Raw genomic sequence first — 113,761 nt, 5'->3', positions numbered from 1 at the left:
AGGTCAGCCGAAGCAGCCTGAGCTTGGAAAAGAAGAGCCAGACCAGGACAAGGTTAGCTGACGAGGATGATGACCATAGGCCGACCTTCCGAAGGCGCCGCGACGAAAACCGCGGAAAGCCCGGACGGCTTTCCCGATTTGGGGCCATGAGAGCCCGCCTCACCGGAGGCGGCAGGTCCCTCCGGATACGTTTGCCGCCAGCAGTACCGGGATTGGTCAACGAGTCCTACCATTTCGCGCCAGCCATCGCGTGAATGTCCGCTCCCGGAGCCCCCATCCGCAACGTTGCCCCTCGAGATCCTCAGCCGTGCCCGTGTGGGAGATGCTGGCGAGTCTTTCGCCGGGCTTCCCGGGGCGGCGGGGCCGCAAGCCCCTTGCGGCCCGACGCGCAAACGGGCAGGCCTGGGGCTTCGAACCCTGAATGCAGGCCCACAGGGCCTGCGGCTTGCGAGCGTGCCCATGGAGCCGATTGCCGACCCCCGCCGCGGCGATGTCGAGGACGACGCGTCGAGCACCATGAGCCGCTCGCTGCTCTCGCTCGCCGGCAGCCTCCTGGTCGAGATCAGTCTTCCCAAGCTGATCATGACCTGGGCGCTGCTGCTGGTCGTGCCGAGCCTCGCCCTCGGCCTTGCGCCGATGGTGGCCTCGGCCTGGATCGCCGCCGCGAGCGGCGGCCTGGTGCCGTCCTACTATGCCGGGGTCGGGCCCGTGCTCGTGCTGGCCGTGGTCGTCGGTCTCGCCTGGCTCCTGGGCGGGCGGCTGTTCCGCCTGGCCGAGAGCAGCTTCTGGTCGCTGAACGCGCTCGCGGTCGAGCCGGTCTACATGCTCTGCCGGGAGGTGTTGCGCCACCTGGCGGAGATAGGGGCGCAGCGGCGGGACGCCCCGGAGCGGGTGGCGAGGTTGCGCGCCGTGACCGCCCTGGCGGCCGGCGGGCTGGTCAGCGCCGCGGCCGCGGCCGTCCTCCTGCTGGCCTGGCCGGCGACGCGCTGGGTCGGCACCCTTGCCGACCTTGCCGCGCCCTCCGCGCTCGCCTGGGTGGCGCTGGCCAATGCGGTGGTGCTGGTCTCGGCCTATCTCGTCGTCGCCGCCCTGGCCTGGGCCGTCGCCGACGCCACCATGCCGCAGCCGCGCGACATCGCCGGATTCGTGGAAGGGGCGGGGGGCCGCGTCTGGCGCGTCGCCCATCTCTCCGACATCCATGTGGTGGGCGAGCGCTACGGCTTCCGGATCGAAAGCGGCCGGGCCGGCCCCTGCGGCAACGGCCGGCTGGATCGGGCGTTCGCCCGGCTTGCGGCCATCGACGCGCAGGAGCGGCTCGATGCGGTGCTGATCACCGGCGACATCACCGATGCCGGGCGCAGCGCCGAATGGGCCGAGTTCTTCGAGGCCCTGGCCGCCTGGCCACAACTGGCGCCAAGGGTGCTGATCCTGCCGGGCAACCACGACCTCAACATCGTCGACCGGGCCAATCCGGCGCGGCTCGACCTACCGACCAGCCCCAACCGCCGCCTGCGGCAGGTCCGGGCCTTGTCCGCCATGGCCGCGCTGCAGGGCGGGCGGGTGCAGGTGGTGGACCGGGCCGGAAAGCGCCTCGCCGGCAGCCTGGACCAGGCCCTGGCGCCGCACCGGGCCGATCTCGCCGCCTTCGCCGACAGCGGCCGGGCGCGGCTGCGCCGCCGCATCCCGGATCTTTGGGATGCGGCCTTCCCGATGGTGGTGCCGCCCGAGTCGGAGGACGGCCTCGGCATTCTCCTGATGAACTCGGGCACCGACACGCATTTCTCCTTCACCAACGCGCTCGGACTGATGTCGGCCGGGCAGGTGAGGGGCCTGGAGATCGCCGTCGGCCTCTATCCCAGCGCCGTCTGGCTGGTAGGGCTGCATCACCACCTCGTCGAATATCCGCGGGCGGCCAAGGCTCTGTCGGAGCGCATCGGCACGGCGTTGATCAACGGCAACTGGTTCGTGCGCCGGCTGCGGCCGCTCGCCGGCCGCGCCGTGCTGATGCACGGCCATCGCCATATCGACTGGGTCGGCGAATGCGCCGGGCTGCCGATCGTCTCGGCCCCCTCGCCGGTGATGGCGCCGGCCGACGACGCGCAGAGCTATTTCTACATCCAGCGCCTGGCGCGCGGACGCGACGGCCGACTCGGCCTGCTGGCACCGCAGCGCGTGTCCCTCGCGGAGGACGCGGCGGAGCCGGCGGCCGTCACGTCACGAGGTAGCCGATGACGAAGGCGTTGGCGATGTCGATGAAGAAGGCGGAAACCAGCGGCAGGATGATGAAGGCCATCGGCGCCGCGCCGTGCACCTTGGTGACGGCGGTCATGTTCGCGATCGCCGTCGGCGTCGCGCCGAGGCTGATGCCGGTGAATCCGGCCGAGATCACCGCCGCGTCGTAGTTGCGGCCCATGGCCGGGAACACCACGAGCAGGATATAGGCGACGGCCGCCAGGGTCTGGAGCCCGAGCACGAGCACCAGGGCGGGGCCGAGGCCGCCCAGCGTCCATAGCTGCATGCTCATCAGCGACATGGCCAGGAAGATGTTGAGCGAGAGGTCCGAGACCAAGGCGAGGGCCCGGGACCGCGTCGGCCAGGGAAGGGCCGGCACGAGGCGCGGCACGGTGTTGGTCAGCGCGATGGCGGCGAGCAGGCAGGCGACGAACAGCGGCAGCCGCAGGCCCAGTTCGGACAGGACCTTGTCGACGACGTAGCCGAGCAGCACGGCGCAATTGAGCACCAGGATGGTGCGCAGCAGGCTGACATGGTTGATGTCGTCGCCCTGCGGCCGGTCCGGCTCCTCGGGCAGGCCGATCGCCGGCGCCTCGGCCGTCGGACCGCCCAGCCGGAAGCGGGCGATCAGCAGGCCGGCGATCGGACCGCCGACCAGGCTCGCCACCACCAGGCCGAGAGTGGCCGAGGCGATGCCGATCTCCAGGGCATTGGCCAGGCCGAAGCGATCGACCAGGATCGGCGCCCAGGCGATGGTGGTGCCGTGGCCGCCGATCAGCGAGGCCGAGCCGAGCAGGACCGTGATGCCGTAGGGCAGCCCGAGTACCTTGGCGGCGCCGGCGGCGATGCCGTTCTGGATCAGCAGGAACAGCAGGGTCAGGCCCAGCAGCACCAGCAGCGGCCGCCCGCCGGCGATCAGGTCGGCGAAGCGGGCGTTGAGGCCGACGCCGGTGAAGAAATAGAGCAGCAGCATGTCGCGCGCGGCGAGGTCGAAGCTCACGGCGATCCCCAAGCCGCGATAGGCGAGCAGGGTCGCCAGGGCCGCGACGAGGCCGCCGGTCACGGCTTCGGGGATGTTCCAGGCGCGCAGCGGCGCGATCCGGCGGTTGAGGCCGGAGCCGATGAAGAAGACGATGATCGCGATCGTCAGGCTGAGGAAGCCGGGAATCTCGACTTGGGTCACGGGGGGCGCGTCTCGATGGCCCAGGGCGAGCCGGATACCCAATCGGTGCACCAGAACGGCGGCCGGGGCAAGCGGCCGGCCGCTTGCCCCGGGCTGTGAAGCCTGGCCGATGGATCACCAAGCCCCTCGATCCCGGCCGGGGGTCTACGCGGCCCCTCTCTGTCCAGCGGACCGCGGGGACTGCTCGCGATGGGGGCAGCCCTGCCGGCTCTTCAGGCCGGCAGCATCTGCTCCAGCCGCAACCGGGCGATGCGGCTGATCTGGGCGACGGCTTCGGCCAGCTCCTGCTCGCGGCTGTGGCCGAGCCGGCGCTCGAAGGCAGCGACGATCTCGTCCTTGGTCCGGCCTTTCACCGCCATGATGAAGATGAAGCCGAAGCGGGCCTTGTAGGCCTCGTTCAGCGCGGTGAAGCGCGCGAGCTCCTCCTGGGTGAGGCGGTCGAGGCCGACCGAGGCCTGCTCGGCGGAGGAGTCGGCGGTCAGCATCCTGGCCTGGGCCAGCTTGCCGGCGAGGTCGGGATGGGCGTGGATCAGGTCGAGCTTCTCGGACTCGGTCGCCGCTTCCAGCACCGCGACCATGGCCCGGTGCAGGCCGGCGGCGCTGTCGGCCTGCGGGCCGAGGCCGGCGTCGTAGGCGCGTTCGGCGATCCAGGGCGAATGCTCGAAGACGCCGCCGAAGCGCTCGACGAACAAGGCCCTCGGCATGTGGCTCGGCCGGTAGCCGCCCTTCGGCGGATGGGTGGCGATCCAGTGGCGGGCGATGTCGACGCGCCGGGCCAGCCAGACGCCCTCGTGGCCCTTGATGTAGTCGAGGAAGCGGGCGACGGCGGCAGCGCGGCCCGGGCGGCCGGCGAGGCGGCAATGCAGGCCGACCGACATCATCTTCGGCCGGCTGACGCCCTCCTCGTAGAGCGTGTCGAAGCTGTCCTTGAGATAGGTGAAGAACTGGTCGCCGGTGTTGAAGCCCTGTGCCGTGGCAAAGCGCATGTCGTTGGCGTCGAGCGTGTAGGGCACCACCAGCTGCGGCCCCTTCGGACCCTCAAGCCAATAGGGCAGGTCGTCGGCATAGGCGTCGGCGGTGTAGAGGAAGCCGCCTTCCTCCATGGTCAGGGGTATGGTGTTGACGGAGGTGCGGCCCTGGTAGAAGCCGAGCGGCCGCTCGCCGGTCACCTCGGTGTGCAGGCGCAGCGCTTCGACGATATGGGCGCGCTCATCCTCGGCGGAGAACTCCTTGTAGTCGATCCAGCGCAGGCCGTGGCTGGCGATCTCCCAGTCGGCCGCCCGCATCGCCGCCACGATCCTGGGATTGCGCGCCAGCGCCAGGGCGATGCCGAAGACGGTGACGGGCACGCCGCGGCGGGTGAAGATGTCGTGCAGCCGCCAGAAGCCGGCGCGCGCGCCGTATTCGTAGATCGATTCCATGTTGAGGTGGCGCAGGCCCGGCCAGGGCTGGGCGCCGACGATCTCCGACAGGAAGGCCTCGGAGGCGGCGTCGCCGTCGAGGATGCAGTTCTCGCCGCCCTCCTCGTAGTTGACCACGAACTGGACGCAGACCCGCGCCCGGTTCGGCCAGCGGGCATCCGGCACCTCGTCGGCATAGCCGATGAAGTCGCGCGGGGTGGCGATGTCATATTTCGGCATGGCGCCCGCCTCCGTCACGAGCCGCGATAGGTGGAATAGGCCCAGGGCGAGCAGACCAGCGGCACGTGGTAGTGCCCGTCCGGCTCGCCCATGGTGAAGCGGATCGGCACGACGTCGAGGAAGCCGCCGGCTCCCGCTGGGTCGAGGCCGCGGAAATAATCGCCGACGTGGAATTCCAGCTCGTAGGTGCCGGGCCGATAGGCCTCCCCCGACAGCAGCGGCTGGTCGGTGCGGCCGTCGGCATTGGTGACCGTGGCAGCCACCTTCTCGCGTGCGCCGGCGGCGTCGAGCCGATACAGCGTGACCGCGACATTGCGCGCCGGCCTGCCGCGCGACACGTCCAGCACATGCGTCGAAAGCCTGCCCATTCCCGCCTCCCGATTTTTGGACCGGCTTGCAGGATAAGCGCAAGCGACGGCAACATTTCCAAATTCGATGCGAAGATGCTTCGATCAGAAAGCCTCTTTCGCTTTTCCCCGACCTGCCGCTTGATGGAGCCTGTCGTCAAGCTGGCTGGAGCAGGGTGGTCTGATCCAGCTTGGCCAGCTCGAGGGCGAGATAGCGTCGTCCATCCGCGATCAGGGTGTCCGCGAAGGTCTTGACCTTCAGCGGCACCAGCCGCCGTGCCGGGTAGAGCACGGCCAGGGTGGACGGCGGCGGCGGACAGCTTTCCAGGACAGGGACGAGGCGGCCTTGGGTCAGAGCATCGGCAATCTCGAACACCGGCTTCAGGATGATGCCGCGGCCGTCGATGGCCCATTGGGTCAGCACGTCGCCGTCGTCCGCGTCGAGATGGCCGGAGATCTGGACGTTGATCTCCTCGCCGTTCTGCATCAGCGTCCAGCGGAACTCGCGCGAGCCGGGAAAGCGCAGCAGCAGGCATTTGTGCCGGGAGAGGTCGGCGGGCGTCATCGGCACGCCGGCGCCCTGGAGATAGGCGGGCGAGGCGCAGAGGATGCGCTGCGTGTCGGCGATCTTGCGCATGATCATGCTGGAATCGGCCATGCTGGTGTATTGCAGCGCCAGGTCGACGGACTCGGCGATGAGGTCGAGCCGGCGCTCGGACAGGCGCAGCTGCACGTCGATCTGGGGGTGGTTGTCCTGGTAGGATGCGGCCGTGGCCGCCACCAGCCGGCGGCCGAGGCCGAGCGGAGCGGCGACGCGGATGGCGCCGCGCGGCATGGCGCCGAGCTCGCCGATATTGGCCTCGGCGCTCTCGATGATCTGCAGGGCGTCGATGACGTGGTCGTAGAAGATGCGCCCCTGTTCGGTCAGGCTCATGTTGCGGGTCGTGCGATTGAACAGGCGGCAACCCAGATGCGTCTCCAGCGTCTGGATGCGATGGCTGATGACGTTGGCGGACACGCGCAGGCGGCGGCCCGCCTCCGAAAAGCTGCCGGCTTCGACGGCTCGCGCGAAGGACCGGAAATTCTCAAGCATGGGGCACGCTCCTGCGAAAGAGCGGACGCGGTTCGGGCCGCGCCGCTTGCGCCGCCGGCCGCGAGGGCCGATGGCGCTATGATGCATGGCCGCGCCGGACGGCACGGCCGGACGTTCCTTCCATCGCCGGAGCGCGCCTGACACCGGCGCGCCGACGGTGTGACGAGATACCAGACAGAGAAACGGCAGGTCCGCAAGCGCGGGCCGCGGCCAAGGGAGAACAAGAATGGAGATGGTGCTGTACGAGTGGGCCAGCATGCTGCTGCGCTGGGTCCACGTGATCACCGGCATCGCCTGGATCGGCTCGTCGTTTTATTTCATGCATCTGGACGCCAGCATGCGCCGGACCCCCGCCATCCCCGAGGGCCAAGGCGGCGAAGCCTGGGAAGTGCACGGCGGCGGTTTCTACCAAGTGCGCAAGTACCTGGTCGCCCCGGACTTCCTGCCGGCCGAGCTGACCTGGCACAAATGGCAGTCCTACTCGACCTGGCTGAGCGGCTTCTGCCTGCTGATCTGGGTCTACTACTCCCAGTCCAAGTTGCTGCTGATCGACCCCTCCGTGCGCGACCTCTCGACCGGCGCGGCCCTGGCCATCGGCATCGGCGGCCTGGCCGCCGGCTGGCTGGTCTACGACTTCCTGTGCAAGTCGGCGCTCGGCAAGAGTGACGTGGCGCTGGCGGCCGTCGGCTTCGTCTTCGTCGTCGCCATGGCCTGGTTCTTCCAGCACATGTTCTCGGCGCGCGGCGCCTTCATCCACACCGGCGCGCTGATGGCGACGATGATGTCGGCGAACGTGTTCTTCATCATCATTCCCAACCAGCACAAGGTGATCGCGGCCCTCAAGGCCGGCCAGGTCCCCGACCCGGCGCTCGGCAAGGCCGCCAAGCAGCGCTCGTCCCACAACAACTACCTGACGCTGCCCGTCCTGTTCCTGATGCTGTCGAACCACTATCCGCTGACCTACTCGACGCCCTACGCCTTCGTCGTGGTCGGCCTGATCCTGGTCGCCGGCGCCCTGGTCCGCGTGTTCTACAACGAGCGCCATGCCGGCCGTGGCGACAAGTGGTGGACGTGGTGCGCGGCCGCCGTGCTGGTCTGGGCCGCCCTGTGGATCAGCGCCCATACCTCGCCCGCCTTCCGCGACACCTTCAATCTCGGCGCCCTGCCGGAGGCCGCGACAACCGTCGCGGCCGCCAAGGCGCCGGAGCCCGTCGCCGACGTGGTGCGGGCGCGCTGCGCCATGTGCCATTCCTCCCAGCCGGCCTGGCAGGGCATCGACGTCGCGCCCAAGGGCGTGAAGCTCGACACGCCCGAGCAGGTGGCCCGCCACGCCGACGAGATCCTCGTCCAGGCGGTGATGACCCACGCCATGCCGCCCAACAACGTCACGGAGATGTCGATGGAGGAGCGCCACGTCCTGCGCGACTGGCTGCTGCAGCGCCGCAAGGCGGCCGAGGCCCCGGCCCCGGCCAGGCTGGCGCTGCGCGCCGGCGCCGTCCGCGAATAGGCGCGTCGGTCCGCCTGTCGCATCGTCCATCGTCACGATCAGGTCGAGCGCCGACTGCCCGCCAAGCCATTCATGCCGCGAGCCGTCCTGATGCAGCAGCATCCCAGGCAGCGGCCGGCGCGGACGCTTGCCGCCGATGCGCCCCGCGCCGCTTCGCCTGCTCCAGCAACCCCCGCGAATGCAGGAACGTCTTCGTCCAGGTGTAGCCCCAGGTGAACTGGTGGTCGCGCACCAGGTGCTCGTGAAAATGCTTCGCCGTGAAGCCGCTGTCGCGATGGCGATAAAGCGCCTCGACCTCGTCCTCCCAATCCCGCGGAACCCGCTTGCTTGACACCTTGCCGAGCCGACGGTCCGAAAGCCCGGCCTCCCCGTCCTCCTCATAACGCCGACACCACCGACGGAACGTCCGCTCCCCAACCACCAGCAATTCCGCCGCCTCCAACTGACTGAACTCAGACGCCTCGTACCGACCCAAAACATCCAAAAACTTGATCATACGCACACCCTGAAGGGCTTCCGTCCGGCCCATTCCGAGCCTCAAAAAGCTCCGAACCTACCGGACAGATCGGGCGCTACATAAACCGGTCATATCATGTGCTGCCGACACCAGCCCTTCTGTGTCCTTGCCGCGCAAAATACGTATATGATATAATAGGTTGACGCCGATTTTGGGGTGACTGCCATGGCAGGCAAGGTACTTGCTGCAACATTCGCCACCCTGTGCATGTTGTATGTCGAGAGTTCAGTTGCCCGGGAAGAACATTTTTCTCCAGACGCGGTTGTTCACACGATATACAGTCGAAAACCTGGAGATGTTCGTAGATTTTTGTCGAAAGACATCATAGGAATCCAGAATTCGGTATCTCCGAGCTGGCTCTATGGTGGATTTTATCCTGATGCGCCAAAAGTCAGGATCACACGTCTAAGCGAAGCCGCCGAGCAGGCGTCTGTTCAGGTCGACATAGACCTACCCATCAACGGCTCTCCCCATCTTCGCCGGACGCTGCATCTGAGGAAGATAGGTAATTCCTGGACGGTTGATCACGTCCGCCTCGATACGCCCGAAGGACGCGATATTCCCTGATCCAATGCCAGATGCAATGGGAAAGGATTCGCAGATGATGACGATGAAACGAGCCATGTCGTGTCTTCTCGTTGGGCTGACGTTTGCGATGATGACGGGCAACGCGCATGCGGCTCGCCGGGTCAAAATAGACTGCTGGAAGCGTCTGAGCGATGGTGACATTCACATAGACACGAGTAAACACCCGGAATTGAATTCCGGGTTTAAAGTCCTGAGTTATAAAGCGAACCGTAAAACGGACGAATGGAGCTACGGCTCGTGTGTCGTCGAGGCTCGCCGCTAGGAAAATTCGCCAACGGGGACAATTCCCGTAATTCGTGCTTGCGATCCCTCGTGGGATGCGGCCCGCCAGAATCCAAAAAAGCATTCCGATAGCGCGGAATTTTGACGAACTGGTATCGATTGTTGGGGAGATTGGAAGGTAATGAAGAGCGCACTTATTCTCTCTAAGGGCGCTGGGTTTTTTAAAATACTAAAGAAAAATGTAAAATCGTGACATAAAGAAACAAGTCGCATTTACTTGATGGACGACTCGGATGAGTCCATAAAGATCGACATGGGTAATGGCGCATATTTAATTATCTACGATCGTTGTGATTGTGGAATCTATATAAATATATAGTTTTCCCGGATATAGGTGGGATGCGGATGGTCTGCATCTTTCCATAATTGTGGCATTACTCGTGGTGTCCGCTCCGATGTTCCTGCCGGCTCCGCCCGTATCCCGTTGTGGCATTGTCGCCTCCGAACGCATCTCTCCTGCTTGGCGAGACGAGGTCTCGCCAGTCTCGAAGACTGCCGGAGCAGCATAGGAGGAGGGGGAGGTCGTATCTTGCTATCGGCGGCGACCGGCTCCTGCCGGATCGACGAAAATCCCGCTCCCGATCCCCAGCCGCAGACTTCCGGGCAGGCGCTGAGACAAGCCGGCAACCCGGCCGCCGCTGCGGCAAGGCAGCGAGCCGCCGCCGCCGGTCGCCGCCACGATCCGCGTGCGGCTGCCGGCGATCATCGCGCCGTGCCTGTTCTCGCTCCACCCGAGGGCGGCGATGTCGAAGTCCCGGCATGGTGCCGGGACCCTCTGCCTGCCTGTTCCGCCTGCCGGTCCCGGCTGCCGCTATTCCGCGGCTTTCCGCAGCGTGGCGCGGTTTTCCGGCGTATCGTCCGGCTCGGAGGTCCCGAAGACCGCTGCCAGCCAATGGCCGTCCGTCGGATTGGGGAACAGGATATATTTGTTGCCGAAAAGCGCCTTGTCTTCCTCCATCTTGGCTATGCGGCCGGCCACGTCGCCCTTCAGGTAATATTTGCGCCTGAAATCGTTCAGATTGTCGCCCAGGAAGGTCACGACGTCATAGCTCGCCAGGATCTCGTCCTGCCGCTTTTCCTTGTTGGAGGTGTCGCGCAGGACCGTGAGATTGGCATCCTTCAGCGGCAAGCCCGCGGCGCGAAGATTGCCGGCCACGAACTCGGTCGTGCGCTCGCCCTGGTCGCGGCTGGTGACATAGAAGATCTCCACGCCCTTGGCCTCGGCATATTTCAGGAAATCGGCGGCTCCGGGCGACGCCTGGAATTCGTTCTTCGGAACCCATGCATCCCATGTCGGATCGTCGAAGAACGCCTTGTCGCTCTTGACGATCATGCGCCAGTAGGCCAGCGGCAGCAGCACCGTATCGTCGACGTCGGTCACCACCGCCAGCGGCTTGTCGCCATCCTTGCGCCTGGCCAGCGCCGCATCCAGCCTTTCGCGGGCGATATTGAAACCCTGATAATACAGGGCGCGATATTCGGCCGCCGTCTGTTTCCAGGCGGTGGCATAGAGCAGCGGGTTTGCCGCGGCGTCGGCCGCAGCGGCCGCCTGGGGGGCAATGAGGCCCCCGATCATCAGGGCTGCAGCCAATGCCGGCTGCTTGAATGATGGCAATCCGAGCGCGTCCACGAAGATCCTCCCTCGATCATGGTCTCACCTGCGCCATCTCGCGTCGGCCGGGCGGCGGATGTCGTCCGAATCCGGCGGCGCCGCTGAACCGCGCTCCCTGCTCCGGCCTGTGAAAAGGCGAGGCCTACCTTATCGGCATCGCTCGAGAAGGTGCGGTCGAATTGAGGCCTTCCGGAAACATCCGCTGTTGCCGGAGGGGGCTGCCGCGGTGAAATCTGCCGCGCGGATGATATGGACCCCGCCTGCGCCGGACGCGATGGCGGCCCCCGCCGCGATGAAATGGGTGGGGGGAGGACGAGGTGGGGGCTTCGGAATGAGGCTCGTCCTGCACGACCCCCATCCCTTGCCCTTCCCCGCAAGGGGGAAGGGATCGCCAGGCGTCGCGATCGATTCTCTATTGTCCGACGTCTCCTGACCGTGCAGCAGAACGTCGCGGGGCCTGGCGGGCCTGGCGACCGCGCGCGGCGTCAGGACAGCAGGTCGGCCAGCGTGGCGGCGACGACCTCCGTGGCCTTGACGAGGTCGGGCAGATAGAGCCGCTCGTCGGCGCGGTGAGCGTTGGCTTCCTCGATGGTGCGCGGGCCGGCGCCGTAGAGCACGATCGGCACGCCATGCGCCGCATAGTGGCGGGCGTCGGTGTAGAGCGGCACGCCGGCGGTGCCGACCTCGACGCCGAAGACGCGGGTGGCATGACGGGACAGCAACGCGCTGAGCTTCTCCGAGCCGGGCAGCGGCTTCAGCGGTTCGGCCAGCAGGATGCGCCGCACCTCGACCTTGGCGGCCGGCGTCGCCCTGGCGGCGCCTTCGATCACCTGGCGCAGCTCCTGCTCGACGCCCGCTCCATCCTCCTCCGGGATCATGCGGCGGTCGAGGCGGAAGCTGACGCGGTCGGGCACGACATTGGTGTTGATGCCACCCGAGATCAGGCCGACGGTCATCTGCGGCGCGCCGATCCCCGGCACGGCCGACTGGCGCGAGGCCAGCGACTGGCGCCAGGTGTAGAGCGCGCCGAGGATGGCGGTGGAAGCCTCCAGCGCGTCGACGCCGGTGTAGGGCTTGGCGGCGTGGGCCGAGCGGCCGCGCACCTCCACCTCCAGATGCAGGCAGCCGTTGTGGGCGTTGACGACGGCGTAGGAGAAGCCGGCCGCCAGGGCGAGGTCCGGCTTGGTCAGGCCTTCCGACAGCAGCCAGCCCGGGCCGATCTCGCCGCCGGCCTCCTCGTCATAGGTCAGGTGCAGCTCGACCGTGCCCTTGAGCGGGGTCGGCAGGCGCTGCAGCGCCAGCAGGGCCCAGACATAGGTGGCGAAGTCCGACTTGGACACGGCGACGCCGCGGCCGACCATCCAGCCGTCGACGATCTCGGCGCCGTAGGGATCGCGCGTCCAGCCCTCGCCCGGCGGCACGACGTCGCCGTGGGCGTTGAGGGCGATCACCGGCCCGGGGCCGAAGCGGCGGCGGACGATCAGGTTGACGGCGGTGATCATGCCCTTGGAGCGGGTCAGCTCGGCCGGGACCGGGTGGCGCTCGACCTCGAAGCCGAGCTCCTCCAGCAGGGCGGCGGCGCGGGCGGCGTGCGGGGCGCAGTCGCCCGGCGGGTTGTCGGAGGGCGTGCGCACGAGCTCGGCGAGGAACGCCGTCTGCCGGGACTGCTCGTCCTGGAGGAAGCGGTGGATGATGTCGAGATTGCTCGGATCGGTGCTCATGAACGCGGGCTTTCGGGGGAGGGAAGAGCGGAAAGGGCGGCCGGCAGGCGGCGCAGGAAAGCGACGAGGACGTCCACGGCCTCGCCGACATCGTCGCCGCGCACCGATTCCGCCGGATTGTGGCTGATGCCGCCGAGGCAGCGCACGAACAGCATGGCGATCGGGCAGAGCGCGATCATCGCCAGGCCGTCATGGCCGGCGCCGCTCGGCAGCAGCCGGACGGTGCGGCCGCTGGCGCGCACGGCCTCGGCCAGGACCTCCGTCAGCCGGGGATCGCAGGTCGCGGCCGGCGCCTCGTAGCTGGTCGTCCAGGAGACGGCGACGGTGCGGCGGGCGGCGATGGCCTCGAGCCGCTCGCTCAAGGTGGCGAGGGCGGCGAGGCGCGTGGCGTCGTCGGGGCTGCGCAGGTCGACGGTGAAGCGCGCGCCGTAGGGGATGACGTTGACGGCGCCGGGCTGGAACGAGCAGGAACCGACGGTGGCGACGAGCTCCGCCCCGCCGAGCGCCACGTCCTCGACGGCGAGGATCATCTCGGCCGCCGCGGCGCCGGCGTCCGAGCGCAGCGCCATCGGCACGGTGCCGGCATGGCCGGCCTTGCCGCCGACTTCGACCACCAGGCGGCTGGCGCCGGCAATGGCGGTGACGATGCCGACCGGCAGGTCCTCGGCTTCCAGCACCGGGCCCTGCTCGATATGCACCTCGACATAGCCGAGGGTCTTCGCCGGGTCGCGGCCGAGCCGGGACACGGCGGCGGGATCGCAGCCGAAGGAGCGCAGGGCCTCGCGCAGGCTGACGCCCTCGGCGTCGGTGGAGTCGAGGGTGGCGGGGTCGAAGACGCCGGCGAGGGCGCGCGAGCCGGTGAGCGTCACGGGGAAGCGCACGCCCTCCTCGTCGCCGAAGGCGGCGACGTCGATGGCGAAGGGCAGGCGGACGCCGGCCTCGTGCAGCGCCGCCACCGCCTCGATGGCGACGACCACGCCGAGATTGCCGTCATAGCGCCCAGCCTTGCGCACCGTGTCGATATGCGAGCCGAGGATCAGCACCGGCGCGTCGGGCGCGGCGCCGGCATAGCGGCCGATCACGCTCGCCGCCGCGTCCATGTGCACCGCCATGCCGGCCTCGGCCATCCAGGCCGAGACCGTGTCGGCGGCGACGCGGTGCTCGGGCGTCAGGTAGAGGCGGGTCAGCCCGTCGGTATCGCTGGAGCAGCGGCCGAGCTCGTCGAGCCGCGCCATGACGCGGGCGGATCGAGCGGCGGCGCCGAGGGATGTGTGGGCGGACATGTCAGGCGTTCTTTGCTGCTGGGGCATCGGGCTGGCCGGGGGTGGTCACCAGCACGGCGCGGAAGTCGTTGACATTGGTCATGGTCGGCCCGGTCACCACCTGGTCGCCGAGGCGGCCGAACAGGGTGTGGGCGTCGTTGTCGAGGAGCGAGGCCACCGGGTCGATGCCCAGGGCCCGCGCCCGCTCCAGGGTGGTCGGGTCGATCACCGCGCCGGCGACCTCCTCGGCGCCGTCGATGCCGTCGGTGTCGCCGGCGATGGCGTGGACGCCGGCGGCGCCGCCGAGCTTGACGGCGAGCGACAGGAGATATTCGACGTTGCGGCCGCCGCGGCCGCCGCCGCGCACGGTCACGGTGGTCTCGCCGCCGGAGATCAGCACGCAGGGCGCCGCCGCCGGCTGGCCGTGGGCGAGCACCTGCCGGGCGATGCCGGCCATGACGATGCCGACGTCGCGCGCCTCGCCCTCAAGGGAATCGCCGAGGATCAGCGGGGTGACGCCGGCCTGCCGCGCCACCGCCGCCGCCGCCTCCAGCGACTGCTGGGGCGAGGCGATCAGGTGGCTTTCGCTGCGGGCGAGCCGCGGATCGCCGGGCTTGGGCGTCTCGCGGGCGGCCGCCTCGAGATGGGCGATGGCCCGGGCCGGTTCGGCGATGCCGTAGCGCGCCAGGATGGCCCGCGCCTCGGCGAAGGTCGTCGGATCGGCGACCGTCGGTCCGGAGGCGATGGCGGCGAGGTCGTCGCCGGGCACGTCGGAGATGATCAGGGAGACGACGCGGGCCGGCCAGGCCGCCGCCGCCAGCTGCCCGCCCTTGATGGCGGACAGGTGCTTGCGCACGCAGTTCATCGCCTCGATCGGCGCGCCGGACTTGAGGAGCTGGGTGTTGATCGCCTGCTTGTCCGCGAGCGTCAGGCCCTCGGCCGGCAGGCAGAGCAGGGCCGAGCCGCCGCCGGAGATCAGGGCGATGACGAGGTCGTCTTCGCCGGCTTCCTCCGCCAGCTTCAGGATGCGGGCCGCGGCGGCCTCGCCGGCCGCGTCCGGCACGGGGTGGGCGGCTTCGACCACCTCGATGTGCCGGCAGGGCACGTCGGCGTGGCCGTAGCGCGTCACCACCAGCCCGCTGACCGGGCCGGGCCAGTTGTCCTCGACCGCCTTGGCCATGGCCGCGGCTGCCTTGCCGGCGCCCAGGACGATGGTGCGCCCGCGCGGCGGCTCAGGCAGATGCGGGGGCAGGCAGGTGGCGGGCGTCGCCGCTGCCACCGCGGCCTCGAACATCGATTGCAGCAAGGCGCGCGGGGGCATGGGATGTCCTCTCTCAGGCGACGGGGGCGCCGATTTCATGGTTGGCCAGGAGCTCCAGCGCCTTGACCATGCCGGAATGATCCCAATGAGCGCCGCCGCGGGCGGCGCAGGCACTGAACAGTTCCTGCGCCAGCGCGGTGCTGGGCAGGGATACGCCGAGCTGGCGGGCGCTGGTCAGGGCCAGGTTGAGATCCTTCTGGTGCAGGGCGATGCGGAAGCCGGGGTCGAAAGTCCGCTTTACCATGCGATCGCCGTGAACTTCCAGAATGCGCGAAGCGGCGAATCCGCCCATCAGCGCTTGACGCACCTTGGCCGGATCGGCGCCGGCCTTCGAGGCGAAGACCAGGGCCTCGCCCACGGCCTCGATGGTGAGGGCGACGATGATCTGGTTGGCGACCTTGGTGGTCTGGCCGTCGCCGTTGCCGCCGACCAGGGTGATGTTCTTGCCCATGGCCTCGAACAGCGGTTTGACCCGGTCGAACGCCGCCTGCGGGCCGCCGACCATGATGGTGAGCGAGGCGGCCTTGGCGCCGACCTCGCCGCCGGAGACCGGAGCGTCGAGGTAGTCGACGCCGAGCTTGTTGATGCGGGCGGCGAAGGCCTTGGTGGCCACGGGCGAGATCGAGCTCATGTCGACCACGGTCTTGCCGGCCGAGAGGCCCTCGGCGACGCCGCCGGCGCCGAACAGCGCGGTTTCCACGTCCGGCGTGTCGGGCACCATGGTGATGATGATGTCGGCCTTGCGGGCGACGTCGGCCGCCGTGTCGCAGGCGGTGCCGCCGGCGCTCAGCAGGTCCTCGGGAATGCCGCCCAGCGAGTTGAGGAACAGCTTGTGGCCGGCCTTGATCAGGTGCCCGGCCATCGGGCCGCCCATGATTCCCAGTCCGACGAAACCGATATTCATTGTCGTGCCATCCTTCGGCAAAGAGGTGATGTGTTCGACGGCCCGTCCGGGCCCGAGGGTTCGTTCGCGAACAGGCAAAGCGATCGGACGCCGTGTCTGTCGGCTTTGATTGCGGTCGTGCGGGACGCCACGGTTCCGGCCCCGCCGCGACGCCCGCGTCTTCCCTCCCCCTTGTGGGGAGGGATGAAGGGTGGGGGGCGTGCAGGAGACGACGAGCCCCATGCCGACGACCCCCACCCCCTTACCCCTCCCCGCAAGGGGGAGGGGAGCGGCCGGCGTCGCGCCTCAGCCTTGCCTGCGGTCGTGCGGGACGCCACGGTTCCGGCCTCGCCGCGACGCTGGTGTCTTCCCTCCCCGCAAGGGGGAGGGGAGCGGCAGGCGTCGCGCTTGAAACTGTCGTCCGCGAACGGAAGCTTGGCCGCCTCCCGGCCGGTCAGATCGGCGCGCCGGCGCGGGCCGCCTGGAACCAGCCCAGGCCCGCTTCCGTCGTGCCCGCCGGGCGGTACTCGCAGCCGACCCAGCCGGCATAGCCGAGCCGGTCGAGCCACCTGAACAGGAAGTCGTAGTTGATCTCGCCGGTGCCGGGTTCGTTGCGGCCGGGATTGTCGGCGAGCTGGACGTGCCAGATCTGCGGCAGATAAGCCTCGATGCGGCGGGCGAGGTCGCCCTCCATGATCTGCATGTGGTAGATGTCGTACTGGATGCCGAGATTGTCGGAGCCGACATCGGCGAGGATGCCGGCCGCCTGCTCGGTCCGCGTCAGGAAGAAGCCGGGAATGTCGCGGGTGTTGATCGGCTCGATGACCAGGCGGATGCCGGCTTCGCCGAGCTTGCCGGCGGCGTAGCGGATGTTCTCCACGAAGATGCGGCGGGCTTCCTGCGGATCGACAGCCGCCGGGGCGATGCCGGCCAGGCAGTTGATCAGGCGGCAGTCGAGCGCCCCGGCATAGTCGATCGCCTGGGCGACGCCGTCGCGGAACTCCTCCTGCCGGCCGGGCAGGCAGGCGATGCCGCGCTCGCCGGCGGCCCAGTCGCCGGCCGGGAGATTGTGCAGAACCTGGGTCAGCTTGTGCTCGGCGAGCGCGCCGGCCAGGTCCTTCTTGTCGAAGGCGTAGGGGAACAGATACTCCACGCCGGTGAAGCCGCTGCGGGCGGCCGCGGCGAAGCGCTCGAGGAACGGCACCTCGTTGTAGAGCATCGTCAGGTTGGCGCAAAAACGGGGCATGCGGGGCATCCTGCTGGTGGGCGGAACCGGGCGGGGCGGCCCGGTTCGGTTGGGTCAATCCAAGAGGGCGATGGCGGTCGGCGCGTCCTCGGTCTGGAGCGCCAGGTCCTCGAACTCGGTGACCTTGTCGAGCTCGGTGCCCATGGCGACGTTGGTGACGCGCTCCAGGATCACCTCGACCACCACCGGAACCCGGTGCGTGGCGGCCAGGCGCTTGGCTTCCTCGAAGGCGGGCAGCAGCTGCTCGGGATCGGTGACGCGCAGCGCCTTGACGCCGAGGCCCTCGGCCACCTTGACGTGGTCGACGCCGTAGGCGCCCAGCTCCGGCGTGTTCTGGTTCTCGAACGAGAGCTGCACGCAGTAGTCCATGTTGAAGCCGCGCTGCGACTGGCGGATCAGGCCGAGATAGGCGTTGTTCACCAGCACGTGCACATAGGGCAGGCTGAACTGCGCCCCGACCGCCAGTTCCTCGATCAGGAACTGGAAGTCGTAGTCGCCGGAGATGGCGACGATCGGGCTGTCGGGATCGGCGGCGCGCACGCCGAGGGTCGCCGGCAGGGTCCAGCCGAGCGGGCCGGCCTGGCCGCAATTGATCCAGCCGCGCGGCTTGTAGACATGCAGGAACTGCGCCGCCGCGATCTGCGACAGGCCGATGGTCGAGACATAGGTGGTGTCGCGGCCGAAGGCCCGGTTCATCTCCTCGTAGACGCGCTGCGGCTTGATCGGCGTCTCGGTGAAGTGGGTGCGGCGCAGCATGGTGCGCTTGCGCTCGCGGCACTCGTTCACCCAGGTGCCGCGATCCTTGAGCGCGCCGCTCGCCTTGAGTTCCCGCGCCGCTTCGATGAACAGGTCGAGGGCGAAGCCCGCATCCGAGGCGATGCCGTAGTCGGGCATGAAGACGCGGCCGATCTGGGTCGGCTCGATGTCGACATGCACGAACTTGCGGCCCTTGGTGTAGGTGTCGATGCCGCCGGTGTGGCGGTTGGCCCAGCGGTTGCCGATGCCGAGCACGAAGTCAGAGGCGAGCACCGTGGCGTTGCCGTAGCGGTGGCTGGTCTGCAGGCCGGCCATGCCGACCATCAGCGGATGGTCGTCGGGGATGGTGCCCCAGCCCATCAGGGTCGGCACCACCGGCACGCCGAGGATCTCGGCGAACTCGACAAGCTTGTCCGAGGCGTCGGCGTTGATGACGCCGCCGCCGGCGACGATCAGCGGCCGCTCGGCCTCCTGCAGCATGGCGATGGCCTTGTCGATCTGGGCCCGCGTCGCCTTGGGCTTGTACACCGGCAGCGGCTCGTAGGTCTCCGGGTCGAACTCGATCTCCGCCGTCTGCACGTCGAAGGGCAGGTCGATCAGCACCGGACCGGGCCGGCCGGAGCGCATGATGTGGAAGGCCTGCTGGAAGGTGCCGGGCACCTGGGCGGGCTCGCGCACGGTCACCGCCCACTTGCAGACGGGCTTGGCGATCGCCTCGATGTCGACGGCCTGGAAGTCCTCCTTGTAGAGGCGGGCGCGCGGCGCCTGGCCGGTGATGCACAGGATCGGGATGGAGTCGGCCGAGGCCGAGTAGAGGCCGGTGATCATGTCGGTGCCGGCCGGGCCGGAGGTGCCGATGCAGATGCCGATATTGCCGGCCTTGGCGCGGGTGTAGCCTTCGGCCATGTGCGAGGCGGCCTCGACATGGCGCGCCAGCACGTGGCGGATGGTGTTGCGCGGCCGCAGCGCCGCATAGAGCGGGTTGATCGCCGCTCCGGGCACGCCGAAGGCGCAACGGGAGCCTTCCTTCTCGAGGATGTGGACTGCGGCTTCGGCTGCCGTCATGCGGGCCATGATGCTCTCCCTCCGGGGTCCGGCGGCTGCCCGGCCGGGTTCTCGCGCTGTCCTCAAGGGATCGCCGGGCCGGCCGGGGGCCGTACCGCGCGGTGCCGGCGTACTCGCCCGGCGCTTCCTGGAATGGACTTGAGAACCGGTGCGGGCGCTTGCGACGTGCGCTTGCCGCCTTTGTTCATGCGGAGAGTTGCACGCGGGGGATACTTTCGTCCAATATATCGTTCGGCATAATCGATACGAAAAACATATTGATCGGAGCCGGCATGGAACTGCGACACCTGCGCTACTTCATCGCCCTGGCCGAGGAACTGAGCTTCACCGCGGCGGCCCAGCGCCTCAACATCTCCCAGCCGCCCCTCAGCCAGCAGATCCGCGACCTGGAGGAGGAGCTCGGCACGCCGCTGTTCCGCCGCACCAGCCGAAAAGTGGTGCTGACCGAGGCCGGCATGGCCTTCCTCGGCCGGGCGCGCGCCATCACCGCCGAGACCGACATGGCGGTGGCGCAGATCCGGGCCATCGGCGAGGGCCGGACCGGCGCCCTCAACGTCGCGGTGACGGGCTCGATGCTGCTGGGGCCGCTGGCGCCGCTGATGGCCGAATACCAGCGCCAGGTGCCGGACGTGCTCACCGCCCTGCACGAACTGCCGCCGGAGGCGCAGGTGGCGGCGCTGCACAACCGCACCGTCGACGTCAGCTTCATGCGCCTGCCGCCGGGCGACCTCGACCTGGTGCGCGAGCGGGCCTGGCGCGAGCCGGTCGGGGTGGTGCTGCCGGCCGGCCATCCGCTGACGGCGCGCGCCAAGGTGCCGCTGGCGGCGTTGCGCGACGACGGCCACGTGTTCCTGCGCCTGAGGGATTCGCGCTTCGCCCAGTATCTGCGCGATTGCTGCGTCGAGGCCGGTTTCATGCCGCGCATCACCCAGCAGGTGGTGGAGACGCACACGCTGACCAGCCTGGTCGCGGCCGGCTTCGGGGTGGCGCTCGCGGCCCGCAGCATCAGCAACCTGCGCCGGCCGGAGATCGTCTATCGCGACCTGGAGGATCCCGCCCCCTCGGCCGACGTCAGCATCGTCTACCACCGCGACCCCGGCCCGGTGCTGACGCGCTTCCTCGCCCTGGCGCGGTCGTTCCTGGCGGAGGAGCGGAGGGTGTAGAGAATGCAGTATAGAGTACAGAAAAAGCCTGCTCCGCGCAGCGGGGAAAGTGTCAATCCGGAGGATTGACGGATGGGGTGCGGCAGGCCAGCCTGCAACTGGATTGGACTTGCACGACGGATGTGCGATATTTCCCGAAGGTCAGTCTTGCGGACCACACCCCATCCGTCGCCACGTCGTGGCGACACCTTCCCCACGTCGTGGAGAAGGCTTTTTTGTGGGCTGTTCAGCGCTGCTTCGGCTTGCTGGGCTCGCCCATGACATAGGTCTCGACCACGGCTCGGTCGTCGCCGAGGGTCAGCAGCACGAACAGTTCCTCGGCCAGGGTGCCGGCGGCCTGCATGCGGTGGGCCATGGCCGGGGTCGCCGACGAGTCGAGCACGACCGCGTCGGCCTCGTGGCCGGGCTCGAAGCTGCCGACGAGGTGGTCGATGCCGAGGGCCAGGGCGTTGCCGCGGGTCATGGCGTGGAAGGAAGCGAAGGGCGTCAGGGTCTGGCCCTGCAGCTGCAGCACCTTGTAGGCCTCGCTCATCGTCTCCAGCATGGAATAGCTGGTGCCGCCGCCGACATCGGTGGCGACGCCGATATGCACCGGCCGGCCCGGGTCGCGCATGGCGCGCCAGTCGAACAGGCCCGAGCCCAGGAAGAAGTTGGAGGTGGGGCAGAACACCGCCACCGCGCCGGCGTCGGAGAAGCGCCGGCGTTCGCTCTCGTCGAGATGGATGCAATGGCCCATCAGCGACCTGCGGCCGAGCAGGCCGTATTTCTCGTAGACGGCGGTGTAGTCGGCGCAACCGGGATAGAGCGACTTCACCGCGGCGATCTCGGCGAGGTTCTCCGAGATATGCGTCTGGACCAGGCAGTCCGGATGCTCGCGCACCAGGGCCCCGGCCGCCTCCAGTTGCCCGGGCGTCGAGGTGATGGCGAAGCGCGGGGCGATGGCATAGTGCTGGCGCCCGCGGCCGTGCCAGCGCTCGATCAGCGCCTTGCTGTCGCGGTAGCCGCTCTCGGCGGTGTCGAGCAGTGCCTCCGGCGCGTTGCGGTCCATCATCACCTTGCCGGCGGCCATGCGGGTGTTGCGGCGCTCGGATTCGACGAAGAACGCCTCGGCCGAGGCGGCGTGCACCGAGCAGAAGGCGACCGCCGTGGTGGTGCCGTTGGCGAGCAACTCGTCGAAGAAGAAGCGCGCACCGGCCGCGGCAAAGCCGGGATCGGCATATTTCTGCTCGGAGACGAAGGTGTAGGTGTTGAGCCAGTCGAGCAGCTGCGCCCCGTGCGAGGCGATCACCTGGGTCTGTGGAAAGTGGATATGCGGATCGATGAAGCCCGGCACGACCAGCTTGCCGGAGTGGTCGAGCACCGGCGTGCCCTCCGGCAGGGTCGGACGCAGCGCCGAGGTCTCGCCGACGGCGAGAATACGGCCGGCGCCGAGGACGAGCAGCCCGTCCTCGATCATGCGCACGGCGCTGCCGCCATGGTCCTCCGGCCGTTCGATGAACCACAGGAGGCGGCCGCGGATGGCGCGGTCCGGGCGGGTGCTTGCAAGGGTGGTCAAGGCGGTGGCATCCTCTTGGCTGGTCGGGGCGCATCGGCGCGGCGAGCTCCCGAAGGACACCCGCACTCGTGACGGCCGCACCGATCGACGTTTCCGAAGCGGTCTTGAGACTTTGACTTTTTATGTCCGCGGGATGTGCGGGCCCATCATGCGGGGGCCTGGCGATCCGGTTCAAGCCTGGCCGGGGCGCTGCCTCGCGCGCGTGGCTGTCCGACTGCCGGACGGCGGGCTACATAATTCGGGGAGAGCCTTCCCACTCTCGCATTTTTTTGGGAAGTCCTTCGCCGCAGCGCGATCTAGCGTCGGGGAGGTTGCGCTGGAATGATGAGAAGTCTCGACAAAAACAAGAACGTCATCATCGGGAGGATTTGCTGCCGCTCCCGGGCCGTGTCGCGCCGCGACAATCGCCCGGTGCCGTCGGCCGCTGGATGGCGTCAGCCGTCCGATCATTCACCCGTCCCGTCGACCCTGCCCATCGGGCGCTCCGTGCCGGCCTTGCGGCTGCGTGCAGCGACCCAACCGTATGGATCATCATGCGCCGGACCGTGAAATTTCTGCTGAACGACGAAGAGTGCCTGGTCGAGGCCATCGATCCGACCTTGACGCTGCTCGACTGGCTGCGCATCGAGCGCCGGCTCACCGGCACCAAGGAGGGCTGCGCCGAGGGAGACTGCGGCGCCTGCACCGTGCTGGTCGGCAACCTGGCGGGCGAGGAACTGCGCTACGAGGCGATCAACGCCTGCATCCGCTTCCTCGCCACCCTCGACGGCTGCCACGTCGTCACCGTCGAGCATCTCAAGGCCAAGACCGGCAGGCTGCATCCGGTGCAACAGGCGATGGTCGAGCTGCACGGCTCGCAATGCGGCTTCTGCACGCCCGGCATCGTCATGTCGCTGACGGCGCTCTGGCTCGCCCATGACGTGGTGCCCTCGCGCGAGCGCATCGAGGACGCGCTGGCCGGCAATCTCTGCCGCTGCACCGGCTACGGCCCGATCGTCGCGGCGCTGGGCCGCGCCTACGAGATTGCCGCGCCGGCCGACGACGCGTTCCGCACCGGCCGGGCCGCGGTGCGCCGTCGCCTGGCCGACATGGTCGACCGGGAGGTGATCCGGATCGGCGACAGCGCCCGCGACTTCTTCGCGCCCGCCACAGCCGACCAACTGGCCGACCTCTGTCTTGCCCATCCCGAGGCGACGCTGGTGGCCGGCGCCACCGATGTCGGGTTGTGGATCACCAAGATGCTGCAGCGCCCGCGCACGGTGATCTCGCTCGGACGGCTGGCGGAGCTGGCCCGGATCGAGGAGCGCGACGACGCCCTGGTGATCGGCGCCATGGTCTCGGTCCAGGACGGGCGGGCCGCGCTCGGTCGGCTGCATCCCCAGATCGACGAGATGATGCGCCGTTTCGGCAGCGAGCAGGTGCGCAATGCCGGCACAATCGGCGGCAATGTCGCCAACGGCTCGCCGATCGGCGACATGCCGCCGGTGCTGATCGCCCTCGGCGCCTCGGTGGTGCTGCGGCGCGGTGGCGAGCGCCGCACCGTGCTCCTGGAGAACTTCTTCATCGCCTACAAGAAGCAGGACCGCCAGCCCGGCGACTTCGTCGAGGCGCTGGTCGTGCCACGGCCCCGGCCCGGCGCGCTGCTGCACGTCTCCAAGGTGACCAAGCGCTTCGACGAGGACATCACTGCCGTGTGCGGCGCCTTCCGGCTCGAGCGCGACGGCCAGGGCACGATCACGGCGGCTGCGCTCGCGTTCGGCGGCATGGCCGCGACGCCCAAGCGCGCCAAGGCGGCGGAAGCGGCGCTGGTCGGCCGTTCCTGGGACGGGGCCTCGGCGGAAGCGGCCGCCCTGGCGCTCGCCGGCGACTTCACCCCCCTCGACGACTGGCGGGCGACGGCGCGCTATCGCAGCCTGGTCGCGGCCAACCTGATCCGGCGTTTCCACATCGAAACCGCCGACCCGGCCGGCGTCCGCCGCGTCGCCGGCAACCTGCGGAGCGACGTCCATGCTTGAGCGTGCCCAACCGACCGACCGAACCGAGATCGCCGGCGGCGTGCACCAGTCCACCCGCCACGATTCCGGCCACAAGCATGTCGCGGGCGAAGCCGTCTACATCGACGACATGCCCGAGCCCGCCGGCCTGCTGCACGCCTATCTCGGCCTGTCCGACTGTGCCCGCGGCACGATCACGTCGATGGATCTGTCCGCCGTCGCCGCCGCGCCCGGCGTGGTCATGGTGATGACCGCCGCGGACCTGCCCGGCTCCAACGACGTCAGCCCGGTCGGCCGGCACGACGATCCGGTGTTCGCCACCGAGGAGGTGCTGTTCCACGGCCAGCCGCTGTTCGCGGTGATCGCGACCTCGCGCAACGCCGCCAGGATCGCGGCGAGCCTGGCCAAGGTCACCTATGAAGCCCGGCCGCCGGCGCTCGACGTCGCCGCCGCCCGCAAGGCCGGCATGGACTTCGTCGTCGAGCCGCTGACGCTGGCGCGCGGCGATGCCGCCGCGGCCATGGCCGCGGCGCCGCGCCGCCTCAAGGGCTCGATGCAACTCGGCGGCCAGGACCATTTCTACCTGGAAGGCCATATCTCCATGGCCGTTCCCGGCGAGGACGATGACGTCACCGTCTATTGCTCGACCCAGCACCCCAGCGAGGTCCAGCACATGGTCGCCCATGTCATGGGCGTGCCGAGCCATTCGGTCACCGTCGAGATCCGACGCATGGGCGGCGGCTTCGGCGGCAAGGAGACCCAGGGCAACCTCTTCGCCGCCGTGGCGGCCGTCGCCGCCAAGCGCACCGGCCGCGCCGTCAAGATCCGCCCGGACCGCGACGACGATATGGTCGCCACCGGCAAGCGGCACGACTTCGTCATCGACTACGAGGTCGGCTTCGACGACGAGGGCCGCATCCTGGCCGTCGACGCCGTCTATGCCGCCCGCTGCGGCTTCTCGGCCGACCTCTCCGGCCCGGTGACCGACCGTGCCCTGTTCCACGCCGACAATTGCTACTTCTACCCGGCGGTGCGGCTGGTCTCCGAGCCCTGGCGCACACACACCGTGTCGAACACCGCCTTCCGCGGCTTCGGCGGCCCGCAGGGCATGGTCGGCGGCGAGCGCATCGTCGAGGAGGTGGCCTTCGCCGTCGGCAAGGACCCGCTCGAGATCCGCAAGCTCAACTTCTATGGCGGCCCCGGCCGCGACCTGACGCCCTACCACCAGACGGTGGATGAGCCGCTGATCGCCCGGCTCGTCGCCGAGCTGGAGGAAACCAGCGACTATCAGGCGCGCCGTGCCGCCATCCGGGCCGGGAATGCCGGCGACGGCGTGTTCAAGCGCGGCATCGCGCTGACGCCGGTCAAGTTCGGCATCTCCTTCACCGCCACCTGGTACAACCAGGCCGGGGCGCTGGTGCATGTCTACACCGACGGCTCGGTGCACCTGAACCATGGCGGCACCGAGATGGGCCAGGGCCTCTACGTCAAGGTGGCGCAGGTCGTCGCCGAGGCCTTCCAGCTCGACAGCGACATGGTGAAGATCACCGCCACCACCACGGGCAAGGTGCCGAACACCTCGGCCACCGCCGCCTCCTCCGGCTCGGACCTCAACGGCATGGCGGCGCTCGACGCCTGCAACGCCATCAAGGCCCGGCTCGTCGCCTTCGCCGCCGCGGAATGGTCGGTCGAGCCCGACCAGGTCGTGTTCCTGCCCGGCCGGGTGCGGGTCGGCAACCAGGACATCCCCTGGGCCGAGATGATCCGCCGCGCCTATATGGGACGGGTCCAGCTCTCGGCCACCGGCTTCTACAAGACGCCGGAGATCCATTGGGACCGCAAGAGCGGCCGCGGCCGGCCGTTCTACTACTACGCCTACGGCGCGGCGGTGTCCGAGGTGGTGGTCGACACCCTCACCGGCGAGTACCGGGTCGAGCGGGTCGACATCCTGCACGATGTCGGCTCGTCGCTGAACCCGGCCATCGACCTCGGCCAGATCGAGGGCGGCTTCATCCAGGGCATGGGCTGGCTCACCACCGAGGAGCTGTGGTGGGACGGCCAGGGGCGCCTGCGCACCCATGCGCCCTCGACCTACAAGATCCCGGTCGCCTCCGACCGGCCGCGGGTGATGAACATCGCGCTGCTGCGGGACACGCCCAACCGCGAGCCGACCATCCACCGCTCCAAGGCCGTGGGCGAGCCGCCCTTCATGCTCGGCATCTCGGTGCTGCACGCCCTGTCGGACGCGGTGGCGAGCGTGGCGGACCACAAGGTCTGCCCGCGGCTCGACGCGCCGGCGACGCCGGAGCGCGTGCTGTTCGCCATGGAAGCGCTGAAGGCCGGCCGGAGGAGCTGAGATGCGCCAGGTCTCGATCCCCGCGCTGCTCGACGCGGTGCCGCATGACGGCCGCGCCGCCATGCTGGTGGAGATCGCCGCGGTGCGGGGCTCGGCCCCGCGCGGCTGCGACGCCGTCATGCTGGTCTCGGCCGAGGCGGTGGCCGGCACCATCGGCGGCGGCCATCTGGAGTTCCATGCCATCGACGTGGCGCGCTCGATGCTGGCCGAGGGCAGCGTCGGCAAGAGCCTGGACATCCCGCTCGGGCCGTTCATGGGCCAGTGCTGCGGCGGCCATGTGACGCTGTCGTTCACGGCGCTCGACGCGGCGGCGGCGGCGCGCCTCTCGGCGCGCGAGGCGATGCTCGGCCGCGAGCGCCCGGAGGTGCTGGTGTTCGGGCTCGGCCATACCGGCCGGGCGCTGGCGGCGATGCTGGCGCTGCTGCCCTTCGCCGTCACCCTGGTGGACGACCGGGCCGAGATCCTCGCCGGCCTGCCGGCGGGCTCGCCGGTACGCCATCTGGAGGATCCGGAAGAGGCGGTCCGCGACGCGCGGCCGGGCTCGGCCTTCGTCGTCTTCACCCACAGCCATGCGCTCGACTACCGGCTGACCGAGGCGGCGCTGCGGCGGGGCGACGCGGCCTATGTCGGCATGATCGGCTCGCGCACCAAGCGCAAGCGCTTCGAAGCGCATTTCCTGCGCAGCGGCGGCACCGACCGCCAGCTCGCGGAGCTGGTCTGCCCGATCGGCGGCGGCGACGTGCCCGACAAGCGCCCGGAAATCATCGCCTGCCTGACGGCGGCGGAGCTGATCCGCCGCTTCGCCGAGGCGCAGGTCCTCGCCAATCCCAGGCCGTCGGCGCTGCTGCGCGACGCCGGCTGAGCGGGCGCGGCCGCCGGACCATCACGGCCGACACTTCACACGGACGGAACGAACGATCGTGCCGGCTGCGCCGACGCGTGGCCGCATGCGCCCGGGCCGCCCCGGACCTTCTCAATCAAGACGCGACGCCGAACGCGCCGAATCCAAGGGAGAATGACGATGCCCAGCCGATCCTAGAGGTATCCAAGAGCACATTCATGACAGGTGCCACCCGATCGCCCGACACGAGATCCAGAAGATCTGGACGCGGGCCTCTCCCATTCGGACGGAGTGCAAGCCAATGCTTGAGAGACTGTTCAAGTTAAAGGAAAACGGCACGAACGTCAGGACCGAGCTCCTCGCCGGGCTCACCACCTTCCTGACCATGGCCTATATCATCTTCATCAACCCGGCCATCCTCGGCGACGCCGGCATGCCCAAGGAATCGGTGTTCGTCGCCACCTGCCTCGTGGCGGCGGTGGGCACGACGATCATGGCGCTCTATGCCAATTATCCCATCGCCCTGGCGCCGGGCATGGGTCTTAACGCCTACTTCGCCTACGTGGTCGTGCTCGGCATGGGCTATACGTGGCAGGCGGCGCTGGGGGCCGTGTTCATCTCCGGCTCGCTGTTCCTGATCGTGACGCTGACGGGCATCCGCGACATCATCGTCAACGGCATCCCGCATTCGATGCGACTGTCGATCACCGTCGGCATCGGCATGTTCCTGGCGATCATCTCGCTGAAGAACGCCGGCATCATCGCCGCCAGCCCCGCGACCTTCGTCACGCTCGGCAAGCTGCACGACCCGAAGGTGGTGCTGGCCTCGATCGGCTTCATCGCCGTCGCCGTGCTGTCGGTCTGGCGGGTCAGGGGGGCGCTGCTGCTGGCGATCCTCGGCGTCACCGTGCTCAGCTTCTTCGTGACGGACAACAAGCTGAACGGCGTGGTCTCGTTGCCGCCCTCGATCTCGCCGACCCTGTTCCAGCTCGACATCAAGGCGGCACTGACCACCGGCTTCCTCAACGTCGTGCTGGTGTTCTTCCTGGTCGAGCTGTTCGACGCCACCGGCACGCTGATGGGCGTCGCCCGCCGCGCCGGCCTGCTCAAGACCGACGAGAACGGCCGCGACAAGGGCCTCAGCCGTGCCCTGATGGCCGACAGCAGCGCCATCTTCCTGGGCTCGCTGCTCGGCACCTCCAGCACCACCGCCTATCTGGAAAGCGCCGCCGGCGTGCAGGAGGGCGGGCGCACCGGCCTCACCGCGCTCACCGTCGCCGGCCTGTTTCTGCTCTGCCTGTTCATCTCGCCGCTGGCGGGCTCGGTGCCCGCCTACGCCACGGCCCCGGCGCTGTTCTTCGTCGCCTGCCTGATGATGCGGGAACTGACCGAGCTCGACTGGGACGACCTGACCGAGGCGGTGCCGGCCTGCGTCACCGCGTTGATGATGCCGTTCACCTATTCGGTCGCCAACGGCGTCGCCTTCGGCTTCATCTCCTACGCCGCCATCAAGCTGCTGAGCGGCAAGGCCAGGGGCGTGAAGGCGGTGGTCTGGATCATCGCCGCCGTCTTCCTGTTCAAGTTCATCTACGAGGGGGCGGCCGGCTGAGCGGTTCGTCTGGGGACAAGAGGGGAGCCGGTCCGAGAACGGGCCGGCCGTGCGGGGGCGAGACGGGCAGGACCCGCCTCGCCCCCGTGGCGTTCGGGGACGGAGAGGGGCCTTCAGCCGGCGTCGAGGCGGGCGAGCAGGGCCTCGACGCTGCCGAACAGGTCGCCGGCGCCGACGAGGCGGCGGCCGCGCGCGTCGGAGGCGATCAGGGCGGGCACGCCCTCGGCGCCGAAGGCCTGCATTTCCCGGCGTGCCGCGACGACCCGGGCGCGATCGGCGGCACGGAGTTCCGCATCCGGCGCGGCGATGCGGGTCGCGGCCGCATCGAGGCCGAGCCGGGCCAGGATGTCGGCCAGCACAGGCACGGCGGTGATGTCGCGGCCTTCGACGAAGCGCGCCTCCTGGACCGCCCGCAGCGCGTCGAGCTCGCGCCGGGGCGCCTCGAGCGCCGCCGCGGTGAGCGCGAGGGTTGCGGGGCCGGAGTCGAAGGGGCGCGACGGATCGCCGAGGACGGTGCGGTGATAGGTCTCGCTGAAGCGCTGGCCGGTCAGCTCCTGGATGCGCCGGTCGTTCATCCAGGCATAGGCGGCGAAGTCGGCGTTCATCGCGCGGGCGCCCTCGCCGGAGAACAGGCCGGTCGGCGCCGGCGCCACGGTGAGGCCCGGCATGGCAGCGAGGCGCTGCACGACGGGCGAGGCGCCGTAGCACCAGCCGCAGAGCGGATCGAAGAGATAGGCGATCTCGATGCTGCGGGTCATGTCGGTCTCCATGGCGTCAGGCATCCCAGTAGGCAGGGTCGCCGAAGGCGGTGCGCAGGCAGTCGGCGAAGGCGCGCAGCTTGGCCGAAGGCCGCCGCCCCTCGGGATGGGCGACGTAGATGAACTCGGCCTCGGGCTCGACGCCGACGTCGACGACGTCGAGGCGGCCGGCGGCGATCTCGGCGCCGGCGATGAACATCGGCAGCAGCGCCAGGCCGAGGCCGGCCAGGGCGGCGTCGCGCATCATGTCGCCGTTGTTGACGCGCAGCGCAGGCCGGCCGCGCACGATCGCCGCCCCGTCGGGACCGGAAAAGCGCCAGTCGGCGACGCCGCGGTTGGTGTAGAACACGCCGCGATGGCCTTCGAGCTCGGCGAGGCTGCGCGGCGCACCGTGGCGGTCGAGATAGGCGGGCGAGGCGACCATCACCCGGCGGCTCGGCGCCAGGCGCCAGGCCGTCAGCCGCGAATCCGCGATCGGCCCGTGCCGCACCACCGCGTCATAGCCGTCGGCGCCGGCATCGACCCTGCGATCGTCGAGGTCGAGCGTCAGCTCGATGCCGGGATGGGCCAGCAGGAAAGGATAGACCGCCGGCCCCAGATGCATGCGGCCGAAGGTGACGGGCGCGGCGATGCGCAGCGGCCCGACCAGGGCGCCGCGGCGCTCGGCCAGCTCCGCCGCGGCGTCGTCGACCTCGCGGGCGATGCGTGCGGCGCGCTCCAGGAAGGCGGCGCCGTCCTCGGTCAGGGTGAGCTTGCGCGTCGAGCGATGGACGAGGCTGGCGCCGAGGCCGCGCTCGAGCTCGGCCAGGCGCTCGCTCGCCACCGACTTCGAGACGCGCAGCCGGCGCGCCGCCTCGCTGATCGACCCGGCCTCGGCGATCGCAACGAAGGCGGCAATGCCGTCGAGCTTCATCATCGTTCGGATTTTCCGGAAACGAGGTCCATCGATGGCAGTCTAATCCGAACGTTCGCCGCTTGCTATCTCACGATCGTCAGGCGGGAGCGAAAGGGCGGACGGACCGCCCCGCCCGGCCGCGGGAGAAGCATCATGTCACGTCTTCGCAACAAGGTCGCCCTCGTCGCCGGTGCCTCCTCGGGCATCGGCCGCGCCACCGCCAAGCTGTTCGCGGCGGAGGGGGCCAAGGTCGTGGTCGGCGCCCGGCGGGAGGCCGAGCTCGCCAGCCTTGTCGGCGAGATCGAAGCCGCCAGCGGCGCGGCCGTGGCCCTCGCCGGCGACGTGCGCTCGGAGGACTATGCCAGGGCGCTGGTGGCGCTGGCGGCCGAACGCTTCGGCCGGCTCGACATCGCCTTCAACAATGCCGGCGTCTTCGGCGAATCCGGCCCCTCCACCGGCGTGTCGGAAGCCGGCTGGAGCGAGGCCATCGCCGTCAACCTGACCGCGTCCTTCCTCGGCGCCAAGCACCAGATCGGCGCGATGCTCCGCAACGGCGGCGGCTCGGTGATCTTCACCTCCACCTTCGTCGGCCACAGCTTCGCCTTCCCGGGCGCCGCCGCCTATGCGGCGAGCAAGTCCGGCCTGATCGGGCTGACCCAGGCGCTGGCGGCCGAGTTCGGTCCCCAGGGCGTGCGCGTCAACGCCATCCTGCCCGGCGCCGTCGAGACCGACATGTACCGGGCCGTCAACGGCACGGCCGAGTCGCAGGCCTTCATCACCAACCTGCATGCGCTGAAGCGGGTGGCCCAGCCGGAAGAGCTGGCGCGGTCCGTGCTCTACCTCGCCTCGGACGATGCCAGCTTCGTCACCGGCACCGCCATGCTGGTCGACGGCGGCGTCTCGATCACGCGGAGCTGAAGGCCCGTCCGGGAACAAGTGCTTCGGATCGTCATGACCGGACTTGATCTTATAGGCACTGGAGCAAAGCGCGTTTTGGTGGAAACGCGCTTTGCTCCAGCTCCTTAGTTTCGACGCGTCTTTGCGACTTGACGCGATTCCGTCAAATCGCAAAACGCTCTAGGATCGAGCCGGATCCTGTCGCTCTCGGGAAGGGCGGGGCCTAAAGCGCAATCGTCAAAGCGACTCACTTGTTTCCTGGACGACGCCTCAGGGGATCAGCACGATCGAGCCCACCGTGCGGCGCGCCTCCAGATCCGCATGCACCGCCCCGGCCTCCTCCAGCCGGCGGCGCGTGATCGTGTCGGCCTTGACCGCGCCGCTTTCCAGGCGTGCGAACAGGTCGGCCGAGCGACGCTCGAGATCCGCGCGCTCGGCGACATAGTCGAACAGCACCGGCCGGATGGCCGTGAGCGATCCGGCCGCCAGATCCGACAGGGAGAAGCCCTGGATCATGCCGGAGGACTGGCCGAAATTCACGAAGGAGCCGAAGCGGCGCAGCACCTTCAGCGAGCCGCGCCAGGTGTCCCGGCCGACGCTGTCGTAGACGGCGGCGCAGCCCTTGCCGCCGGTGATCTCGGTGACGGCGGCGACGAAGTCCTGCTCGCGATAGTTGACGACATGGCCGTAGCCGTGCCCGAGGGCGAGCTCGACTTTTTCCGCGGAGCCGGCCGTGCCGATGGCGGTGGCGCCGACGGCCTTCAGCCACTGCCCGATGAGGAGGCCGACGCCGCCGGCCGCCGCATGCACCAGCACCGTGTCGCCCGGCTGGACGGGATAGGAGGAGGTGACGAGATACTGCGCCGTCAGCCCCTTCAGCATCACGCCGGCGGCGACCTCGTCGCTGATCGCGTCCGGCAGCCTGACCAGGTTGGCGGCCGGGACGGTGCGCCGCTGGCGGTAGGCCCCGTGCCGCATGACGTAGGCGACGCGGTCGCCCGGCGCGAGGCCGGTCACGCCCGGCCCGACCGCCTCGACGACGCCGGCCGCCTCCGCGCCGGGGATCATCGTATCCTGCGGCCAGGGATAGAGCCCGCTGCGGAAATAGACGTCGATGAAATTGACGCCGATGGCGGTGTGGCGCACCACGACCTCGTCCTCGGCCGGAGCCGGCGTCGCGACATCGGTCCAGACCAACGCCTCGGGTCCGCCGGGCTTGAAGGCGACCAGTCCCTTGCTCATGGCGGCATCCTCGCTCAACGCTTGACCTCGAACTCCGGATCGACCGGGATCTGCAGGGCCGTGACGATGTGGTTGGTCTGCGCGGCCAGCCCGATCACGGCGGTGAGCTCGCCGTGCTGCGCATCGGTCATGCCCTTGGCGCGCGCGGCCGCCGTGTGCGAATGGATGCAGTACTGGCAGCCATTGGCAGTCGAGACGGCGATGTAGATCATCTCGCGCACCAGGGGATCGAGCGCGCCGGGCGCGACCATCACCTCCTTGAGCTGCCGCCAGATGCGGGCCAGGGTGGCGGGGTCGTTGGCCAGCCCCCGCCAGAAATTGTTGACGAAGTCGGATTTGCGCGTCGCGCGGATGTCGTCGAACACCGCCTTGACCGCCGGATCGGCCTCGGCCTCGGCGTCGGTCCACAGTTTCACGGTCGCCATGTCTCGTCCTCCCTCAGGCGTGGGCCCAGTCCCAGTAGAGCGCGCGGGCGCGCTGGGCGAGCGGCCCGAAGGCGAGCCGCCTGTCGTCGAAGGCCACCACCGGCACCACCTTGCTCATGTTGCCGGTGGAGAAGATCTCGTCGGCCTCACGGAAGTCCCCGATCGTCAGCGAGACCTCGTGCACGGTGACGCCGGCGCCGCGCAGCAGCTTGACGACGCGCTGGCGGGTGATGCCGTCCAGGAAGGTGCCGTTCGGAACCGGCGTGAACACCTCGCCGCCCCGCGCCATGAACACGTTGGACGTGGCGGTCTCGGCGACATTGCCGATCACGTCGGTGACGAGGGCGTTGTCGAAGCCCTTGGCCTTGGCCTCGCGCATCATGCGGGCGTTGTTGGCGTAGAGGCAGGCCGCCTTGGCGTTGACCGGCATGACCTCCAGGGTCGGCCGGCGGAAGGCGGTGGTGGTGACGGAAAAGCCCTTCGGCGCCGTCATCGGGATTTCCTCCAGGCACAGGGCGAAGGCCGTGGAGGAGGCCAGCGGCGGCACGGTGCCTGCGTCGCTGTCCTCGGCCCAGTACATCGGGCGGATATAGACGTCCGTGCCGGGGGCGAACTTCGCCAGGCCCTCGCGGGTCAGGGCCTCGATGTCGCCGGCCGAGAGCGTCGGCTCCAGGCCGAGGGCGCGGGCGGAGGCGTTGACGCGCTCGGCATGCCGGTCGAGATCGGGCGCGACGCCCTCGAACAGGCGGGCACCGTCGAACACCAGCGAGCCGAGCCAGGTGGCGTGGGAGGCCGCGCCGAGAATGCGCACGTCGCCCGCCTGCCAGCGTCCGTCGTAATAGGTCCAGGTCGCGCGCTGTGCCGTCATCCGAATCGTTCCTTCATGGGGCTTCATATCTCGGCGCGCCGCGCCTCAGTGCACGGCGGCGTACATGATCCTCTCCTCCGTCGCCTCGGCGGGTGAGAACTCCTCGACGACGCGGCCCTGCCGGCAGACGAGGATGCGGTCGGAGAGGTTCATGATCTCCGGCAAATAGGAGGAAATCACCACGACCGCCAGCCCGTCGTCGGCGAGCTTGCGGATCAACTGGTGGATCTCGGCGATGGCGCCGACGTCGACGCCCCGCGTCGGCTCGTCGAAGATGACGAGGCGCGGCTGCTGCACCAGCCCCTTGCCGATCACCACCTTCTGCTGGTTGCCGCCGGAGAGTTCGACCACCCGCGCATTGGCGTCGATGGCGCGGATGGCGAGGCGCCCGGTCCATTCGGTCGAGAGCGCCTGCATCTCCCTCATGCTGACGATCGGCGAGGTCTCCCTGTCCCCGGCCAGGAGGCCGCCGAACAGGTTCTCGGCCACCGACATGGTCTCGAAGAAGCCTTCGCTCTTGCGGTCCTCGGTGACGTAGACGATGCCGTCCTTCACCGCCTGGCGCGGCACGCGGTAGCGCACCGGCCGGCCGTCGAAGGTGATGGTGCCGCCGCGCAGGAAGTCGCGCTTGAAGATGCCGGAGACGATCTTGAAGGTTTCCGTGCGCCCGGAGCCGATCAGGCCGAACACGCCGGTGATCTGGCCCTCGAAGATCGAGAAGGCGTTGTTGCGCACGATCCTGCTCATCGAGACGTCCTGCACGGACAGGACCCTGGCGCCGGGCCGGCGCAGGGTCCTTTCGTCGCGCTTCTGGTACAGCTCGCCCGACAGGGTGCGCCCGACCATGGCGGTGATGATCGAGCCTCGGTCGAAGGTCGCGGCCTGCCCGCTCGCCACCAGCCGGCCGTCCCGGAGCACGGTGATGCGGTCCGAGATCGCCAGGGCCTCCTCCAGCGCGTGGCTGATGAAGACGATGGCGACGCCGCTCGCCTTCAGGCGGCGGACCAGCGCGAAGAAATGCCGCTTTTCCTCCGGCGTCAGCGTCGCGGTCGGCTCGTCGAAGATGATGACCTCGGCGTTGTGGTGGACGGCGCGGGCGATCTCCACCATCTGCCGCTTGGCCGCGCCCAGCGTCTCGACCATGGCGGTCGGGTCGACGGGGAAGTTCAGCGACTGCAGGAACTGCTGGGCCGAGATGGTGATGCCGCGCAGCCGGTTCAGGACCTTCTCCGAGCCGAGATAGAGGTTCTGCGCCACCGTCATCGAGGGCACCAGGCTGGTTTCCTGGAACACCATGGCGATGCCGGCGTCCAGCGCCTGGCTCGGCGAGGAAAAGCGGATGTCCCGGCCCTTGTGGACGATACGGCCGGCGCTCGGCTCGACCACGCCGGCGATCATCTTGGTGAGGGTGGACTTGCCGGCGCCGTTCTCGCCGAGCAGAGCGTGGATCTCGCCGCGCCGGAGCTCGAAGTCGACGTCGCTGACGGCGGGCACGCCGCGATAGGTCTTGGTGACGCCCTCCATCCGCACGACGACGTCGGAGCCGGGGGCCTTGGCATCGGAGCCTTGCATCAGCGGGCCTCTCCGGCAGAAGCGATGTCGAGAATGCAGTCGCCGCCGCGCGAGGCGACCCAGAGCCGCCCGTCCGCCTCGACGGCGCTGCACACGCCGTGGCGGACGCCGTCGGCCCGGCTGTGCAGGCTGAACAGCGGCTGCATTCGAGCGTCCAGCCGCACCACCAGCCCGTAGGAGCGGCTGGGCGACCACGGCTTGTGCACGCCCATGGTCCGGATGGCGCCGCACTGCAGCGGCTCCAGGAAGCTCACGCCGGAGGCGAGCGCCGGCGCGATCCAGAAGCGCGGCGGCACCTCGGCCAGCATGTCGAGGCGGTAGCGCTCCTCCTGCAGGACGAACTCGATCAGCCGGTTGCGCGGCGCGAACAGGCAGAGCCAAGCGCCGCCGCCGGGGGCCGGCGCCAGCCGCGCCGGATAGCCCGGCAACTGGTCGAGCACCACGGCAAGCCTGCCGCCGCCGGCGGTGACCAGCCGGTGGCGCCAGCTCTCGGCGACCAGGGCACCGCCGTCGACAGGCAGCAGCCCGTAGGGGAAGGCGAGCCCGGAGGCGACGCGCTCGAAGGCGGCGGCGCCCGCCGGCCGCTTCCACACCGAGCCGGAGGCGCCGCGCCGCATCAGGTCCGCCGACCATTGCGACGGCGCATGCTCGGCCGAGCCGTTGGCGAGCCAGAGCGTGCCGTCGGCGGCATAGGCGAGGGCCGTGATGCAGCCGATGCCGGGCCGCGCCGCCTCCTCGCGGCCGCCGACATGGAGCTTGCCGGTCTCCAGCGCCACCGCCAGCTCGCCCGCGGGCGAGACGGCGACGGCGCTGATCGGGGCGTCGAAACTCTTCAGGGGCACGGGCGCGGCGCCGGCCGCGATGCGATGGAGCGTGTTGCCGCTGGCGGCGACGAGGCCGTCCGGGCCGGCGGCGAGGTTGTCGGCCTCGGCAAGCGGCGTCGCCGAGGGCGCGTCGTCCAGGCGCGTGTTGGGCCGGAAGGCGCCGTCCAGCGGCGGAATGGTGACGGCCTTGCCGCGGAACAGGTCGAGGATCATCGCGCCGCTCCCCAATAGGAGGACGGGCCGGTCCAGCTCGCGTCCGCGCCGGGGATGCGGTAGCGGCCGATGCGGTTGTTGAGGATGCCGCCGACGAACAGGTATCCCTTGTGCTCGCGCATCGACGTCACCATCGGATGCGAGACGCCGGCGAGGTCGCCGAGGGTGTCGAGGATGCGGCCGCGCTCGTCGAACTTGATGACGCCGCCGGTGTTGATGTTCGGGAACAGCCAGTCGTCCTGCGGCAGGCGGCGCGTCATGCGCTTGCGCATGTCGGGATGGCGCAGCGACAGGTCGAAGCTCGGCGTGCGCATGCCCAGCCACGCCATCCAGTAGCTGCCGTCCGAGGCGCGGTTGATGTTGTCGGGGTAGCCCGGCATGTCCCTGATGACGCATTCGGCGGTGCCGGCCTTCGGCCCCTCCAGCCAGTAGCGGTGCACGCGGCAGGCCCAGCTCTCGGCGAAGAACAGCGACTTGCCGTCATGGGCGATGCACACGCCGTTGGTGTAGCGGTAGCCGTCGAGCAGCGTCCTCGTGGAGCCGTCCTTCGGATCGTAGACCAGCAGGCGGCCGGTCGGCCGGTTCTCGATGGAGTCCAGCGCCCAGTCATGGGCGTCGTAGCGCTTGGTCGAATCGGTGAAATAGATGCGGCCGTCCGGCGCGATGTCGCAGTCGTTGGGGTCGCGCAGGCGCGCATCGTCGACCACCGAGGTCCAGGAGCGCGCCGTCTCGGCCGAGAGCTTGGTCACCGTCCGGTCGGGCGCGACGGCGTAGAGCCCCATGGCGCCGACGCAGGAGATCAGGGTGCCGTCACGGTCGAAGGCGAGGCCGAGCGGGAAGCCGCCGACATGGGCGAACACTTCCGACCTGACATAGTCGGGCGCCAGGAACCGGACGATCTCGCCGTGGCGGGTGCCGCAATAGAGGTGGTCGTCCCGGTCGAGGATGATGTCCTCGGGGCCTTCCAGCTCGCCGAGGCCGATGGCGGCGGCCCCGGAAAGGCGGTCGTCCAGCGCATAGGGCGTCCCCGATCCCGGCTCGGCCGACTGGGGCTCTCCCATTTTCAGGTAGACCGGCGCGACATAGACCTCGTTCAGCACCTTGTGCCGGTTCTTCAGCCAGCGGATGTCGATGGTGACGGCGATCGCCAGCATCAGGCCGAGCACCATCTGCGTCGTGCCGGTGCCGTAGCCCATGCGGATCAGGCCGTTGGTCATCACCAGGACGATCACCGCGCCCATCAGGCCCTTGACCACCGAGCCGCGGCCGCCGCCAAGGCTGTTGCCGCCGACGACCGCCGCGGTCAGCGCCAGGATCTCCAGGTTGAGGCCGGTGCCCGGGCCGACGCCGCTCAGGCGGCAGGCGACGAGGAAGCCGGCCAGGCCCGAGCACAGGCCGGAGAACACATAGGTGAGGAACACGGTGCGGCGCACGCGGATGCCGGCATTGTGGGCCGAGCGGCGCGAGCCGCCGACGGCCTGGACGTGCCAGCCCGGCCGCGAGCGGGTGAGCGCGACATGGGTGAGGAGCGCCGCCGCGAGGGCGGCGACGACGGAGGAGGAAAAGCCGAGGATCGTGCCGTCGCCGATGAAGTCCCACACGTCCGAGGAGGCCGAGGAGGTCTGCACCAGGGCGGCGAAGTTCACCACCAGGATATCGTAGACCGAACGGCCGATGATGAAGGTGACGAGCGTGGTCAGGAAGGCGCGCAGGCGCAGGAAGCCGACGAGGTAGCCGTTGACCGCGCCGAACAGCGCGCCGGTCACCAGCGCCGCGACCAGCGCCATCCACACCGGCTGCTCGAAGATGAAGAACAGGCTGACCGCGGAAAAGGCCGAGAGCGCGAAGATCGAGCCGACCGACAGGTCGATGCCCCCGCCGAGCATGACCACGGTGAGCCCGGTGACCACCAGCGAGAACTCGCCGAGCTGGCGCGTCGATTCCTGCAGCGAGGAGATCTTGAAGAAGCCGGGAATCAGCGAGCCGAACACGGCGATCGTGGCGACGAGCGCGGCAAAGGGGATGGCGTTGTCCGTCCAGCGCTTGGTCAGGATCTCGCCGATGAGATGATCGGGAATGACGGTGTGGCGCCATTCCTGATAGCGCTCGCGAAGGGACATGGGGGACTTGTCGCAGGAACGGGGAAGGGGGCGGACGGGCCTCGGGGCTCGTCTGCGAATAAGCCAGAGCGTTTTGCGATTTGACGGACTCGCGTCAAGTCGCAAAGACGCGTCGAAACAAGAAGTCAGAGCAACGAGCGTTTCCATCAAAACGCGCTTTGCTCTAGGCACCACCCTGGTGACAGGTCGCACCCAATCGACAACCGGAGCGCTCGTCCCCGGACGACGCCCTGGCCGGCGGCGTCCGGGATGGCTCGGTGACCTTACTTGGCGGCGCTCTGGGCCTGCAGGGCCTTGACGTCCCAGCAGCTCGCCGGCGTCAGGTCGGCCTTGGTCGTCGCCTTCTCCAGCGTATAGATGTAGGTCTTCGACGTGCCGGCCGGCTGGCCGCTCTGCAGCAGGAACTTGATGACGGCGTTGATGTCGCCCGACTGGCGGGCGAGGTCGGTCATGACCACCGCGCCGTAGGTGCCGTCCTCGAGCTTGTCGCAGTCGGCGCTCTTCTCGCCGCCGCCGGTCGTCACCAGGTGGATCTTGTCCTGCAGCTTGGCCTCGCGGATCGCCGCGGCCGTGCCGACCGCGTCGCCGTCCCAGAAGTCGACGATGCCGCAGATGTCGGGATGCTGCTGCAGCACCGTGGTCGCGACGTTGCGCGCCGTCGTGGCGTCCCAGTTGGAATCCGGCTTGGCGACCACCTGGAAATCGGGGTGCTTGGCCAGCACCTTCATGATGCCGGCATATTGGTAGAGGCTGGAGGCGTTGACCTGGTCGCCCTGGATCAGGGCGATCTTCTTCGACGAGTTTTCGCCGCAGCCCTTGACGACGGCTTCGGCCTCGAGCTGGCCGAGGCGATCCCAGTCGGAGCCGATGAAGGCGTCGGCCTGGAAGTTGGCGGGATTGTCGATGAGGATGACGTAGATGCCGGCGGCCTGGGCCTTCTTGAACAGCTTGGAATAGGAGTTCAGATCCGGTGACTGGACGATCAGCACATCCGGCCTGGTGTCCGAGGCGATGGCTTCGGTGATGGCCTGCGCGCCGGCCTCGACGCTCCAGTTCGGGTCGCGCGTCTCGAAGACGCCGCCGAAGCCTTCGACCTCGCGCTTGATGTAGGCGGCCCAGCCCTGGGCCAGGTCGAAGCCCATGGTCATGGGCACGAGCAGGACGCGCTTGCCCTTGAGGGCCTGCGCATAGGCCGCCGGCCCCGGGTCCTCCGCCGCGGCGGCGGGGTGTGCCAGCACGGCCGCCGCCGCGAACGCCGCCGCCGTCAGGATCGTCTTGAAGAGGTTCATCGCAGTCCTTCCCTTGCTTCCGCCTTCCGGCGTCTTCGTTGTCGCATGCCGTTCAGATGTCGCCCTGCTGCGCCGTCTGCTCGTCGCGCGGATTGAGGATGCCGTCGATGACGATGGCCGCCAGCAGGATGCTCGACTTGATCAGGTTCTGGTACAGGGTCGGAATGTCGATGATCGTCATGGCGTTGAGCAGGATGCCGATCAGCGCCGCGCCGACCAGGACGTTGCGGACCCCGCCGCGGCCGCCCGACAGGCCGATGCCGCCGATGACCGCCACCAGGACGATGTCGTAGAGCAGCGTCGAGTTGACGACGCGCGTGTTGATCGAATGCAGGCTGGCCGCGGTCAGCAGTCCCGCCACGAAGGCGATGAGGGCGGAGAGCACGTAGCGCAGCACCAGCATCGGGCGCACGGGCATGCCGGCATTGCGCGCCGCCAGCGGGTTGTCGCCGGCGTAATAGACGTAGCGGCCCCATTTCGTATAGCGCAGGAACAGGAAGACCAGCACGGCGAGGCCGGCGAAGACGAACACCTCCGCCGGAACGTCGAAATAGCGCATGCCGCCGAACAGCTCGATCCAATGGCCGCCGGGCACCGGCACGGCGTCCTGCGTCAGCAGCTGCGAGCGCACGGTGCCGAAGACGAAGGAGCCGCTGGCCAGGGTGACGAAGATCGCCGGTACGTCGGCATAGGCCACCAGCACGCCGTTGAGCAGGCCGATGGCGACGACGCCGGCGAGGGCGAGGGCGAAGGCCGGGCCGTCGCCGAGGCCGCCGTCGAGCATCTGCAGGTACCAGGCCACCGACATCGCCATGACCGCGACCATGGACAGGTCGATGCCGCGGCCGATGACGACGATGGCCATGCCGAACGCCAGGATGCCGAGGACCGACACCGAGCGCACGATGGCGATCAGGTTGTCGGGCGCGAGGAAGCCGGGAAGGGCGAGCGCGGCCGCCGCGAACAGGAGCACGGCGAGCAGGAGCACGATGCGTTCCTGGGTCAGGCCGTTCCAGCCGAATCTGCGCATGCCGTCCGCCGCCTCATGTGCCTGCCGTCCTGCGGGTTCTGGCATCCCGGGCCGGACGGGGGAAATTCAATGTAGACATTGCAGATATAACTTGTCTGCATTGCTCCGGGGCACAGGGACAGGCGCAGCCGGCGCAGGACGTCGACCCCCATCGACCGTCCGGCGGTGGAGCCCCCCTGCCACGCGTCCATAAGGATCAGACTTGGCCCGGTTTGACCAGCCGGTCCGGCGCGGCGTCTCGCCGAAATCCGGCGTGTGCCCGTCGTGGCCGGGCTGCGACGCGCCCGGGCAGCCGGGCTCAGGCCTCGAGCTCCTCCGCGCCGCGATAGCGCGCGAAGCCGCGCTGCAACCCCGGCCCGAACAGGACGACCTCGCGGGCGTCGGGCGCGGCGCCGCCCTCCCCGCCCCACCAATCTCGGGTGTTCCCGAAATTGGCATGCAGGAGAGCAAGTCGGAAACATCCGACTTGCGGGGATAGGGCTTGGGCGCGCCCTTTTCGGGACCGTGCGCGGACTTTGTCGCCCGTCAGGCGATGCGCAACCGCCTCCGCCGTCACCGGGGCCGGCCTTCTCTCCCTGCTCCCCGACCGATCCGGGCTTGCATGAACCGCGCCCCGCCCCTATCGCGGCCGGGCCCTGCCTCTGCCGGAAGCGTTCATGACCACCGCCACCCTCACCACCGACGCCCGGCAGCGGGCCGAGCAGACGGCGACGCGCGTCGCCTTCTTCGTCGCCGGCTTCGCCATGGCGGCGTGGGCGCCGCTGGTGCCCTTCGCCAAGGCGCGGACCGGGCTCGACGACGGGGCGCTCGGCCTGCTGCTGCTCGGCCTCGGGGCCGGGTCGATCCTGGCCATGCCGCTTTCGGGCGCGCTCGCGGCCCGCTTCGGCTGTCGGCGGACGATCGTCGCCGCCTCGCTGCTGATCGTCGCGACGCTGCCGCTGCTCGCCACCCTCTCCGGCCTGGCCGGCCTCGGCGCGGCGCTGTTCGTGTTCGGGGCTGGGGTCGGCTCGGTCGACTGCACGATCAACATCCAGGCCGTCATCGTCGAGCGCGCCGGCGGGCGGCGGATGATGTCGGGCTTCCACGGGCTGTTCAGCGTCGGCGGCATCGCCGGGGCCGGCGGCGTCAGCCTGCTGTTGATGCTCGGGGCCTCGCCGCTCGGCGCCGCTCTCGTCGTCGGCGGCCTGACGGCCGCCGCGGTCCTCGTCGCCGTGCCCGGCCTGCTGCCCCATGGCGGCGAGGGCGGCGGCCCGGCCTTCGCCCTGCCGCGCGGCCCGGTGCTGTTCATCGGCGGGCTCTGCTTCATCGTCTTCCTGGCCGAGGGCGCGGTGCTCGACTGGAGCGCCGTCTTCCTCACGGCGCTGCGCGGCATCGACCCCGCGCATGCGGGCCTGGGCTACGCCGCCTTTGCCGCCACCATGACCGCCGGGCGCCTGACGGGAGACCGCATCGTGCACCGGGTCGGGCCGCAGCGGGTCGTCGTCCTCGGCGGGCTGCTGGCCGCCGCGGGGATGCTGCTCGCCACGCTCGTGCCGTCCTGGATCGCCGGCCTCGCCGGCTATGCCCTGGTCGGCGCCGGCTGCTCCAACATCGTGCCGGTGCTCTACACGGCGATCGGCCGCCAGACGGCCATGCCCGAGCACGTCGCCGTGCCGGCGGTGACGACGCTGGGCTATGCCGGCATCCTCGCCGGCCCCGCCGCCATCGGCTTCGTCGCCCATGCCGCGGGCCTGCCGGCGGCCTTCCTCATCATCGCCGCGCTGCTGCTCGGCGTCGCCGGCAGCGCCCGTCGGCTCCAGGTCTGAGGGGCGCGGGCGCCAGGACCAGCGCGTGCCGGGACGAGAGCTGCATGGGCCTGCCTCGCGATGGCGCCGAAGGGAGGCGCAGCATCGGCCGCGCCTGCGGCCTCCGCACGCCGATTCTTGCCGTCGCCCCCCGGAGCGGCGATCCCCGTCCGAAAAAAGCTCGGAAATCCCGCGTCTCCCGGGAAGGACCATCCAGCAACCGGCCTTCCCGCCGGGAATGACTCGCCGCCGGCCGGATTAATATCCGGCCCGTGCCGCCTTGCGCGCCGAGGCCATCGCGCCGCCGGGCGGCCGAGAGGGGAGACGTCCATGAACGCCAGAACGGGCCATGCCCGCGCCGCCGGCGGCGATGCGGTACCCGGCCGCCTCGCCGACCCCGGCCTGCTGCGCGAGCGCGCCTATATCGACGGCCGCTGGACCGCGGCGCCCTCCGGCGCGACCTTCGCGGTGCGCGATCCCGCCACGCGGGCGCCGGTCGCGGCCGTCGCCAGCCTGCCCGCCGCGGCGGCGGAAGCCGCGGTCGCCGCGGCGTCGCGGGCGCTGCCGGCCTGGAAGGCGCTGCTGCCTCAGGAGCGCGCCGCCCTGCTGCGCCGCTGGTTCGAGCTGATCCGGGCGGCGCGCGAGGATCTCGCTTTGATCATGACGGCCGAGCAGGGCAAGCCGCTGGCCGAGGCGCGCGGCGAGATCGACTATGCCGCCTCCTTCGTCGAATGGTACGCGGAGGAGGGCCGGCGCCTCAACGCCGAGAGCGTCACCAGCCACCTGCCCGGCGCCGAGATGCTGGTGCGGCGCGAGCCGCTCGGCGTGGCGGCGCTGTTCACGCCCTGGAACTTCCCCTCGGCCATGCTGACGCGCAAGGCCGCCGCGGCGCTCGCCGCCGGCTGCACCGTGGTCGCCCACCCCTCCAGCTACACGCCGCTCTCGGCCCTGGCCCTGGCCGAGCTCGCCGAGCGGGCCGGCCTGCCCGCCGGCGTCCTCAACATCGTCACCGGCGAGGCCGCCGCCATTGCCGGCGTGTTCTGCGCCGATGCCAGGGTGCGCGTCGTCTCCTTCACCGGCTCGACCGAGATCGGCCGGCTGATCGCGGCGCAATGCGCGCCGACGGTCAAGCGCCTGGTGATGGAGCTGGGCGGCCACGCCCCGCTGATCGTGTTCGACGACGCCGACGTGGAGAAGGCGGCCGGCATCGCCCTCGACGCCAAGTTCGCCACCTCCGGCCAGGACTGCCTGGCCGCCAACCGCATCTATGTGCAGCGCGGCCTCTATCCCGCCTTCTGCGCCGCCTTCGCCCGGCGCGTGGCGGCGCTGAAGCTCGGCGCCGGCCTGGAGGCGGACGTCGACATCGGCCCGCTGATGCACGAGCGCGCCGTGGCCAAGGCCGCGGCCCATGTGCAGGATGCCCTGGCCCGCGGCGCGCGGCGCCTGGTCGGCGGCGAGGCCGACGGCTCGCTGTTCTACCCGCCGACCCTGCTGGTCGACGTGCCGGACGAGGCGGCGATCATGCGCGAGGAGACCTTCGGGCCGGTGGCGGCGGTGACGCCGTTCGACACCGAGGCCGAGGCCATCGCCCGCGCCAACGCCACCGAATACGGCCTCGTCGCCTATGTCGTCACCCCCGATGCCGGCCGGGCCCTGCGCCTTGGCCGCGCCCTCGACTACGGCATGGTGGCGGTCAACCGGGTGAAGATCACCGGCGCGCCGGTGCCGTTCGGCGGCGTCAAGCAGTCCGGCCTCGGCCGCGAGGGCTCGCGCCACGGCCTCGAAGCCTTCACCGACCTGAAATACACCTGCCTCGATCTCGCCTAGAAGGAACCCGCCATGCTCGACCGCGCCGTGCCCGACAACGAACTCACCGCCTGGGACCGCGACCACTTCTTCCACCCCTCCACCCATATGGGCCAGCATGCGCGCGGCGAGACGCCGAACCGCATCGTCACCGGCGGGGAGGGGGTCTACATCGTCGACCGCGCCGGCAAGCGCAGCCTCGACGCCTTCGCCGGGCTCTACTGCGTCAATGTCGGCTATGGCCGCAAGGCGATCGCCGACGCCATCGCCGAGCAGGCGGCGGCGCTGCCCTATTACCACGCCTATGTCGGCCACGGCTCCGAGCCCTCGATCCGGCTGGCCAAGATGATCATCGACCGGGCGCCGGCCGGCATGAGCCGGGTGTTCTTCGGCCTGTCCGGTTCGGACGCCAACGAGACCAACATCAAGCTGGTCTGGTACGTCAACAACGTGCTGGGACGGCCGGAGAAGAAGAAGATCATCTCGCGCTGGCGCGGCTATCACGGCTCAGGCCTGATGACCGGCAGCCTGACGGGCCTGGCCGCCTTCCACAACCTGTTCGACCTGCCGCGGGCCCCGGTGCTGCACACCGAGGCGCCCTATTACTACCGGCGGGCGGACCGCTCCCTCAGCGAGGAGGCGTTCTCGCAGTTCTGCGCCGAGAAGCTCGAGGAGATGATCCTGGCCGAGGGCCCGGACACCATCGCCGCCTTCGTCGGCGAGCCGGTGCTGGGCACCGGCGGTATCGTGCCGCCGCCGGCCGGCTACTGGCAGGCCATCCAGGCCGTGCTCGCCAAGTACGACGTCATGCTGATCGCCGACGAGGTCGTCACCGGCTTCGGCCGCCTCGGCTCGATGTTCGGCTCGGACCATTACGGCATGAAGCCGGACCTGATCACCATCGCCAAGGGCCTGACCTCGGCCTATGCGCCGCTCTCCGGCGTCATCGTCTCGGAGAAGGTCTGGCGCATCCTGGAGCAGGGCTCGGACACGTTCGGCGCCATCGGCCATGGCTGGACCTATTCCTCGCACCCGCTCTGCGCCGCCGCCGGCGTCGCCAACCTGGAACTGGTCGACGAGATGAAGCTGGTCGACAACGCCCGCGAGGTCGGCGCCTATTTCCGCCAGGCCCTGGCCGACGCGGTCGGCGGCCATCGCCATGTCGGCGAGGTGCGCGGCGAAGGCCTGCTGGCCGCGGTGGAGTTCGTGCGCGACCGCGACGACCGGGTGTTCTTCGACGCCTCGGAGAAGGTCGGCATCCGCATCTCCGCCGCCCTGCTCGAGCGCGGCGTCATCGCCCGCGCCATGCCCCAGGGCGACATCCTCGGCTTCGCCCCGCCGCTCTGCCTGACGCGCGAGGAGGCCGACATCGTCGTCGACGCGACAAAGCAGGCGGTCGAGGCGGTGGGGGCGACGCTGTAGGAGAGCACGATGGCCTCGATATCGGCCTCAGCTTCCGGCCGAAGACGGAAGCTCATCGTTGGCCGCGCTCGATGATTTTGGCATCGAGCTTGGCCTTGATCCTGGCGAATGCGTCTTCGCCGTCGATCGCCGGGCCGCTGGCCATGCCTTCGTCCCACAGGCGGCGCAACTCGTCCGTGGCCAGTTGGCGCTGCGAGCGGCGGAATTTCCAGTCGCGCAATGCCTCGCGCATGACCTCGCTGGCCGATGCGTATTCGCCGGCTTCGACCGCCTCGCGCACCATGGCCGCCATTTCCGGCGTGAGGGCGACGCTGACTTTCTCGACATTCGCCATGGGCAGGTTCTCCTTATGTGCTCACGGTAGGCAGGTTTACCACCAAAGACAAGATCGCGGCCTCTGGCCGCGAGTGTCGGGGGGAGTCGCAGTCCCTCCATGCCGGTACATCGCCGTGCCGCAAATCGAAGCGGAACGGCTCCCGCCCATCTCCATCTCATCCCGCCCCGCGTCCCGCCCGCCTCGGAGCGGGATCCAGTGTCGCGGCCGCCGTTCCTCGTCTATATCGAGGGCAGGCGATTCCGTTCGAGGATCGCACGCGGTTCGCAAGGATACAGGGAGAGCCCCATGAAGACGTTCCAACTCCTCACCGGCGCCGCGGTTGCGGCCATGCTGCTGGTTTCGGCCCAGGCCGCGCGCGCCGACATCGTCATCGGCCTGATCGCGCCGCTGACCGGCCCGGTCGCCGCCTATGGCGACCAGGTCAAGAACGGCGCCCAGGCGGCCGTCGACACCATCAACAAGGGCGGCGGCGTCCTCGGCGAGAAGCTGGTGCTCAAGCTCGGCGACGATGCGAACGACCCGAAGCAGGGCGTCTCCGTCGCCAACCTGATGAGCGGCGAGGCGGTGCGCTTCGTCGTCGGGCCGGTGACCTCGGGCGTCTCCATGGCGGTGTCCGACGCGCTCTCCGAGAACGGCATCCTGATGGTGACGCCGACCGCGACCTCGCCCGCCCTCACCACGCGCGGCCTGACCAACGTCTTCCGCACCTGCGGCCGCGACGACCAGCAGGCCAAGGTCGCCGCCGACTATGTCCTGAAGACCCTGAAGGGCAAGACCATCGCCGTCATCCATGACAAGGGCACCTACGGCCAGGGCCTGGCCGACGCCTTCAAGAAGGGCATCAACGAGGGCGGCGTGACCGAGGCGGTCTACCTGACGCTGACCCCCGGCGAGAAGGACATGTCGGCGATCATCACCCGCCTCAAGGCGGCCAACGTCGACCTGATCTATTTCGGCGGCTACCACCCCGAGGGCGGCCTCCTGGCCCGCCAGCTGCGCGACGCCGGCGTCAAGGCGACGATCATCGGCGGCGAGGGCCTGTCCAACACCGAGTTCTCGGTGATCGGCGGCGAGACGGCGGAGGGCACGCTCTTCACCAACGTCACCGACGCGCTGAAGAACCCCGACTCGGCCCCGGCCGTCGCCGCGCTGAAGGAAAAGGGCATCCCGCCCGAGGCCTTCACGCTCAACGCCTACGCCGCCGTCGAGGTGCTGAAGGCCGGTATCGAGAAGGCCGGCAAGGCCGACCCGGCCGCCGTCGAAAAGGCGCTGCATGACGGCCTCGCGGCCAAGACCGCGATCGGCACGCTGACCTACGACAAGAACGGCGACCTCTCCTCGCCGAGCTTCGCCGTGTACAAGTGGCACGATGGGAAGATCGTCGCGGCGGAGTGAGGGGATGAAGCTGGCGCGGGGGATGCGGGAGCGTCCGCCGCGCTGGGGGCTTTGGGAGGGGCGTTTCCAAAGCACAAATTTGGTGATTCTGGCCGTGAGACGCTATTGTCTGCAGTTGGCCCATCGGCAATCGTCACTGTCCGCGTTGCGAAATCTGCAATGCGCTCCATCTCGGTCACAGCTTGCGCCGGCGGCACCCGTAAGCGGGCATTGGCCGCGACAGCGTGATCTTCACGCCATGTCATGCCGCCTGACGTTTAAGAGATCGGTCGGAATGAACTCAATTAGCCCGTCTTCGCAGATCCAGCTGTGAGTAACCCGATTTCGCTGCCCTCTCGATCGGCTAACCGATTGAATTTGTTTGCCCTGCTTGGCCCCCAAAACCTGAAAACCGTTGTAGTGAAGACCTTTGGGATTCCCCCAAATGGCATTCTCATGGAGAATGCTTTGTTATCCGCCTCGCGGTCTGAGAGCGAAAGAAGAGCGAGGAGCGCAATGCAATAGCTGCGGAACTGTTGGTCGCACCGAGCAGGATCCGCTTGTGGTGAAGACTTTTTCGCCTAACTCATTGATTTTTCGGGAGTGGCTCCTCCCAAAATGCCCCAATCGGTGAAGACGAACTAACCCTTTGATTCCACACGGCTGCGCTCCTCAAAATCCCGCGAATCCGCAAAGACGGGATAACGCTGAACGAAGGCTGCTTAACACGAGCTCGGCCGAGAGCAGCCGTTCCGCTATCGGCCAAAGATGGCCGAAGGCGGAGGGAATGCTCCTCGCCCAGTCGGTTCCCGGGCTACGAATCAGTCTCTGCGAAGAAGGGGATCCAGAATTCGTCAAGCGCCGGAGCATCGGTGATTGTGACGCCCGGCAGAGGTTTAAAAATATTCGCACCCAGATACCTGATCATGATCGTTTCGATCAGGCGCATGAGAAAATCGGGCATGGTATTCGCCAGTTCCATTGCTTTTGCCATTACCAACCCAAACGCACCGATTGCGGTCGGCTCGCCTGTCGCCCGCATGAGACCGTAACCAAAGACCAACTCGCTCGAAAAATAGAACGAATTCGTGTTCGCTTCGGAAAAATACCATTCCCACGGCTCGTCGTCTGAAATGGCCTCGAATGCCCGCTCAACATTCTTTTCGTTGGGATAGTGGTAGAGGTAATTGTGGCGGATCAACCGGAGCAGGGCTTTTTTGTCGAAGTCCGGTTTCAGCTTGTTGTAGGCGTCTTGCCCCTCCTGATGCATCGCGGAAAGATAGCTCTCAATGAGCGCTTGTCGCTCTTCGAGCCACACGCATGCCTCTGCAAGCACACCGAGCAGGCAGCGCAAGATAAGCTGCGACTGCATTCCGCTGACATCGGCCTCGATTGCGTTCTGTGGATCCTTGCTGGTCGAGAAGCGAACCAGTTTCATAAACACGCTGATCTGGTTCAGGATATGACCCGAAACCAGCACAAGGCTCCGCTCCGGCCTCGGAAGTTGCCGGAACTGATCCTTCGAGATCGGAATACGATAGACCTTAATCATTTACCCAAGCTGACAGGGACGGAAAGCCACTACGCGCACCTAGAGCAATGGATAGCAGAATTGGCTCGGCCGGGGTATCGCGGCTCATATCCAAGAGCCATCTGGCCGCTCTTCTGAAAGCCAAGGGTCCGCTCCGGTCCTTCAATCGCTCAAAGCCACCATTCCGTTATCGGCCAGTTCGAACAGTACAGGAACGCGCCTCTTCCCAGCCATTAAACGGAGCTTCCTTCTTCCGACCGCGCCAAGCGCCTGATTTTTCGGCAGAAGGTTGCTTCTGTGTGCTCATAATGTAGCCATGTAAACTGGTAATTTCGGCTTGTTTTGAATGAGATTGTGCCGTAAAATGGCGCCATGTACATCGAATCCGTCCCCAACCGCGACTCCCCGCCGGCCATCCTGCTGCGCGAGAGCTATCGCGAGGGCGGCAAGATCAAGAAGCGCACGCTGCTCAACCTGTCCGACTGGCCGACCGAGCGCATCGCCGGCTTCAGGATGCTGCTGAAGGGCGGCACGGTGCTTCCGCCCGACCGGGAGGCGATCAGCATTGTGCGCGCCCTGCCGCACGGCCATGTCGCCGCGGCGCTGGGCACCGCCCGCAAGATCGGTCTCGACCGGCTGCTCGGGCCTGCCGGCAACCGCTGCCGGGATCTCGTCCTGGCACTGATCGTCAGCCGCATCCTCGATCCAAGCTCGAAGCTCGCGGCGGCGCGGGCACTGTCACCCGATACCGCCGCCTCCAGCCTCGGCGCCGAGCTCGGGCTGGGGCCGGTGGACGAGGCGGACCTCTACAGCGCTCTCGACTGGCTGGCGGAGCGCCAGGCGGCGATCGAGACGGCACTGGCCCGGCGCCATCTCGCCGGCGGCACGCTGGTGCTCTACGACGTCACGTCGAGCTACATGGAGGGCCGCTGCTGCCCGCTGGCCCAGTTCGGCTACAATCGCGACGGCAAGAAGGGCAAGCTGCAGATCGTCTACGGCCTGCTCTGCGCCCCTGACGGCTGCCCGGTCGCTGTCGAGGTCTTCGAAGGCTCGACCGGCGATCCCTCCACGCTGGGCAACCAGGTCGCCAAGCTGAAGCAGCGCTTCGGCCTCGACCATGTCGTGCTGGTGGGAGACAGGGGCATGATCACTCAGGCCCGCATCGCCGAGGACATCAGGCCGGCCGGGCTCGACTGGATCACGGCGCTGCGCGCCCCGGCGATCCGCGGCCTGCTCGAGGGCGGCGCCTTCCAGATGTCGCTGTTCGACGATCGCGACATGGCGGCCATCACCTCACCGGACTTCCCGGGCGAGCGCCTGATCGTCTGCCGCAATCAGGCGCTCGCCGCCGAGCGCGCCCGCAAGCGCGAGGATCTCCTGCGCGCCACCGAGCGCCACCTCGCTCCTATCGCCGCCGCGGTGCGGCGCAAGCGCGAGCCGCTGCGCGGCCAGGCCGAGATCGGCCTGGCCGTCGGCGCCGTGATCGACCGGCATAAGATGGCCAAGCACTTCGAGCTTCAGATCACCGACACCAGCTTCACCTTCGCCCGCAAGACCGCCGAGATCGCCGCCGAGGCCGCCCTCGATGGCCTCTACGCCGTGCGCACCAGCCTGCCCGCCTCGACGCTCGACGATGCCGCCACGGTCAAAGCCTACAAATCCCTCAGCCTGGTCGAGCGCGCCTTCCGCTCGATCAAGACCGTCGATCTGCATGTGCGTCCGGTCTACCACTGGCTGCCCGAGCGGGTGCGCGCTCACGTCTTCTTGTGCATGCTCGGCTACTATCTCGAATGGCACATGCGCCGGCGCCTGGCGCCCATGCTCTACGACGACACCGACAAAGACGCCGCCGAGGCGCTGCGCCCCAGCGTCGTCGCCAAGGCCCAGCGCTCGCCCGCCGCCGTCACCAAGCAGACCACCGGCCTCACCCCGGACGGCCTGCCCGTGCACAGCTTCCACACCCTGATCGCCGATCTCGCCACCCTCACCCGCAACACCGTCGAGATCGCCACCGCGCCGGGCATGCCCTTCGCCATCGCCGCCCGCCCGACGCCGATCCAGGCCAAGGCCTTCGACCTCCTCGCCGTCGCCCGTACCCAGTAGAGACGTCCGTCGATCCGGTTTTAGCTCGCAAGATCAAATGCTTGCGCTCTGCGAAAGAAAGAAGCTCCGATTAAACGACATGCACAGCGATGCCGAAGGTCGCCGTTCATTCTGGCGCGGTGTCGGTGAGGAGCAGGTCAGACAGCCATATTGGGATCAATCGGCTGCAGGATGAAGCCAGGGAAATTCACAATATTGGCGGTGCCGGCCAAAGCCGTATTCACGGCGTCATAGGTCTCCGAGGTGGAGACGAGAACCTGCTGGCCTTGTTCAGCCGACTGGGATGCGGACCGCAGAAACTCGAACAAACTCGCCGATTCAACTTCCTGCTGGCCCGGCTCGTCGAAGATCGCGAGTCCTGGATGATTGGTAGCAGAAGCCCTCATCAATTCCATACAGGCCAGATAATATGCCCATTTCAGGCGAATAGCGTCGCTGGCCGACATCTCGAAATTGATTTCTTTCTCGACTGTTTCACCCCCCTCAACGCGGAGTACCAGCGGACGGAAATTGTCGTTAGACAGCGAGATTTCGCCCGGCTGAAATGAGCGAAAGCCGTAGCGCTCGAGATAGCGGCGGACGGTGCCCTGAAGGTGCTCAATCTTGTACTTGTCGGCGATAGTGAGTTCATCACCCGGAAGCTGCCGCAGAGCGTTGGTCGCGCTTACCCAGTCGGCGGCGATCTCCCGGAGTTCATCGAGCAGGGAGATCGCAAGGTCGTCGACGCCCTGAAGGCGTTCGACGAAGGCCAGAAGGCGAACGATTTCCTCGATCACTGCCCGCGACGGGGATGCGCTGGGACGGGTAAGTTCCTGGCGAAGCGCGCGCAGCTGCTGTTGCATGTCCTGAAGATCGCGCTCCGATCCTCGGTATCGCGCCGCGATCTCTTGGAGCCGCTCGCGCGAGCTCGTCAGCGCGGTCCGGTAGAGTTCGAGCTGCGATTTGACGAAGGCGATATTCTCGTCGAGCGCCATTCCGACACTGTCGACGGTGGGCAGGAGTTCGTTAGACACCTCTTGGTGGCATGTCGGACAAATGTGCTCCGATGCCGCTCGTCCGAGGTCGGAGCCCAGGCGCTGCAGCTTCTGAGCATCCTGATTGCGTTTGAGGTCGGTCTCTAGCGCGCTCACGCGCTCCTGGAGCGCTTTGTTGTCCTGAGTTTCGGCGCCATACTCAAGGCGAACTGCCTCAAGCACCGCTGAAAGCGCGTCGATTTCTGAGCGAAGGCGAGTCACACGCGCCTGGAGATCGGGAGCGGCCTCCTCGACTGTCTCGACCTGGCTGGCCTCGAGTTTCGCTATTCGGTCAATCACAATTTGGAGGACTTCAGCGAGACGCGTCCACTCACCCTGATAATAAAGCTGAAGATCGAGGGTGGGTGCTGCTGCGAACTCCGCGCTGGGTTGCACGGGAAGACCTCTGATTCGGCCAACGCGCGCTGCGGCCTCCTCCAGGCTCTTTCGCCGATCCGACCAGCGGCCGAGCAGATCCGAGATTGCGGACCGCAACTCAGCGCGGCGTCGCCGATTTTTTGCTGTCTGGAGATCGAGCAGGAACTCCATGACCCGCCGAGCGACGTCCTGGATACGGAAGAACGTCGGAAATGGCCCCTGAATGGATGACCATCCGCGCTTCTGCTCGACAAAGAGCATCGGGAAGATCGCTTCCAGATAGAGCGGACATTCCGTTCCATCGTAACGTGCGACGATCGGCAGTTCCCAGCCGAGGAATTTTGCCAGGAAGGCGTGGAAGCCGCTTTCGTTTGTCGCCGATCCACCGTCGAGAACGAAATAGTCGCGCTGCTCGCCACGAGGCATGTCGGTGGTTAGCGATGGACCGATCCAAGTCTGGATAAGCTTCGTGCTCTTCTCTCCAACCACATCCCGGTGGAGAACGATGACCACACCCTCGGCATTGGCGATCTCGAGTTCGACATAGGACTGCAGGACGAGTTCGTAAGGCTCGTCCTTGAACTGATGGATCTGCTCGCGCATCGCGTATGGGAGCGGGACGGTCAGCTGTGGGCCGAGTGATCGTTCGAGACCGAGCGCGTAGATGATCGCCTGCAGGCAGGTCGATTTGCCTGATGTATTAGGCGCTTGAATCACGTTCAGGCCGACTGCAAACGAAAGATCCGCTCCATAAGGACGCGTGGCGGTGAATGAGCGCAAACGGAGATGGCGTAATTGGATCATGACCGCTCACCGAGCAGCGTGGCGACGCTCGTTTCGGTGATAAGTTTGGCAAGTTCAACGACCGCTGCTCGCTCTTCGACTAACGCGTCATCGAGGTTCATTACGGCAGCGGCTGCGTCGATGCCGGCTTTCGTGAGTTGGAGCGCCGCCCGGCCTGTCGCCTTTGTCCAGATCGCCAGCTTCTCGCCGACGACAAAATCGACAGCTCTCGCGAAGGCAGGTTCCACTCTGAGGTTCCAGGGCACAGCACTTTGAACGGTTGACACGATTGATTTCAAGCGATCCTGCTGACCCGAACGGATCGCGTCGTTGAGAATGTGAAGCTTCGCGAGAGAAGCGCGGTTGGCGCGCGAACTCCCGAGCATAGCGAGGATGAGTGCTACCCGCCAAGCGATGCGGAGATCGCCAGGTACGGGCACCGGACGGCGCTGAAAGGAGAAACGACGATGAGAAAGGTCGAGTTCGGGCATACTCAGCCCACTTCCGGAAAATCGAGTGGGCAGCGGATCAACCAGTCGCTGACTGTTCCCAGCGCGATCTGGGTTACCACCCCGGCGGGAAGCGTTGGAAGCGCCCTGACGAGAGACTGTTCGATCTTCTGCGTGCTATCCTGCAACTGTTCCGCCGGTAGGGTCGATGCAGCGCCGACTGCGATCAGTCGCGTTTCTTCGGCATCGATCGACTGGAACGCGCGCTCCCACAGCACCGCGTGGTTCTGACGCAGCTGATCAAGTGCATTCTCTCGGTAAAGGTGCGCCTTAACATAGGCATCTCGTCGTGCGGCGATTTGCCCGGGCGTAGCGCTTGCGCCATAGGCTCGCTTCAGCTTGTCATCGATCCGGGCCCCGATCGACGTCCCGCTCGCCGCCGACACGTCAGTTGACGTCGGCACCACCACCTGGAGCGGCGGGCCGAGCGACATGGATTTGAGTTGCTCGATCTCACCAGCGAAGTCCTCCTGCGAATGGCAGAGAGCCTCGAAATCATCGGCGAGAAAGCTTAGGCTGAGAGCTTTGACCGCCACACCGCGCTGTCGAACGTCGGCGACGACATCTTTGTTGTCGAGAAAGGGGCAGAGCAGGATCCACCGGTTCGCGGCTATTCCTGAGAGTATCGAGGCGATCTTATCCTTGTTCTTCGAAAGCTTGGGGAGATCACGGCCGGCCTTCGCCTTCATCGCGCTGGCCGCCTTCTTCACATCCGACACTTCTTGCGGAGCGTAACACTGGTAAAGGCACCCGCTGGTTGTGAAAAACTCGAGTCCTGCGTCACCGCTGACGGAGTCGGGGACGACCTGAACGTTTTCTGAGCCGTGGCGACGCTGAACAAGTTGCAGAGCGAATGCCTGCCACTCATCGCCTTTCCACGCTCGTCGAAAACCCATGCTCGCTCCCCCCTAACTTCAGCTTAGTCAGAGAGAGGCGCGCCGCAAGAGGATTTACCAACGCCGCCTTCGACATCACCTTTTACTTTCTGCTCTCGGTGGGCCCGCTCAAGCTTCTTGCAGACCCCACAATCCACGTGCCAGCGGGCTGCCCCTCTGCCGCAGGTCGCGGAGCAGTTTGATTTAAGCATCGGTTGCCACGACGGCGCGCCTGAATTGGGTTCCGATCGGCATACGGAGGGGGAAACCGCATTCGGCAGCGGAGATGCCGTGACCTCGCAATGGGCCTCAAGGCATACAAGCTCCTGCAAGCCGCCAGTCGAATAACGGTCCAAGTGCGACGTCACGCGATTGACTCGGTAGGGTCCGTCCCTGGCTCATTCGGGACCTAGGAAGCCGGCTTTCAGTGTATGCTCTCGACCAAAAGCGGCCATGGATGTATCGCCCAGCCGTCCCGGTCGGGAGAGCGGCTGGAACCGACTTGGCCACGCCATCCCGCGCTTTGCCTCTCGCCCACAACCCGCTAGCCTCGCCCGGTATTTCGCCGGGGGCGCCCATGAGACTTACCGTTACCGTCGTTGCGGCACTCGCGCTTGCAAGCTGCGTATCCACCACCCCACCCGCTGGACCGCCGCCGCGCGGTGTCACCCGTTTGCCGCGCGATCCCGCGGTTCCGGCGCGTCTGGCCGGGCTTCCGGCATGGGAGGCGGCCACGGCCTGCAATGCGGTGACGGCGCGGATCACGGTCAATCGCGCTCATGCCCTGGGCGGGATGGCGAACTTCGACGAAGAGGTCAAGCGGACCGGTTATCTGACGCGCCTCTATTGGGCCTACGCCCAGCGGACGGTCGCCATCGATCGCCAGATTGGCGCGCCCATGGCATCGAAGGCCGTCTATGACCGGGGCCGGATCTGGGATCAGGCGCCGCCGTCGCGCCGTCCCACCCTGGCCGAATGCGAGGCGTTCGCGCCCGTGGTCGAGAGGCTGCTGGACGCCTCCTGACGGGATTGCCGCCGTCACCTTTCCAGCCCTGCCGGCGGAACGCCAAGCGGCACGAGCGCATTCCATGCCCGTGGTGCATCATCGAGCCAGCCCGTGTACCGTCCCCCGCATGCGCGGGAAACCGGTCGGGACCTGGCTTCACCAGCGAGAGGACGATCCATGGCCATTGCCAAGAACACGATCTGCCTGTGGTACGACAAGGACGCAGAGGCCGCGGCCCGCTTCTATGCCGGGGTCTTTCCCGACAGCGCGGTGGGCGCCGTCCACCATGCTCCCGGCGACTATCCGTCCGGCAAGGCGGGCGACGTGCTGATGGTCGAGTTCACGGTCGCCGGCATCCCGTGCCTCGGCCTCAACGGCGGGCCGATGTTCAAGCACAACGAGGCCTTCTCGTTCCAGATCGCCACCGACGACCAGGAGGAGACCGACCGCTACTGGAACGCCATCGTCGGCAATGGCGGCCAGGAAAGCGCGTGCGGCTGGTGCAAGGACAGATGGGGCGTGTCCTGGCAGATCACGCCGCGCGTGCTGACCGAGGCGATGGCGGCCGGCGGCGCCGAGGCGAAGCGCGCGTTCGACGCGATGATGGAGATGGGGAAGATCGACGTCGCGGCCATCGAGGCGGCCCGGCGCGGGTGACGGAGCGTCTTGAATCAGGGCGCCAACCTGGCCGTCATGGACGGGCTTGTCCGGTCCACCCCGACGAGATCGCATGCGATCTCGTCGGGGAACACGACGACTGGAGGCTGTCGTCACCCGATTCTGTGTCGTTGCGTGCGCGTGGATGGCCGGATCAAGTCCGGCCATGACGGCTGAAAGGGCGTCGCCCCTCCCAGCAGCGACATGGTCCGGCCCTATCTAAGCGCCTATGGAATCAAGTCTGGCCATGACGGTTTGCGAGGTCGCGCCCAATCGACAGCCGGAGCCGGAGCACTGGTTCCCAGGCGACGGCTGACATTCCTCAGCGCACGCCGACCGGCGTCGCCACCGTCTCGGCGTCGCTCGTGTCGGTATGCACCGCCTCGCGGATCACCTTGTCGGTCGTGGCCTCGAGGTGGTCCCACAGGTCCGAGTGCAGGTCGTTGAACTGCCGCCAGACCACCGTGTTGAAGAACTGCCGCGGCGCGCGCACCATCACCGTCGTGCGCCGCTGCCGCGGATAGCGATAGGGCCGGACGCCGTAGCGCCGGCACAGCGCCATGAACAGCCGGACCGACCACATGTCGGGCATCGAGAACTGCAACTCCTCCGCCGGATCCCCGGCGCCAATCTCCGCCAGCCTGGCCTTCAGCCGCTCGCCCGCGGCCCCGGCCGCCTCTCGCTCGCCGGCCGTCCCCGCGCCGAAGTACAGCGCCTCGACCTTGCGCAGCTTCTCGCGCAGTTGTTCTTCGATGCCGATCATCCGCCGCCGACCGCCGTTGCCGTGCGAGGACGGCAGCATGCCCCGGCGCGGCCGTCAACGCGGTCGCCTCGCCGGTCCACAGGCTTGTCCGTCGAGGCGGGGCGCCCGGCTCCCTACCCGAACGCCTTCCGCAGCGCCGGGATCGCCCGCTCGGCGAACAGGCGCAGGAAGCGCTCCTGGTCCGGGCCGGGGGCGTGGAAGACGAGGTGGCGGAAGCCGAGCTCGACATAGGGGCGCAGGCCCTCGACCAGCGGCTCGACGGCGTTGCAGACGATCCAGCGGCTGGCGGCGCGCTCGAGCGGCAGGGCGTCGGCGAGGCGCTGCATCTCCACCGGGTCCTCCACGCCCATCTTCTCCTCGGGCGAGAGCGCCAGCGCCGCCCAGTGGCGGGTGTCCTCCAGGGCGCGCTGCGCGTCGGCGTCGAAGGAGACCTTGACCTCGATCATCAGGTCGAGCCCGGCCATGGTCTTGCCGGCGGCGGCGCGGCCCTTCTCCAGGTTGGGCAGCAGCGTCTCGCGGTAGAGCTGCGGGTTCTTGCCGCTGGTGCAGATGAAGCCGTCGCCGAGCTCGCCGGCCATGAAGGCGGCCTTGGGGCCGGAGGCGCCGAGATAGATCGGCATCGGCTCATCCGGCCGGTCGTAGATGGTGGCGGCCTCGGTGCGGTACCAGGAGCCGTGATGGCTGACGCGCTCCTCGGTCCACAGCCGGCGCATCAGGGCGACGGCCTCGCGCAGCCGGCCCTCGCGCTCCTTGAAGCCCGGCCAGGTCATGCCGGTGGAGGGCACCTCGTTCAGCGATTCGCCGGTGCCGACGCCGAGCACGATGCGGCCGGGATAGAGCGCGCCGAGCGTCGCCACCGCCTGCGCCACCACGGAGGGGTGGTAGCGGAAGGTCGGCGTCACCACGCTGGTGCCGATGGTCATGCGCTTCGTGCGCTCGCCCAGCGCCGCCATCCAGGCGAAGGAGAAGGGGGCGTGCCCGTCGGTGTGGCGCCAGGGCTGGAAATGGTCGCTGACGAAGCAGGAGTCGAAGCCGAGCTCCTCGGCCAGAACCGCATAGTCCAGGAGCCGGCGCGGCGCGAACTGTTCCGCCGAAGCCTTGTAGCCGAATCGCAGCACGTCGTTTCCCTTCCTCAACCGTCGGTCCGCCTATTGTTGAGCCTCGCCCGCAAATAGGGTAGGGGGCCCTGGCCTCCGGCCATGGAGGAGTTTCGGCGCCGCCCCGGCGGCGGCCGGATTGTTTTTGGCCCGGCGGGGCCGGCCGGCCGACTTTTCGATCGGCGCTGCGCTAAGCTTCGCCCGATGACAAGCCGGCCGTGCCGGGCCCGCATGCCGCGGCCCGTCGGCGCGAGGCCTTGGGAGTGAATCGGACATGAAGATCGGCGCCCTGTTTCCCCAGTTCGAGATCGGCCGCGATCCCGCCGCCATCCGGGCCTTCGCCCAGACCGCCGAAGAGCTCGGCTACACCCACCTGACGGCCTTCGACCAGATCATCGGCCTCAACAAGGCCAGCCGCCCCGACTGGAAATATGTCCACGACGCCGAGGACATGTTCCACGAGATCTTCGTGCTGTTCGGCTATCTCGCCGCGGTCACCACCCGGATCGAGTTCGTCACCGGCGTGCTGGTGCTGCCGATGCGCGGCACGGCGCTGGTCGCCAAGCAGGCGGCGGAGGTCGACCTGCTCAGCGGCGGCCGGCTGCGCCTCGGCGTCGGCGTCGGCGTCAAGCCGGAGGAGTTCGAGGCCTGCGGCGAGGAGTTCGGCAACCGCGGCAAGCGCATGGACGAGCAGATCGACGTGCTGCGCAAGCTGTGGTGCTCCGACCTCATCACCTATGAGGGCAAGTACCACCGCATCGAGGACGGCGGCATCAACCCGCTGCCGGCGCAGCGGCCGATCCCGATCTGGATCGGCGGCATCTCCGAGGCGGCGATCAAGCGCGTCGGCCGCATCGGCGACGGCTGGCTGCCGAACTTCCAGGCCGACGACCTCGGCCGCCGCAGCATCGAGGCGATGCGCGAGGTGGCGGTGAGCCATGGCCGCGACCCCGACAGGATCGGCATCGAGGCGACCATGACCATCATCGACCGCACGCCGGCGGAGCTGCGCGAGGAGGTGGAGGCCTGGCGCGCCATCGGCGCCACCCACATCACCGTCAACACCATGCCGGAGCGCTGGGTCGAGGAGGAGAAGCGCTGGAACAAGGCCTCGATCGGCGGCCTCGCGGATCCGCAGGCGCATATCGACGCGATCCGGCGCTTCCGCGACGCGCTGCCGCATCTGTTCTGACCGCGATGCCCGTCTTCGAGCGATCCGAGTTCCTGGAGCGCATCGCCCGCGTCAAGGCGCGGATGCGGGCGGCCGGGCTCGACGTGCTGGTGTGCGCCGATCCGGCCAACATCAACTACCTCACCGGCTATGACGGCTGGTCGTTCTACGTGCATCAATATGCGGCGCTGTCGCTCGACGCCGAGGAGCCGCTGTGGATCGGCCGGGCCATGGACGCGCCGGGCGCCGAGCTCACCGCCTTCGTCCGGCGCGAGAACATCGTCCCCTATCCCGAGACCCATGTGGACTCGGCGAGCCTGCACCCGGCGCAGTTCGTCGCCGGCGTGCTGGCCGAGCGCGGCTTGGGCCACGCCCGCATCGGCGTCGAGCTCGACGCCTTCTACTTCACCGCCCGCGCCTATCTGGAGCTGGCCAGGGCGCTGCCCGGGGCCAGCCTCGTCGACGCGCAGGGGCTGGTGAACTGGGTGCGCCTCGTCAAGTCCCCGGCCGAGGTCGCGCTGATGCGCGGCGCCGCCGCCATCGTCTCGCAGGCCATGGCGGTCGGCATGGAGGCGGTGGCCCCGGGCGTGCGCGAATGCGACGCCGTCGCCCGCATCACCGCCGCCCAGTTCCACGGCACGCCCGAGCACTGGGGCGACTATCCCGCCGCGCTGGCCCAGGTGCCGAGCGGGCGCAAGAGCGCCGCCCCGCACATGACCTGGTCGGGCGACCGCTACGAGCACGGCACCGTCGCCTATCTCGAGCTCGGCGGCTGCCATCACCGCTACCACGCGGCGCTGGCCCGCACCCTGCACATGGGCCCGCCGCCGCCGGCGCTCACCGATGTCGCCGAGGTGGTGGCCGAGGGCCTCGACACCGCCCTCGACGCCGCCCGCGCCGGCACCACCTGCCACCAGGTCGAGGCGGCCTGGCGCCGCGTCATCAGCCGGGCCGGCTACAGCAAGGCCTCGCGCATCGGCTATTCCATCGGCCTCAACTACCCGCCGGACTGGGGCGAGCGCACCGCCAGCCTGCGCGAGGGCGACGAGACCGTGCTGGAGGCCAACATGTGCTTCCACATGATCCTGGGGATGTGGATGGACGACTGGGGCTACGAGCTGAGCGAGACCTTCTGCGTGCGCGCGTCCGGCGCGCCGGAGGTGCTGACCAGCTTCCCGCGCGACCTCGTGGTCAAGCTCTAGGACGGGGCAGGGATGGTTCGGAGCGAGACGAGGTCAGGCTTTGCTTGCGGCCGTGCGAGACGCCGCGGTTCCGATCTCGCCGCGACGCCCGCGTCTTCTCGCCCCCTTGCGGGGAGGGATGAAGGGTGGGGGTCGTGCAGGACAGGACGAGCCCCATGCCGACGACCCCCACCCCCTTACCCCTCCCCACCCATCTCGGGTGTTCCCGAGATGGGCAGAGCAAGAAGGCAAGTCGGAACCATCCGACTTGCCGGGGGAGGGGAGCGGCCGGCGCCGCGCCTGAAGCTGTTATCCGCGAGCGGCGAGAGGCAACCATGCCCCTGACCCTGACCGCCCTGCCGGATCTGCCGCTCGTCGCGCCCGGCGACGACCTCGGCGGCCTGCTGATCGCGGCGATCGAGCGGGCGGGCCTCGCGCCGCAGCCGCAGGATGTGCTGGTGGTCGCCCAGAAGGTGGTGTCGAAGGCTGAGGGCCGCGTCGTCGACCTCGCCGATGTGGTCGCCTCGGCGCGGGCGGTCGAGATCGCCGCCGCCGTCGACAAGGACCCGCGCCTCGTCGAGGTGGTGCTGTCGGAGGCGGACGAGGTGGTGGCGCAGCGGCGCGGCGTGCTGATCGTGGCGCACCGGCGCGGCTATGTCATGGCCAATGCCGGCGTCGACCAGTCCAACGTGGCCCAGCCCGAGGGCGATGCCCGGGTGCTGCTGCTGCCGGAGGACCCGGACGGCTGGTGCGAGACGATGCGGCGGCGGCTGGAGGCGCATTTCGGCGTCGGCATGGCGGTGGTGATGAACGACAGTTTCGGCCGGGCCTGGCGCAACGGCACGGTGGGCGTGGCGCTCGGCGCCGCCGGCCTGCCGGCGCTGCTCGACCGCATCGGCGAGCCGGACCTCTACGGCCGGCCGCTGCGCGTCACCCAGATCGGCTATGCCGACGAGGTGGCGGCGGCGGCCTCGCTCTTGATGGGGCAGGCGGCCGAGGGGCAGCCGGCGGTGCTGGTGCGCGGCCTCGCCTGGTCGCAGGCGCCGGCGCCGGCCTCGGCCCTGGTGCGGCCCAAGGCCGAGGACATGTTTCGATCGGCGCTGAGGTGACCGGCATGGGTGCGCAAGGGACGTCGGACGCCAGGGTCCTGGCCATATCAGGCGGCATCGGCGGCGCCAAGCTGGCGCTCGGCCTCTATCGCACCCTCGCCCCGGGCGCGCTGACGGTGGCGATCAACACGGGCGACGATTTCGAGCATCTGGGCCTGCACGTCTCGCCCGACATCGACACCGTCACCTACACGCTGGCCGGCCTTAACGACACCCATCGCGGCTGGGGCCTCGCCGACGAGAGCTGGAGCTTCATGGCGGCGCTGGAGCGGCTCGGCGGCGAGAACTGGTTCATGCTCGGCGACCGCGACCTCGCCACCCATGTCCAGCGCACCCTCAGGCTGAAGGCGGGGGAGAGCCTCACGGCGGTGACGACCGACTTCGCGGCGCGGCTCGGCATCCGGGCCCGGCTGCTGCCGATGAGCGACGACCCCGTCCGCACCGTCGTCGGCACCGAGGAGGGCCCGCTCGCCTTCCAGCGCTACTTCGTCGGACGCCAGTGCCGGCCGGCGGTGCGGGAGATCCGGTTCGAGGGCGCGGCGACGGCGCAGGTGCAGCCGGAGGTCGCGGCGGCGCTGGCCGATCCCGGGCTCGCCGCCATCGTCGTCTGCCCGTCCAACCCCTATCTCAGCGTCGACCCGATCCTGGCCCTGCCCGGCTTCCGCGAGGCCCTGGCCGCGGCGCCGGCGCCGGTGATCGCGGTGTCGCCGATCGTCGGCGGCCGCGCCGTCAAGGGGCCGACCGCCAAGATCATGGCCGAGCTCGGCCGGCCGGTGACGGTGCACGCGATCGCGGCGCATTATCGCGGCCTGCTCGACGGCCTGATCATCGACAACGCCGACGCGGCCGAGGCCGACGCGCTGGAGGTGCCGGTGGCGGTCACCGGCGCGGTGATGGACAGCCTGGAGGACCGCGACCGGCTGGCCCGTGCCGTGCTCCGCTTCGCCGCCTCGCTGCGCCGCAGGGGGCCGGCATGAGCGCGGCGCCGATCTGGGGGCTCATCCCGGTCAAGCGCCTCGGCGAGGCCAAGCTGCGGCTCGCCGGCGTGCTGAGCCCGGCGGAACGGGCCGGCCTCGCCGCCGCCATGGCCGAGGACGTGCTCGCCGCCGCCCTGGCCGCCCGCGGTCTCGCCGGGGTCGCGGTGGCGACGTCCGATCCGGCTGTCGCCGCCCTGGCCCGCCGGCTCGGCGCCCGCGTCCTGCCGGATCAGGCGGAGCTCGGCCTCAACGCCGCGATCGGCGGAGCGGCCTCGCGGCTCTCCCGCGACGGGGCCGCCGGCCTCTTGGTGCTGCCGGCCGACGTGCCCCTGGTGCTGCCGGCCGACATCGCCGCCCTGGTCGAAGGGCACGGCGACGGCCGGGCGGTGAGCCTCGCCGCGGCCGCGGCCGACGGCGGCTCGAATGCCCTGGTCTCGACGCCCGTGGACGCCATCCCCTTCCGCTTCGGCGCCGGCAGCGCGGCCCTGCACCGCGAGGCGGCGCTGGCCGCCGGCATCGTGCCCCGGCACGTGTCGCTGCCCCGCCTTGCCCGCGATATCGACCGGCCGGACGACCTCGCCGCCTTCCTCGGCGAGCCGTCGCCGACCCGCAGCCACGGCTTCCTCGCCGCCCTCGACGGCGCGCCGTCGCGGTTCGGGGCGCCCATGCTCCTGGAGACCCTGCCGTGAGCCGCACCGTGCTCGACCGCGCCGCCGCCGGCCATCGCCTCACCGAGGGCGAGGCGCTGGCGCTGGCCGCCTGCGACGACCTTCCGGCGATGACCGCGATCGCCGCCGCCCTGCGCGACGCGGGCTTCGGCACGACGATCACCTATTCGCGCAAGGTGTTCATCCCGCTGACGCATCTGTGCCGCGACGTCTGCCATTATTGCACCTTCGCCCAGCCGCCGAAGCGCGGCGAGAGCGCCTTCATGCCGCTCGAGGCGGTGCTGGACACGGCGCGCCGCGGCGCCGCCGCCCGCTGCACCGAGGCGCTGTTCACCCTCGGCGACAAGCCGGAGCTGCGCTACCGCGCCGCCCGCGAGGGCCTCGCCGCCCTCGGCCATGCCCGCACGCTCGACTATCTCGGCGAGGCCGCGGGCGCGACCTTCGCCGAGACCGGCCTGATGCCGCACCTCAATCCCGGCCTGATGGAACTCGACGACCTCGTCAGCCTGCGCGCGGTCTCGGCCTCGATGGGCATCATGCTGGAGACGGCGAGCGAGCGCCTGTCGCAGCGCGGCGGGCCGCATTTCGGCTCGCCCGACAAGCGCCCGGCCGCCCGGCTGGAGACCATACGCCTCGCCGGCGAGGCGGCGGTGCCCTTCACCTCCGGCCTGCTGATCGGCATCGGCGAGACGAGGCGGGAGCGGATCGAGGCCCTGCTGGCGCTCAGGGCGCTGCACGAGCGCTACGGCCACATCCAGGAGATCATCGTCCAGAACTTCTGCGCCAAGCCCGGCACGCGCATGAGCGCGGCGCCCGAGCCCGGCCTCGACGAGCACCTGTGGACCATCGCCGTCGCCCGCCTGGTGTTCGGCCCCGGCATGAGCATCCAGGCCCCGCCCAACCTCGCCAAGGGGCTGCTCGGACGCCTGATCGGCGCCGGCCTCAACGACTGGGGCGGGGTGTCGCCGGTGACGCCCGACTATGTCAATCCCGAGGCGCCCTGGCCTCACCTGGAGATCCTGGCCCGCGCCACCCAGGCGGCCGGCAAGCACCTGGTGCAACGCCTGCCGATCTATCCCTCGCACCTGGCCGAGCCCGGGCGCTGGCTGGCGCCGGCCTTCCGCACGCCGGCGCTGGAGGCGATCGACTCGCACGGCTTCGTACGGGGCGAGGACTGGTCGCCCGGCCGCGGCGACGCGATCCCGGCCGCGACGCGGGCCCTGCTCGCCGCGCCGGCGCCGGCCGTCGCCGGCGACCTCGGCCGGGTGCTGGCACGGGCCCAGGCCGGGGCGGGGCTGACGGAGGCGGAGGCGCTGCGCCTGTTCGAGGCCCGCGGCGCCGACCTCGCCGCGGTCTGCCGCGCCGCCGACGAACTGCGCGCCGCGGTGAACGGCGACACGGTGAGCTATGTCGTCACCCGCAACATCAACTACACCAATGTCTGCTCGTTCAAATGCCGCTTCTGCGCCTTCTCCAAGGGCAAGCTGGCGGAGAACCTGCGCGGCACGCCCTACGACCTCAGCCTCGACGAGATCGAGCGGCGCACCCGCGAGGCCTGGGCGCGCGGCGCCGGCGAGGTGTGCATGCAGGGCGGCATCCACCCCGACTATACCGGCGAGACCTATCTCGACATCTGCCGGGCGGTGAAGGCGGCGGTGCCGGGCATGCATGTCCACGCCTTCTCGCCGCTGGAGGTCTGGCAGGGCGCCGCGACGCTCGGCCTGCCGCTGGCCGAGTATCTCGCCGCCCTCGCCGCGGCCGGCCTCGGCAGCCTGCCGGGCACGGCGGCGGAGATCCTCGACGACGAGGTGCGCGACGTGCTGTGCGCCGACAAGATCCGCACGGACGAATGGCTGGCGGTGATGCGGGCCGCCCACGGCGCCGGCCTCCGCAGCACGGCGACGATCATGTTCGGCCATATCGAGCGGCCGGTGCACTGGGCGCGGCATATCGGGCGCATACGCGATCTGCAGCAGGAGACCGGCGGCTTCACCGAGTTCGTGCCGCTGCCCTTCGTGCACATGGAGGCGCCGATCTCCCTGAAGGGCCAGGCCCGGCGCGGCCCGACCTTCCGCGAGGCGCTGCTGATGCACGCCGTGCCGCGGCTGGCGCTGCATCCGGTGATCCCGAACATCCAGGCCTCCTGGGTGAAGCTCGGGCCGGAGGGCGTGGCGCTGGCGCTGAAGGCCGGCGTCAACGATCTCGGCGGCACGCTGATGAACGAGACGATTTCCCGCGCCGCCGGCGCCGCGCACGGCCAGGAGATGTCGCCGGAGGTGATGGAAGCGCTGATCCGCGCCTCAGGCCGCACGCCGCTGCAGCGCACCACGCTCTACCGGCCGGCGCCCGAGGAGCGCCGTGCCGCCGCCTTCGCCGCCGCCGATCTGACGGACGTGGTCAACACGCCGCTCCGCCGCCGCGGCGCCGCTCCGGGTCAGGAACGCTACGCCGCGCGGCGGGCATCGAACCTCGACCTGGCGTGAGGCGGGCGACGGCCGCAGATCCGCGACCAGAGCGTTTTGCGATTTGACGGAATCGCGTCAAGTCGCAAAGACGCGTCGAAACAGGGAGCTAGAGCAAAGCGCGTTTCCACCAAAACGCGCTTTGCTCTAGGACTGCCGAGCCGGAACGAGGCGCAAAACCTCCCCGCGCAAGCCGGAGCCCTGCCCGCCGTACCCCATCCGATCCGACTTCGTCGGGTCACCTTCTCCCACCTGCGGTGGAGAAGGCTCTTTGATTCTGCGACCTCAGGTTTGGCGAATTCCGACGTCGGAACGCGTCGGGAAGCCGTCGCCAAGTGATTGATGATCCGGCGAAATATCGAGCTTCCCGAAAGCCGTTTCATCCCGCTAGATCTGTGCCGGCGGAAACAAAACGTCGATGACCCGTCATCTTCTGCTTGACGATGATTCGGCCACGGGCGTATAAGGTCGCCCGTTTCCGCTCCGGCAGTCCTGCCGGCCCGGGCCATGAGGATATCGCCGTGAGCCTGCGCTCATATCTCGCCAACACGCATGCCGCCTGCCGGTCGCTGTCGCGCCCGGGCATTCGGCACGTCGTGTCGCTGGCAGGCAGCGATATCCGCGTCCAGGGCAAGATGCCAGGATCGCAGTTTAGGACGACCCAGGACTAACGGCGCGAGGACCGTCCCTCCGCCGAACCGGCAGGAGGGGCATATGGCCCGCAACGGCTCCCGACACTCGACCCTTGGCATGCCCGGGGCCGCATCCGGCCGCGATCCCGCACGCCTTTCCGCCCTGCAAACCACCGGCCCGCCGATCGGCGGGCGATGACGCCCGGCTGCCGCCGTGGCGCGCCCCCTGTCCCCTTGCCTGCGCCGACCGCTCTTTGACATCGTGAACGTCCAGAAACAGGCCGGCTGCCCGCGAGGGGCCGCTCCGCCAAGGCGGCTCCGCGTCGTGACGACGTCGGCTCCCCGGCCATCCGTTTCTTCGAGCCGATCGCGCCGGCCGCGCGAACCCTGCGTCATGCCGGGGATGCCGCCGGGCCCGCGGTCGGCCGCCATGATTGTCGCGGACTGTTGCCGCGAGATATATTTAGCCGCCGTAGGTTTTTCGCCCTGTGGCCGGCTTCGATGGAAGGAGGGCTCGGGAGAAACAGGAAGAGGCGCAAAAGGGCTTTCTCCGCGAAGCGGGGAAGGTGGCGCCGCGAAGCCACGACGGATGGGGTGTGGCGGGCTGGTGCAAGGCCGTGTTCGGCCGGCACGACGGTCATGCAGATCCATTCCACAGGTCGAGCCTCGCGGACCACACCCCATCCGACCTTGCTGCGCAAGGCCACCTTCCCGCTTCACGGAGAAGGCATTTTACGCCCTTTCCTGCAATTTTCTCGCCCTTGTCACCCTCATTCCCGCCCCGACCAATTCCGCGCGTCGTCCCGCAAGCCGGTCGTCCCGAACGGCCCGCTTGCGGAACGGGACCGGAACGCGCGACAATCCATTCTGAAAGGAGGTCGTCATGACCGCAGCCTATCCGGCGCTCGTGCTCAACGCCGACTTCCGACCCTTGAGCATCTATCCGCTGTCATTGCTGTCCTGGCAGGACGCGCTGAAGGCGGTGTTCCGCGAGGCGGTCAGCGTCGTCGCCGAGTACGACGCCGTCGCCCGCAGCCCCTCGACCGAGATCCGCCTGCCCTCGGTCGTGGCGCTGCGCGAGTATCAGAGGGTGGCGCGGCACGTGCCGTTCACGCGCTACAACCTGTTCCTGCGCGACGATTTCACCTGCCAGTACTGCGACCAGGCCTTCGCCACGAAGGAGCTGCAGTTCGAGCACGTCATCCCGCGCTCGAAGGGCGGCCTGACTTGCTGGGAGAACATCGTCGCGGCCTGCGACGGCTGCAACTCGGCCAAGGCCGACCGGCTCGACATGAAGCCGCTGCGGCCGCCGCGCAAGCCGACGGTGTGGGAACTGCTCGCCCGCAGCAAGGCCCATCCGCCGCAGAGCCTGCACCAGAGCTGGGCCGACTATCTCTACTGGGACAGCGAACTGCAGGCCTGACCACGACGACGGGCCGCGCCCGGCCGACGCCGGAGCGGCCCGTCGCATCCGATCCCATGGCGCAGCCGCGAGGTGCGGGATCGTGACCTCGGCCTTCCGCCGATTCCGACGCTCGACCGCGGATGGCCGGCGGGCGTCGCCGCGGACGCCGGCGCTGCCGCCGTCGCCCGCATCCTTTCTTCCGCAGGCTGGGCATCGACGAGCCCAAGGCGCCGTAAACGCCCCGCCTCGGCTGTGGTGGTTCGAATCCACCCCTGCGGACCAGTTTCGGGAACGACCGCGCATGAGCGGTCGTTCCCTTCGCCTGGATAGCTCAGTTGGTAGAGCGCTTGTTTGAAGCACAGGAGGTCGCAGGGTCGAAACCTGCTCCAGGCACCAGTTCCGGGGTATGCGCCGGGTCCGCAGGCCTCCCTTGCAAGGAGGTCCGGCTCGGTTCGAGTCCGAGATGCTCCCCCCTTTTGGCGGATGGCCGGGCGGCGAGGTGCCCGCACGGCCGCATGCTCCAAAGCCTTGAGCCGGCAAATCGATTCGATATACCGGCAATCACATGCTTTCGTCCCGGTACCTGGAACAGGTGACAGGCCGGCCTGCAAAGCCGAGGATGTCGGTTCGAGCCCGACCCGGGACTCCACACGGAAGGGGCTCGAGGGCCCCGGCTTCCGCCATTTCCCCAGAGCCATGATCGTCGCAGGGCCTCGGCAGGCGAGGAGGTGCCTCTCATAAGGGCGCCCAGGTCGGTTCGACCCCGACACCTGCGACCATCCCGACCTGGCTCAACGGCAGAGCGCCCGGTTGTGGACCGGGAGACGGCGGTTCGACACCGTCGGTCGGGACCATCCTATCGGCGCGCGTAGTGCGCGGCGCGGCCTCCAAAGCCGACGCCGGTCGGTACAAGACCGAACGCCGATGCCAGCCATCCCCCCGAAAAAGTCTCGTCCAGGCGATCGCCGCCTGAATTCGGAGGGGGCAGGCGATCGCGGGGGCGCGGACCGCATCTATGGCGGCGATGGCGCCGATGCTCTCTATGGCGGCGCCGGGAACACCGTCACGGGCGATGCCGGCGACAACCAGATCCATGGCGGCGCCGGCGACGATGGCGTGACCGGCAGCGACGGACAGGACAGCCTCTGGGGCGACAACGGCAACGATAGTCTTATGAGAGGCGCCGGGGCCGACAAGCTCGCCGGCGGCGCGGGCGCCGACGCGATGTGGGGCGGTGCCGGCAATGACACGCTGATCGGCGGCGCCGGCGACGATGTCCTGACCGGCGGCACGGGCGGCGACCGGCTGCTCGGCGGCGCCGGAGCCGACAGCTTCGTCTTCCGCTCCCTCGCCGAAAGCACCATGTCGGCGGCCAACCGTGACTGGATCGTGGACTTCAACGCCGCGGAGGGCGACAGGATCGACCTCTCCGCCTTCGACGCCGACAGCACGCTCGACGGCCAGCAGCACTTCACCTTCATCGGCACGGAGAGCTTCACGCGCCATGCCGGCGAACTGCGCTACCGCGTCATCGGCGACAAGCTCTACCTCTACGGCGACACCAACGGCGACGCCGGCACGGCGCTCCACGCCGGGGACGTCCTGGTGTAGGACAAGGCGTCGCATGCACGTTTCGTGACGGGCTGGCCCGATCCGCTTCCCACAAGCCAAGATATGACCGGCGCACTGGTGAGTTGGCCTGGATCTATTACGTGCCCTGCATCTTCAACCTGCGGCGAGATGCCGAGGGCCTCACCTGCGTGCCGAACTACGTCGAACGGAGCAAGCGCTGGGACCGCCTGCCGTCGAGATTGCCTTCCGGAGCGGTTTGCGGATGCCCGCTTCGTCGCCAGGCCGTTCGGGGCCATGGAGATCGTGGCGGCACTTTGGCTGTATGCGAATGGAGGCCTGGACGTCCCCTTCTCCCCCCTCAACGAAGGGGCCGGTGCAGGCCGACTCACGCGACCGCCGACTGATGGCACGGGCGGCGGTATAAGTCGTCCGGGCCTGATGAGATTCGACGGCATAGGAACGATCGGTCGCGGGCGACGTCGGGCGTCCAAGCGGGCCGCCACTCGCACGTCACCCACCGGTGGCTGCGGAAAGGGTCTGGGTCCTTGTCCGGGCCTTTTCTGCGTTCTCCATCCCGCCAGCGGGAACACCCGTTTTCGGCCCGCGTTGATTCACGCGGGCTTTGACCCTTTGCCCGCATTGCAAGCAACTCGGCCCGATGTCCTCGGGCCGCTTTTTCTGTTTTGCTCCGCGGGCGGGAATTCGCCAGCGGGCCTCCCAGGGCTACGGCTGACGAATCAGCCGCTGCTTGCCTGAAAGGGCGTGAAAAGTGCCACCGGGAGAGGCGCCATTCAAGTTCCGTCCGCCGGTGACCTGCGCCGGATGGAGCGGCGGGGGTGGAGAATGCAGCGGCATGGCGGCGCAATGCCTCAAAAGTCCGGGACCGGAACGGGCTTGTCCGAGATAGGGCAGATCGTTCCGTCTTTCATGGCAGGGGCGTCGAAGCAGCCCGCCATTGCCGGTGATCTCATTGGCGAGAGCATTGCCGGTCCCATCGATGTTGCCGCCGGCGGTCAGGGTCAGATTCTCGACAGCGCCCTTCACCTGGGCGGATTCGATCAGCGAGAAGCTGATGGAGGCGTAGACGATGTCGATGGCGGGACGCGCGGTCGACGGCCCGGTCTCGTCGACGACGTCTGCGGCATTGTCGACAAAATAGGTGTCGCCGTGGAGGCCGCCGATCATGATGTCGGCCCCCGGGCCGCCGCTCAGCCGGTCGGAGCCGGCTCCGCCGCGGAGCACGTCGTCACCCGCGCCGCCGAAGATCGTGTCCGAACCTCCCCGGCCGTCGAACACATCGTTCCCGTCCTCGCCGTAGATCGTGTCCGCGACATACGACCCCAGGACGTCGTCCGCACCATCGCCGGCACAGGTCGTGCCGCTGATCTTGTCGGGCTCCTCGAGTTTGGGGCCCTCGAGATGGTCTCCCGGACCAACGACAATCTCGTCGTCGCCGCTGCCGCCGAAGAGGAGGTCGGAGGCCAGATAGGTGCCCTGCAACCAGTCGTCGCCGGGGCCGGCCGAGGCAAAGTAATGGTCCGCGTCGGTTCCCGCATCGACGACCTGGCTGTCGATGACGACCTTGCCGTGGAAATCGCTGCTGACGACGTCGACAGTGTAGTCGCCCTTGGCGCCGTGCAGATCCCTGATGTCGATGAAGAAGATCCCGCTGGCCGTGGCGGTGAAGCTGAGCGAGCCGAGCGATCCATTGCTGCAGCCCCGGGCAAGCTCGACGCCGTGGGCATCGAACAGGAGCAGGTCGGTGCCGCCGCTGACGCCTCCCGGCGTCAGGTTGCGTCCGAAGAAGCGATAGGTCGTGCCGGCGACCAGGTCGAGCCTGATCCAGTCGCTGTCGTTCGCGCTCTCGGAGGCGCCGGAACAGGACGCGGCCACCTGCACGTCACCCACGAACCGAGCAGTCGTGGTGATGTTGCCGGGGATGTCGACCATGGGGCTGCGCATTCCGGTCTTTGAGGGCCCTTTCCCGGAGGGGCTCGAATTCCGGAATGTCATCCATCCTTACGCCATGTCAACTGTCCCGAGGTCGTGCGCTGTCGCGCCCACCCGTCATGTCGAGCCGGGGGCAAACGCCTTTCCGCAAGCCGGGACCGGCGTCGCCGCGCCGGTCGAGCGCCACGCGGAGGGCGCCTCTGCTTCAACCGAAATGGCGCTCGACACCGCTCGCACAGGCGCTACGCCCCGCCCCGGACGGGGCGCCACGCCATTCCATGTCGTGGAATTGCGCGTGGCCGCAGCCGAGCGGCCTTGCCGACGTCGGGCCCGGATCGGGCCGGGCCGATGCCGGGCTTGCATCACAGGACGAATTCGGCGGCCGTGATCGACGTCAGGCCGTTGACCTGGACCGAGAAGTCGGCCGCGCCGTCGCCGTTGACGTCGCCGTAGACGAACAGGTCGCCGTTCTGGGTGCCGTATCGCAATTCGCCGGCCTTGTGCGTGAAGGTGCCGGAGCCGATGAAGCTGAAGGCCTGGTTACCGGCCAGCGTCGTGTCGGCATCGATGGCGGTCAGCTCGATCCGGTCGCCGTCGGCGGCGCTGAAGTCCTGGATGCGGTCGCGGCTGGCGAAGACCGAGGTGCTCTCGCTCGTGAAGTTGAAGACGAAGGCGTCGGCCCCGGCGCCTCCGGTCAGCTTGTCGGCCCCCGCACCGCCGACCAGCCGGTCGTTGCCGCCGCGCCCGTCGAGGATGTCGTTGCCGGCCGCTCCCTTCAGCGTGTTGAGGCCGCTGTTGCCGGTGATGGCGTTGGCGAGGGCGTTGCCGGTGCCGTCGATGCTGCCGTTGCCGGCCAGCACCAGGTTTTCGACGTCGCCCTTGAAATGCGTCGGGTCGGTCAGCCGCAGGCTGATCGAGGTGTAGACCTTGTCGATGCCGGAGCCGCCGGTCTCGTCGGCGAGGTCGCCGGCATTGTCGATGTAATAGGCGTCGCCGCCGGCGCCGCCCTTCATGATGTCGGCGCCGGTGCCGCCGACGAGCGTGTCGTTGCCGCCGCCGCCGACGAGGGTGTCGCTGCCGGCGTTGCCCTTCAGCACATTGGCCGCGCCGTTGCCGGTGATCGTGTCGCCGAGCCGGGTGCCGCTGACGTTCTCGACATTGGCGATGGTGTTGGCTGGCCCCAGCAGGGTGTAGGTGCCGGCGGCGAGGTCGAGGTTGAGCGCCTTGGTGGTGAAGCTGCCGACGTCGAGCGTGTCGATGTCGGCGCCGCCGTCGATGTTGTCGGAGAACTGCCCCTCCAGGATCTGGATGATGTCGTTGCCGGCGCCGCCCAGGATGGTGTCGGCGCCGAGGCCGCCCTGGATGATGTCGTCGCCGCCCTGGCCGTCGATGACGTTCCGGGCGTCGTCGCCGACGATGGTGTCGGCAGCCTGCGTGCCCTTGACGTTCTCGACGCCGGTGATCGTGCTGGCCGGTCCGTACAGGGTGTAGGTGCCGGCGGCGAGGTCGAGGTTGAGCGCGTTGGTGGTGACGTTGCTGACGTCGAGCGTGTCGATGTCGTCGCCGCCGTCGATCGTGTCGGAGAACTGGAGTTCGAGGATCTGGATGATGTCGTTGCCGCTGCCGCCCCGGAGGATGTCGGGGGTCAGGCCGCCCTGGATGATGTCGTCGCCGCCCTGGCCGTCGATGACGTTCTCGGCGTTGTTGCCAATGATGAAGTCGGCAGCCTGCGTGCCGGTGACGTTCTCGACGCCGGTGATGGTGCAGGGGCCGCCGAAGGAGGGGCTGAGATCCCAGGTGCCGGCGGTGAGGTCGATCGTGGCGCCGCGGCTGGCGATGTTGCTCAGGTTGAGCGTGTCGGTGTCGGTGCCGCCGTCGACATTGTCGATGAACTCGCCCTCGAACACGAGGATGGTGTCGTTGCCGGCGCCGCCGAGGACGGTGTCGGTCTGCGTGCCGCCGATCAGCACGTCGTCGCCGTCGCCGCCGTCGAGCGTGTCGAAGCCGCCCTGGCCGAGCAGCGTGTCGTTGCCGTCGTTGCCATGAACGGTGGCGCCGTCGATGCGGGCGGTGATGGTCTCGTTGGTGCTGTCGCCGGCGATGGTGCTGTTGCGCGGGTCGAGGATGACCTCGGAGATCTCGCCCTCCGCGTTGTTGAACGTCACCAGGATGCGGCCATCGTCGGTCAGGCCCAGTTCCGGGCTGGTGACGGCGCTGCCGGTGGCGATGGTGAGGACCGCCCCGACGGCGACGCCGGCGGCGTCGAAGCGCTGGCCGGCCAGCGTGCCCGCCGTGTCGTCGTCCCAGACCACGAAGAAGCCGCCGTCCTTCAGCGCGACGACCTCCGGCTCGTTCTGGTTGGCGATGCCGCCGGCCACCGTGACGTTGGGCGCCACCATTGCGCCGGTATTGCCGCGGACCGTGGCGTGGATGTCGCTGCCGTCCTGCCAGACCATGGCGAAGCCGCCGCCGGTCAGGGCGGCGACGTGCGGGTCGCTGCCGGTGGCCGACACCAGGAAGGTGGTGGCGGACCCGGCCACGGCCGGGTTGATGATCTTGAACTCGACCCCGGCGCCGGGGCCGCTGGCCTGATGGAAGACGGTGACGACGTTGCCGTTGGTCAGGGTGGCGATGTCCGGGTTCGTGTTGGCGTCGACGCCGTTGAAGCCGGCATTGAGGGGGCCGCCGACCGCATTGGTGCTGCCGTCGACGACCTTGGCGAGGATGTTGGTGTCGCCGCTCGCGGTCTGCTGGTAGCCGACCACGAAGTCGCCGTTGGGCAGCACTGATATCGACGGGTTGGCGTTGACGATGCCGCCGAGTGTGCCGGCGGCGATGGTGCCGCCGCCCGTGTGGCTGCCGGCCGCGTCGAAGCGATCGAAGCGGATGGCCGCATCGCCGCCGGCGACGGTGCCCTTGTCCTCATAGGCGATGACGAAGCCGCCATCGGGCAGGGCGGCGATCGCCGGGGCGCCCTCGTTGTCGAAGTAGGCGCTCAGGTTGAGCTGGAAGGGGGCACCGACCGGTTTGCCCTCTGCATCGAGGATCCGGCCGATGATATCGGTGCCGGCATCGTCGTCGATCGCGTTGGAGTCGTCGACCCAGACGGTCAGGATGCGATCGTCGGCAAGGCCGATGGTGACGGGGGCGGACTGGACGCCGGCGGTGGTGCCGGCATTTACGGTGAACTCAGGGCTCCAGACGGTGGGTGTGGTGGTGGGCATGTTTGCTCGCTTGCTGTTCGTCCACATGGGAGGCGCAAGCGCCGGGGCTTGGGCCCACGCGGTATCGGGCGAGGCATAGGGCGCCTGCGTTTCACCTGTGTTTCCGGCAGGTTTCGGGCTCGAGCGCCGATCGAAGGACCCGGAAGGGCCGTGCGTGTTCGCACACGGCTCCAGGCAACGAAGGCGCCGGCAAGGCCGTCTCTGGCCTTGCCGGCGTCAGATCGAAGCAAGCCCGGTGCGCGGCCGGGCGGGGCGTCACAGGACGAAGTCGGCGGCGGTGATCGAGGCGAGGCCGTTGACCTGGATCGAGAAGTCGGCGGTGCTGTCGCCGTTGACGTCGCCGAAGACGAACAGGTTGCCGCCCTGCGTGGCGAAGCGCAGCTCGCCGGCGGTGCGGGTGAACGCGCCGGAGCCGATGAAGCTGAACGCCTGGTTGCCGGCGACGGTGGTGTCGGCGTCGATGGCGGTCAGCTCGATCCTGTCGCCCTGCGCGGCGCTGAAGTCCTGGACGCGGTCGCGGCTGGCGAAGACCGGGGTGCTCTCGCTGGCCAGGTTGAAGACGAAGGCGTCGGCCCCGGCGCCGCCGGTCAGCTTGTCGGCGCCCGCGCCGCCGACCAGCCGGTCATTGCCGCCGCGGCCGTCGAGGATGTCGTTGCCGGCGGCCCCCTTCAGCGTGTTGACGCCGCCATTGCCGGTGATCTGGTTGACGAGGGCGTTGCCGGTGCCGTCGATATTGCCGTTGCTGACCAGCACCAGGTTCTCCACGTCGCCCTTCACATGGGTCGTGTCGGTCAGGCGCAGGCTGAGCGACGTGTAGATTTTGTCGGTGCCGGTGCCGCCGGTCTCGTCGGCGAGGTCGCCGGCATTGTCGATGTAATAGGTGTCGCCGCCGGCGCCGCCCTTCATGATGTCGGCGCCGGTGCCGCCGACGAGGGTGTCGTTGCCGCCGCCGCCGGTAAGCGTGTCGTTGCCGGCATTGCCCTTCAACGTGTTGGCCGCCGCGTCGCCGGTGATCGCGTCGCCGAGCTGGGTGCCGGTGACATTCTCGACATTGGTGATCGTGTTGGCCGACCCGGACAGGGTGTAGGTGCCGGTGGTCAGGTTGAGGTTCAGGGCCTGGGTGGTGAAATCGCTGACGTCGAGCGTGTCGATGTCGGCGCCGCCGTCGATGTTGTCGGAGAACTGGTCTTCCAGGATCTGGATGAGATCGTTGCCGGCGCCGCCCAGGACGGTGTCGGTGCTGAAGCCGCCCTGGATGGTGTCGTCGCCGCCCTGGCCGTCGATGACGTTCTGGGCGCCGTTGCCGATGATCGTGTCGGCGAGCTGCGTGCCGGTGACGTTCTCGACGCTGGCGATGGTGTAGGGGCCGCCGAAGGAGGGACTGAAGTCCCAGGTGCCGGCGGTCAGGTCGATCGTGGCGCCGCGGCTGGTGACGAAACTCAGATCCAGCGTGTCGGTGCCGGATCCGCCGTCGGCGTTGTCGCCGAACTCGCCCTCGAGCACGCGGATGATGTCGTTGCCGGCGCCGCCGCTGACCGTGTCGGTGCTGAAGCCGCCGAGCAGCAGGTCGTCGCCGTCGCCGCCGTCGAGCGTGTCGATGCCGAGGCCACCGTTGAGCGTGTCGTTGCCGCCCTGGCCAAGCAGCGTGTCGTTGCCGCCATTGCCGTTGACGGTGGCGCCGTCGATGCGGGCGGTGATCGTCTCGTCGCTGCCGTCGCCGTCGATGACGGCCTCGCGCGGGTCGAGGATGACCTGCGAGATCTCGCCCACGGCGTTGTCGAACGTCATCAGGATGCGGCCGTCGTCGGTCAGGCCGAGCTCCGGCTCGGATATGGCGCCGCCGGTGGCAATGGTCACGGCCGTGCCGATGGCGGCGCCGGTGGCGCTGAAACGCTGGCCCATCAGGGCTCCCGCGGTGTCGTCGTCCCAGGCAACGAAGAAGCTGCCGTCCTTGAGGGCGACGATCTCCGGCTCGTTCTGGCTGTTGGCGCCGCCGGCGATCAGGAAGCTGGCGGTTACGGTGTCGCCGGCGTCGCCGTAGACTGCGGCCCGGATGTCGGTGCCGTTCGCCGGGTCCTGCCAGACCACGGCGAAGCCGCCGCCGGTCAGGGCGGCGATGTGCGGGTCGATCCCGACCGTCGCGACCTGGATGTTGCCGACGAAGGCGCCGGCCGTGGTGATGATCTTGAACTCGATGCCGGTGCTGGAGCTGTCCACCTCCTCATAGGCCGTGACGATGTTGCCGTTGGAGAGGATGGCGGTGTCGGGGTTGGCGTCGAGGTCGGCGCTGTTCTGGCCGGCATCCAGCGCGGCGCCCACAGCATTGGTGGCGCCGTTGACCACCTTGGCGATCACGTCGGTGTCGCCGCCCGAGAGCTGCTGGTAGCTCACCACGAAGTCGCCATTGGCCAGCACCGAGATCGACGGGTTCGAATTGACCACGCCGCCGATGCTGCCGGTAGCGATGGTGCCGCCACCCGTATGCGCGCCGGCGGAATTGTAGCGCTCGAAGCGGATGTCGGCATCGCCGCCGGCGCCCGAGCCATTGTCTTCATAGGCGACGACGAAGCCGCCGTCGGGCAGCGCCACGATCGCCGGATCATTCTCGCTGTCGAGGAAGTTGCTCAGGTTGAGCTGGAAGGCGCCGCCGACGACATTGCCCTGAGCGTCGTAGATCTGGCCGATGATGTCGGTGCCGTTGTCGTCGTCGACATTGTTGGTGTTGTCGACCCAGACGGTCAGGATGCGGTCGTCGGCCAGGCCGATCGTGACGGGAGAGAATTGTCCGCCGGTGGTGTTGCCGGCATTCACGGTGAACTCGGACTTCCAGACGGTGGGTGTGGTGGTCATGATATCCTCGCTTGATTGGCATTCTCATCGCTACGCGAACGCGCAGACTCGGAGACCGAGGCATTCGCCCACTGTGCCGCAGGCCATCGGCTGCCGGACCGGCAACGCTGCCGGCCCTGAAGTCGGGAGATTTCAAAAGCCGCAATCAGAAGACGGGCAGCGTATTTCTCGTCATGCTCGGAGACATGGCCGATGACGATTGTCCGAAATCGGCGGGGATGGGAGATGTATCTGCCAACAGGCTGCCCAGACCCGTGGCAAATTTTCTCCACTGTCCCGCGTATTTCCGGGATCGTGGGGAGCGTTTCCCAGCCCTGCTCTTTTGATGTCCCGATTGTGACGCCCTGTCAATGGATCGATTGTGCGAATTTGCACACTTTCAAGAAATGTTCCGGGAGTGATTATAGATAGAAGCGAGGGTGGATAGCGTATACACCAAGATATTACATAAAAACTCAGAGGAATGCGGTGTCTTTCGAAGTCGAGGAGACACTCGCGTCCAAATCCTTCTGTTACGGAAGATACAGCCCCGACCATGCCGCCGCGTCGTGGCGGCGGCCCCGAAGCGGCCTTGACGGGAGCGCGTCCCGCCGGTCGCTGCATGCCTCGTCGCGGCGATCGCCGCCGGCGCGCAGCATCCGATCGGCGCCGAGGCCGGCTTCACCGGCGTCGTCGACCTCGCGGCGATGCAGGCGCTGCATTGGGCCGGCGACGGCGCGCCGCGGGCTGCCCCGATCCCCGAGGCCCTGCGCGCGGCGGCCGGCGCCGGGCGGTTGCGCATCATCGGAGATGAGCCGCGCCTGCAGACCTGCGTGGAGACGCAGAAGGAGGACTTCGGCGTCGATGCGACGATCGCCCGGCCGAAGGAGGCCGGCTATCTGGTCTCCCGGTAATCCAGCAGCTCGGACAGCGGATAGCCCTCGAAGCGCTTCACCGTCTTGGTCACGACATAGGTGAAATAGACGGAGATGCCGATCTCCCGGCTCAGGAGGTCGTCGACGATCTCCTGGTAGTGGCCGATGCTGCGGGCGACGATCTGCAGGACATAGTCGATGCCGCCGCCGACGGCATGGCAGGTGATGATCTCGGGAATGCTCTTCACCACCTGCTCGAAGCGCTGGAAATGCGCACCGGTGTGGTACTGCAGCGTCAGGGTGGTGAAGATCAGCTCGGTCTTGACCAGCCGGGCGAGGTCGATCTCGGTGTGGTAGCCGCGGACATAGCCGGCCTGCTCCAGCTTCTGCAGCCGATCCCAGCACGACGACAGGGACAGCCCGATCGCCGAGGCGAGGTCGACCTTCTTGATGCGGCCGTTCTTCTGGAGCAGCGCCAGGATCCTGACGTCCACCGCATCAAGCTTCTCACCGGACATCGGCTTCTCCCTCGGCGGACGGTCGCGGCTGCCTCGCAGACGGCCGCGGACATCCCGCTGGCATCACGGCTTCGGCGGGCCCACCCGTCAGCGGAAAGCCTGCGCCAGCCAGCCTTTTGGCAGAGCGGGCACGAAATTGCCATCGCGGCCGACCATGTCCGCATTGGCGACGAGGGCGTTGAGGATCGCCTCCTCGATGCCCTGCACGACGGCGTCGAAGAACGGGTCGATGTCGCAGTCGGGAATATACCCGGCCTGCGCCAGGGCGCCGCTCGCGCCCGTCGCCGCCGCGCCGTTGGCGGTGGAGAAGGCCAGGAAGATGTCGCCGGACGAGTGATAGCCCAGCCCCCCCGTCCAGGCGACGCCGAGCGGGATGCGCCGGGCGAGGCGCTTGAGCTGGTGCGGCAGGAACGGGGCGTCGGTGGCGACGACGGCGATGATCGAGCCCTTCTCCCGGCGCGGGGTGCGCTCGACCATCACGGGCTCGGCCAGTTCGGCGCCGACCCGGCGGCCGCGGATCATCAGGTTGCGGCGCTTGCCGAAATTGGCCTGGACGAAGCTGCCGACGGTGAAGGTGCGGCCCTGCCAGTCGACCAGGCGCGAGGCGGTGCCGGAGCCGGCCTTGAACTCGTAGGCGATCATGCCGGTGCCGCCGCCGACGCTGCCCTCCTCGATCGCGCCGGTGCCGGCGCCGTCGAGGGCGGCGAAGACGTGCTCCATGGCGATGTGATGGCCGTTGATGTCGTTGAGGAAGCCGTCATAGGTCTCGGCCGCCACCGGCAGGCCCCAGGCGCTGTCGAGCGCGTCGGGGGCGACCCGGTTCATCCAGCGCAGCGTGCCGTCGCGGGTGATGCCGCAGGAATGGGTGTTGGTGATGGTGATCGGGAAGGTGAAGGCGCCGATCTCCTCGATGATGTGCGAGCCGGTCATCTCGCCATTGCCGTTGGCGCTGAACAGTCCGGCGAAGACCGGCACGGCGAGATCCGCCGTCGGGCGCGGCAGGATGGCGGTGACACCGGTGCGCACCGGCCCATGGCCGACGGCGAGCGGCCCTTCGCCTTCGATCAGCGTGGCGTAGCCGACGGCCACGCCCGGCACGTCGGTGATGGCGTTGTTCTCGCCCGGGCGGCCGTCGAAGGGGATGGCGTAGCGGCGGGCGCGCGGCTTGCCGGAGGGCGTGGCGGCGTGGCTGGGGACGGACATGGGCGACCTCGCGCTCGGGTGGCGCCGCGGCGGCGCGGCTGGGCGGTTCGAAAGTCCTCTAGGAGCGGGGACCGAGGACGGGGGCGGTGTAGAACGGCACGGCCTCGACCCGCGGCTGCCAGGCGCCGCTTGCGACCAGGCGGCCGACATGGTCGGCGATCTCGCCCAGCGTGGCGAACCAGACGCCGCCCTTGGCCTGCATGTGCCGGATCAGGTCGCGGATGGCGAGCGCCTGGGCCGGGCGGCCGCTCACCGCCGGATGCCAGACCGCCACGAACAGACCGCCGAACTCCCAGAGGGCGTCGAACTCGGCCTGGTAGACCTCCAGCGCCTGGCGGGGCGAGGAGATCTTCATGAGATAGTCGAAGGCGCGGCTCGAGACATACTGGTTGTAGTCGTCGACCGAGGCCGGCACCGGCAGCTCGACCAGCCGGCCGCGGCTGGTCTCGAGCAGGATCGGCACGTCGTCGGCGAACAGCGAGGAATCATAGGTCAGGTCGGCCTCGGCCAGGAGCTCGAAGGTCGACGGCGACAGGCCGTAATAGGGGGCGCGGTAGCCGCGCGGCCGCCGGCCGCAGAAGCGCTCGATCGCCGCGATGCCGCGCCCGATCGTGTCCCGCTCCTCCTCGCGCGTCTGCTGGCTCGGCCATTCGTGGAAATGGCCGTGGTGGCCGATCTCGTTGGCGTCATGGCGCAGGATGGCCTCGATCGCCGCCGGATAGGCCTCGATCACCCAGCCCGGCACGAAGCAGGTCATCGGCACCGCGTGCTCGGCGAAGAGGCCGGCGAGGCGCGGCGTCGCCACGAAGGGGTCGTAGCGCATATGCGCCAGGGCGTGCGGCATGTCGACGGCGCCGGCGCGGTGGGCGGCGTGGACGACGCTGTCGGCGTCGACGTCGAAGCTGAAGGCGACGGCGCAGCGGGCGCCGTTCGGCCAGGGCGGCGGATTCTGGATCATCGGCACAACCCCCTAGCTGGTCCGCACCCCGCCGTCCATGAACAGATCGTGCAGGTGGCGGGTGTCGATCTCCTTCGCCGGCGCGTCCAGCGCCTCGCGCCCGCGCACCAGCACGCAGACCCTGCGGGAAATCTCCAGCGCCTTGTTGACGTTCTGCTCGACCAGCAGGATCGGGATGGAGAGGCGGGTGTGGACGTCGCTGATCGCCTGGAAGACGATGTCGACCGTTGCCGGCGCAAGATCGCTGCTCGGCTCGTCCAGGAGCAGCACCTTGGGCTTCAGGAGCAGCGTCAGGCCGATGGACAGCATGCGCCGCTCGCCGCCGCTGAGATTGCCGGCTTTCTCGCGCCGGCGCTCCTTCACCCGCGGGAAGAGGGCGAAGACCTCCTCCACGTCGCGGTCGAAGTCCTTGGGACGGAGATAGGCGCCCATGCGCAGGTTGTCGGCCACCGTCATGTCGGCGAAGACATTGCGGGTCTGCGGCACATAGCCCAGGCCCGCCGCGGCCCGGGCATGGGCCGGGGTCGTGGTGATCGGCTGGCCGGCGAGGGCGAGCGTGCCGGCGCTGACGCGGGTGAGGCCCATCGCCGTCTTGAGCACGGTGGACTTGCCGCAGCCGTTGGCGCCGAGCACGGCGAGGATCTCGCCGGCGCGCAACGTCAGCGTCAGGTCGTTGAGCACGGTGATCGTGCCGTAGCCGGCGGTGACGTTCTTGAGGGTGAGGATGTCCATGACGGCCTCTCAGGCGTTTGCCGGCTGGCCGAGATAGGAGCGAATCACGGTCTCGTTGGCACGGATCTCGGCCGGCGTGCCGGTGGCGATGACCTCGCCGGCGTCGAGCACGAAGACGCGGTCACAGACATTGGCGATCATCTCCATGTTGTGCTCGATCAGGATGATGATCCGGCCCTCGTCGCGCAGCGCCTTGAGCAGCGCCACCTGCTGCTCGATCAGCACCGGGTTGACGCCCGCCGCCGGCTCGTCGAGCAGCAGCGCCGCCGGGTCCGACATCAGGAGCATGCCCATGGTCAGGAGCTTCTGCTGCCCGCCCGAAAGGCTGCCGGCATAGTCGTTGGCCTTGTGGGCGAGGCCGAGGCGCTTGAGCATGGCGGCGGCGCGCTCCTTCACCTGCCGCTCCTGCGCCGCGACCTTGCCCGGGCGCAGGAACAGGTCGGCGACGCGCTCGCCGCAATGGTCGCGCTCGCCGGCCAGCATGTTCTGGAACACGGTGAGGCGGTGGGCGAGGCGCGGCACCTGGAAGGTGCGGCCGATGCCGGCCTGGGCCACCTTGTCGGGGCGCCCGAGCGGCAGCGGTCGGCCGCCGAGGGTGAGCTCGCCGCTGTCGGGGACATAGACGCCGCCGATGACGTTGAGCAGGGTCGACTTGCCCGAGCCGTTCGGCCCGATCAGGCCGGTGACGGTGCCGGGCCTGGCCTCGATGCTGACGCGGTCGAGCGCCCGGAAGCCGCCGAAGGACAGGCAGACGTCAGTGGCGCTCAGCATCGTGCACCTGCTTGGCTTCGGGGATCAGGCCCTGCGGCCGGTAGAGGAACATCAGCACCAGCACCAGGCCGAACGAGGCGAGGCGCAGATTGGCGATCAGGTCGGGCGGCAGGTCGACCCATTGCGCCACGAAGCGGGAAGAGACGCCGAGCAGCTGGATGATCGCCGCCCCGACCACGACGCCGATCATGTTGCCGGGGCCGCCGAGGATCACCGCCGTCCAGATGATGAAGGTCTCGGTGACGGTGAAGCTGGAGGGCGCGACGTAGCCGGTGATGTGGGCATAGGCGACACCGGCGGCCGCCGCCATCATCCAGGCGATGACCGAGACCGCCGCCTGGTAGCGGATCGGGCTGCGACCGAGGGTGGAGGCGAGGATCTCGTCCTCGCGCAGCACCCTGAGCATGCGTCCGAACGGCGAGCCGCTGATGCGCTGGGCGATGAGGAAGCTCACCACGAGCAGCGCCAGCGCCACCGCCATCGCCATGACGGTGCCGGAGAAGCGCGGCACGGTCAGGCCGTCGGCGCCGCCGGCGATCGACGGGGCGTTCAGCATGGTGAGGCGGAAGATCTCGCCGGCGCCCAGGGTGATCAGCGCCCAGTAGTCCTGCGACAGGCGCTGGGCCGGCAGGACCACCAGGAGCGAGGCGAGCGGGGCGACGACGAGGCCGACCAGGCCGCCGGTCCACCAGGACCAGCCGAGCGAGGCGGTGATGGCCGCGGCGTAGGCGCCGAGCGCGAAGGGCAGGACCTGGCCGAAATTGACCAGGCCGGTCATGCCGAACTGGATGTTGAGGCTGATCGCGAGCACCGACCAGACGGCGATGATGGTGATCGAGTAGATGGCGAAATCGAGCATGGCCGATCACCTCTTGGCCGCGGCCGGACGCCGCGAGCGCACGAGCAGCACGATGACGAGCGCGAGCACCGCCACGTAGTCGCGGAACTGGGTGGGAATATGCCAGGGCTCGCCGAGGGTGAGCGAGCCGAAGTCGATCCAGATCAGAAAGTTCTGGGCGAGCGACAGGATCACCGCGCCGATCACCGCGCCGAAGACGTTGCTGAGCCCGCCGATGGTGACGGCGGCGAAGATCGGCAGGAGGATGACGAGGTCCATGCTCGGCTGCAGCCGCGTCTGCACGGCGATGAGCGAGCCGCCGATCGCGGCCAGGGCGCCGGAGAGGAACCACATCAGCCGGATCAGCCGGTCGCCGGGAATGCCGCGCGTCACCGCGAGCTCCGGATTGCTGGCGAGCGCCCTGAGGGCCGAGCCGATGCGGGTGCGATAGAGGAAGAGGTGCAGCGCCAGCATCAGCACGAGGGTGGCGGCGACCACGGCGACGTCGAGCGTGGTGAACACCGCATCCCCGACGACGATGGCGCTGGTCGGGACGTCGAAGACGCGGGCCGAGCCGCCATAGATGGCCGCGACCATGGAGCGGATGAACAGCGCCACGCCCCAGGAGACGATCATCTTGCCTTCGGCGGAGATGGTGCGCAGCCGGCTGAAGACGAGGACGTCGATGAGGATGGCCATCAGGCCGGTGGCCGCGGCGCTGGCGAGCATGGCCAGCGGCAGCGGCAGCTCGAGGCCGGGGATGGTGGCGAAGGAATAGCTGAGGTAGCCGCCGACGACCGCGAACTGGATATGCGCGAAGTTGGCGAACCGCAGGATCGAGTAGCACAGCGACACGCCGACCGCGATGATGGCGATCTCGCTGGCGTAGACGATCGAATTGACGAGAACCTGGATCACGGGGCTGCGCAAATCCGTCGGAAAGGCAGGAATGCGCCGGCCGTCGCGGGGAGGCGATCCCGCGACGGCTGTCGCTGCGAAGGGCAGGCTCAGTTGCGCGTGCCCGTGGTCTCGAACTTGCCGTCCTTGTAGGCGAAGATGTCGAGCGGCGGGTCGATGCGCTGGCCGCGATCGTCCCAGACGATCTTGCCGCTGGCGCCGTCATAGGTCTTGACCACCTCCGGCAGCGCCTTGGCGATGCCGGCGGCCTCGACGCCGCCCTTCTTCATCGCGTCGGCCAGCAGCATCATGGCGTCGTAGCCGTAATAGACGTGGGCGAGCACGTCCTTCTCGCCATACTTGGCGGCGTACTTGTCGTTCACGGCCTTGCCGATGCCCTGGGCATAGCCGCCATTGTCGACGCCGAACAGGCGGCCGTTGGTCCAGTCCTTGTTCTCCACCTCCAGGATGGTGGGATAAGCGGCATACCAGGGAGCGTCGATGCCGAGCTCGCGCACATTGCGCAGGATGGTGCGCGAATCGTCGCCGTAGCCGCAGGTGATGATCGCCTCGGGCTTGGTCTTGAGCAGCACCTGCACGTCGGCCCGGTAGTTGGGCTGGCCCTCGGTGTAGGCGACCGTCTCGACGATCTTGCCGCCCTTGGCCTCGAAGGCCTTGGCCGCCGCGTCGGCGACGCCGAGGCCGAAGGCGTTGTTGGGCACGACGATCGCGGCGGTCTTGGGGCCGCGCTCGGCGACGAGGTTGCCGAGCTCCTTCGACAGGATGTCGTCGAGCGGCAGGATGCTGAACAGCGTGCCGGGATAATTGCCGAGCTTGGGCGAGGAGGAGGAGGTGTTGATCAGCACCCGGCCCTTGTCCTTGGCGAGCTCGGCCACCGGGATCATCAGGCTGGAGCCGCCGAACATGATGGCGGCCTGGACCTTGTCGACGTCGTAGAGCTTGGTCGCCGCGTTCAGGGCTTCCTGGGTGCGGTACTCGGAGTCCTCGACGATCAGCTTGACCTTGCGGCCGTTGATGCCGCCGGCGGCGTTGATGGCGTCGGCGGCGAGTTCGACGCCGCGCGTCATCTGCACGCTGGTCTTGACGTCCTGGCCGGTGAGGTTGGCGATCACGCCGACCTCGATCGGCTCTTCAGCGCGGGCCGCACCTTGCAGGCCGAGAACGGCGAGGGCGCTGCAAAGTGCCAGGGGCAGCCATGTCTTCTTCATCAATCCGTCTCTCTGGATCAGGGGCTTGTTCTTCGGTGCTGGGAGCCGCAAATCCCGTTTTCGTTCCTCGAGAGGGAACGCCGGGCCGGCCAAGATCGAGACTATTGGCCGGCCGGAGGAGAAACAATCAAGCCTCGCGCGGCCATGCCGAAGGAGTTTCGCCGCGATGCCGTCGAGCCGAAGATGATGCGAGGCCGCGGCGGCCACGTGTCGCATTCGCGCGGGAATGCGACCGATTCAGAGCGGTGCCCACCCGGTTTTGCCGCCGGCGCCCCCGCGGCGCCGGAGAAACTCCCGGCCGCCGCGGTGTGGCCCTATGATTCTCCGGGGGCATCCGGCTAGGGTTCCGGCATCCTTTCTCCAGTCCGGTCACTGCCATGGCGCCGCGCAAGATCATCATCGACACCGACCCCGGGCAGGACGACGCCTTCGCGATCCTGCTCGCCCTGGGCTCGCCGGAGGAGCTGACCGTCGTCGGGCTCACCGCGGTCGCCGGCAACGTGCCGCTGGCGAGGACCGCCCGCAACGCCCAGATGGTGCTGGAGCTGGCCGGGCGCGGCGACATTCCGGTCTATCCCGGCTGCGAGCGCCCGATGGTGCGCAAGCTGTTCACCGCCGAATATGTGCATGGCGACAGCGGCCTCGACGGCTGCGACCTGCCGGAGCCGTCCCGGCCGCTGGCCGACAAGCACGGCGTCGACTTCATCATCGACACGGTCATGGCGGCCGAGCCGGGGGAGATCACGCTCTGCCCGCTCGGGCCGCTCACCAACATCGCGATGGCGATGGTGAAGTGCCCGGCGATCGTGCCGCGCCTCAAGGAAGTGGTGCTGATGGGCGGCGGCTTCTTCGAGGGCGGCAACACGACGCCGGCGGCGGAGTTCAACATCTTCGTCGACCCGCATGCCGCCCATGTCGTGTTCTCCTCGGGCGTGCCGCTGACCATGGTGCCGATCGACTGCACCTACAAGGCGGTGATGACGCCGGCCTGGCTCAAGCGCCTGCGGGCGGTGGGCACGAACACGGCGGTGCAGGCGGCGGGCATGGCCGAGTTCTACCAGGCCTACGGCAACCAGAAGTTCGGCACCGACCAGTATCCGCTGCACGACCCCTGCGTGATCGGCTATCTCCTGGCGCCGGACCTGTTCAAGGGCCGCAAGTGCCATGTGTCGATCGAGACCGTCTCGCCCACCACCATGGGCATGACCGTGGTCGACTGGTGGAACGTCACCAAGCAGCCGGCCAACTGCCTGGTGCTGCGCGATCTCGACAACCCGCCCTTCTACGAATTGATGCTGGAGCGGCTGTCGCGCCTGCCGTAGGGCGCGTCGGCCGGAAGGGGACGGCCCGGTCAAGCCAGCCCGAAGAGGGCGCCGGCGGTCGCGAGCAGGATCACGACGAACCAGGGCGGCGCCTTCCAGACGGTGAGCAGCAGGAAGCCGGCGAGGGCGAGCACGAAATCCCGCGGCGCGAGCACCGCGCTGGTCCAGACCGGGCTGTAGAGCGCGGCGCCGAGGATGCCGACGACGGCGGCGTTGGCGCCGCGCATGGCGGCCTGGGCGCCGGGGCGCCGGCGCAGCGCGTCCCAGAAGGGCAGCATGCCGTAGACCAGCAAGAGCCCGGGCAGGAAGACCGCGACCAGCGCGATGAGGCCGCCGGCGAGGCCGTGCGGCGGCGGACCCATGACGGCACCGAGATAGGCGGCGAAGGTGAAGAGCGGCCCGGGCACCGCCTGCGCCAGGCCGTAGCCGGCGAGGAAATCCTCGTTGCTCACCCAGCCCGGCGCGACCACCTCGGCCTGGAGCAGGGGCAGCACGACATGGCCGCCGCCGAAGACCAGCGCTCCCGAGCGGTAGAAGGCGTCGAACAGCGCCAGGGCCTGGTGGCCGGTCGCCTGGACGAGGAGCGGGGGCACGACGAGCAGGCCGGCGCAGAGGCCGAGCGCGACGCCGCCCTGGCGCCGCGACACGGGAAAGCGCAGATGTCCGGAGGGCGCCTGCGCCTGGGTCCGGCAAAGCCGCAATCCGGCGATCGCCCCGAGCGCGATCGCGCCGACCTGGCCGAGGGAGCCGCCGGCGAAGACGGCGAGGGCGACCGCCGCGAGGGCGATGCCGGCCCGCTCCCGGTCCGGCGCGAGGGTCCGGGCCATGCCCCAGACCGCCTGGGCCACGACAGCGACGGCCATCAGCTTCAGGCCGTGCAGCACGCCGGCCATGGCCGGACCGGTCACGGCGGCGGCGCCGAGCGCGAAGGCGAGCAGGACGATCGCCGAGGGCATGGTGAAGGCCAGCCAGGCTGCCAGGCCGCCGAGCAGGCCGCCGCCGCGCAGGACGCCGAGCGAGAAGCCGGCCTGGCTGGAGGCCGGCCCCGGCAGGAACTGGCAGAGCGCGACGAGATCGGCATAGCCGGCCTCGTCGATCCAGCGGCGCCGGACCACAAGTTCGTCCCGGAAATAGCCGAGATGGGCGATCGGCCCGCCGAAGGCGGTCAGGCCGAGCTTCAGGAAGATCGCGAACACTTCGACCGGCGAGCCCTGGTTCAACGCCGCGTCCTTTCCCGAGGGTCGATGCCGCCGAACCGGAGGGGCTGCCTGCCTCTCGTCATGATCCTTCCCGTCGCTGCGCCGGGCCGGGCAGCGCCCCGGGGAGCGCAGATGTGCCGCATGCTCGCGTCACAGGCAATGGGCGTCTCCGGCCGGGGAGCGAGCTTCCCGGCCCCGTTCATCCCTGCGCCTGACCGGCCGCCTTCCGCATGCCGTCGCGCAGCATCTGCACCTTGCGGTTGAGGTCGATCAGGTCCGGCACGGTGAAGCCGGAGTGCCGGAGCAGGGCATCGGTCAGGCAGCCCGTCCGGGCGTGCAGGCTGCTGCCCTTCCCGGTGAGGTGGACCTCCACCAGGCGCTCGTCCGCGGCGTTGCGCCGGCGCAGGACGAAGCCGGCCGCCTCCAGCCGCTTGACCGCCGGCGTGATCGTGCTCGGCTCGAGGGCCAGCCGGTCGGCGATCGCCGTGATCGTCAGGCCGTCCGTCTCCCACAGGGCGCTGAGCACGAGATATTGCGTGTAGGTCACGCCCAGCTCGTCGAGCATGGGCTTGTAGACGCGGTTGATGGCGATCGAAGCCGAGTAGATGGAAAAGCACAGCTGGCTGTCCAGCGGCAGGGTGGGGGCGTCGGTCATGCCGGTCTCCGAAGGCGTCGGTCACTCGTTGTTGCGAAAAATGATATCGCGATAAGAAATGGCTTTACAAGGGCGGTGATTGGATCTAGACGATGATTATCGCAGTAATAATTATTGCGAAATCAAAAAGGAGACCGAAATGACCAGGACCCTGATCGCCGCTGCCACCCTCGCCGTCGCCACCGCCGCCTCCTTCGGCCCGGTAGAGGCTGCGCCCGCCGGCGCCCGGAACATCGTGCTCGTCCATGGCGGCTTCGTCGACGGCTCCGGCTGGCAGGGCGTTCACCGCATCCTGACGAAGGACGGCTACAACGTCGCTGTCGTGCAGAACCCGACGACCTCGCTGGCCGACGACGTGGCGGTGACCCGGCGCGCCATCGCCGCCCAGGACGGTCCGGTCGTCCTGGTCGGCCACTCCTATGGCGGCGTCGTGATCAGCGAAGCCGGAACCGACGAGAAGGTGAAGGCCGTCGTCTATATCACCGCCTTCGCGCCCGATGCGGGCGAGTCGGTGTCGAGCCTGATCGCCAACCCGCCGGCGGGGGCGCCGGTGCCGCCGATCCTGCCTCCGGTCGATGGCTTCCTCTTCCTCGACAAGGCGAAGTTCGCCGCCGCCTTCGCGGCGGACGTGGATGCCCAGACCGCGGCCTTCATGGCCGACTCGCAGGTCCCGTGGGGTGTCGAGGCCCTGGCCGGCGCGGTCACCGACCCGGCCTGGAAGCACAAGCCGAGCTATTACCTGGTTGCCGCCGACGACCGGATGATCCCGCCGCCGGCCCAGCGCAAGATGGCGGAGCGGGCCCGGGCGACCGTGGTCGAGACCGCTGGCAGCCATGCGGTCTATGTCTCCAAGCCGGAAGCCGTCGCCGCGCTGATCGAGCAGGCGGCCAGCGCCAAGTAAGGCGCCGTCCGGCGAGGCGCCGGACCCTCGGCGTCTGTGCGACGGGGGCGAAGCCGGCGCCAGGGCCTCTCAGCCCATCGTCGTCTCGATGAAGGAAGCAGTGCGCTCGTAATGCGCCCTGAGGAGTCCGGTGGCGCGGGCCTCGTCGCGGTCGAGAGCGGCTTGCGAAAGCGCCGTATGCTCGGCCTGGATGTCGCGGCCCTTCTCGCCGGCGCGCCGGCGCAGCATCGGCGCGCGGTAGCGCTCGGTCTCCATGTAGAGCGTCTGGAAGAAGTCGAGCAGCCAGTTCGAGCCGCAGGCGCCGATCAGGGCGCTGTGGAAGGCGCGGTGGCGCTGCTCGAGCACCCGCAGATGGCCGTCATTCTCGCCCTCGTCCCCGGCGGTGGCCCGGGCCGCCTGCCGGTTGAGGGCGTGCAGGGCGCTGACGATGCCGGTCTCCCAGGCGTCGTCGCCGTTGCGGATCGACAGACGCAGGGCCTCGGTCTCGATCAGGATCCGCGTCCGCGTCGCATCCCACATCTCCTCCCTGGACAGGGAGGCGACGCTGAAGCCGCAATTGGGCACGCTGACGACCAGCCGCTCGGCGGCAAGCCGGTTCAGCGCTTCCCTCAGCGGCGAGAAGCCCATGCCGTAGCGCGCCTTGAGCTCGGCCATGCGCAGCGGCTGGCGGGGCTGGAAGGCGCCCCGGACGATGTCGTAGCGCAACTCCTCGAAGGCCTGGTCGGCGAGGGTGGTGTCGGTCCTGTCCAGCATGGGGGCGAGTATGGCGGATCCGCGATTTGCGTGCAAACAAGGATTTTCGAAAATTCATATTGCGTTCGAAAATTCATTGCGCCAGTCTGCGCGCAGCTCGTTCGGGGAGATCGCGATGTCTCGCAAGCATGAGAACCACCGGGAGGACGTTGCCGGCCGTGCCAATGTCGAGGACACGCCCGAGCTTCTCGCCTATTACGACGAGCTGGGCGGCCATCACGCCGGCGCGCTGTGGACCGTCGCCAACAAGATCGAGCCATGGCAGCCGAAATCGCAGTCGGTGCCGGTGGTCTGGCGCTATCGCGACCTGCGGGACAAGGTGTTGCGCTCGGTGGAGCTGGTCAGCCCGGAAAAGGCCGGGCGGCGGGTGATCTACCTCGCCAATCCCGGACGCGCCGAGGTCGCCGCCGCCGTCGGCTGGATCTATGCCGGCCTGCAGGTGATGAAGCCGGGCGAGGTGGCGAGCGCGCATCGCCATTCCGCCTCCGCCATCCGCTTCATCATCGAGGGGGCGGGCGCCTACACCGTCGTCGACGGCCACAAGATGACGCTCGGTGCCAATGATTTCGTGCTGACGCCGAACGGCACCTGGCACGAGCACGGCGTCGAGGCCTCCGGCTCTCCCTGCATCTGGCAGGACGGCCTCGACATCCCGCTCGTCAACGCCCTGGAGGCGAACTTCTACGAGGTCCATCCCGACCTTTCCCAGGCCGTGGTCTTTCCCGTCGACGACATGACCCGGACCTGGGGCAATCCCGGGCTGACGCCGGTCGGCCAGGCCTGGTCGAAGGGCTACAGCCCGATGTTCAAGTACGAGTGGGCCCCGACCTACGAGGCGCTGGCCCGCTATGCCGCCTGCACGGACGGCTCGCCCTATGACGGGGTGCTGATGGAGTACGTCAATCCGGTGACGAACGGACCGGTGATGCAGACCCTCGGCGCCTCGATGCAGTTGCTGCGCCCGGGCGAGCACACCAGGGCGCACCGGCACACCGGCAGCGGCCTCTATCATGTCGCCAAGGGGCGCGGCCATTCGATCATCGACGGCCGGCGCTTCGACTGGCAGGAGCGCGACATCTTCTGCGTGCCTTCCTGGGCCTGGCACGAGCATGTCAACGCCTCGGCCGGCGACGATGCCTGCCTGTTCTGCCTGTCCGACCTGCCGGTGATGCGCGCGCTCGGCCTCTATCGCGAGCAGGCCTTCGGCGACAATGGCGGGCACCAGCCCCTCGTCGCGTGACCGGCCCGGGCCGCTGCGGCCCGTTCTGTTGAAAGGATGCTGTCTCCATGAAGCTGGTGACCTATCGCGCCTCGGTCGAGGCCGCGGCCCGCCTCGGCGTCGTCGAGGGGGATCTGGTGGTCGACGTGGCCGAGCTCGCCGCCGCGTTCGGCAGGACGCTGCCCGCGTCCATGCTCGGGCTGATCGATCTCGGGCGCCCCGGGCTCGACGCGCTGCGGGATCTGCTCGCCCGGGCCGGCGGCGCCTTTCCCCCCGGGGCGGCCACGGCCCTGGCCAATGTGCGGCTGCTGGCGCCGATCCCGCGGCCGCGCAAGAACATCTTCGGGATCGGGCTCAACTATGTCGAGCACGCCGCCGAGAGCGCCCGCACCCTCGACACCAGCCGGGAACTGCCGAAGCAGCCGGTGATCTTCTCCAAGCCGCCGACGACCGTGATCGGCCCTGGAGCCGCCGTCGAGCACAACCGGGCGATCACCGGGCAGATGGATTGGGAGGTCGAGCTCGCCGTCATCATCGGCACCACGGCGCGCCGGGTCGGCCGCGAGGCCGCGCTCGACCATGTCTTCGGCTATTCCGTGATGATCGACATCTCCGCCCGCGACAATCGCCGCTCCGGCCAGTGGATCGTCTCCAAGGGGCAGGACACCTATGCGCCCTTCGGCCCCTGCATCGTCACCGCCGACGATATTCCCGACCCGCACCGGCTCGACCTCTGGCTCACGGTGAACGGGGTGGAGAAGCAGCGCTCCAACACGCGGCACATGCTGTTCAAGGTGGACGAGCTCATCGCCGACATCGCCGCCGGCATCACGCTCGAGCCCGGCGACATCATCGCCACCGGCACGCCCGAAGGCGTCGGCGCCGGCCGCACCCCCCAGGAATGGCTGTGGCCGGGCGACGTGATCGTCGCCCATGTCGAGGGGATCGGCACGCTGCGCCAGCCCATCGTCGACGTCACGCCGGCCTGAAGCGGCCGCATCGCCCGGAGCGTCCCATGGCCCGGCCCTGCACGATCGCCGACACCCGGCCGAAGCGGCCGGCGGGAGAGACCTGATGCGCTTCGATCTCGCCGGGCTGGAGACGCCGATCGTCTACAAGCTGCTCGCCTCGACGGTGGTGCCGCGGCCGATCGCGTGGATCACGACCATGGACGGGGAGGGGCGCGTCAACGCCGCGCCCTACAGCTTCTTCAACGTCATGGGCTCGGCCCCGCCGACCGTCGTCGTCGGGCTGCTCGCAGACCCGGCGCGCGGCTTCAAGGATACCGCGCGCAACATCCTGGCCCGCGGGCAGTTCGTCATCAACCTGGTGCCGGAACGGCTGGTGGAGGCGATGAACGTCACCGCCGTCGACGCGCCGGCCGGCGTCGAGGAACTGGCGCTCGCCCGCCTCGACACGGCGCCCAGCACGCATGTGGCGCCGCCGCGCATCGCCGCGAGCCCGGTCGCCCTGGAATGCGTGAACCATGCCACGGTCGTGACCGGGCCGCACCAGAGCGTGGTCATCGGGCGCGTGCTGTCCGTCCATGTCGATGACCGCTTCGTCCTGGATGCGGAGCGCGGCCATGTCGACACGCCCGGGCTCGACCTCGTCGCCCGCAGCGTCGGCTCCGGCTATGTGCGCACGCATGACACGTTCGAGCTCACCCGTCCGACCTGGAGGGATTGGAGCGCAGGGCAGGCTGGGGGCGCCGAGGGGGCCTGAGACGATGACGCACGTCGAGAAGAACACAATCCCGAGAGAATGAAGCAACGCCTGGCCGGATTTACGGTCGCCATGTCTGTCGAAACGCAAGAATCGCGTGAGGAACCACGCGCGTCTGCAGCCTGAACATTGTCCTTCTCGCGACATGACTGTCCATTCCTGTCGAATACGCAATATTTCGGCGAGATGCTCTTGACAGTCGAGCGAAGGCGGTGATTACTAAACCGATTAGTAAAAGAAAAAATCGCCCCTGAACAGGGGTGGAGGGAACTGCGAATGCTCCAGGAAGTGATCGAGGGCAAATGGCTGGCGTCGTTCCGGCGCGTCCTCGCCCTCAACGGCATCGGCGCCGGCACCAGGGTGGCGATCGTCGGCGAGACCCAGTCGCGGCCGGTGCTGCTGCAGCTCTCGGGCCTGGCCTGCCACGACCTCGGCGCGGAGTACCACACCATCATCATGCCGACGCCGCCGCAGACCGCGCCGGTGCCGGTGAAGTCGACGGGAACCTCGGTGGCGCTGCAGCGCCAGCGCCCGGTGATCGAGGCGCTGAAGCGGGTGGAGGTCATCGTCGACTGCACGGTCGAGGGCCTGATCCACGCGGTCGAATGGCCGGAGATCGAGGAAGCGGGCACGCGCCTCTTCGTCGTCTGCAACGAGCATCCGGAGATCCTCGAGCGCACCGAACCGAAGGCGGAGATGGGGCCGCGGGTGGAGCGCGGCATCGCGATGCTGCGGCAGGCGAGCGAGATGCGCGTCACGTCGCGCGCCGGCACCGACCTCGTCGTCGACATCCGCGGCGCTCCCTGCGGCGGCACGCCCGGCTTCACCACGAAGGAGGGCGGCGTCGCCCATTGGCCGGGCGGGCTGTGCCTGTGCTTTCCTGGGCCGAAGACGGTGAACGGCCGGATCGTCATGGACGTCGGCGACATGAACCTGACGTTCAAGACCTATCTGAGCTCGCGCATCGACATCACGGTGACGGACGACTTCATCACCGAGATCAGGGGCGACGGCCTCGATGCCGAGCTGTTCCGCGACTACATGGCCGCCTGGGAAGACCCGATGGCCTACGGCTTCTCCCATATCGGCTGGGGCATGCATCCCGGCGCCCGCTGGGTGTCGGCCGCGCTCTACGACAAGCGCGACATGCAGTCGACGGAGTTCCGGGCCTGGGCCGGCAACTTCCTGTGGTCGGTCGGCTCGAACCAGTACGCCGACCGTTTCACCCTGGGCCATTTCGACCTGCCGATGCGCCGCTGCACCATCGCGCTCGACGGCGAGACCGTCGTGGACGAGGGCGTGCTGCGGGGCGATCTGCTGACCTGACTGCCTGACCCGAGGCCCGGCGCCTCGGCTGCCGGAATCCTGCACCAGACCTGCTGCCAGCGTGCTTCGCACCCCACGGGGGCGAGGCCGACCGGAGATGCCTATCATGAGCGATATTGCCGACTACTACGATCTGTCGCGTCTCAGGCCCCGCCACATCGAGATGCTGCGCCTGGCCAACGAACTCGGCCGCGAGAAGTTCGCGGGCCGCGCCGCCGGCATCGACATCGATGCGAGCTTTCCGGTGGAGAACTACCGCGATCTCGCCGAGCACGGCTTCCTGACCCTGACCATCCCCGAGGAGTTCGGCGGAATGGGCTTCACCGTCGGCGAATATGCGATGGTCGGGGCCGAGATCGCCAAATATTGCGGGGCGACGGCGCTGACCTTCAACATGCACCAGTCGTCGATGATGTGGTCGCGCTTCATGTTCGACCTGCCCAACCTCACCGAGGCGGACCGCGCCGCCTTCGCGCCGCTGCGCGAGCGCCAGTTCCGACGGGCGGTGCGGGAGCGGGCGATCTACTCCCAGCCGATCTCGGAAGGCGGCCAGAACTGGACCTCCAAGCCGGCGCAGACCTGGTGCCGCAAGGTCGAGGGCGGCTGGCTGATCAACGGCCGGAAGAAGTTCGCCAGCCTCGCCGGCTATTGCGACTATTACTCGATCGTCTGCACCGAGCATTTCGAGGGCGTCGAGCCCCGCCATGAGGACACGATGATCTTCGTGGTGCACAAGGACAGCAAGGGCCTGCAGGTCGTGGGCGAATGGGATCCGCTCGGCATGCGCGGCACCAACTCGCGCGACCTCGTCCTCACCGACGTCTTCGTCAGCGAAAACGATTTGATGATGCCGCGTGGCATCTTCATCAAGACGCTGCCAAACTGGCCGCACATGATGGCGACGCTGTCGCCGACCTATATGGGCGTCGCCCAGGGCGCCTACGACTTCACGGTCGACTATCTGCGCGGCCGCGTCCCCGGACAGCCGCCGATCGACCGGCGCATGTACGCCACCAAGCGCATGGCCGTCGGGCGCATGTACCAGACGCTCTCGCAGATGCGGGCGCTGTGGTGGCAGGCGATGTCGGAGGCCAAGGGCTTCCCGTCCAAGGCCGAGGTGATGCGGCTCTACGCCGCCCAGTATGCGGTGATGGAAGGGGCGCAGGAGATCGCGGCGCTCGCCATCCGCACCTGCGGCGGACAGTCCATGCTCAAGAGCCTGCCGCTCGAGCGCATGTACCGCGACAGCCGCTGCGGCGCGCTGATGCTGCCCTACACCTCGGAGATCATGGAGGACTACCTCTCGATCCTGACCCTCTACGACATGGACGAGCTCGACGCGGCGCCCGGCGACGAGGGCGGGGCGCGCTCCTCGCTCTGGCGGGGCGAGCACGGCTCGGCCAAGGGAGCGCGCTGAGCGATGCAGGCCGAGGCCGTCCACGTCGCCGCCGCGATCCCGGCCGCCCCCGATGCGCTCTGGGCCGTGGCCGGCGATTTCTTCGGACGCTGGCATCCGGCGGTCCGCAGCGTGAGCCGGGAGCTCGGGCCGCGCGGCGAGGAGGTCCGGCGCTTCACGGTCCATGGCGAGGACACGGTCTATCGCGAGCGCATCACCTATCGCAGCGACAGCGACCGGGTGCTGGCCTACGCCCATGTCGAGGGCATTGCCGGCGTCGCGCGCTACGAAGCCCGGATGACGGTCGAGCCGGAGGGGAGCGGCAGCCGCATCCGCTGGTCGGCCGAGATCGAGGCGCCGCAGCCGCGGGCGGCGGCCATCGCCCGCGGCACCGAGGCGATCTTCGAGGCCGGCCTCGCGTCGCTCGCCGAGGCGGTGCGTGCCGGCGCCCTGCCGCCGCCCATGGCGGAGCAGCAGGCCGGCGAGGAGCCGGCCGCGATCCGCGACCTCGTCCTGGCGGGATCGCCACGCCTGGCGGTGAGCGTGACGCCGGAGCGGGCCGGACCGCTCTGCCTCTTCCTGCACGGCATCGGCGGGAGCCGCGGCAACTGGCGCCGGCAGCTCGGCGCCGTCGGCCGGCACATGCGGGCGGCGGCCCTCGATCTTCGCGGCTATGGCGGCAGCGACCTCGGCCCGCGGGCCTCGCAGGTCGAGGACTATTGCGCCGACATCCTGCGGGTGGCCGACGCGCTCGGCGCCGGCAGGCTCGTCCTCTGCGGCCTGTCCTACGGCGCCTGGCTGGCGACCTCCTTCGCCCTGCGCCATCCCGGCCGGCTGGCCGGCCTCGTGCTGTCCGGCGGCTGCACCGGCATGTCGGAGGCCGCGGCGCCGGAGCGCGAGGCCTTCCGCCGCAGCCGCGAGGAGCCGCTCGCGGCCGGACGGACACCGGCGGACTTCGCCCCGGCGGTGGTGGACGTGATCGCCGGCCCCGATGCGTCCGAGGCCGTGAGGGAGGAACTGCTGGCGAGCATGGCGGCGATCCCGGCCGCGACCTACCGCGACGCGGTCGGCTGCTTCACCACGCCGCCGGAGCGCTTCGACGTCTCGCGCCTGACGATGCCTGTGCTGATGATGACCGGCGAGCACGACCGCCTGGCCTCGCCGGGCGAGATCCGCGGCGTCGCCGGGCGGATCGCGGCGCAGGCGCGGCCGGCGGACGTGCGCTTCGAGGTGGTTCCCGGAGCCGGACATGTCTGCAACCTCGAGCAGCCCGCCGCCTACAACCGCCGCCTCCTCGCCTTCGTCCGGAGATTCTCGCCGTGAACCACCTGCCGGCCCGGGAACGCAACCGCCTCGCCAAGGAGAAGCGCATCCTGGATGCGGCGCTCGAGGTGTTTTCGGCCGACGGCTATTCCGGCACCTCCATGGACGCGATCGCCGCCCGGGCGGGCGTGTCCAAGCCGACGCTCTACCAGTATTTCGGCAGCAAGGAGCAACTCTTCGCCGCCATCCTGCTCGCCGGGCGCGACCATATGCTGGAGCCGTTCACCCAGCTCAAGCCGGGCGGCATGGTGGCGGCCCTCCACGCCTTCGCCTGGGCCTATGCCGACGTGGTGATGCGGCCGCAGTTCCTGTCGCTCGCCCGCCTGATCATCGGCGAGGCCCAGCGCTTTCCCGAGATCGGCCGGGCCTACCAGGCCGCCGGCCCCGACCGGGTGCTGCGCGGCATGATGAGCTACCTGGAGAAGCAGCGCGACGCCGGGCGCCTCGCCTTCGACGACGAGGAACTCGCGGCCGAGGACCTGTGGGCGCTGATCCTCTCCGCCCCGCGCAACCAGGCGCTGCACATCCCGGACGCGCCGGTCGGCCGGGCCGAGCTCGCCCGCTACGTCAACAACGGCCTGAAGGTGTTCCTCAAGGCCTATTCCACCGATCCCAACACGGATCTCGCACAACTCGAGACACTGGTCGAAGCCGGGGAAAGCAAGGCAGGTGCATCATGACGTCATTGACGGAAGTCGCCGGCGACACGGATCGGTTCGCGACGGTCGCGGTGGTCGACACCAATGGCGCGCTGCGCGGCCAGATGGTGTCGCGGCGCAGCCTGGAGGGCATCCTCCGGCACGGCATGGGCATGTCGCCGGTGACGCTGGCGCTCGACCCGACCGACCAGGTGCTGGACCTGCCCGGCGTCAGCGACGGCACGGCCGACTACCATGACGATCCGCTGGTCGTGGACCCCGCCAGCGCCCGCCGGCTGCCCTGGTCGAAGCCGGGCTTCGACCTGCTCCTGCTCTCCAACTATGCCGGGGCGACCTCCGCCCTCTGCCCGCGCTCGATCCTGAGGCGCGTGCTGGAGCGGGCGGGCGAGGCCGGCTTCGTGCCGAAATACGGGATGGAGCTCGAATACACCCTGTTCGACGAGAGCGTGGAGAGCGCCCGGGCCAAGGGCTACCGCAACCTCAAGACCGCCACCCAGCACGCCAGCCACGACCTCGTGCTCTACCAGGCCGTGCGCAGCGAATGGTACGAGGACGTCGCCGCGATGTGCGAGCCGCTGCGGATCGACCTCGCCAAGATGCACGAGGAGATCGGCGGCGGCTTCCTGGAGGCCTGCATCGCCGCAGGCGAGGGGCTGGAGCCGGCCGACCAGCTCGTCCTGCTCAAGACCTTCATCCGCGCGCTCGCCATGCGCCAGGGCCGCTGCGTCACCTTCATGCCGCGCTGGACCGAGCAGGCCGACAGCCAGTCGGTGCATGTGCACGTCTCGCTGAAGGACCGGGAAGGCCGGCCGCTGTTCGGCGACGCGGACGATCCAAGGGGGATGTCGCGGACCTTCCGCCACTTCATCGGCGGCCTGCAGGCCCATCTCGGCGACCTGTCGCTCCTGTTCCTGCCGACGGTGAATTCCTATCGCCGCTTCGCGCCGGGCACCTTCGCGCCGCCGGGACTGACCTGGGGCTTCGAGAACCGCACGACATGCCTGCGCGTCGTCGGCCACGACGCCGGCTCGATACGCGTGGAGAACCGCCTGCCCGGCGCCGACACCAATCCCTACCTGACGGTCGCCGCCACGGTGGCGGCGGGCGTCGCCGGCATCCTGGACAGGATCGAGCCCGACCCCGAGATCATCGGCAACGGCTATGCCCGGGAGGGAGAGCGGCGCGACTTCGCCCGTTCCATGCCCGAGGCGATCGAGCGCCTGACGGCCTCCGCCCATGCCCGAGACTGGCTCGGCGAGCGCTTCGTCGAAGGCTTCGCCGCCACCCGCCGCAGCCAGTACGACTCCTTCCGGTCGAAGGTGCCGGACGTCGAGCTCGAACGCTTCTTCGATCTGGGGTGAAGGCGATGAGCGAGGCCCGCACCATCCGCCAGTCCTTTCTGGAAGGCATGAGCCGGGTCGCCGCCAGCGTCTCGGTGATCACCACCGACGGCCAGGCCGGGCGCGCCGGCGTCACGGTCAGCTCGATGACCTCGGTGTCGGCCGACGGGCGCGGGCCGTCGCTGCTGGTCTGCGTGCACCATATGAGCCCGGCCGCCGCGGCCATCCTGGGCAACCGGGCCTTCTGCGCCAACCTGCTGCACGAATCCCAGGGGGCGGTCTCCGACCTGTTCTCCGGCCGGCAGAAGCCGGAGGCCGGCTCTCGCTTCGACGCCGTCGGCTGGCGGGCCGGCGAGCTCGGCCTGCCGCTGGTCGAGGGCGCGGCCGCAAGCTTCGAATGCGTCCTGAAGACCGCGGTGCTGTGGGACACGCACCACATCCTGGTCGGCGAGGTCGGGGCCGTCCATCTCTCGGAGCGCCACGAGCCGCTCCTCTACGGCCGGCGCGAATATCGCCGGTCCGTCCAGCTCGACGGCGGCTCGTCGGGGTGACGAGGCCGGGCGCCGGGCCGGCGCCGCGCGACGGCGGCGCCGAACAGGCTCGATCCAGGAAAACAAAGATCAACGAGGGTGGAAGATGGCTGAAACGATCCTGCCGAGCATGGCCAACCAGTTGCGCCGCAACAGCCTGGGCGTCGGCGCCGTGACGTTCATGGTGATATCGGCGGCGGCGCCCCTGACCGGGGCGGCCGGTGCCGTGCCGATCTCGATGCTGCTGGGCAATGGCGGCGGCATACCGGCGACCTTCCTTCTGGTGACCTGCGTCATGCTGGCCTTCTCGGTCGGCTATGTGGCGATGGCGCGGCACGTGCAGAACGCGGGCGCCTTCTACGCCTATTCCGCCCGCGGCCTCGGCGGCGGCATGGGCGGCGCCACGGCGATCATCGCGCTCCTGTCCTACAACGCCATGCAGATGGGCCTGCTCGGCCTGCTCGGCGGCGCGGCCGCGGCCACCTTCGGCGCCCTCGGGCTGACGCTGCCCTGGTGGGCCTGGAGCTTCATCGCCATCGCCGCCGTCGCGGTGTTGGGCTATCGCCAGGTCGACCTCTCGGCCAAGGTGCTGACCGTCCTGGTCCTGATCGAATATGCGGTCGTGCTGCTGGTCGACGCCGCCATCCTGGTGCAGGGCGGCGAGTCCGGGCTCGCCATCCCGTTCTTCGACAGGGAGACCTTCTTCAGCGGCTCGGTGCCGGTGGCGATCCTGTTCTGCATGGGCTCGTTCATCGGCTTCGAGGCCACGACGATCTATTCGGAGGAGGCCAGGGATCCGGAGCGGACCATCCCGCGCGCCACCTATCTCTCGGTCCTGTCGATCGGAGCCTTCTACATCCTGACGACCTGGCTGATGGTCGCCGGCGTCGGCGCCGACAAGCTGATGCCGACCCTGCAGGGGCTGCAGGACCCGACGACCTTCCTGTTCGACCTCGCCGGGCGCTATGTCGGCGGGCCGGTGCCGACGCTGATGGGCTTCCTGTTCATCACCAGCCTGTTCGCGGCGGTGAGCGCCTTCCACAACTACATCGCCCGCTACACCTATGTCGGCGGCCGCGAGGGCCTGCTGCCGGCGGCCTTCGGCACCACCCACGACGCGCATCAGAGCCCGCATATCGGCTCGATCTCGCAGACCGTGCTGGCGGTCGCCGTCGTCGGGCTGTTCGCCGGCCTCGGCCTCGATCCCGTGCTGAACCTCTTCACCTGGATCAGCCAGATCGGCACGCTCGGCGTGCTCGGCATGATGTCGCTGACCTCCTTCGCGGTGATCGCCTTCTTCCGGCGCAACCGCTTCGGCGGCAACCCGCTGACCGTCGTGGTCATGCCGGTCCTCGCCGGGATCGTGACGCTGGTGCTGTTCGTCTACATCTTCGTGCGCTTCAGCGACCTGACCCAGGCCAGCGGCGTCCTCGGGATCGTCCTGCCCTCGCTGGTTCCGGTGGCCGGCGTGGTCGGCTACCTCGTGGCCAAGCGCCTCCAGCGCGTCGATCCCGTCCGCTACGCCAGGCTCGGCAGCAACGCCTGACGCCGGCCGCGACACGATCGTCTAGAGCAAAGCGCGTTTTGGTGGAAACGCGCTTTGCTCCAGCTCCTTGTTGCGACGCGTCTTTGCGACTTGACGCGATTCCGTCAAATCGCAAAACGCTCTAGGCCGCCGTGGCCTCCGAATGCAGGCAGCCCCGCCGGACACGCGATCCGGCGGGGCTGCGGGGCGGGCGGGTTCTCAGAAGATCGAGTCGTAGGAGGCCTGCAGGTGCTGGATCGCCTGGTCGCTGGTCATGCTCGGGTCGGTCCAGAAATTGCCGGCCACGTCCCAGATCGCGCCCAGCCAGTCGCTGTCGACGGTCGCCGCCGGGTTGGCGTGCTGGAACGCCGGGTCCTTGAGCATGTCCAGCACCTCCAGCATCCAGGGCGTCAGCCCCTCGCGGCTGACGTCCATGCGGATCGGGATCGAGCCTTTGGCCAGGGAAAAATCGTGCTGGACCTTCGGGTCGAGGTCGATGGTGGCGAAGCGCAGGGCCGCCGCCATCTTGTCCGGATTGCCGGAGTTGAGCACGCCCCAGACATTGGTTGTCACCGCCAGCCCCTTGGTGCCGGGAATGTTCATGCAGTCATAGTCCTTGCCCTGGACCTTGCCGGCCGAGCGGAACTCGCCGGTCATCCAGTCGCCGTGGATCTGCATCAGCGCCTTGCCGCCGATCACCAGGTTGGTGGTGTCGTTCCATTTGCGGTTGGGCGACCCGGCATCGGCATGGCGCTGCATGGTCCGAAGCGCGTCGAAGGCGGCACGCATCTCGGGCGTGTCGATCGCGGTGCGATCCGGCTGGCTGCCGTAGATGCGCTCATAGATGACGCCGCCGGAGGTCGCGGCGATCAGCGCATGGAAGAGGTAGCCGAGTTGGAAGCGGTCGGCGCCGATGGCGAGCGGGATGTAGCCCTTGGCCTTGATCTTGTCGAAGTCGGCATAGAAGTCGTCCATCGACTTCCAGGCGGTCGGATCGACACCGGCATCTGCGGCCACGGCGCGGTTGAAGCAGGCGACGCCGTCGATGTGGATGCCGTTCGGCACCTTGGACTTGACGCCGTCGAGCAGCACCGCCTGCTGCACCGAGGCCGGCATGTGCTCGTAGGCGCCGTTCTTGGCGTAGAACTCCTCCAGGTTCAGCAGCTTTCCTTGCTCGCGCAGGTCGCGATAGATGCCGACCTTGGCCTCGTGGAACACGTCGGGCGGGTTGCCGCCGGCGACGAGGTTGGTCAGGCTGATGGTCGAGCCGGTGTCGTGCGGCACCGAGACGTCGTGCCAGACGTCGCCGCCGGCCTCCAGCTGCATGCGCAGCACCTGCAGCGCCGCCATCTCGGAGGGCGAGGCCCAGTCGTGGAACACGATCAGGTCGGCCGCCGCGACGCTTGCCGTCATCGCGGCCGACGCCAGGACGGCGAGGCCGATCTTCTTCAGCTCATGCATGGTCTTCCTCCCGAGTTTCTTGTCGTGGGTCAGAGACGACGCCCGGTTTCGGCGTCGAAGAGCTTGAGGCGCTGCAACGGGAACGACACCGGCACCGTCGGCGCCTGCTGCAGCGCCGCCGCCTGCTCGCGGCCGAGCCGCACCGCGGCGAGCCCGGCGGGCAGTTGCAGGAAGGCGACGGCTTCGGAGCCGACCTTCTCGAAATAGCTGGCCGGCAGGTCGAGCCGGGTCGAGCCGTCCGGCGCATAGGGGCCGACGCGGATATGCTCGGGCCGGATGCCGACCTTGACGCGCTGGCCGTCCCGCGGCCGGGCGCGGAAGCGGCAGCCGGCGATGTCGAAGGCGAGGCCGTTGGCGGCGTCGATGGCGGCAAGGCCGGAGCCGTCCTGGCGGATCACGGCGTCGAAGACGTTCATGCTGGGCGAGCCGATGAAGTCGGCGACGAACAGGTTCTCCGGCTCGTCGTAGATCTCGTCCGGCGTGCCGATCTGCTGGATCACGCCCTTGTTCATCACCGCGATCCGGGTCGCCATGGTCATGGCCTCGACCTGGTCATGGGTGACGTAGACCATGGTGTTCCTGAGCTCGCCGTGGAGCTTCTTGATCTCCATGCGCATTTCGGTGCGCAGCTTGGCGTCGAGATTGGAGAGCGGCTCGTCGAACAGACACACGCCGACCTGCTTGACCAGCGCCCGGCCTATGGCGACGCGCTGGCGCTGGCCGCCGGAGAGCTGGGCCGGCCGGCGGTCGAGCAGGTGCTCGATCTGCAGCAACTTCGCCGCCCAGGCGATGCGCCGCTCGACCTCGCGGGCGGGAAGGCCGCGCGAGCCGAGCCCGAACTTGAGGTTCCCGCGCACCGTCTTGGTCGGGTAGAGGGCGTAGGACTGGAACACCATGGCCAGGCCCCGGTCGCTCGGGTCGAGGTCGGTCACGTCGCGGCCGTCGATGCGGACCTCGCCGCCGCTGGGGTCGACCAGCCCGGCCAGGATGTTGAGCAGGGTGGTCTTGCCGCAGCCCGAAGGCCCGAGCAGCACGACGAACTCGCCGGCGCCGATGGCCAGGTCGAGCTCGTGCAGGACGGTGACCGGGCCGAACGCCTTGGAGATGCTTTTGAATTCGACGGTAGCCATGCTTATCCCTTGATCGCCCCGGCGGAGATGCCCTGGACGAAGAAGCGGCCGAGAAGGAAATAGATCGCCAGGGGCGGAAGGGCCGTCAGCAGCGCCGCGGCCATGTAGACGTTGTATTGCTGCTCGCCGGTCGCGGTCATCGCCAGCGCGTTGAGGATGGTGGTCATCGGCTGGTTGTTCTGGGCGCCGAAGGTCAGGCCGACCAGGAAGTCGTTCCACACGTTGGTGGTGACCAGGATCAGCACGACGATGGCGATGTTGCCGGACATCGGCGCGACGATCTCGGCGAAGATGCGCCAGAAGCTGCCGGAATCGATCATCGCCGCCGCGATCAGCTCGCGCGGGATATCGCGGTAGAAATTGGCGAAGATCAGGGTGACGATCGGCAACAGCAGCGCCGAATGCACCACGGCGATGCCGAAGGTGGAGCCGTAGACGCCGAGCACGCCGGTGATCTTGATCAGCGGGTACATGATGATCTGGAACGGCACGAAGGCGCAGACGAACAGGAGGAACAGCGCCGTGCCGGCCCAGCGGATGTTCCACAGCGCCAGCGCGTAGCCGGTGACCGCCGACACCGCCATGGTGAGGACGATGCTCGGCGCCAGGATCAGCAGCGAATTGACGAAGCCGACGCTGACGCCGCCGCAGCTCATGCCGGCGCAGATGCCGGACCAGGCGAAGCTCCAGGCCTCCAGCGTCCAGGTCGAGGGCAGGGCGAAGATCTGGCCCTGGCGGATCTGGTCCATCGTCTTCAGCGAGGTGACGACGATGACGTAGAGCGGCACCAGGAAGAACAGCGCCGCCATGGCGAGGAAGGCGTAGACCGCGATCCGGTGCGGCCGGAGCCGGCGCGGGCGCCGGGCTGCCGCCGCCGGCGCGGCGGCCTGCTGGGACACGGTCATGGCTGCCGCGACCTCCAGGCGCTGTAGGCGACGAAGGGGAGGAACAGGGCGAAGGTCATCGCGAGCATGATCGCGGCGGCGGCGGAGGCGTAGCCGAGATTGGCCTTCTCCCAATAGGCGTTGATGGCGAAATAGGCCGGCACGTAGGAGGCCGTGCCCGGGCCGCCCTGGGTCATGGCCAGCACGACGTCATAGGCCTTGACCACGTTGATCGAGATCAGGATGGCGCAGGTGACGAAGGTGAACTTCATCATCGGCATCACCACCTCGGCGTAGAAACGCCAGAACGGCACGCCGTCGAGCTTCCCGGCCTTCCAGATGTCGGGGGTGATGCCCTTCAGCCCGGACAGCATCAGCGCCATGAAGAAGCCGGTGTTCTGCCAGACCGAGGCGAGGATGATGCCGTACATCACGGTGCGCGGCGAGGCGATCCAGCTGAAGTTCACCCAGTCCCAGCCCATGGCGCGGAAAAGGTTCTCGACGCCGAGCTGCGGGTCGAAGAGCCAGCGCCAGACGATGCCGGTGACGATCAGCGAGATGGACAGGGGATAGAGGAAGACGGTGCGAAAGAAGCCCTCGCCGCGCACCTCCCGGTCGATCAGCGCGGCCAGCACGAAGCCGATGGCGATGCTGGCCAGGCTGCCGACGCCGAGGATGCCCATGTTCCACAGGGCGCCGGTCCATTTGGGATCGGAGAACAGCCGCACATACTGCTTCAGCCCGACGATCTCATAGTCCGGGAAGCGCCGGCTGGCCGTGAACGAGAGGTAGATCGACCAGGCGATCGAGCCGGCGAAGGCGGCCGTCGCGACGACGGCGGCCGGCGCCAGCGCCAGCCGGGGCGCAATCCTGCTCCACCGCATCGGCGGGGCTCCTCCTGTGGAAGGCTACTGGGGGGCGGAGAGCGTCTTGCGATTTGACGGAACCGCGTCAAGTCGCGAAGGCGCGTCGAAACAAGGCGTTAGAACAAAGCGCGTTTCCACCGAAGCACGCTTTGCTCTCGGCAAGGCGGGCGTCAGGTCCAGTCGAGGCCGCGCATTGCGCGGAAGTTCGCCATGCTCCTGCGGATGCTGTCGATCTCGTCCAGCCGCGTATAGTCCTGCTCGACCAGGATATAGGGCACGCCGAAGGCGTTGCCGGCGTCGATCACGTCCTGGATCTTGATCATGCCGTCGCCGACCTCGATGAAGTGCTCGGGCTTCACCTGCGACAGGAAGCCCCGGAAATCGAGCGGCACGTCCTGGTCGAGCACGGTCCAGGCGTTGAGGTGCTGGACCTGGTCGAACGGAAAATCCTTCTCGTGGATGATGGCGATGCGCTCGCCGTACTGGCGGATCTTCTCCACCGGGTTGAGCGCGCCGCGCAGCGTCCAGTAGGCGTCCAGCTCGATGCCGACGAGGCCCGGATCGGTGTTGTCCATGATCAGGTCGAGCATGTAGGCGCCGTCGAAGCGCTGAAACTCGTGATAATGGTTGTGGTAGAGGAACTTCATGCCGGCCCGCCGGCACTTCTCGCCGATGCGGTTGTAGAGGTCGCAGCGCTCGAGCAGATAATTCCGGCTGGGGAAGAAGTCGATCGGCAGCGAGATGCTGCTGCTGCCGAGCTCGGCGTAATAGGCGATGGTGCGGTCGATCGCCGCCTCGTCGCGGTAATAGGCGTCGATGTCGGCCCAGTCGGTCGGCATGAAATGCGCGCCGATGACGGTAAGGCCGAGCCCGTCAGCCGCGGCCTTCAGTGCGTGCGCCGGGATGTCGACGCCGGTGCCGGCGTCCTTCTCGGCCTTGTGATTGGCCACTTCGATGAAGCGATAGCCTGTCTGCGCGACCTTTTCGAGCGTGCCGAGCGGGTCGCGCTCGAACGCGTTGCGGACGCTGTACATCTGGAGGCCGACTTTCATGCCCACCGCAGTCCTCTCCCGTCATCATGTCCGAAGCATGATGTTCTTGATTTGAATGCAGATGAAATCGGCAAATATTCCAAGTCATACCCTAATTCCTCAGGGAATGCTTAATTCTATCGGATAACATCTGCAGGAAAACCCTGGGCTCCAGCGGGATTTGTACTCCCGATGGATTAAGGGTTGCCAACTCGGCTAGCTATGGAACCGTTTCCGTAGCAAGTCAAGCATTTGTGGAAACGGTTCCATATTTTTATTCGCGAGCCGCTCGCTTTCGTGTATGCAGGGATGGCTGCAGTCGGAGAAACCCATGGCGAAGCGCACGGCGAGGATGAGGGATGTCGCGGAGCGCGCCGGAGTCGGCCTGACCACGGTCAGCAGGGCGTTCAGCGAGCCCGACAAGGTCTCGCCGGAGACCTTGCGGCGCATCGAGGATGCGGTGCGCGACCTCGGCTACACCGTCAACATGAACGCCCGCAGCCTGCGCGGGCGGACGAGCGGGCTGGTGCTCGTGCTGCTGCCCGACATCGGCAACCCGTTCTTCTCGGCCGTGCTCAAGGGCGTGGAGGAGGCGGCGCGCGCCGCCGGCCGCGTCATCCTGATCATCGAGACCGGGCGCGACAAGGCGCCGGACCAGCCCTACACCGCCCAGTCCTACATGAGCCAGCTCGACGCGCGGCGGGTCGACGGGCTCCTGGTGCTGGACGGCTCCTTCACGATCGAGCCGGCCGTGCCCGGGGACGAGGAGCGCTATCCGATCGTGGCGGTGACGGAACGGGCGGCGGGCGGCCAGCTCGGCTATGTCGGCATCGACAATGTCGCCGCGGCGAGCACCGCCGTGCGCTTCCTGGCCGGCAAGGGCCACCGGGCCATCGCCCATCTCGCCGGCACGCCGCGCACCGTCACCGCCGGCGAGCGCCTGCGTGGCTTCCGCCAGGCCATGGCCGGGCTGGGACTGCCGGTCGAGGAGGCCTGGATCGCCCATGGCGACTTTTCCATCGCCTCCGGCCGGCGGGCGGCGCGGCGCCTGCTCGACACGCCCCGCCGACCGACTGCGATCTTCGCGGCGAGCGACGAGATGGCCATGGGCGCGATCCACGAGTTGAAGGCGGCGGGGTTGCGCGTCCCGCAGGACATTTCGGTGGTCGGCTTCGACGACATCGACTTCTCGGAGGTCTTCGACCCGCCCTTGACCACCATCCGCCAGCCCCGGCAGGCCATGGGGCGGATCGCCATGGAAAGCGTGGTCAGAAGCCTGGAAGAGGACGCCATGCCGACGGATGTGCTGCTGCCGTTCGAACTGATCGAGCGGGGCAGCGTGGCCGGACCGGGGGGATGAGGCCGGATGGCCTCGTGGCCATCTCTCCGTCTTCCGCCGCGACCCTGCGTCGGGGGGCGGACGACGATCGGGTCCGCGTGGCATCCGCCGGACTGGGCTGGAGGGGAGGCATCGAGCCTGGCGGCGCCCCGGACGTCTCGCTGACGAGCTTTATACCTGCACGAGGATCGCCAGCGCCGGGCCGACGGCTTCCGGCGAAATCTGCGCCTCGTCCGCGACAATCACACCTTCGCTCCCGGTGCGGGAGCAGGCTCCGACAACGCCGGCCGGACGCTACGGGATCAGCCGGAAGACCCGTCGTCCAGCTGACACGCTCCTGGGAAGGCCGCCGAGCGAAGCGCCGACGGCCTCGGGAGCACAATCGGCCGCTTCGCCGGCCTCTTCACCTCAACCGAGCGCGCGAATTGCTTCGCCGTCGCCCGACAGGATGCCGTATGAACGGATTCCGCTCTAGCGGCAGACGCGGCGCCCGTTGACGATGGCGCAACGCACGGCCGGCCGGGGAGTCACGACGACCGCCCGGGGAGCCACGACGGCACGCGGCCGGTGCGCGACCACCGCGCCGTTCGGGCCTGCGCAACCGGCGCGATAGACGCCGCGCGCGCACACCGCCGCCTCGGCGCTGGTCGGGACGATCATCAACGCGGCGCCCCAGGCCGCAGCGGCGACAAGCATAGCCTTTACCATTTCAGTCTCCTTGAATTCTGGCACGGAAGCCAAGGACGGATCCTAGCAGCGTCGAGCGGCGGACACCCGTAGAATCCTGTATGTTCGGGTGTGTTGGGGGCAGCGGCAACGATGCGGGGCGCTGCCGGCTCGGAAGAGGCCGGCAACGATTGGAGACCTGGTGGGGGTGGGCCCGGTCGGGAGCGCCAGGTTGCCCCATTGTCCCGGCGACCAGGCCCTGGCGCTGTCGGCCCGGCCCGAATTGATAAAACTGCCGTAACATACGCCCGCTGCCGGCTGTAACGGGGAGTTGTCCGCGCTGTTTCCCTTGACCTGCGCATTGCCCGCACGGACTATCGGGCCGGCTGGGCCTTGCCTTCCCGGCGTCGGGGACCGCGACCCTGGAGAACGATCGATGCATCGGAAATACCTCATGTCCGTGGTCGCCCTGGCGGTCATGTCCCTGGCAGGCGTCGCCTTCGCGCAGGATGTCTGGCAGGTGGGCGACAAGGTCAGCGTCTGGGTCAGCGCCGACTATTATGACGGGACGGTCGTCGAGGTCGGCTCCGGCGATCATGCCGGGCAGTACTTCATCCACTTCGACAAGTTCACATCGGACCAATACGCCCTGGCGAAGAACGTCGTCGCCCGAAGGCAGGCGGCGACCGAACGACCATCGGGGAAGATCGGGACGAACGGTTGCCGTATCATGGTGATCAACGGTCTGCCGGCCTGCGATCCCGCGAGCGTCAAGTGACGCAAGGGCGCGTCGCCCGAAAATAGGGCGCCGTGGCGTACGACCAGGCCCCGCGGGACAGGGGCGGCGCCGAGGCCCCGGCTAGGGCGCGGTGCAATGATCCGCGCCGCCCGGAGCCGGTCGACCCCGCCGTCCGCATTGCCGATCGAACGAGGCCGGCCGTCGGGTGCGGCATGCGCCGCCGCAGCCTTGCCGCGCGGTGGCGGCACGTCTCCATCTTGCACCTTGCACGACAGTATGTTGGGATCGATCGCGGAAACCGATCAAGCCATTCCGGAAGGTTGCCGCGAACCGACCGATGTTCCTGCAAGTTCGGCATCCGAAGGGGGCCAACATCACCATTGCGCCAGTTCCTCGCCCGCTCGACCTCGATCCGAAGAAGGCTGGTCGCCTCTATCGAGCGCCTTACGGCATCATCGACATCGGCTCCAATTCGGTCCGCTTGGTCGTCTACGACCAACTCGGGCGCGCGCCGCTGCCGCGCTTCAACGAAAAGTCGCTCTGTCGCCTCGGTGACGGCCTGGCGCAGACGGGCCTGATCGCCGCGGACGGGTTTCGCCGGACCGTCGAGGCCGTGCGCCGGTTTCGCGCCATCGCTGATGCGATGGAGGTGACGCGCCTCGACGCCACCGCGACGGAAGCGGTTCGCCGCGCCGGCAACGGCCAGGATCTCGTCGATGCGATCCGGGATGCGGCCGGGGTCGATGTCCGCATCCTTTCGGGCGCCGAGGAGGCGCGCTTCGCGACGCTCGGCGTCATCTCCGGTTTCTTCCGGCCGGTGGGCGTCGTGGGCGACATGGGCGGCGGCAGCCTGGAGGTCGCCGAGGCGCTGGACGACCGGGTCGGCGAAGGCTGGGTCAGCCTGCCGCTGGGCGCGCTGCCGGTCGAAGCCCTCATGCAAAACGGCGGCAATGCCAAGCGCCGCATCGACGCGCTCCTGGCCGAGGGGCTTCCGAGGTCGCTGTCCCACCCGACCTTCTTCGCCGTCGGCGGCGGCTGGCGGACCTTCGCCAAGGCTCAGATGCTGTCGGTCGGCGCCCCGGTTCCGGTCGTGCACGGCTATCGCATCACCGCGGCCGAGGCGCGCGCCTTCGCCAAGACCGTCCTGCGGCTGCCGCCGGCCAGGATTGCCGAACTGCCGGGCGTTCCCCGACGCCGCGCCCGCACGCTGCCTGCGGCCGCCATGATGCTCGATCGCGTGCTGAAGCACCTGGCGCCGGACCATGTGGTGTTTTCGGCGCTCGGCCTGCGCGAAGGCTGGATCTACTCGCAGCTGGCAACGGAAGAACGCTATCTCGATCCGCTCGTCGAAGGCGCCCAGCTGATCGGCCTGCCCGCGTCGCGCGTACCCGATTTCGCTCGGGCGCTGGTGGCCTGGACGGGCCACCTCGATCATGACGAAAGGCCGTCCGACAGGCGCCTGCGGGTTGCCCTGTGCGCCCTGTCCGACCTCGGCTGGCGCGACCATCCCGATATCAGGGCCGAGGAGAACTATCGGCGCGTGCTCCAGTTTCCCCTGATCGGCCTCGAGCACGCGGAGCGGGCCTTCCTGGCCGTCGCCCTCCACGCCCGCTATGCCGGCCGGCTGGATGCTCCCTATCTTTCCTCGGCCCTGTCGCTGTTGCCGGTTGCGGAACGGCGCCGGGCGGAAGTGCTCGGCCGCGCCATTTTGCTGGCGTACCGGCTGTCCGGCGGGACGCCGTCGGTGCTGGCCAGTTCGCGCCTTTCGATCACGCCGAACCGGGTGAGGCTGGAGGTGGGACGCTCGGCCCGGGTCCCCGACAGCGAAGCCGTCAGCGAACGCCTGTCGCTGCTTGCAGCCACCGTCGGGGGCGCTGCATCGGAGATTACCGAACTGGAGGAGGAACGCTGAGTCAGTCGGGAATGGTGAGCGGGCCGCAATCGTCGTCGGCGATGATGGTGGCCAGCAGATCCGTCGGTTCGGTCGCGCTGGCATTCTCGGCAAAGAGGTGCACGGCGCCCGGCGGCTCGAACCAGGTCTGGCCGGCGCCGAAGGTCCCGACGGCCTCGCCCGCCATCTGCGAGCGCAGCGTGCCTTTCAGCACGAAGGCCATGACCGACCCGGGATGGCGGTGGCGCGGCGTATAGGCCCCCGGCGGGAAATGTACGAGCGCCGTGGTCACCGACTTGCCCGGCACGTGCGGCAGCTTCGTGCAGGACAGCGGCGTGACCACGGTGGCCGGACGGACGGCCTGGGCCTGCGATGGGGCGTCGTGAGACTGCGCGTGCACGGCAAGGCCGTCGCGACCGCCGGTCGGGGCCTGCGCCGGGATCAGCAGGGCTGCGGCGACCACGGCCGCCAGCGCGGCGACAAGGGCGACTGCGGTGAACCGTGCATCGGGGAGGGGGCGTGCCGCGCTGGCCGGTGCGGTCGTCATGCCGATGCCTCCTGCGAGCATCAGGCCGGCAGGCGGAAGGCCGGGCTCCAGCCAAGCTCCGCTGCCGCCTTGGCGGTTGCGATTTCCTCGTTCGGCTCGGCGATGTTGAAGATGCCCGGAGCGCCATGCTCGACCGCGAGCAGCGCCGCGTGCGCCGCCGCGTCGACATGCAGCGGCAGCGATACCGGCGGAGCCTCGACCCCGGTGCCCGGGCCGTAGAGCCGGCCGTAGCGCAGCACGAGGCCCGCCGGCGAAGCGGCGGAGAGGACCTGGGTCTCGAGTGCGATCACGCCGCGGATGCTGACGCCGCGGCTGCCCTGCGCCGCGACGTCGAGCGGCGCGTCCTCCCGATGGGGCCGGGGACCGGGCGCATAGGCCCAGGCGATGCTCTGGGCGATCAGCCGCCGGCAGCCGGCCGCCTGCGCCGCCTGCACCAGGTTCCTCGTTCCCTCGTCGCGTATGCGCGCATTGGCGCCGAGCGCTTCGGCCATGCGGGCGGGGTCGAGGCCGGGCGGAAGGTCGGTGAGCTGATGGATGACGATCTCCGGCCGTACGGCCGCGACCGCGCCGGCCAGCGCCGGGGCATCGAACACGTCGACCACCGCCGGCTCGACGCCCTGGACCGCGAGCGCCTCGGCCTTCGCAACCGATCGCGTCGTGCCGAACACCCGATGACCGGCCCCGAGCAGCAGCGGCACCAGGCGCTTGCCGACCGCGCCGCTCGCGCCGGCCAGGAAAATCCGTAGGCCCATGAGCCCGATCCTTCCCGTGAAGATATCAAAACACGAATATTATATCAGCGTTCTGATATTATCGGCAAGCCGATGCGACACGGGGGGGCCTGCCTGCGTCTGTTCAGAAGAAGCCGCCGGCAAGCGGCGGCGGGCTGCCGTTCAGCGCGTGGTCGCCGATCACACGCAGTTTATGATCGGTGGGATTGTGGTTGAGCAGGGTGCGGACGTTGCGCCAGTGCCGGTCGAGGTTGAGCGAGCGGCTGACCGCCGATCCGCCGCCGGCATCGAACAGGCTCGATGTCGCCGCCAGCGCCAGGTCCCCGATGACCGCCTGCGCCTTGGCGACGGTGACGGCGCTCTGGGTGAGGCGATCATCGGCCTCGGGGGACCGGGTGAGAGCGGCGTTGAAGGAGCGGTCGAGTGCTTGCGCCGCTGCAAGCAGCGTGGCGTCGATGGCGAAGGAGCGGGCACTGACCGCGCCGACGACACGCTGGACGAACGCATCCTCGGAGGCGCTTTGCGCCGGGCTGTGGGTGATCGGGCGCGCCACGCGGCGGACATAGTCGACCACTTCGTTCAACGCATTGCGCACGATGCCGGCCTGGCAAGCCGCGAGAAAGAGCTGGCGGAAGCTGGCGGCATGGCGGCCGGCGTGGTCGACAGCTTCGGTCGTCTCGAGCGGTTCGATCTCGTCGGGGCCGACGTCGACATTGTCGAAGTCGATCGAGCCGCTCGCAGTCAAGCGCTGGCCGATGCCATCCCAGTCGTCGTGGACGATGACGCCCCGCCGATGTCGCGGCAGGACGATCTTTGCCGGACGCCCCGCTTCATCGACGGCCGTGACGGCGATGAAGTCGGCATAGCCGGAGCCGGTGCTGTAGTCCTTCCTGCCCTGCAGGCGAAAGGCTGCGCCGTCCTTGAGCAGGCGGGTGCGGATATCCCCCGGTCTCGGCGTGCCGCGCTCGGTGTGGGCGCCGCCGAACAGGCGGCCCGTCCGGATGAGCGCGAAGTCGCGGCTGCCGCGGGCCCGGCCGCCCGCGAGCAGAAGGCCCTCG

The 113,761-nt window shown here is 68.8% G+C and carries 95 protein-coding genes and 3 tRNA genes (2 of these 98 cut by a window edge); 44 read left to right on the top strand and 54 right to left on the bottom strand.

Features of this window, described 5'->3' with window-relative positions:
- Positions 1 to 220: the start of a hypothetical protein gene (locus tag AC27L4_RS06215; RefSeq protein ID WP_487141185.1), read on the bottom strand. Its footprint begins 299 nt before the window's first position; only the first 220 of its 519 coding nucleotides appear in the window; the start codon lies at positions 218 to 220; the stop codon falls past the left edge of the window.
- Between the two features lie 239 nt (positions 221 to 459).
- On the opposite strand from AC27L4_RS06215, the gene AC27L4_RS06210 reads away from it, so the two are divergent.
- Positions 460 to 2,232 (top strand): metallophosphoesterase family protein, encoded by a 1,773-nt coding sequence (locus tag AC27L4_RS06210; protein ID WP_487141184.1) that lies wholly within the window; start codon positions 460 to 462, stop codon positions 2,230 to 2,232.
- On the opposite strand, the gene gltS is transcribed toward AC27L4_RS06210, so the two are convergent.
- From gltS to AC27L4_RS06190, 4 genes are all read right to left on the bottom strand, one after another.
- A complete protein-coding gene (gltS, locus tag AC27L4_RS06205; protein WP_487141183.1) occupies positions 2,210 to 3,415 on the bottom strand; it encodes a sodium/glutamate symporter in 1,206 nt (401 codons plus the stop codon). The two genes, AC27L4_RS06210 and gltS, sit on opposite strands and share 23 nt — an antisense overlap.
- Positions 3,416 to 3,627: 212 nt before the next feature.
- Positions 3,628 to 5,040, bottom strand: a complete 1,413-nt coding sequence (gene puuE, locus AC27L4_RS06200) for an allantoinase PuuE (protein WP_487141913.1) — start codon at positions 5,038 to 5,040, stop codon at positions 3,628 to 3,630.
- A 29-nt stretch (positions 5,041 to 5,069) separates the two neighbouring features.
- Positions 5,070 to 5,423: a hydroxyisourate hydrolase gene (gene uraH / locus AC27L4_RS06195; RefSeq protein WP_487141181.1), complete on the bottom strand. Its 354-nt coding sequence runs from the start codon at positions 5,421 to 5,423 to the stop codon at positions 5,070 to 5,072.
- 136 nt (positions 5,424 to 5,559) lie between these two features.
- Positions 5,560 to 6,495: a LysR family transcriptional regulator gene (locus tag AC27L4_RS06190; RefSeq protein WP_487141180.1), complete on the bottom strand. Its 936-nt coding sequence runs from the start codon at positions 6,493 to 6,495 to the stop codon at positions 5,560 to 5,562.
- A gap of 226 nt (positions 6,496 to 6,721) precedes the next feature.
- Here AC27L4_RS06190 and AC27L4_RS06185 point away from each other — a divergent pair, with 226 nt between their 5' ends.
- Entirely contained in the window at positions 6,722 to 8,002 is a 1,281-nt protein-coding gene (locus AC27L4_RS06185) for a urate hydroxylase PuuD (protein ID WP_487141178.1), read from the top strand.
- A gap of 70 nt (positions 8,003 to 8,072) precedes the next feature.
- Here AC27L4_RS06185 and AC27L4_RS06180 read toward each other — a convergent pair whose 3' ends face one another.
- A complete protein-coding gene (locus AC27L4_RS06180) occupies positions 8,073 to 8,498 on the bottom strand; it encodes a helix-turn-helix domain-containing protein (RefSeq protein WP_487141177.1) in 426 nt (141 codons plus the stop codon).
- A gap of 186 nt (positions 8,499 to 8,684) precedes the next feature.
- Between AC27L4_RS06180 and AC27L4_RS06175 the strand changes: the two genes are divergently transcribed.
- Positions 8,685 to 9,086 carry a hypothetical protein gene (locus tag AC27L4_RS06175; protein ID WP_487141176.1) on the top strand — a complete coding sequence of 134 codons (402 nt, stop codon included), beginning with the start codon at positions 8,685 to 8,687 and terminating at the stop codon, positions 9,084 to 9,086.
- 34 nt (positions 9,087 to 9,120) lie between these two features.
- Complete coding sequence (locus AC27L4_RS06170) at positions 9,121 to 9,369, top strand: hypothetical protein (protein ID WP_487141175.1); 249 nt, start codon at positions 9,121 to 9,123, stop codon at positions 9,367 to 9,369.
- Positions 9,370 to 10,200: 831 nt separating this feature from the next.
- Here AC27L4_RS06170 and AC27L4_RS06165 read toward each other — a convergent pair.
- The 7 genes from AC27L4_RS06165 to gcl all read right to left on the bottom strand — a co-directional run bounded on the left by AC27L4_RS06165 (position 10,201) and on the right by gcl (position 19,264).
- Positions 10,201 to 10,965 (bottom strand): 5'-nucleotidase, lipoprotein e(P4) family, encoded by a 765-nt coding sequence (locus tag AC27L4_RS06165; RefSeq protein WP_487141174.1) that lies wholly within the window; start codon positions 10,963 to 10,965, stop codon positions 10,201 to 10,203.
- Between the two features lie 521 nt (positions 10,966 to 11,486).
- On the bottom strand, positions 11,487 to 12,722 hold the full coding sequence (locus AC27L4_RS06160) for a M20/M25/M40 family metallo-hydrolase (RefSeq protein WP_487141173.1): 1,236 nt from the start codon (positions 12,720 to 12,722) through the stop codon (positions 11,487 to 11,489).
- The gene (locus AC27L4_RS06155) at positions 12,719 to 14,005 is read right to left on the bottom strand and encodes an allantoate amidohydrolase (protein ID WP_487141172.1); all 1,287 of its coding nucleotides are present in this window, start codon (positions 14,003 to 14,005) and stop codon (positions 12,719 to 12,721) included. Before AC27L4_RS06155 ends, AC27L4_RS06160 begins: the two co-directional genes overlap by 4 nt.
- Position 14,006: 1 nt before the next feature.
- Complete coding sequence (locus AC27L4_RS06150) at positions 14,007 to 15,305, bottom strand: glycerate kinase type-2 family protein (RefSeq protein WP_487141171.1); 1,299 nt, start codon at positions 15,303 to 15,305, stop codon at positions 14,007 to 14,009.
- 13 nt (positions 15,306 to 15,318) lie between these two features.
- On the bottom strand, positions 15,319 to 16,209 hold the full coding sequence (gene glxR / locus AC27L4_RS06145; RefSeq protein WP_487141170.1) for a 2-hydroxy-3-oxopropionate reductase: 891 nt from the start codon (positions 16,207 to 16,209) through the stop codon (positions 15,319 to 15,321).
- Positions 16,210 to 16,642: 433 nt separating this feature from the next.
- Positions 16,643 to 17,434: a hydroxypyruvate isomerase gene (hyi, locus tag AC27L4_RS06140; RefSeq protein WP_487141169.1), complete on the bottom strand. Its 792-nt coding sequence runs from the start codon at positions 17,432 to 17,434 to the stop codon at positions 16,643 to 16,645.
- Between the two features lie 54 nt (positions 17,435 to 17,488).
- Positions 17,489 to 19,264, bottom strand: coding sequence for a glyoxylate carboligase (gene gcl / locus AC27L4_RS06135; protein WP_487141168.1), 1,776 nt, complete (start codon positions 19,262 to 19,264; stop codon positions 17,489 to 17,491).
- A 263-nt stretch (positions 19,265 to 19,527) separates the two neighbouring features.
- Here gcl and AC27L4_RS06130 point away from each other — a divergent pair, with 263 nt between their 5' ends.
- Positions 19,528 to 20,418, top strand: coding sequence for a LysR substrate-binding domain-containing protein (locus AC27L4_RS06130; RefSeq protein ID WP_487141167.1), 891 nt, complete (start codon positions 19,528 to 19,530; stop codon positions 20,416 to 20,418).
- A 226-nt stretch (positions 20,419 to 20,644) separates the two neighbouring features.
- Here AC27L4_RS06130 and guaD read toward each other — a convergent pair whose 3' ends face one another.
- Positions 20,645 to 21,973: a guanine deaminase gene (gene guaD, locus AC27L4_RS06125; RefSeq protein WP_487141166.1), complete on the bottom strand. Its 1,329-nt coding sequence runs from the start codon at positions 21,971 to 21,973 to the stop codon at positions 20,645 to 20,647.
- 533 nt (positions 21,974 to 22,506) lie between these two features.
- Between guaD and xdhA the strand changes: the two genes are divergently transcribed.
- The 4 genes from xdhA to AC27L4_RS06105 all read left to right on the top strand — a co-directional run bounded on the left by xdhA (position 22,507) and on the right by AC27L4_RS06105 (position 28,773).
- Positions 22,507 to 23,988 carry a xanthine dehydrogenase small subunit gene (xdhA, locus tag AC27L4_RS06120; RefSeq protein ID WP_487141165.1) on the top strand — a complete coding sequence of 494 codons (1,482 nt, stop codon included), beginning with the start codon at positions 22,507 to 22,509 and terminating at the stop codon, positions 23,986 to 23,988.
- Entirely contained in the window at positions 23,981 to 26,323 is a 2,343-nt protein-coding gene (gene xdhB / locus AC27L4_RS06115) for a xanthine dehydrogenase molybdopterin binding subunit (protein WP_487141163.1), read from the top strand. Before xdhA ends, xdhB begins: the two co-directional genes overlap by 8 nt.
- Position 26,324: 1 nt before the next feature.
- On the top strand, positions 26,325 to 27,185 hold the full coding sequence (gene xdhC, locus AC27L4_RS06110; protein WP_487141162.1) for a xanthine dehydrogenase accessory protein XdhC: 861 nt from the start codon (positions 26,325 to 26,327) through the stop codon (positions 27,183 to 27,185).
- Between the two features lie 280 nt (positions 27,186 to 27,465).
- Positions 27,466 to 28,773: an NCS2 family permease gene (locus AC27L4_RS06105; RefSeq protein WP_487141161.1), complete on the top strand. Its 1,308-nt coding sequence runs from the start codon at positions 27,466 to 27,468 to the stop codon at positions 28,771 to 28,773.
- 113 nt (positions 28,774 to 28,886) lie between these two features.
- On the opposite strand, the gene AC27L4_RS06100 is transcribed toward AC27L4_RS06105, so the two are convergent.
- Complete coding sequence (locus tag AC27L4_RS06100) at positions 28,887 to 29,531, bottom strand: DsbA family protein (protein WP_487141160.1); 645 nt, start codon at positions 29,529 to 29,531, stop codon at positions 28,887 to 28,889.
- A 16-nt stretch (positions 29,532 to 29,547) separates the two neighbouring features.
- Positions 29,548 to 30,447 (bottom strand): LysR family transcriptional regulator, encoded by a 900-nt coding sequence (locus AC27L4_RS06095; protein ID WP_487141159.1) that lies wholly within the window; start codon positions 30,445 to 30,447, stop codon positions 29,548 to 29,550.
- A 132-nt stretch (positions 30,448 to 30,579) separates the two neighbouring features.
- On the opposite strand from AC27L4_RS06095, the gene AC27L4_RS06090 reads away from it, so the two are divergent.
- The gene (locus tag AC27L4_RS06090) at positions 30,580 to 31,344 is read left to right on the top strand and encodes an SDR family oxidoreductase (RefSeq protein ID WP_487141158.1); all 765 of its coding nucleotides are present in this window, start codon (positions 30,580 to 30,582) and stop codon (positions 31,342 to 31,344) included.
- Positions 31,345 to 31,593: 249 nt separating this feature from the next.
- Here AC27L4_RS06090 and AC27L4_RS06085 read toward each other — a convergent pair whose 3' ends face one another.
- The 8 genes from AC27L4_RS06085 to AC27L4_RS06050 form a co-directional block, all read right to left on the bottom strand.
- On the bottom strand, positions 31,594 to 32,565 hold the full coding sequence (locus AC27L4_RS06085) for a quinone oxidoreductase family protein (protein ID WP_487141157.1): 972 nt from the start codon (positions 32,563 to 32,565) through the stop codon (positions 31,594 to 31,596).
- A 14-nt stretch (positions 32,566 to 32,579) separates the two neighbouring features.
- The gene (locus tag AC27L4_RS06080) at positions 32,580 to 32,990 is read right to left on the bottom strand and encodes a carboxymuconolactone decarboxylase family protein (RefSeq protein WP_487141156.1); all 411 of its coding nucleotides are present in this window, start codon (positions 32,988 to 32,990) and stop codon (positions 32,580 to 32,582) included.
- Between the two features lie 13 nt (positions 32,991 to 33,003).
- A complete protein-coding gene (locus AC27L4_RS06075) occupies positions 33,004 to 33,858 on the bottom strand; it encodes a branched-chain amino acid aminotransferase (RefSeq protein WP_487141155.1) in 855 nt (284 codons plus the stop codon).
- Positions 33,859 to 33,903: 45 nt separating this feature from the next.
- Positions 33,904 to 35,430, bottom strand: a complete 1,527-nt coding sequence (locus AC27L4_RS06070) for a sugar ABC transporter ATP-binding protein (protein WP_487141154.1) — start codon at positions 35,428 to 35,430, stop codon at positions 33,904 to 33,906.
- Positions 35,430 to 36,467: a hypothetical protein gene (locus AC27L4_RS06065; protein WP_487141153.1), complete on the bottom strand. Its 1,038-nt coding sequence runs from the start codon at positions 36,465 to 36,467 to the stop codon at positions 35,430 to 35,432. The genes AC27L4_RS06070 and AC27L4_RS06065 overlap by 1 nt, the downstream gene beginning before the upstream one ends.
- A complete protein-coding gene (locus AC27L4_RS06060) occupies positions 36,464 to 38,587 on the bottom strand; it encodes an ABC transporter permease (RefSeq protein ID WP_487141152.1) in 2,124 nt (707 codons plus the stop codon). The genes AC27L4_RS06065 and AC27L4_RS06060 overlap by 4 nt, the downstream gene beginning before the upstream one ends.
- A gap of 263 nt (positions 38,588 to 38,850) precedes the next feature.
- On the bottom strand, positions 38,851 to 39,876 hold the full coding sequence (locus tag AC27L4_RS06055; protein ID WP_487141151.1) for a sugar ABC transporter substrate-binding protein: 1,026 nt from the start codon (positions 39,874 to 39,876) through the stop codon (positions 38,851 to 38,853).
- A 52-nt stretch (positions 39,877 to 39,928) separates the two neighbouring features.
- Positions 39,929 to 40,906: an ABC transporter permease gene (locus tag AC27L4_RS06050; protein WP_487141150.1), complete on the bottom strand. Its 978-nt coding sequence runs from the start codon at positions 40,904 to 40,906 to the stop codon at positions 39,929 to 39,931.
- A gap of 656 nt (positions 40,907 to 41,562) precedes the next feature.
- On the opposite strand from AC27L4_RS06050, the gene AC27L4_RS06045 reads away from it, so the two are divergent.
- The 3 genes from AC27L4_RS06045 (at position 41,563) to AC27L4_RS06035 (ending at position 45,918) form a co-directional block, all read left to right on the top strand.
- Positions 41,563 to 42,711 carry an MFS transporter gene (locus AC27L4_RS06045; RefSeq protein WP_487141149.1) on the top strand — a complete coding sequence of 383 codons (1,149 nt, stop codon included), beginning with the start codon at positions 41,563 to 41,565 and terminating at the stop codon, positions 42,709 to 42,711.
- Between the two features lie 309 nt (positions 42,712 to 43,020).
- Positions 43,021 to 44,517, top strand: a complete 1,497-nt coding sequence (locus AC27L4_RS06040) for an NAD-dependent succinate-semialdehyde dehydrogenase (RefSeq protein WP_487141148.1) — start codon at positions 43,021 to 43,023, stop codon at positions 44,515 to 44,517.
- Between the two features lie 12 nt (positions 44,518 to 44,529).
- Positions 44,530 to 45,918 (top strand): aminotransferase, encoded by a 1,389-nt coding sequence (locus AC27L4_RS06035; protein ID WP_487141147.1) that lies wholly within the window; start codon positions 44,530 to 44,532, stop codon positions 45,916 to 45,918.
- 52 nt (positions 45,919 to 45,970) lie between these two features.
- Here the strand turns inward: AC27L4_RS06035 and AC27L4_RS06030 are convergent, their stop codons facing one another.
- Positions 45,971 to 46,252 (bottom strand): type II toxin-antitoxin system ParD family antitoxin, encoded by a 282-nt coding sequence (locus tag AC27L4_RS06030; RefSeq protein ID WP_487141146.1) that lies wholly within the window; start codon positions 46,250 to 46,252, stop codon positions 45,971 to 45,973.
- A gap of 288 nt (positions 46,253 to 46,540) precedes the next feature.
- Between AC27L4_RS06030 and AC27L4_RS06025 the strand changes: the two genes are divergently transcribed.
- Entirely contained in the window at positions 46,541 to 47,650 is a 1,110-nt protein-coding gene (locus AC27L4_RS06025; RefSeq protein WP_487141145.1) for a branched-chain amino acid ABC transporter substrate-binding protein, read from the top strand.
- A gap of 793 nt (positions 47,651 to 48,443) precedes the next feature.
- On the opposite strand, the gene AC27L4_RS06020 is transcribed toward AC27L4_RS06025, so the two are convergent.
- Positions 48,444 to 49,181 carry a hypothetical protein gene (locus AC27L4_RS06020; RefSeq protein ID WP_487141144.1) on the bottom strand — a complete coding sequence of 246 codons (738 nt, stop codon included), beginning with the start codon at positions 49,179 to 49,181 and terminating at the stop codon, positions 48,444 to 48,446.
- 351 nt (positions 49,182 to 49,532) lie between these two features.
- Between AC27L4_RS06020 and AC27L4_RS06015 the strand changes: the two genes are divergently transcribed.
- Complete coding sequence (locus tag AC27L4_RS06015) at positions 49,533 to 51,263, top strand: IS1634 family transposase (protein ID WP_487141143.1); 1,731 nt, start codon at positions 49,533 to 49,535, stop codon at positions 51,261 to 51,263.
- A 137-nt stretch (positions 51,264 to 51,400) separates the two neighbouring features.
- Here the strand turns inward: AC27L4_RS06015 and AC27L4_RS06010 are convergent, their stop codons facing one another.
- The 3 genes from AC27L4_RS06010 to AC27L4_RS06000 are packed head-to-tail and all read right to left on the bottom strand — an operon-like array spanning position 51,401 to position 54,842.
- Positions 51,401 to 53,458 (bottom strand): hypothetical protein, encoded by a 2,058-nt coding sequence (locus AC27L4_RS06010; protein WP_487141142.1) that lies wholly within the window; start codon positions 53,456 to 53,458, stop codon positions 51,401 to 51,403.
- Complete coding sequence (locus tag AC27L4_RS06005; RefSeq protein ID WP_487141141.1) at positions 53,455 to 53,928, bottom strand: hypothetical protein; 474 nt, start codon at positions 53,926 to 53,928, stop codon at positions 53,455 to 53,457. Before AC27L4_RS06005 ends, AC27L4_RS06010 begins: the two co-directional genes overlap by 4 nt.
- A 2-nt stretch (positions 53,929 to 53,930) precedes the next feature.
- Positions 53,931 to 54,842: a hypothetical protein gene (locus tag AC27L4_RS06000; protein ID WP_487141139.1), complete on the bottom strand. Its 912-nt coding sequence runs from the start codon at positions 54,840 to 54,842 to the stop codon at positions 53,931 to 53,933.
- Between the two features lie 556 nt (positions 54,843 to 55,398).
- Between AC27L4_RS06000 and AC27L4_RS05995 the strand changes: the two genes are divergently transcribed.
- Both AC27L4_RS05995 and AC27L4_RS05990 read left to right on the top strand, forming a co-directional pair.
- A complete protein-coding gene (locus tag AC27L4_RS05995; RefSeq protein ID WP_487141138.1) occupies positions 55,399 to 55,845 on the top strand; it encodes a hypothetical protein in 447 nt (148 codons plus the stop codon).
- A 165-nt stretch (positions 55,846 to 56,010) separates the two neighbouring features.
- Positions 56,011 to 56,484, top strand: coding sequence for a VOC family protein (locus AC27L4_RS05990; protein WP_487141912.1), 474 nt, complete (start codon positions 56,011 to 56,013; stop codon positions 56,482 to 56,484).
- A 322-nt stretch (positions 56,485 to 56,806) separates the two neighbouring features.
- Here the strand turns inward: AC27L4_RS05990 and AC27L4_RS05985 are convergent, their stop codons facing one another.
- Together AC27L4_RS05985 and fgd are read right to left on the bottom strand one after the other, a co-directional pair.
- Entirely contained in the window at positions 56,807 to 57,247 is a 441-nt protein-coding gene (locus AC27L4_RS05985) for a hypothetical protein (RefSeq protein ID WP_487141137.1), read from the bottom strand.
- 113 nt (positions 57,248 to 57,360) lie between these two features.
- Positions 57,361 to 58,365: a glucose-6-phosphate dehydrogenase (coenzyme-F420) gene (fgd, locus tag AC27L4_RS05980; protein WP_487141136.1), complete on the bottom strand. Its 1,005-nt coding sequence runs from the start codon at positions 58,363 to 58,365 to the stop codon at positions 57,361 to 57,363.
- A 253-nt stretch (positions 58,366 to 58,618) separates the two neighbouring features.
- On the opposite strand from fgd, the gene AC27L4_RS05975 reads away from it, so the two are divergent.
- The 11 genes from AC27L4_RS05975 to AC27L4_RS05925 all read left to right on the top strand — a co-directional run bounded on the left by AC27L4_RS05975 (position 58,619) and on the right by AC27L4_RS05925 (position 69,560).
- Entirely contained in the window at positions 58,619 to 59,536 is a 918-nt protein-coding gene (locus tag AC27L4_RS05975) for an LLM class F420-dependent oxidoreductase (RefSeq protein WP_487141135.1), read from the top strand.
- A gap of 5 nt (positions 59,537 to 59,541) precedes the next feature.
- Entirely contained in the window at positions 59,542 to 60,717 is a 1,176-nt protein-coding gene (locus AC27L4_RS05970; protein ID WP_487141134.1) for a M24 family metallopeptidase, read from the top strand.
- 314 nt (positions 60,718 to 61,031) lie between these two features.
- Complete coding sequence (cofE, locus tag AC27L4_RS05965) at positions 61,032 to 61,805, top strand: coenzyme F420-0:L-glutamate ligase (protein ID WP_487141133.1); 774 nt, start codon at positions 61,032 to 61,034, stop codon at positions 61,803 to 61,805.
- A 5-nt stretch (positions 61,806 to 61,810) separates the two neighbouring features.
- A complete protein-coding gene (gene cofD, locus AC27L4_RS05960; protein WP_487141132.1) occupies positions 61,811 to 62,782 on the top strand; it encodes a 2-phospho-L-lactate transferase in 972 nt (323 codons plus the stop codon).
- Positions 62,779 to 63,471, top strand: coding sequence for a 2-phospho-L-lactate guanylyltransferase (gene cofC / locus AC27L4_RS05955; RefSeq protein ID WP_487141131.1), 693 nt, complete (start codon positions 62,779 to 62,781; stop codon positions 63,469 to 63,471). Before cofD ends, cofC begins: the two co-directional genes overlap by 4 nt.
- Positions 63,468 to 65,933, top strand: coding sequence for a 5-amino-6-(D-ribitylamino)uracil--L-tyrosine 4-hydroxyphenyl transferase CofH (cofH, locus tag AC27L4_RS05950; RefSeq protein WP_487141130.1), 2,466 nt, complete (start codon positions 63,468 to 63,470; stop codon positions 65,931 to 65,933). The genes cofC and cofH overlap by 4 nt, the downstream gene beginning before the upstream one ends.
- A 1,494-nt stretch (positions 65,934 to 67,427) precedes the next feature.
- Entirely contained in the window at positions 67,428 to 67,967 is a 540-nt protein-coding gene (locus tag AC27L4_RS05945; protein WP_487141129.1) for an HNH endonuclease, read from the top strand.
- A 302-nt stretch (positions 67,968 to 68,269) separates the two neighbouring features.
- Positions 68,270 to 68,345 (top strand) — tRNA-Phe (locus tag AC27L4_RS05940).
- A gap of 177 nt (positions 68,346 to 68,522) precedes the next feature.
- Positions 68,523 to 68,598: transfer RNA gene (locus AC27L4_RS05935), tRNA-Cys, on the top strand.
- Between the two features lie 131 nt (positions 68,599 to 68,729).
- Positions 68,730 to 68,803: transfer RNA gene (locus AC27L4_RS05930), tRNA-His, on the top strand.
- A 70-nt stretch (positions 68,804 to 68,873) separates the two neighbouring features.
- A complete protein-coding gene (locus AC27L4_RS05925; protein ID WP_487141128.1) occupies positions 68,874 to 69,560 on the top strand; it encodes a M10 family metallopeptidase C-terminal domain-containing protein in 687 nt (228 codons plus the stop codon).
- Positions 69,561 to 70,244: 684 nt separating this feature from the next.
- On the opposite strand, the gene AC27L4_RS05920 is transcribed toward AC27L4_RS05925, so the two are convergent.
- From AC27L4_RS05920 to AC27L4_RS05910, 3 genes are all read right to left on the bottom strand, one after another.
- Positions 70,245 to 71,471, bottom strand: a complete 1,227-nt coding sequence (locus AC27L4_RS05920; protein ID WP_487141127.1) for a calcium-binding protein — start codon at positions 71,469 to 71,471, stop codon at positions 70,245 to 70,247.
- Between the two features lie 362 nt (positions 71,472 to 71,833).
- A complete protein-coding gene (locus tag AC27L4_RS05915) occupies positions 71,834 to 74,695 on the bottom strand; it encodes a beta strand repeat-containing protein (protein ID WP_487141126.1) in 2,862 nt (953 codons plus the stop codon).
- Positions 74,696 to 74,950: 255 nt separating this feature from the next.
- The gene (locus AC27L4_RS05910) at positions 74,951 to 77,545 is read right to left on the bottom strand and encodes a beta strand repeat-containing protein (RefSeq protein WP_487141125.1); all 2,595 of its coding nucleotides are present in this window, start codon (positions 77,543 to 77,545) and stop codon (positions 74,951 to 74,953) included.
- A gap of 686 nt (positions 77,546 to 78,231) precedes the next feature.
- Between AC27L4_RS05910 and AC27L4_RS05905 the strand changes: the two genes are divergently transcribed.
- Positions 78,232 to 78,438, top strand: a complete 207-nt coding sequence (locus AC27L4_RS05905) for a hypothetical protein (RefSeq protein WP_487141124.1) — start codon at positions 78,232 to 78,234, stop codon at positions 78,436 to 78,438.
- Here AC27L4_RS05905 and AC27L4_RS05900 read toward each other — a convergent pair.
- From AC27L4_RS05900 to AC27L4_RS05865, 8 genes are all read right to left on the bottom strand, one after another.
- Positions 78,420 to 78,917 (bottom strand): Lrp/AsnC family transcriptional regulator, encoded by a 498-nt coding sequence (locus tag AC27L4_RS05900; RefSeq protein WP_487141123.1) that lies wholly within the window; start codon positions 78,915 to 78,917, stop codon positions 78,420 to 78,422. The two genes, AC27L4_RS05905 and AC27L4_RS05900, sit on opposite strands and share 19 nt — an antisense overlap.
- Positions 78,918 to 79,004: 87 nt before the next feature.
- The gene (locus AC27L4_RS05895; protein ID WP_487141122.1) at positions 79,005 to 80,120 is read right to left on the bottom strand and encodes a DmpA family aminopeptidase; all 1,116 of its coding nucleotides are present in this window, start codon (positions 80,118 to 80,120) and stop codon (positions 79,005 to 79,007) included.
- Between the two features lie 58 nt (positions 80,121 to 80,178).
- Positions 80,179 to 81,078 (bottom strand): polysaccharide deacetylase family protein, encoded by a 900-nt coding sequence (locus tag AC27L4_RS05890; protein WP_487141121.1) that lies wholly within the window; start codon positions 81,076 to 81,078, stop codon positions 80,179 to 80,181.
- Between the two features lie 12 nt (positions 81,079 to 81,090).
- On the bottom strand, positions 81,091 to 81,810 hold the full coding sequence (locus tag AC27L4_RS05885) for a branched-chain amino acid ABC transporter ATP-binding protein (RefSeq protein ID WP_487141120.1): 720 nt from the start codon (positions 81,808 to 81,810) through the stop codon (positions 81,091 to 81,093).
- 9 nt (positions 81,811 to 81,819) lie between these two features.
- Complete coding sequence (locus AC27L4_RS05880; RefSeq protein ID WP_487141118.1) at positions 81,820 to 82,581, bottom strand: ABC transporter ATP-binding protein; 762 nt, start codon at positions 82,579 to 82,581, stop codon at positions 81,820 to 81,822.
- On the bottom strand, positions 82,565 to 83,440 hold the full coding sequence (locus AC27L4_RS05875; protein ID WP_487141117.1) for a branched-chain amino acid ABC transporter permease: 876 nt from the start codon (positions 83,438 to 83,440) through the stop codon (positions 82,565 to 82,567). The genes AC27L4_RS05880 and AC27L4_RS05875 overlap by 17 nt, the downstream gene beginning before the upstream one ends.
- 6 nt (positions 83,441 to 83,446) lie before the next feature.
- On the bottom strand, positions 83,447 to 84,337 hold the full coding sequence (locus AC27L4_RS05870) for a branched-chain amino acid ABC transporter permease (protein WP_487141116.1): 891 nt from the start codon (positions 84,335 to 84,337) through the stop codon (positions 83,447 to 83,449).
- Positions 84,338 to 84,426: 89 nt separating this feature from the next.
- On the bottom strand, positions 84,427 to 85,545 hold the full coding sequence (locus tag AC27L4_RS05865; RefSeq protein ID WP_487141115.1) for an ABC transporter substrate-binding protein: 1,119 nt from the start codon (positions 85,543 to 85,545) through the stop codon (positions 84,427 to 84,429).
- A 377-nt stretch (positions 85,546 to 85,922) separates the two neighbouring features.
- Between AC27L4_RS05865 and AC27L4_RS05860 the strand changes: the two genes are divergently transcribed.
- A complete protein-coding gene (locus AC27L4_RS05860; protein ID WP_487141114.1) occupies positions 85,923 to 86,867 on the top strand; it encodes a nucleoside hydrolase in 945 nt (314 codons plus the stop codon).
- Between the two features lie 29 nt (positions 86,868 to 86,896).
- Here AC27L4_RS05860 and chrA read toward each other — a convergent pair whose 3' ends face one another.
- Together chrA and AC27L4_RS05850 are read right to left on the bottom strand one after the other, a co-directional pair.
- A complete protein-coding gene (chrA, locus tag AC27L4_RS05855) occupies positions 86,897 to 88,087 on the bottom strand; it encodes a chromate efflux transporter (protein WP_487141113.1) in 1,191 nt (396 codons plus the stop codon).
- A 178-nt stretch (positions 88,088 to 88,265) separates the two neighbouring features.
- Positions 88,266 to 88,721: a MarR family winged helix-turn-helix transcriptional regulator gene (locus AC27L4_RS05850; protein ID WP_487141112.1), complete on the bottom strand. Its 456-nt coding sequence runs from the start codon at positions 88,719 to 88,721 to the stop codon at positions 88,266 to 88,268.
- 139 nt (positions 88,722 to 88,860) lie between these two features.
- Here AC27L4_RS05850 and AC27L4_RS05845 point away from each other — a divergent pair, with 139 nt between their 5' ends.
- Positions 88,861 to 89,622, top strand: coding sequence for an alpha/beta fold hydrolase (locus AC27L4_RS05845; RefSeq protein ID WP_487141111.1), 762 nt, complete (start codon positions 88,861 to 88,863; stop codon positions 89,620 to 89,622).
- Positions 89,623 to 89,691: 69 nt separating this feature from the next.
- Here the strand turns inward: AC27L4_RS05845 and AC27L4_RS05840 are convergent, their stop codons facing one another.
- Positions 89,692 to 90,375, bottom strand: coding sequence for an FCD domain-containing protein (locus AC27L4_RS05840; RefSeq protein ID WP_487141110.1), 684 nt, complete (start codon positions 90,373 to 90,375; stop codon positions 89,692 to 89,694).
- Positions 90,376 to 90,490: 115 nt separating this feature from the next.
- On the opposite strand from AC27L4_RS05840, the gene AC27L4_RS05835 reads away from it, so the two are divergent.
- From AC27L4_RS05835 to AC27L4_RS05790, 10 genes are all read left to right on the top strand, one after another.
- The gene (locus tag AC27L4_RS05835; protein ID WP_487141109.1) at positions 90,491 to 91,615 is read left to right on the top strand and encodes a cupin domain-containing protein; all 1,125 of its coding nucleotides are present in this window, start codon (positions 90,491 to 90,493) and stop codon (positions 91,613 to 91,615) included.
- A gap of 47 nt (positions 91,616 to 91,662) precedes the next feature.
- Positions 91,663 to 92,583, top strand: a complete 921-nt coding sequence (locus AC27L4_RS05830; protein ID WP_487141108.1) for a fumarylacetoacetate hydrolase family protein — start codon at positions 91,663 to 91,665, stop codon at positions 92,581 to 92,583.
- Positions 92,584 to 92,668: 85 nt separating this feature from the next.
- Positions 92,669 to 93,319, top strand: a complete 651-nt coding sequence (locus AC27L4_RS05825) for a flavin reductase family protein (protein WP_487141107.1) — start codon at positions 92,669 to 92,671, stop codon at positions 93,317 to 93,319.
- A 276-nt stretch (positions 93,320 to 93,595) separates the two neighbouring features.
- The gene (locus tag AC27L4_RS05820; protein ID WP_487141106.1) at positions 93,596 to 94,645 is read left to right on the top strand and encodes a 2,5-dihydroxypyridine 5,6-dioxygenase NicX family protein; all 1,050 of its coding nucleotides are present in this window, start codon (positions 93,596 to 93,598) and stop codon (positions 94,643 to 94,645) included.
- Between the two features lie 106 nt (positions 94,646 to 94,751).
- A complete protein-coding gene (locus AC27L4_RS05815) occupies positions 94,752 to 96,062 on the top strand; it encodes an acyl-CoA dehydrogenase family protein (protein WP_487141105.1) in 1,311 nt (436 codons plus the stop codon).
- Positions 96,063 to 96,065: 3 nt separating this feature from the next.
- Positions 96,066 to 97,364, top strand: coding sequence for an alpha/beta fold hydrolase (locus tag AC27L4_RS05810; protein WP_487141104.1), 1,299 nt, complete (start codon positions 96,066 to 96,068; stop codon positions 97,362 to 97,364).
- On the top strand, positions 97,361 to 98,044 hold the full coding sequence (locus AC27L4_RS05805; protein ID WP_487141103.1) for a TetR/AcrR family transcriptional regulator: 684 nt from the start codon (positions 97,361 to 97,363) through the stop codon (positions 98,042 to 98,044). The genes AC27L4_RS05810 and AC27L4_RS05805 overlap by 4 nt, the downstream gene beginning before the upstream one ends.
- Positions 98,041 to 99,384, top strand: coding sequence for a glutamine synthetase family protein (locus tag AC27L4_RS05800; RefSeq protein WP_487141102.1), 1,344 nt, complete (start codon positions 98,041 to 98,043; stop codon positions 99,382 to 99,384). The genes AC27L4_RS05805 and AC27L4_RS05800 overlap by 4 nt, the downstream gene beginning before the upstream one ends.
- A 5-nt stretch (positions 99,385 to 99,389) precedes the next feature.
- Positions 99,390 to 99,914 (top strand): flavin reductase family protein, encoded by a 525-nt coding sequence (locus AC27L4_RS05795; RefSeq protein WP_487141101.1) that lies wholly within the window; start codon positions 99,390 to 99,392, stop codon positions 99,912 to 99,914.
- A gap of 85 nt (positions 99,915 to 99,999) precedes the next feature.
- Entirely contained in the window at positions 100,000 to 101,439 is a 1,440-nt protein-coding gene (locus AC27L4_RS05790; protein ID WP_487141100.1) for an APC family permease, read from the top strand.
- A gap of 198 nt (positions 101,440 to 101,637) precedes the next feature.
- Here the strand turns inward: AC27L4_RS05790 and AC27L4_RS05785 are convergent, their stop codons facing one another.
- The 5 genes from AC27L4_RS05785 to AC27L4_RS05765 all read right to left on the bottom strand — a co-directional run bounded on the left by AC27L4_RS05785 (position 101,638) and on the right by AC27L4_RS05765 (position 106,811).
- Entirely contained in the window at positions 101,638 to 102,879 is a 1,242-nt protein-coding gene (locus AC27L4_RS05785; protein WP_487141099.1) for an ABC transporter substrate-binding protein, read from the bottom strand.
- 29 nt (positions 102,880 to 102,908) lie between these two features.
- Positions 102,909 to 104,009 (bottom strand): ABC transporter ATP-binding protein, encoded by a 1,101-nt coding sequence (locus AC27L4_RS05780; RefSeq protein ID WP_487141098.1) that lies wholly within the window; start codon positions 104,007 to 104,009, stop codon positions 102,909 to 102,911.
- A 2-nt stretch (positions 104,010 to 104,011) separates the two neighbouring features.
- Positions 104,012 to 104,914: a carbohydrate ABC transporter permease gene (locus AC27L4_RS05775; RefSeq protein ID WP_487141097.1), complete on the bottom strand. Its 903-nt coding sequence runs from the start codon at positions 104,912 to 104,914 to the stop codon at positions 104,012 to 104,014.
- Complete coding sequence (locus AC27L4_RS05770) at positions 104,911 to 105,777, bottom strand: carbohydrate ABC transporter permease (RefSeq protein WP_487141096.1); 867 nt, start codon at positions 105,775 to 105,777, stop codon at positions 104,911 to 104,913. The genes AC27L4_RS05775 and AC27L4_RS05770 overlap by 4 nt, the downstream gene beginning before the upstream one ends.
- Before the next feature lie 152 nt (positions 105,778 to 105,929).
- Positions 105,930 to 106,811 carry a sugar phosphate isomerase/epimerase family protein gene (locus AC27L4_RS05765; protein WP_487141095.1) on the bottom strand — a complete coding sequence of 294 codons (882 nt, stop codon included), beginning with the start codon at positions 106,809 to 106,811 and terminating at the stop codon, positions 105,930 to 105,932.
- A 310-nt stretch (positions 106,812 to 107,121) separates the two neighbouring features.
- Here AC27L4_RS05765 and AC27L4_RS05760 point away from each other — a divergent pair, with 310 nt between their 5' ends.
- Positions 107,122 to 108,150, top strand: a complete 1,029-nt coding sequence (locus AC27L4_RS05760) for a LacI family DNA-binding transcriptional regulator (RefSeq protein WP_487141094.1) — start codon at positions 107,122 to 107,124, stop codon at positions 108,148 to 108,150.
- A 450-nt stretch (positions 108,151 to 108,600) separates the two neighbouring features.
- On the opposite strand, the gene AC27L4_RS05755 is transcribed toward AC27L4_RS05760, so the two are convergent.
- Complete coding sequence (locus AC27L4_RS05755; RefSeq protein ID WP_487141093.1) at positions 108,601 to 108,837, bottom strand: hypothetical protein; 237 nt, start codon at positions 108,835 to 108,837, stop codon at positions 108,601 to 108,603.
- Between the two features lie 412 nt (positions 108,838 to 109,249).
- Here AC27L4_RS05755 and AC27L4_RS05750 point away from each other — a divergent pair, with 412 nt between their 5' ends.
- The gene (locus tag AC27L4_RS05750) at positions 109,250 to 109,573 is read left to right on the top strand and encodes a hypothetical protein (protein WP_487141092.1); all 324 of its coding nucleotides are present in this window, start codon (positions 109,250 to 109,252) and stop codon (positions 109,571 to 109,573) included.
- 166 nt (positions 109,574 to 109,739) lie between these two features.
- Positions 109,740 to 111,446, top strand: a complete 1,707-nt coding sequence (locus AC27L4_RS05745; protein WP_487141091.1) for a Ppx/GppA phosphatase family protein — start codon at positions 109,740 to 109,742, stop codon at positions 111,444 to 111,446.
- 1 nt (position 111,447) lies between these two features.
- Here AC27L4_RS05745 and AC27L4_RS05740 read toward each other — a convergent pair whose 3' ends face one another.
- The 3 genes from AC27L4_RS05740 to AC27L4_RS05730 all read right to left on the bottom strand — a co-directional run.
- On the bottom strand, positions 111,448 to 111,972 hold the full coding sequence (locus AC27L4_RS05740; protein WP_487141090.1) for a cupin domain-containing protein: 525 nt from the start codon (positions 111,970 to 111,972) through the stop codon (positions 111,448 to 111,450).
- 20 nt (positions 111,973 to 111,992) lie between these two features.
- The gene (locus AC27L4_RS05735) at positions 111,993 to 112,724 is read right to left on the bottom strand and encodes an NAD-dependent epimerase/dehydratase family protein (protein WP_487141089.1); all 732 of its coding nucleotides are present in this window, start codon (positions 112,722 to 112,724) and stop codon (positions 111,993 to 111,995) included.
- Positions 112,725 to 112,827: 103 nt separating this feature from the next.
- Positions 112,828 to 113,761 carry the 3' portion of an acyl-CoA dehydrogenase family protein gene (locus AC27L4_RS05730; protein WP_487141088.1) on the bottom strand. The gene runs 302 nt beyond the window's last position, so only the last 934 of its 1,236 coding nucleotides appear in the window; its start codon lies off the right edge, out of view — the gene reads right to left on this strand; its stop codon occupies positions 112,828 to 112,830.

The sequence above is a fragment of the Labrys sp. Lb11 genome (assembly GCF_057554225.1).
The sequence above is the reverse complement of the archived record's forward strand: the minus strand, read 5'-3'. Positions and strand labels throughout refer to the sequence as shown.

Coding starts and splice junctions, on each gene's coding strand:
- AC27L4_RS06210 (WP_487141184.1), top strand. CDS start 460: ATGGAGCCGATTGCCGACCCCCGCCGCGGCGATGTCGAGGACGACGCG.
- uraH (WP_487141181.1), bottom strand. CDS start 5,423: ATGGGCAGGCTTTCGACGCATGTGCTGGACGTGTCGCGCGGCAGGCCG.
- AC27L4_RS06190 (WP_487141180.1), bottom strand. CDS start 6,495: ATGCTTGAGAATTTCCGGTCCTTCGCGCGAGCCGTCGAAGCCGGCAGC.
- AC27L4_RS06185 (WP_487141178.1), top strand. CDS start 6,722: ATGGAGATGGTGCTGTACGAGTGGGCCAGCATGCTGCTGCGCTGGGTC.
- AC27L4_RS06180 (WP_487141177.1), bottom strand. CDS start 8,498: ATGATCAAGTTTTTGGATGTTTTGGGTCGGTACGAGGCGTCTGAGTTC.
- AC27L4_RS06175 (WP_487141176.1), top strand. CDS start 8,685: ATGGCAGGCAAGGTACTTGCTGCAACATTCGCCACCCTGTGCATGTTG.
- AC27L4_RS06170 (WP_487141175.1), top strand. CDS start 9,121: ATGATGACGATGAAACGAGCCATGTCGTGTCTTCTCGTTGGGCTGACG.
- AC27L4_RS06165 (WP_487141174.1), bottom strand. CDS start 10,965: ATGATCGGGGGCCTCATTGCCCCCCAGGCGGCCGCTGCGGCCGACGCC.
- AC27L4_RS06160 (WP_487141173.1), bottom strand. CDS start 12,722: ATGAGCACCGATCCGAGCAATCTCGACATCATCCACCGCTTCCTCCAG.
- AC27L4_RS06155 (WP_487141172.1), bottom strand. CDS start 14,005: ATGTCCGCCCACACATCCCTCGGCGCCGCCGCTCGATCCGCCCGCGTC.
- AC27L4_RS06150 (WP_487141171.1), bottom strand. CDS start 15,305: ATGCCCCCGCGCGCCTTGCTGCAATCGATGTTCGAGGCCGCGGTGGCA.
- glxR (WP_487141170.1), bottom strand. CDS start 16,209: ATGAATATCGGTTTCGTCGGACTGGGAATCATGGGCGGCCCGATGGCC.
- hyi (WP_487141169.1), bottom strand. CDS start 17,434: ATGCCCCGTTTTTGCGCCAACCTGACGATGCTCTACAACGAGGTGCCG.
- gcl (WP_487141168.1), bottom strand. CDS start 19,264: ATGGCCCGCATGACGGCAGCCGAAGCCGCAGTCCACATCCTCGAGAAG.
- AC27L4_RS06130 (WP_487141167.1), top strand. CDS start 19,528: ATGGAACTGCGACACCTGCGCTACTTCATCGCCCTGGCCGAGGAACTG.
- xdhA (WP_487141165.1), top strand. CDS start 22,507: ATGCGCCGGACCGTGAAATTTCTGCTGAACGACGAAGAGTGCCTGGTC.
- xdhB (WP_487141163.1), top strand. CDS start 23,981: ATGCTTGAGCGTGCCCAACCGACCGACCGAACCGAGATCGCCGGCGGC.
- xdhC (WP_487141162.1), top strand. CDS start 26,325: ATGCGCCAGGTCTCGATCCCCGCGCTGCTCGACGCGGTGCCGCATGAC.
- AC27L4_RS06105 (WP_487141161.1), top strand. CDS start 27,466: ATGCTTGAGAGACTGTTCAAGTTAAAGGAAAACGGCACGAACGTCAGG.
- AC27L4_RS06100 (WP_487141160.1), bottom strand. CDS start 29,531: ATGACCCGCAGCATCGAGATCGCCTATCTCTTCGATCCGCTCTGCGGC.
- AC27L4_RS06095 (WP_487141159.1), bottom strand. CDS start 30,447: ATGATGAAGCTCGACGGCATTGCCGCCTTCGTTGCGATCGCCGAGGCC.
- AC27L4_RS06090 (WP_487141158.1), top strand. CDS start 30,580: ATGTCACGTCTTCGCAACAAGGTCGCCCTCGTCGCCGGTGCCTCCTCG.
- AC27L4_RS06085 (WP_487141157.1), bottom strand. CDS start 32,565: ATGAGCAAGGGACTGGTCGCCTTCAAGCCCGGCGGACCCGAGGCGTTG.
- AC27L4_RS06080 (WP_487141156.1), bottom strand. CDS start 32,990: ATGGCGACCGTGAAACTGTGGACCGACGCCGAGGCCGAGGCCGATCCG.
- AC27L4_RS06075 (WP_487141155.1), bottom strand. CDS start 33,858: ATGACGGCACAGCGCGCGACCTGGACCTATTACGACGGACGCTGGCAG.
- AC27L4_RS06070 (WP_487141154.1), bottom strand. CDS start 35,430: ATGCAAGGCTCCGATGCCAAGGCCCCCGGCTCCGACGTCGTCGTGCGG.
- AC27L4_RS06065 (WP_487141153.1), bottom strand. CDS start 36,467: ATGATCCTCGACCTGTTCCGCGGCAAGGCCGTCACCATTCCGCCGCTG.
- AC27L4_RS06060 (WP_487141152.1), bottom strand. CDS start 38,587: ATGTCCCTTCGCGAGCGCTATCAGGAATGGCGCCACACCGTCATTCCC.
- AC27L4_RS06055 (WP_487141151.1), bottom strand. CDS start 39,876: ATGAACCTCTTCAAGACGATCCTGACGGCGGCGGCGTTCGCGGCGGCG.
- AC27L4_RS06050 (WP_487141150.1), bottom strand. CDS start 40,906: ATGCGCAGATTCGGCTGGAACGGCCTGACCCAGGAACGCATCGTGCTC.
- AC27L4_RS06045 (WP_487141149.1), top strand. CDS start 41,563: ATGACCACCGCCACCCTCACCACCGACGCCCGGCAGCGGGCCGAGCAG.
- AC27L4_RS06040 (WP_487141148.1), top strand. CDS start 43,021: ATGAACGCCAGAACGGGCCATGCCCGCGCCGCCGGCGGCGATGCGGTA.
- AC27L4_RS06035 (WP_487141147.1), top strand. CDS start 44,530: ATGCTCGACCGCGCCGTGCCCGACAACGAACTCACCGCCTGGGACCGC.
- AC27L4_RS06030 (WP_487141146.1), bottom strand. CDS start 46,252: ATGGCGAATGTCGAGAAAGTCAGCGTCGCCCTCACGCCGGAAATGGCG.
- AC27L4_RS06025 (WP_487141145.1), top strand. CDS start 46,541: ATGAAGACGTTCCAACTCCTCACCGGCGCCGCGGTTGCGGCCATGCTG.
- AC27L4_RS06020 (WP_487141144.1), bottom strand. CDS start 49,181: ATGATTAAGGTCTATCGTATTCCGATCTCGAAGGATCAGTTCCGGCAA.
- AC27L4_RS06015 (WP_487141143.1), top strand. CDS start 49,533: ATGTACATCGAATCCGTCCCCAACCGCGACTCCCCGCCGGCCATCCTG.
- AC27L4_RS06010 (WP_487141142.1), bottom strand. CDS start 53,458: ATGATCCAATTACGCCATCTCCGTTTGCGCTCATTCACCGCCACGCGT.
- AC27L4_RS06005 (WP_487141141.1), bottom strand. CDS start 53,928: ATGCCCGAACTCGACCTTTCTCATCGTCGTTTCTCCTTTCAGCGCCGT.
- AC27L4_RS06000 (WP_487141139.1), bottom strand. CDS start 54,842: ATGGGTTTTCGACGAGCGTGGAAAGGCGATGAGTGGCAGGCATTCGCT.
- AC27L4_RS05995 (WP_487141138.1), top strand. CDS start 55,399: ATGAGACTTACCGTTACCGTCGTTGCGGCACTCGCGCTTGCAAGCTGC.
- AC27L4_RS05985 (WP_487141137.1), bottom strand. CDS start 57,247: ATGATCGGCATCGAAGAACAACTGCGCGAGAAGCTGCGCAAGGTCGAG.
- AC27L4_RS05975 (WP_487141135.1), top strand. CDS start 58,619: ATGAAGATCGGCGCCCTGTTTCCCCAGTTCGAGATCGGCCGCGATCCC.
- AC27L4_RS05970 (WP_487141134.1), top strand. CDS start 59,542: ATGCCCGTCTTCGAGCGATCCGAGTTCCTGGAGCGCATCGCCCGCGTC.
- cofE (WP_487141133.1), top strand. CDS start 61,032: ATGCCCCTGACCCTGACCGCCCTGCCGGATCTGCCGCTCGTCGCGCCC.
- cofD (WP_487141132.1), top strand. CDS start 61,811: ATGGGTGCGCAAGGGACGTCGGACGCCAGGGTCCTGGCCATATCAGGC.
- cofC (WP_487141131.1), top strand. CDS start 62,779: ATGAGCGCGGCGCCGATCTGGGGGCTCATCCCGGTCAAGCGCCTCGGC.
- AC27L4_RS05945 (WP_487141129.1), top strand. CDS start 67,428: ATGACCGCAGCCTATCCGGCGCTCGTGCTCAACGCCGACTTCCGACCC.
- AC27L4_RS05925 (WP_487141128.1), top strand. CDS start 68,874: ATGCCAGCCATCCCCCCGAAAAAGTCTCGTCCAGGCGATCGCCGCCTG.
- AC27L4_RS05920 (WP_487141127.1), bottom strand. CDS start 71,471: ATGGTCGACATCCCCGGCAACATCACCACGACTGCTCGGTTCGTGGGT.
- AC27L4_RS05915 (WP_487141126.1), bottom strand. CDS start 74,695: ATGCCCACCACCACACCCACCGTCTGGAGCCCTGAGTTCACCGTAAAT.
- AC27L4_RS05910 (WP_487141125.1), bottom strand. CDS start 77,545: ATGACCACCACACCCACCGTCTGGAAGTCCGAGTTCACCGTGAATGCC.
- AC27L4_RS05905 (WP_487141124.1), top strand. CDS start 78,232: ATGCAGGCGCTGCATTGGGCCGGCGACGGCGCGCCGCGGGCTGCCCCG.
- AC27L4_RS05900 (WP_487141123.1), bottom strand. CDS start 78,917: ATGTCCGGTGAGAAGCTTGATGCGGTGGACGTCAGGATCCTGGCGCTG.
- AC27L4_RS05895 (WP_487141122.1), bottom strand. CDS start 80,120: ATGTCCGTCCCCAGCCACGCCGCCACGCCCTCCGGCAAGCCGCGCGCC.
- AC27L4_RS05890 (WP_487141121.1), bottom strand. CDS start 81,078: ATGATCCAGAATCCGCCGCCCTGGCCGAACGGCGCCCGCTGCGCCGTC.
- AC27L4_RS05885 (WP_487141120.1), bottom strand. CDS start 81,810: ATGGACATCCTCACCCTCAAGAACGTCACCGCCGGCTACGGCACGATC.
- AC27L4_RS05880 (WP_487141118.1), bottom strand. CDS start 82,581: ATGCTGAGCGCCACTGACGTCTGCCTGTCCTTCGGCGGCTTCCGGGCG.
- AC27L4_RS05875 (WP_487141117.1), bottom strand. CDS start 83,440: ATGCTCGATTTCGCCATCTACTCGATCACCATCATCGCCGTCTGGTCG.
- AC27L4_RS05865 (WP_487141115.1), bottom strand. CDS start 85,545: ATGAAGAAGACATGGCTGCCCCTGGCACTTTGCAGCGCCCTCGCCGTT.
- AC27L4_RS05860 (WP_487141114.1), top strand. CDS start 85,923: ATGGCGCCGCGCAAGATCATCATCGACACCGACCCCGGGCAGGACGAC.
- AC27L4_RS05850 (WP_487141112.1), bottom strand. CDS start 88,721: ATGACCGACGCCCCCACCCTGCCGCTGGACAGCCAGCTGTGCTTTTCC.
- AC27L4_RS05845 (WP_487141111.1), top strand. CDS start 88,861: ATGACCAGGACCCTGATCGCCGCTGCCACCCTCGCCGTCGCCACCGCC.
- AC27L4_RS05840 (WP_487141110.1), bottom strand. CDS start 90,375: ATGCTGGACAGGACCGACACCACCCTCGCCGACCAGGCCTTCGAGGAG.
- AC27L4_RS05835 (WP_487141109.1), top strand. CDS start 90,491: ATGTCTCGCAAGCATGAGAACCACCGGGAGGACGTTGCCGGCCGTGCC.
- AC27L4_RS05830 (WP_487141108.1), top strand. CDS start 91,663: ATGAAGCTGGTGACCTATCGCGCCTCGGTCGAGGCCGCGGCCCGCCTC.
- AC27L4_RS05825 (WP_487141107.1), top strand. CDS start 92,669: ATGCGCTTCGATCTCGCCGGGCTGGAGACGCCGATCGTCTACAAGCTG.
- AC27L4_RS05820 (WP_487141106.1), top strand. CDS start 93,596: ATGCTCCAGGAAGTGATCGAGGGCAAATGGCTGGCGTCGTTCCGGCGC.
- AC27L4_RS05815 (WP_487141105.1), top strand. CDS start 94,752: ATGAGCGATATTGCCGACTACTACGATCTGTCGCGTCTCAGGCCCCGC.
- AC27L4_RS05810 (WP_487141104.1), top strand. CDS start 96,066: ATGCAGGCCGAGGCCGTCCACGTCGCCGCCGCGATCCCGGCCGCCCCC.
- AC27L4_RS05800 (WP_487141102.1), top strand. CDS start 98,041: ATGACGTCATTGACGGAAGTCGCCGGCGACACGGATCGGTTCGCGACG.
- AC27L4_RS05795 (WP_487141101.1), top strand. CDS start 99,390: ATGAGCGAGGCCCGCACCATCCGCCAGTCCTTTCTGGAAGGCATGAGC.
- AC27L4_RS05790 (WP_487141100.1), top strand. CDS start 100,000: ATGGCTGAAACGATCCTGCCGAGCATGGCCAACCAGTTGCGCCGCAAC.
- AC27L4_RS05785 (WP_487141099.1), bottom strand. CDS start 102,879: ATGCATGAGCTGAAGAAGATCGGCCTCGCCGTCCTGGCGTCGGCCGCG.
- AC27L4_RS05780 (WP_487141098.1), bottom strand. CDS start 104,009: ATGGCTACCGTCGAATTCAAAAGCATCTCCAAGGCGTTCGGCCCGGTC.
- AC27L4_RS05775 (WP_487141097.1), bottom strand. CDS start 104,914: ATGACCGTGTCCCAGCAGGCCGCCGCGCCGGCGGCGGCAGCCCGGCGC.
- AC27L4_RS05770 (WP_487141096.1), bottom strand. CDS start 105,777: ATGCGGTGGAGCAGGATTGCGCCCCGGCTGGCGCTGGCGCCGGCCGCC.
- AC27L4_RS05765 (WP_487141095.1), bottom strand. CDS start 106,811: ATGAAAGTCGGCCTCCAGATGTACAGCGTCCGCAACGCGTTCGAGCGC.
- AC27L4_RS05760 (WP_487141094.1), top strand. CDS start 107,122: ATGGCGAAGCGCACGGCGAGGATGAGGGATGTCGCGGAGCGCGCCGGA.
- AC27L4_RS05755 (WP_487141093.1), bottom strand. CDS start 108,837: ATGGTAAAGGCTATGCTTGTCGCCGCTGCGGCCTGGGGCGCCGCGTTG.
- AC27L4_RS05750 (WP_487141092.1), top strand. CDS start 109,250: ATGTCCGTGGTCGCCCTGGCGGTCATGTCCCTGGCAGGCGTCGCCTTC.
- AC27L4_RS05740 (WP_487141090.1), bottom strand. CDS start 111,972: ATGACGACCGCACCGGCCAGCGCGGCACGCCCCCTCCCCGATGCACGG.
- AC27L4_RS05735 (WP_487141089.1), bottom strand. CDS start 112,724: ATGGGCCTACGGATTTTCCTGGCCGGCGCGAGCGGCGCGGTCGGCAAG.